Here is a 111,262-nt window from a genome sequence, read left to right on the forward strand (position 1 = left end):
GTCCAGAGGGTCACTTCGTGACCCCTGAAAGACCGTCGGCACTTCGTGCCTCCGGACTGACGTGACGTCAGTCCGAGTGAGCCGGCCCGCTGCGCGGCCCGGTGGTCTCGGGGGTGCCGGCTGCTTGTTGGGGTTCTGGTCTGTGTGGGGTTGGGGTGTAAAGATGGCTGGCTAGGGAGTGGGGGTGTCCGCGGGTGGTTGTGTTGCGGTTTTCGGGGGTGCTGGTGGATGAAATACGGGGTGTTAGTTTCGCTGGAGTCTGCTGTTTTCACTCCGAGTGCTCCGGTGGCTTTTGGTGATCTCGCATCACGCGCACTTCCGGGCCTATCTCCGATTATACGGGGTGGCGGGTTGTCAATTCAAGCTGTGAGCACGGGAATTGGGGCGGTATTTCAGGGAGGGTCGATTCCGGCGGCACGGTACGGGCGTGACGGGGAGCGGGGGCGAGCGAGCGGCCGGGCCTGTCGTCCGCGTGAGGCGAGGGGCGAGCCGAGTACCGCGCTCCCTCGAAAGGCCGGCCCCGGAGGGCTCCAGGGGCGTCTACGGGCCGCACTGGCACCGTGCGCGCGGGCCGGGGAGAGGAGAGCGGAGCTGGGAAGTGAGGGAAAGCCCCCGGCCAGACGCGTACAGGGCCAGGGGCGGAGCGGGCTGGCGACAACGGCCACCAAGAGGAGCGAGGGGCGGCCCGACAGTCCGGACGGGGGATGCCGGGCAAGCGAACCGCCCCCCACAAGGCAAATCCTACCCGAATATCCGCCCCATAAAGCCTAAAAACAGCGCCAGGAGCGACGAATTGACCGCCCGTCGGAAACGGGGTGGCCGGAGGATGTCACGGGCCCATGGGGCAGGGAAGCGGGGGTTAGTCTCGCGTGCGGGAACAGGGTAAGGGGAGCAATTACGGAACTGAGGCGCATCGGGGAAGCGTTAGTTTCGGGATGGATTCACCGGGACACCGTCCGCCCGAAACTAACACTCCGCCAACCCGCCCCGCACAAAAAGGGGCCGAGCGTCCGACCGGCGTTAGTTTCACGCCCCGACCCGCACGCTCCGCCGGGGCCGCGGAGGGCAACGGCATCGGACTCGACCGCCAGGGGCTCCGAGGGGCGACCGGCTGCCGCTCCGACGAGCGGGCGCGCCGGGCGCGCCGACCTCGTGAAGTTTCTAAACCGGCACCCCGTTCAACGAACCAACTCAGCCCCACCTCCACCGCACCCCGACCCGCCTCCCCCACTCAAACCGCTGTTGCGTAATTCTATGAGTCTGTGTACTGTGGTGCATACGAGGTCGGCAAGAACACCGACACGGCTCACTCCGCCGACAGCCAGCGCGTTCCGGAAGGATTGGTATGGATCTCTACCACGTCAAGCGACGCTCACTCTTCACCTGGTCCACCACTCGTAATGGCATCCCGCTGGATCTCAGCATGTACCTGGGGAAGCCGTACGCCAGGAGGGCTGTGGCTGAGTCTTACGCCCAGAGTCTCACCAGGGCCGATAAGTTGGATGCGGAATACGGAGTCAAGACGGGGCGTCCGCCGTACCAGGAACGTCCCGAGTCTCCCGTGAAGGTGGCTGCTCGCGAGGTGCTGGGCGTCTTGACGCTGGCCACCCTCATAGCAATGTCCTGCTACGTAGCGGCAGTTGTCGTCAAGGAGCTGTGGTGACCTTCCTCGCCGATGTGGCCTTTGTGAATCTGGGGCCGCTTCCGGTCGGGGCTCGTCCGGTTCCCTGCGAGCACTGCGAGTTCGGGACGGTCCGGCTGACCAGCGGCTTCCTGCTGAAGTGCACGAACCGCGCTTGCGGCCACGCCCTCACCTCCCAGGATCTGGGAGCTGGCCCCGGCCCTGGGGAGCGCAAGACCATGATCGACTACATTCCGTGCTTCGTCCGGGCTGAGTAGCCTGCCGACCAGGCCCCAATCGATCCCGTTCATCACCATAGGCTCAACATTGCTTAAGTCTATGAATTCATGTACAGTAGAGATCAGAAGGGGCCGGGAACGGAAGTCCCCGGCCCCCACCCAACGCCCGTCCACAGGAGGACAGCATGACCACTCAGACCTTCACCACCACCACCGGCGCCACCTACTCGGCCGAGGGCAGCATCGGCGAGAACGGCGAGGTGACCTACACGGTCAAGCGGATCGTGCAGGAAGGGGTCGTCCCGGTCGGATCGTTCGTGATCCACCCCGACTACCACGCCGAGCCGACCGCTCTCGGCCTGGTGAACGTCCAGTTCGGCGCTGGCTCGGCCGAGGACCGCCACCAGCGCGCGGACGTTCCGGTGCTGGGCAGTGCCAGCACCCCGTTCGTCGTCGGGCACAAGATGGTGAACCCCCTGGACATCACCGATGCGTCGCCGATCCTCAGGATTCGGGACCTGGCCGGTGCTCAGTACGCCACCGGCGTCAGCGCAGTCGAGGTCTCCGGCCGGACGGCGCTGCGCACCGCCGACCTGGTGACGGCCCTGGTTGTCCAGTGGATGAACCGCGACGATCTTGCCGAGCTGACCGCGAAGTACGCGGCGTTCATCAAGGCTGAGACCCCCTGGACCGCGCAGCACTCCAAGGTCAAGTCCGACAAGGTCGACGGGCTCAAGCTCGACATCCTGTCGATCGGCGAGCGGATCGCGGAGCTGACCAAGGAGCGCGACGAGCTTCCCGCGAACGGCATGACCAGCCCGGACGTCACGCCGGACATGGCTCCCGCTGCACAGCTCACGGGCGCGATCACCGCGCTGAACCTCAAGCGCGCGGATCTGTCCGCCGAGCTGGCCACGCTGACCAAGGCGTGATCTGGCGCCCGGGGTGCGCCGGACGGACGCACCCCGGGCCTCCCAGCCCGCACCCCAGCTAGGAAGGAGTAGGACCATGAGCGACTCGTTCTCCCCGAACGCGCCCAACGGCGCGGCGGATGCCGTCGCGTTCATTACTTCCGTCGCCAGCACGCTGATCGCCCAGAAGTGGGGCGTGCGAGCGCCCGTGGTCCTCAAGGTGCTCAGCACGCCCGAGGCGGTCGCCGTTACGACCACCCGCTACCTCCTGGCCCTAGGCGCCGGAATGAGCCCCGCAGATGCCGCCGGAGACGTCGGCCGGTCTCTCCTGGCCGACGCCGAGCAGCGCGCCGCGTAGCGCCCGCCCCATCCCCCCGCCCCGCCCCGCCCCGCTCACCACGTGAGCGGGGCGCTCCGCGTTCTCGCCCCGTACTTCGATCGCCCTCGGCCCGCCCGCCCGCGGAACGCGCCCGTCCCGTCTGCCTCGCCCTGCTGCTGCCCCGTTTCCCCGTCGTCCTATCTGCCAGCCCGCCACTCCGCTCCGTCCATGCACCGCACTACTCGTCTTCATCGCTCGCCTTCTCTCCCTCCGTTCCACCTCTGCTCTTCCTCCGTCCGTCGTCCGTACCGCTCCAACCCCGCTCCTCCTCCGTCCGTCGTCCGTACCGCTCCAACCCCGCTCCTCCTCCGTCCGTCGTCCGTACCGCTCCAACCCCGCTCCTCCTCCGTCCGTCGTCCGTACCGCTCCAACCCCGCTCCTCCTCCGTCCGTCGTCCGTACCGCTCCAACCCCGCTCCTCCTCCGTCCGTCGTCCGTACCGCTCCAACCCCGTCTCGATTGCTCACCCACGTCTCGCTGCGCGCCGGCTCGGCTTCCTCACCCCTCCAGCTGATGTCTCTTCGCACGTCCATCCAGCTCCGCCATAGGCCCGTAGGGAAGTAGTCGGCGTGCCGACGACCCCTTGTCTGCGGCTCTGACCTGCATGTTTGACGTCGATCGACTCGAATGAAAGAGGACTCGAAACGGGACCCCAAAGAGGACCTGAAAGAGGACTCCAAAGGGGACTCCAAACGGGACCCCAAAGAGGACCCGGTTGGTCTCGCTACGTACGCATCTCCAGCGCCCAGCCCCGGAGGGGAGATATCTCCTCTCCGGGGCTCGAATCGGCCGAACTGGCCCTCGTGGAGGGGAGGAGATGTCTCCTCCCCTCCGGGATGGTGCGGGGAGAGAGATCTCCTCCCCTCCACGGCCGTTGCGGCGGTGGCGTCCTCGCCAGGCTCTGCCGGCCTGGAGGGAGATCTCTCTCCCCCTGGAGGACGAAGGGAAATCGGGGAGGAGAGATCTCCCTCCGAACGGGGCGGCTGGGCAGCCCGATCGGATCGAAGCGCGCTGGGAGGGGCCAGTGTGCGGGGCTCGGCTGGGCGGGTCGGCGGAGCCTTGTCAAGATCTTCATCGGCGTGTCTCGCTGTCCGCGGCCCTTCGAGCCTGCAGGGGGATGACGCGGGCGAGGCCGCGGGCACCGGTCCGCGGGGACCGGTTGGCGGTGTGTGGGGGACGCCGGTCGGCGACGAGGGCGAGCGCCTCGGCGACGTGGTCGTCGAAGGACAGGGCGGACGCATTGGCAGTACGGGACATGGCGGGTTCTCCCAGAAGTTTCGGCGGCTCGCGGGCGGCCCGGGGCCGGCATCCGTCGAGCGGGGCGGGCGGTCAGCGTCGGCCGGCGCCCGTAGGGACGAGGAGCTTGCTGCCGGGGAGCAGTTGGTAGTCACCGGTCAGGCCGGAGCGCAGGAGTTCGTCGTCGTGGGCCTGCGCTGTGGGTGGGACGGGTGTCGGGTCGCGGGGGCCGTGCGGTACCGGTGCCGGGGTGGCCAGGTCTAGGGCCTGGTCGAAATGGTCGACCAGGTGCGGTGCCTCAGGCGGGGCTTCGGTCGGGGCGGCCGCGGCCGTGCGGTCATACCGGGCCACGGCTGCGGGGAGCCACGTGCCCTGGGAGGCGTGGAACTTGCTGGCCCGAGGTGTACCGATGCCGACGATGCGGGAGCACTTGTTGATGCCCCAGGCGAGCTTGCCGTCGCGGCGGCGTGGGACGAGCCGGACGAAGCGTTCCTGCACCTCCTCGTCCGTGAGGACGTCGCCGTTGTCTGGGGCGTCCATACCGCCATCCACCTGCGGTTCTTCCGCGCTGGTCGGGGCGGCAGGCAGCGCGGTATGGGCGGCGCCGGTATGGACTGGAACGGCTGGTGCGGTACCGATGAGCGTGCCCCGCATGGCATCGAACGCTGCTGCGGAGCTGAGATTCATACCGGCCCATTCCGCTTGCCGGACGCGCCCCTGCAGGCGGCTGACGACCTGTTCCAGAACGGCCGGATCGGCGCACCGGGCTCGCTCGCTGGCGTTCTGGGCGCGGCTGTCGGCTCGCGTTTCCAGGTACCGGAACGCCCAGCGGGTCGGGCGGCCGGCTTTGCGGACCGCCTTCTGGGCGCGGCGTAGCCGGTACCAGCGGTAGGCGGCACGGGAGACGCGGATCTCGGTGGTGGCTTGCTCCTGGGTGAGGTCTTGGCGGGCGGCGAGGAGCAGCGCGACGCGGACGGCCTCGACGGGGTGGAAGAGCCGGATCAGGGCCAGGCGGCGGTCCGGGCGGGCCCGGTGGGTGCGGGCGGCGCGGCGTTCTTCGAGGGAGCCGAGCTCCCACAGGACCGCGGCCAGGACCGGCCACACTGCGCGGACAAGGGCGCCGAGCGGGGAGGCTGCTTCGGCGGCGGAGAAGAGTGAGCTGGTGCCGGCCAGTACCCAGAAGAGGACTCCGGAGAGGCCTGGTCCTTCGCCTTCGCGGGCGCGGCGGCGGGCGCGGCGTCCGCAGACCATGGCGGCGATGTCGAGGGCGATGAAGGGCAGGAGGTCGAACGGGTCGCTCAGGCCCATCTGGTGACGCCCCACGCGGCGGAGTCCGGTCGCCGAGAGCGCTGCGGCCGCGGCCGCGATGACCATGGTCAGGCGGTCTTCGATTCGGCGGCCGCGCATCGCGGCGGCTGTCGAGCGTTCCTCCGCGCCGAGGGCGGCCAGGGCGGCTCGCCGGCGGCGCAGGGCGAGTGTCGGGCCGAGGGTGAGGACGATGGTGCCGGCGACGAACTGCCAGGAGGTGAGCAGCTCGGTCACGGGGAGCGTCGTTCCCGGGAACAGGTCGGTGATCACGGGCTGCCCTTCCGCGCGGCGGCGCCGGCGGCCGTCGCGAGCGCGTCGGGGATGTGCAGGTGCTGGATCATGCCGCCTCCGTCCAGCCGGCTTCGGCTCGGTGTGCCCGACGGAGGATGTCGCGGCGCTGCACGGCTGCCAGGGTCGCCGCCTTGTTGGCGGCTCGCTTGCCCGCGGGGACCGAGGATCCGATGTACTGCTGGGCGATGTCCTGGACGTCGGCCGCGGCCTTGATGCGCTCGGCCTGGGCGCGGGCTGCACGGGTGTCCTCGGCGCGGGCGGCGGCCAGGCGCTGGTGCTCGGCCTTCAGGCGCAGTGCGAGCTTCTGCTGGGTCAGACCGCCTCGGACGCCGTCCGGGTCGTCGTCCCTCAGGGCGAGCTCGGCGCAGACGGCTCGGACGGGGCAGACCGCGCAGTGGTCGCGGATGGTGGCCGACCTGCGGCGCCGCCAGTGGGTGTCGGGTTCTTCGTCGCCCTGGTAGAAGCGGTCGGGGTCCGGCGCCACGGCGTGGCAGATGGAGTGCTCGAGGGCTTGGTTCAGCTGGGGCCGGCGGAGCTGTCGGGCGATCAGGTTTCCGTCACGGCCGGCGAGGTAGCCGTCGGCCGCGAGGGTCTCGACGGGGGCCGCCTGGGCGAGGTAGAGCGCGATCCCCGCCTCGTCGGTGCCGTCGGGGGCGGATCGGGTATCGGTGGGGGCCGGGTGGCTTGCCATCATGGTGTTCATGGGTCGTTGTCTCCTGCGAAGCGGTGGGCAGCGCGCTCCACACGGCCTCCGGGGGGTACAGCCCCCGGAAAGCCGCTTTCGTGAAGCCGAGCGAAGGCGGGGCGGGTTCGGCGGCCTTGGCGGCCGCTCCGTCCTGCGGGTTCCGCGCCTCGTCGCGGTCGGGGCGGGTCAGCGGGCGGTACAGCGCGGGTCGTTCGGGACGACGGCGACTGATCCGTACTTGTCGTTGCCGTGGAAGATCACGTACACGCGGTTCGGGCCGTCGCACTTCGCGCCGAGGTTCGAGAAGCCGTCGCTCATCACGACGACGTCCATCGGCAGCTTGTCGATCGAGCCTTTCGGCGCGTCCATGAAGGGCTGAGCGGCCTTGCCGCCATCCAGGGCACAGCCGGTGGCGCCGAGGGCGAGGCCCGCGGCAAGGGCAGCGGCCGCGAGGATCCGGATTCGGGTGTTCATGGCGGTCTCCATCACTCGTGATCACATCTGGCTTATCTGGCTTAGTCCACTTGAGCCAGATGTGTGATGATGGTGCACCTGAAGATCGCTCACGTCAAGGGGGATGCCTGATGAGGCGGACCAAGGCCCGGAACGGCCCGCGCCGGTGCGGCAAGATGTGCCTCATGCCGAACCCGTTCCAGCAGGACAAGATCACTGACGAATTGCGCCGCGACATCGTGGCCCGCAAGTTCGCCCCAGGGAGCTTCCTGCCGTCCGGCCGGGTGCTCGCCTCCCGGTTTGGCGTGGCTCGGAACACGGTCATGGCCGGCCTCGCGCCGCTGGTCGAGGAGGGCCTGGTCCAGTCGCTGCCCAAGCGCGGCTACCAGGTCATGAGTGCGCCCGCGGCCTTCGAGGTGACCTGGACCCAAGACGGTCAGGTCCTGCCCGTCGGCGAGCAGCAGCTCGGGCCCGGGGAGGAATTGCGCACGGAGGTGCGGCAGGCCCCGACAGCCGTTGCCGACCTCCTGCAGGGCCCGGAGGAGATGACGGTGGTGGTTCGCGGCACGGTGCACCGGTACGCGGGTGGACCGTGGGCCCTTCGGGAGTTCCACGTGCCGCGGTCCGTGGCCGACGTCGCCCGCCGGCTCTCGGAGCCGGCCCCCGTCGACGAACTCCGGTTGCTGGCTGAGCACGACCTGGCCGTGACCGGGCTACATAGCCGCTGGTCCACCCGGGCGGCCACCGTCGACGAGGCCCGGCTACTGAGGTCCGGCCCCTCGCCGGTCCACGTCATCCAACGGACGGGATTCCACGGCGATGAGCCCGTCTTCTGCGAGTTGATGACGGTTCGCGCCGATCGCGTCTTCTTGTCGCAATCGCACGGATCTACATTGGAAGTCGCCGACCCGTGACGGTTTTTGGTAGGCACGCACCATGTGCGTCGACCGTGAATCGGCTGCCTACATACGAGGCGTATGGGGATAGGGTGCTTCCAGTCGATCTAGCGTCGACCCCGAAATGCACGATGCCCCCGCGACCTTGAGACAAGTCGCAGGGGCTTTTCGAACCGAGAACCGATAAGGCGGTGTCTCGTGGTGGAGCGTACGCGCACCCACGCGCAAGTACTCAGTCAGCCCGCTGATCGAACGGCGTCTCCGACGCCGTCGCGGTGGGCTGCTCTGCTGTGCGGCTCGCGCGATGGGCGCACCACCCCTGTTGAGGGGGGCGGGATGTCGTAGCCAACCGGGCGGGCGCCTTTGCCAGGCCGCTCCTCGCCCTTCTCCGCCGGACTCGGAGTTTGCCGCTCCGCGATCCGGCCTTCACCGCCCAGCGGGAGTTTGCCGCTCCCCTGAGCGAGGTCCAGACCTCACGGTCTGGTGATCACTGCCTCACCAGCAGCAGCCCCAAGCGGGGCTTTGTCGTACCCCGGGCCAGGCCCGGAGGAGGACGGAGTACATCTTGCAGTACTGCCATGCCCTTTGTCAGCTCAGGCGCCCCTCGCTGCGGCCCATCCCGGCCATCGCCGGCGCCTCCGTGAGCACGGACGCGCGCCGCGTCGCCTCCCATGAGCCCACCGTGAGGGTGTGGATCGTGCGGACTTGCCGCCACGTCGCGCTGGCCGCCAGGGTCACCGCCCCTTGTCCAGACGTCGGATCCCCGGTGCCGGGCCGTCGAGGCAGGGCTCTTCCCGCAGTCTGCTGACCCCCTCGCTCCGCCCGCGGACAAGGGGGTCCAGGCGTTGCCCGCCACCCCCTTGTCCTGCAGGTCAGCCTGGGTCCCGCCCCGGTCTGGAAGGCCGAAGAGGCGGACGGCGGATCGGCTGCGGACAAGGGGGGCCGAAATCTTCTGCCTGGCTTTCGTCACACCGAACCGGCTCCGCACACCTCTATGGCCGACACCCACCTCTGACCGGCCCGAGGACCACGCCCACATCGACAACACAACAGCCCGCCCGTGACCGGCGTGGCTGCGAAACCGAGCGCAACGAGCCCTGGCCGTTGCGCCAGGAGAAGTGTGCCCACCACCGCTCTGACCTTTAACCCAGCTCCTTCCTCGCGCGAGCACTCCGCTCCAGCGAGAGGAACGAGCACCGCGCCGCCGGCCGATGAAGCCCGCGGTGCCCTGCCGCCATGCCCCCCTGCGGCAGCGTCGGGTGCGGGGCCGGAGGCCTGCCTGGTCCCCGGTGCGCCGGTACGCCGACAGCGGGTGAAGGTGCCTATGCGGCTGGTCACCTCGCCGTTCTACGCGGACATCGCCCTGGCGGTGTACGTGAAGGTGAAGGCGCTCGGGATGCGCGAGGAAGGGTGCCAGGCGAAGTCGGCGACGATCGCTTCCTACTTGGGTGTCTCGAAGGCCTCGGTGGAGAGGGGGCTTGCCCAGCTGTCACGTACCGGGCCGGACCGTGTGGTGGAACTGGTCTCGCAGCGGCGCACGCTGCGCGGCGGGCGGGGGACCTCGGCGTTGCGTCGGACCAGGCCGGTGTCGCGGTCGGAGGCGTTCGTGTGGGTGCCGGTGGCGGCCTCGGAGGACCTCACGCCCCGCCAGCTGAGGGCATACGCCGTCATCGCCTACACGCAGGCGGTGCGGATCGCGCTGACGGAGGGCGAGCTGGCCGGCTCTCTGTTCCACCACTCCGGCAAGAAGGCCGGGCAGACGCTGACGGCCACGGCGGCCGGCGCGGTGGTGGACGAGCTCGAAGCATCGCGGTGGCTGACCGTGGTTCGCAGGGCGGGAGCCCACGGGCGTCACCAGTTCATCGCGCACGACATCGCCCCGGCCGCTGCGCAGGACGTGGAACCCGCGTCCGCCTGTCTTCCGCAGACCCCGGGCGGCGCCGGCCAGGAGCTTCAGGGACCTGTGGAGGACCCGGCCGGCGACTCGGGAAGTTCTCCGTCTGGTGAGGGATCGGGTCCGCAGCCTGGTGAGGGATCCCTCGCGAATGAGGAATCACCTACGACTGACCGACCGGAGGACGCGGGTGCGCTTGACTCATCCGCCGTAGGCGAGGCTGAGGTAGTAGAGGTCTCCTCGCCTGTGGAAAACCCGTCTGGCGCTGCTCAGCGCGACCAGCCGTCGGCGCCTCTCGCGCTCCGCGCGGGTGACAGCAGCCAGCCCTCCATCCCCAAGCAGCGAGGCGAGCAGGCACCGGCGTCGGGGTCGGCGTACACCGGCCCGAAGCTGACCATGAGCCCGGAGATCTACGCCGTGCTGGAGCCTGTGCACTGGCTGCTGAAGCAGGTCAGCAACGGGTTCGTCGAGCGGAAGATCGCGAGGGAAGTGGGCCGCCAACTGGGTGAGGGCATGGCCGCGGAACGCCTCCACCACCGCCTCACCACACGGTTCGCCCAGACGATGACCTCCGAAATCCGGGATCCCGGTCGGTGGCTGCTCGGCGTGGCCCTGCCGCGCTGGGGGTGCGGCCACCAGGATTGCGAAGCCGGGGTGATGTGGTCGACCGGGCAGCGCTGCGAGGTGTGCGCGGAAGTCGTCGCCGACCGGTTCGCCGCCCGCCAGCGGACTCAGCGCCTGACGGACGGGCTGTGCCCCGAGCACGGCACCCGCCCCGGGCCGTCCGGAACCTGCACCGACTGCACCCTGGACGAGGCCATCCGGCGCCCGGCGGGGGCCAGGGCCGCCAGCCCCGAACCGCTGGGACCGCCGCGCGGAGCGTGTTCCGAATGCGATGCGCGGATCTTCCTGACCGGTCGGGCCCTGGACGACGGACGATGCGCGCTCTGCCGCTCGGAGATGTCCGGACGAGCGGAGGCCACGGCGGTCGGCGTCCCCGCACGAACGGCTCGCCCCGCGAGGTGCACCGGTGGGGACGATCCGGTCTGCGACCGCGAGGCCCTGCCCGCCCGGAGCGTCTGCGCGCGGCACCGGGTTCTGGAGGTTGCCGCGGAGGTCGCCTGACGGCCCGCCCGGCCCGGCCGAGCCAACATCACGGCACCAGCCGCAGGACCCGCGGCCTCCGCCGCGGAGCGCGGTGCGGTTCCGCCCCCAGGAAAGGTGCGCGTCCCAGAAGCGATACGTGCGCGGCCAGCTCACGAACCGCACCACCGCACCACCGCACAGAGTGTCGAAGGTGCGGTCCGCTCGACCGGGTGCGCACGCGCACCGCTGCACCGCACCGAGATGCGGTGCGGTGCGGCGGTCCGGGTGCGGTGGTGCGGTGGCGATCAGCGTGGTGCGGTGCGCGAGCTCCCGCACCGCCGCACCGCACCGCGGGTGCGCCACCTACGGTGCGTCGGCCAGCCCATCCAGCCGGCCAGGTGCGGTGGCCGATCAGGTGGCGCGCCCCGGCTCAGTGGTTGCGGAACGTGATCAGCCGGCCCCCCTTGTCCGACGAATCGCCGGACCGGCTACCCCCTTGTCCGCTCCTGGGCTGACCCCCTTGTCCGGGTGGCCAGGGTGACGCCTCCCCCCTTGTCCGGCGTCAAGCCGAGCGGGCCACCCCCTTGTCCGGCGTCTGACACCCCCTTGTCCGGCTGGTCTCCGACGCGGCCTCCCCCCTTGTCCGGGGTCGAGCCAAGCCGCGCACCCCCCTTGTCCGGCTTCTAGCACCCCCTTGTCCAGTTCACCGCCGACTGCGTTTGTCCTGGACCAGCTCTGTCCTGGTCGCGGCTCAGGCGCCGCGGCACCTCGCGTCTTACGACTGCAGCGGGCCCTCCTTCCGTGAACCGCGAGGAGGGGCGGCAGGGGAGATCTCTCCCTTCGGATCACTCTCCGAAGCCAGCGCACTTATGGGCCAGGCAGGGATCTGCCGGGGCGGACGGGTGTCGCGTCCGGAACGAGCCGGCCGCACCAGGGCCAGCGCACCTTGATCAAGGCGGAGCCGGTGCGGTGCGGAGACAGAGCCATCCGACCGCACCAGCTCCGGTGGTGCGGTGCGGTCGGCACCGCACCAAACCCCACTTCCGAAAGCGCACCGCTTCACGACCGCACCGCACCAGCGCACCGCACCACCGCACCGTGCGGTGGTGCGGTGCGGTCGTGCGCGCCCCCTTGTCCGCGCACCGCACCCCTTGTCCGCGCACCCCTTGTCCGACCGCACCACGCCCGTGAACCCCCTTGACCACGTCGTCCGCCGAGGTCGATCAGACCGCGGACAAGGGGGGTGCGAAGAGCGTGAGCGACATCAGCCAGATGACGCGAAAGGACGGACACGGACGTGGCCACCAAGAACCGCACCGCCTCTGCCACTGCTCCCTCCGGGTCCGGGTACGGCGCCTTGGAGCGCATGAACCGGGACTGGGAAGTCCTGAACAGCGACCCTCGTGCCGCCGACCGGATCACCCACTGGGCTGAGGAAGACATCGAGCTCGCCGGGGTCCGTACCCCCCAGGACGTCACCGAGCGGCTGATCTCGCTGTTCCGGCGCGGCGACTGGGCGGGGCACAACCAGGCCATGACCGTGCTGCTCCGGCGAGCTGCAGGTGACGGCTTCGACAGCGAGCTCGCCTGGAAGGTCGCTGTCCGGGTCCTGCTGCCGAAGGCGCTCTTGATGGCCAAGACGCAGCTTCGCCCCGGCCTCGACTGGGAGGTCATCCTCAGCACCGTCCTGAGCGCGCTGTTCGAGGTCGTCCGGACGTACCCGCTGGCGCGGCGGCCTCACGCGATCTTCGTGAACGTCGCCATGGACACGCTGATGCTGGCGCAGAGCATCCTGGCCGCCGACTTCGACGACCGTCGCGAGCTCCGCAGGATCACCCGGTCTCTCGCCCCTCTGGCCGGCGACCCGCAGGTGCCGCTGCTGGGTACGGAGGGCGCGGACCCCTCCCTCCAGACCGAACTCGCTGACCTCCTGGCCCACGCCGCCGAGCTCGAGCTCGTGAGCCGCGACGAGCCGGAGCTGAACGACGGCGAAGCCCGCACCGAGCTGCTCGCCCTCTTGAGGTGGGCGGTCGACATCCAGGCGCTGAAGGTCACCGACGCCCAGCGAATCACCGAGTACTACCTCAGCTCCTCGCTCGACCCGGACCAGGAGTTCCGCACCACCCGAGCCATGGGAGCCGAGGGCGCCCGGGTGCGGCAGCGGGCGTCCCGGGCGGTCCGGCCCCTGCGCGACGCCGACCTGACCGGCTACTACCTCGCCTCCGTCTGAAGTTCTCGGCCGCGGCCGTCACACCGCGGGCCCGATCGACACCTCTATTGCCGATCCGCGTTCACGACCTCTTCCGCCCTGCCCACCACCGAGACCGGGAGTACCACCGTGTCTACTTCCCTTGCCGGTCCCCACGGACCCGCCGTCCCCTTCCTCGACGAAGACGAGACCCGCGTCGCCCAGGCGCGACGCCAGCTGACCGAGCTGGGCACTGCTCTCGTCCGCGACCCGCTCAACCGCCGTGTCCACGAGGCACTGAGCCAGTTCCTGGAACGCGACTCCGAGGCCGCCCTTCGGTCCTGGGAGTCGATGCTCCAGCGCAGCCCCGAGGAACTGCGCGAGCGGATCCGCGACGTCCTCACCGCTCAGGCCGAGCGGAGGATGTCGTGAGGCTCCGTCGCCGCCGCGCGGTGGCCGAGAGCGAGGCGTGGGACGACCTGCCGCAGGCGGAGCCGGAGCAGGAGGTCCTCGACGCCGGCGACGAGACCGGCTGGCAGACCAGCACCGCCGGGCTGTCCGGCGCCGCGCGGCTGACCCGGATCGGCGCCTGGATCCTCATCGCCTCCGGCCCGCTGCTCGGAATCACCTCGCTGCTCGGATCCCCCACCCAGGCCCAGAGTGCGCCCGTGACGGCGCCGACCGCGCAGACGGCCTCCGACACCGGGCCCAGCGGATTCGCGCAGCTGTACGTGGTCGCTTACATCGAGGCGGGCCAAGGCTCCGAGGGCTCCCTGCGCCCGTACTTCTCCGGCTCGGTCACCCTGACCAACACCCCGGGGACGCGCAGCGCCACCCGGACTGTCGCGGTGACGAGCCGCGAGGTGCAGCCCGGCTACTGGGCGGTGACCGTCGCAGCCCGTATCGCGCAGAAGGACGCCAAGGGCGCCTACGTCGATGCCGGACTCCGGTACTACCAGGTCCCGGTCCAGGCGCTCGGCCCCGCATCCGCGGGCGGAAGCAACCGGAACGACGAGTCGACGCTCGGCTACACGGCCACAGCGCTGCCGGCCCAGGTTGCCGCGCCGGCGTCGCTGACAGCGAGCGCTTTGGGCTACGGCACCAACCGCGGGAGCAACCCTGCGGACCCGGCCACCCAGACGATCACCGGATTCCTCAACGCCTACCTGGCCGGCAAGGGCGGGCTGGACCGCTACACCTCCCCCGGCGTCTCCCTGCAGTCAGTCACGCCCGCGCCGTACTCCGGCATCGAGGTCACCGACGTCGCCGACGACTCGGCCAACGCGAGCAACACCGCGGTGCCGAGTGACGGAGCCGTACGCCAGGCGCTAGCCACGGTCAACGCCAAGGACGCCTCCGGCGCGACCTATCCCCTTACCTACGCGCTGACGCTGCGCTCGCGCGGCGGCCGCTGGGAAATCGCCTCCCTCAGCGCCGCCCCGGTGCTCCAGCGCGGGAGCAACCCGGCCCTGGTCGCTCCCTCCCCCGACTCCGACAGCACGGACAGCACCGGCACCCCGTCGCCCTCACCGTCGCCGTCGGCCTCCTAACCCCGAGAACGAGAGAGAACACCCATGCACACCACCGACCCGAACACCGTCCTGCTGGCGGGCGACATCCTCACCTGGGCCACGAACAAGACCAACCAGATCGGAACCCTCGTCAAGCTCGTGGCTGCCGTCGGCGTAGCCGTCGCGATCTTCGGCGCGTACTGGCGCACCAAGTCCTGGGTGGCCACCGTCGTCGCCTTCCTCCTGGGCGCCCTGGTGCTGTGGGGCCTGGCCAACATGCCGTCCCTGCAGACCAAGGTCGGCTCCGAGGTCAACAGCGCACCCCAGCCGAAGACCGTCCAGGTCGAACCCCGCGCAATACCGACGGCTTTTGATGACGAGCACGTGCTGTGAGTGCCGACGAGGAGCAGCTGGTCGGGCACTCCTACACCCGGGCGCGCAAGCACCCCCTGGTGATCGGGAAGCTGCCCGGCGCCGGTCGGCTTCCCGGAGGCCCTTACACGATCACCCAGATCGTGACGATGGTCGCCACCTTCCTGCTCCTGGTCATCACCCGGCAGCTGTGGGCCCACTTCGGCGTCATCAACGTCCTGGTGATGATCTGCCTGCCCTGGGGCCTGGCCTGGGTCCTGCGGTACGCCCGTCTGGACGGGCGCGATCCCGCCCGCGCGCTGCGCAGCCTCGTTGTCTACGCCTCGACTCCGGCCGACGGCCAGCTGTCGGGCCGGCCTCAGCACCGGAGCCGTCCGCGGCTGGCCAGCGCCACCTGCACCGTCCACGTACGGACCCCCGCTCGGGACAAGGCGACACCGGTCCGCGCGGCCATCCCGGCCCGGGCAGCCGCAGCGTCGGCCACGCCCGCGCCGAGGACGGTCCGCCCGGCCACCGCCTCCAGGCCCACTCCTGCCGCCACGGTCCCCGCGGCCGGAGCCGCGCAGCGGCCGCCGGCCAGGTCCGGCCTGCAGGCCCTTCTCGCCTCCCTCGACGAGAAGTGACACCACCCCACCTACCGAAGGACAACCGTCATGGACACCACCACCCCGGCCGTCTCGTGCGCTGAGCCCGTCGCCTGCGACCACGTGCGCACGGTCGCCCGCATCGAGACGGCACTGATCACCGACCTGGTCGCCGCGATGTTTCACCTCGAAGCGGCAGCCGATCGAGCCGACAGCCCGGCCGCCGAGGCCCAGACCGGCCGCGTGAGCGAGGAGGTCTTCGCCTCCTGGGTCCTGCACAACGCCGCCCGTATCCGCGCGGCCTTGGACCGGCTCACCACCCCCTACGAAGCGCCGGCCGGCACGGTCCCGGCTCCCTGACCTCCGCACGACACCGCCGCGCCGGCCCGGCCTCCGCAGCCGGCCGGCACGGCCCCCTCGTACTTCGCACAGAAAGCCAGGAATTCCCATGCGCCTCCCCGTCCGGCACATCAGCGGCCACCTCCTCTGGACCAAGAACGCCGCCGTGTGGGGCGTGTGGAAGGTGGATTCCGAGAACTACACCCACGCCAGCCGCGCCACGAAGAGGGAGCGCCTGGACGCCCTCGAAGCCCTGTTCAAGTCGCTGCGCGGCGAGGTCCTGCTGCTGTCGCTGTGCCCGCAGGTCGATGCCGCGTCCGTCGTCACGCGGATGACGTCGGGGGTGGACCTCGACAAGTCGCCCGAGTACATCGACCTGTCCCTCAAGGTCCTCGACCAGCTCGAAGACTGGGAGCTGACAGGCCGGGTGGACTTCATCGCGGTGCCGCTGCCGAACGTCGACTTCAAGCAGTCGGCGAAGGCCGTCCTCGCCTCCGCCCAGGGTGAACTGCTGTCCACGCTCGGCATGCCAGTGCCGCCGGTGAGCGTCACCGAGGAAGAGACCCGCTTCAACCAGGCCCGCCGGATGGCCGCCTCCTGGCCCACCGGCATCAAGATGCGGCCGGCCACCGAGGCCGAGATCCTCTGGATCTATGGGCACAGCGCCCGCCGCGGCATCAGCGAGCCCCTACTGCCCGAGGAAGGAGCACCTCGCTCCCTGCGCGGCCGCGGGCACACCGTCACCGCCCACACCCAGGTGATCCTGGACGAGGGCGCGCGCAGCGACAACACCTCCAAGGCGCCGGCCAACCCTTTCCGCCGCCGGTACCTCAAGGCGACGAGCGAGCACGGCGACTCCTACCAGGCCTTCTGCGTCCTGTCGGAGATGCCCGAGAGTTTCGTCTTCCCGGGCAGCGAGTACTTGAGCGCGCTGGACGACTTCGGGTTCCCCGTCGACTGGGCGGTGCGGCTACACATCGAGGCCGGCTCGAAGGCGGAGCCGCGCTCGCGCCGGCAGCAGCGCGAGCTCGCCCACCAGCGCGGTGAGTACGAAGGCGAGACCGCAGGTGTGCCGGCGTCCCTGGACAAGGCGTCGTTCGCGCTGGACGAGTACCGCGACCGGCTGACCGCCTCCGCGACGGAGGTTGAGATCCGAGCGACCGTCATGACCTGCGTGTGGGGTGCCGACGCCGACGAGGCCAACGAGAAGGCAGCCAGCCTGGCCGGGCACTTCGGCGGCAACGACTACACCCTGGTACGGCCGGTCGGAGACCAGGCCGCGCTCTTCCACGCGATGCTCCCCGGCGTCTCGACGCCCAAGCCGGTCATGGACTACACCCAGTACCTGCTCGCCAGGGACTTCGCGATGGCGCTGCCCTTCTGCGGCGCCGCGCTGGGCGACGACACCGGAAGCCTGTACGGCCTGCAGCTCAACGGCGGCGGCGTGAGGCCGGTCCTGGTGGACTTCAGCCACGGACCCCGCGTCAACGCGAGCGCCTCCGCGGCGTTCGTCGGGGAGCTCGGCTCCGGCAAGAGCGTGGCGATGAAGACCGCGATGCACTCCATCCTGGCCACCGGCCACCGCGAGGGCACCGCCGGCAGCCGGGGCCGGGCGCTGGTCATCGACCGCACTCCGCAGCAGGAGTGGTCGCGGTTCGCCGCCGCGTGCCCGGGCACCACGCAGATCATCAGGGTCGACGAGACCGCCGGGATATCCCTGGACCCCCTGAGGGTCTTCCGCGGCCCACGGGCCGCCCGCTACTGCGAGTCCTTCCTCACCCCGCTGCTCGGCATCAGCTCGATGAGCGTCGAGGGCGTCACGCTGTCCGAGGCGATCGAGGCCACCCGCCATGCGCCGAACCCGAGCATGAGCGCTCTGATCGAGACGCTGAGCCGACGCGCCAAGACCGCGGACCCGGACGAGCCCAACGACGTGAAGGTTCGCGCGTCCGCATCGGAACTCGTGCGCACCCTGCGCGCGCTGGCCAAGAAGGACCTGGGCAAGGTCATCTTCGACCCGACGCTGCCCGTCGTGCAGATCACCGACGCCGACAGCATCGTGTTCGCGGTCGACCGGATCGGCCTGCCGACCAAGGAGGAACTGGCCGAGCACCGCCTGGGCAGCCTGGAGATCGAGAAGCTGTTCGGCTGGCGCCTGATGTACCTCATCACCGCGCTCTGCCGGGAGGTGGCCTTCTCCAACCCCGCGGAGTTCTGCGGCGTCTTCCTGGACGAGTGCTGGTGGCTGACTTCGAGCGCGGAGGGCTCCAACCTGCTGCTCGAGCTCATCGCCGACGGCCGCAAGCACTTCGCCGGCGCCTTCGCGGGCAGCCACGACCCGTACGACATCGGCCCCAAGAACGAGATCGGCGACAAGATCCGGGCGCTGCTGTCCCATGTCTTCGTCTTCCGTCACCGGGGCAAGGCCCTCGCCGCGCGGTGCCTGGAGTTCCTCGACCTGGACCCGGCCGACCCGCAGATGCTGAAGGTGATCACGGAGAACCTCTCTCCGATCAACGTCTCCGACACCGAGCGCCTCCTGCGGGCCGGCGAGTGCCTCTACCGGGACCTGCGCAAGCGGATCGGCGGAATGAAGGTCCTCATCCCCGCGGACGAGCGAGCGGCCGAAGCGATCCACACCACCCCCGGTGGCAAGGACTCGGACGTCGAGGACCTGATGGACGCGGTCCCGGTGCTTGAGACGAGCTTCGCGTGAGTACCCGCCGCGCCTCCGCGCGCCGCCCCAAGGCCGGCCGTCGCCGGGTCTGGCTCCTCGCGCTCCCGATCGCCGTCTTCCTCGCGCTGTTCGCCGCCCTGGCATGGGCAGACCCGGTGCCTACACCGACCCCTGGTCCGGCCCCCTCCGCGCCGGGATCCACTCCCTCGACCAAGCCGACCCCCAAGCCCGAGCCGAGCCCGTCGAACCCCATCACCGAGCCGCGGCCGGGCCTGACCCCGGCGCCGCCGGACGGCAAGCCCGTCGAGGACCTGAGCAAGCCGCCTACCGACGGCTCGGACGGCCTGCTCCAGCCCTTCAACGTCAAGGACGAGTACGGCGTACCGATCAGCGCATACACCGTCAGCTCGGACACCGGCGGCTGGACGGACATCGACCTGAAGATCTGGAACATCCTGGCGCAGTTGTTCTTCGGCGGCGCCAAGTGGTTCATCGGGTTCGCGTGCTGGCTGATCAAGTGGGCGCTGGACTTCGGGCTCGCCAAGATCCTCGTCGAGCCGGTCGACGACATCGGCACGACGATCCGCGACCAGGTGATCAACAGGTTGGGCCTGCCGGGCTTGTTCCTGCTGTTCGCGGGCGTCTACGCGGGCTGGCACATCATGTTCAAGCAGAAGTCGCGCGGCTTCGCCGAGGCCGGGGTCTCCCTGGTCGTCGGCGCGATCGCCACCACCGTGCTGCTCTCGCCGGCCCAGGTGTTGCTCGGCACCCAGGGGCAGTCGAGCCCGGGCGGCTCGACGATGCTGCTGTCCGAGGAAGGGCTCCTCGGCAAGGCGAAGGACCTCTCCCTGCAGGTCTCCAGCCTGGTGCTGTCCACCAACCCCAGCACGACCCAGGCCAAGACGGCCAACGTCAGCAAGCCGATCACCGACGCCCTGGTGGACGCCTTCATCGTCAAACCGACCCAGCTGATGCTTTACGGGCAGGTCTTCGACGGAAAGTGCGGCGAGGCCTTCGCCAAGGCCAAGCTCGTCGAATACAACTACAAGCAGAAAGGGATCAACTTCTGGGAGGGCTCCCAGCTCAACCCCGGCGGCGCCTCCTACAACGACCAGCTCCTCAACGCCGGCGACCTGTTCACCAAGGCCTGCAAGGGCCAGAACACCAAGGTCGAGGCAAAGAAGGCCTCCGCGGACCTCGCCTTCAGCGCCGTGTTCGTCGCCTTGGCCGCGCTCATCGTCTCGGTCCTGGTGGTCCTGGTCACCGGCGGCTTCCTGACCGCGCAGGGCTGGATCGCCTTCGAAGCCATCCGCGGTCACTGGGCCTTGTGCGCCGGCATCCTGCCCGGCGGCGGCCGCGGCGTTCTGTGGCGCTGGTTCGCCGCCGTCTTCAAGGCCGCCCTGGGTGTGGTCCTGTCGATCTTCTTCCTGGCGATCTTCATCCTGATCATCATCGCGCTGGTCCGCGCCGACACCGGAAAGGTCCTCGCGGTCAAGTTCATCGCGATCGACATCACCGCGCTCGCGGGGCTCGCCGGCCACAAGAAGATCAAGGAGACCGCCCGGCAGATCTCCGTCAATCTGAACCGGCGCCTTGCCAATGCCCGGGTCGGCGGCTCCCGGCAGAGCATCTTCAACTCCCCTGGCCGCTACGCGGAGACCGCCCCCGGTCTGAAGCAGGTCTGGGGAGATGCCCGCGGGGAGGCCCGCAAGGTCACGCAGCCCCTGGGCAAGATCGGACGGACCGCCCGGCAGCTGTGGACCGGGCCGCCGCAGGGCGGCAAGAAGGGCGGACGGGTACGTGCGGCCGCGCGGGTGGCGACCAACGTTGCCGCGGCGGTCGGCACCGGCGGCACCGCGACCGCGGCGAAGATCGCGGCGCAGAACGTGGCGAAGCAAACCCTGAAGAAGCGCCTGGCCACGGCCGCCGTAAACAAGATGTCCCAGACGCGCGGAGGCAGGGCGACGATGGCCACCGGCAAGGTGGCGGCCGCAGCCGGCAAGTACGGGTGGAAGGCCACGAAGTTCACCACCCTGGCCACCGTCGGCGCACCCGTCGGCATCCCCCGGGGGATCGCCGCGACCAAACGGGGAGCAGCGTCCGCCAAGGCCCGCGCGGATCAGGTGGGCAGCCAGCTCGTCGCGGCCAAGAACCGCACCGCAGCCCGCGTGGACAAGAAGGTCGACGGGGCGCTGGCGTTCAAGGACGAGTACGTGCGCAACGTCGCGACGGCGAGCAAGTTCGTTGGCCGGCACGGAGCGAACATCCAGCTCGGGATGGCGCAGCCGACCGCTCCGCCCAAGCCTCCGCTGCCTGTCGGGACACGGGCAGTAGCCGGTGCTCCCCGCGTTCCCGGCAGCGCGCCTCGTCCGGGCACGTCCGGCCCGAAGGCCGCGCCCAAGCCGGCTTCGAAGAGCACGCCGAAGGCGGCTCCGAAGTCCCCGGTCATCGGCGGCCCCGCATCCGTCCCGTCTCTGCCGCACGCGCCCACGTCCCTGGCACCCACGTCGGCCGGCTCGGGGAGCGGCGGCGCGCCTGCCGCACCGAGCGCCAGCTCGGGACCGGCCCGGCCCATCCGGCGGGCCACCCGGCAGGCCGGACCGCCGCGCACGAAGCCCTGACCTAGCTGGTGGGGGCCGCCCCTCGCGGCCCCCACCGCCCCCTTCCTCTTCGCGTCGTATCGGCGCGCTTCACCTCAAAACCACCTGACGGGGGTGCCCCCTTGCCGCACACCGATCGCCCTCACCGCCCACGCACCGCGGGCACCGTGGCCCTGCTCGCCGCATCAGCCCTCCTCGCCGGCCTCGGCATCATGCTGCTCGCCCACGAGCCGCCCTCCGCGCCCCGGCCCGCCTCCCCAGCGGCGGCTCCGACGCACTCGCGATCCGGGCAGCCCAGCAGCGCCTCCGCGGTTCCGGCAACAACGCCCACGACGCACGGCAGCACCTCGCCTGCGTCAACTCCTCCTGCGGCTGAGGACGCGGAGCCGAGCACGATCCCGATGCCGGAAGACGTCGCGACCGCGGCACGCCGGTTCGTTCTCGCCTGGGCCGGACACGACGCGCGTCCGGGCAAGGACGGCTCCTACAACGACGCCGCGCACCGGGCCCGCGCCTACGCCGGCAAGGAGCTGGCCGTGCAGCTGACCACGGACTCCGCGAGCAGCACCCGCCGGTGGCAGCAGTGGACGCAGGCCAGCACCGTCGTCACCGCCGAGATCACCCAGATCACGGTCCCCGACGGGGCACCGGAACCGACGGCCGACACGGCCTTGGCGCGGGTGCGATACCGGCTGATCGTCGCCCCTGCGGCCGGCCAGCCGAGCAGCACCGACGAGCAGGTCGCCCTCAAGCTCCAGCGCGGCCAGGCCGGCGCCTGGCTCGTCACCGCGCTGCCCGAAGCCTGAGCAGGGGCGAGTGATGAAGAAGATCATGGCGGCTGTGGGCTGCCTGGGCGCCCTCGTGCTCACCGTCGTCATCGCCGCCGTCATCGCCGTCGCGATGGCCATGGGCAACGACAACACCAGCGGCGGCCTGGGGAACGTCGGCTTCGGCGGCGGCATCGCGGACAACGCGCCCGTCCCGGCCGAGGTGAGGACCCTCATCCTCAACAGCATCGGGAAGTACGGGTGCGCGGAGGTGACCCCCTCACTGATCGCCGCCCAGATCTACAGCGAGAGCAGCTTCGACCCGAACGCGCAGTCCTTCGAGTGGGTGACCGACCCGGAGACGAAGGAGCGGTACAAGAAGCCCATCGCCGACGGCATCGCCCAGTTCATCCCGGACACCTGGGCCGAGCACGGTGTCGACGGCAACGGCGACGGGGTGAAGGACGTCTGGAACCCTCAGGACGCCATCCCTGCGGCGATCGCCTACGACTGCTACCTCGCCGGCGAGGTGAAGGACGTCGGCGGCGACAAGACCAACAACATGCTGGCCGCGTACAACGCCGGCCCGTACGCGGTACAGAAGGCCGGCGGCATCCCGCCCATCACCCAGACCCGCGACTACGTGAAAGCGATCCGCGACCTGGCCGCGAAGTGGGCGGCGATCGACAAGGGCGGGAACGTCCCCCTACCGTCCGGCTCCGGCGGCGCCGCGCAGGCGATCGCCACGGCCAAGACCGCGCTCGGCACGATGTACCAGTGGGGCGGGGACTGCAAGCCGCCCTTCGACCACGGCCGCAGCAACGGCTGTGACTGTTCCTCGCTCATGCAGCTGGCATGGGGCAACGCGGGCGTGAACCTCCCCCGGGTCACCTACGACCAGGTCCGGGCGGGGACGGCTGTCGCGAGCGTCAGCGAGCTCCGGCCCGGGGACCTGCTGTTCACCCGGCCCGGCCCTTCCGGACCCGAGCACGTCGGCATGTACATCGGCCCCAACGCCCAAGGGGAGCCGGAGGTGATCGACGCCCCGCGCACAGGGCGCGCCGTGCAGATCAAGCCCCTCAGCTACTGGACGCCGCAGATCATCGCGATGCGCCACATCGGATGACCGTCGGGGTCCGGCCAGCCCGGCCGGACCCCGCGCCCAGCCCTGTCCTGGGGGCCGCGCAGAACTTCTTTCCGCCGAATGTCACACCCGGGGACTCATCGACACCTCTATGTACATCCGCCGAACTCCGACCGATTCCAGCTGGAGCCGTTCCATGTACGACCGCCCCACGCACCGTCCACCGAGCCGAGAGAGCAGCCCCCGATGAACACGAACGACATGATCGATGAGCTCATCGCCGGTGTCGGCAACCTCCCCGCGATCGCCGAGGACGCCCAGGAGTGGGCACTGGGAAACCTGTGGTGGGTCATCTGCTGCGCCTTCGCCTTCGTGATCGCCTACGGATCCGTGCAGCGGCTGATGAGCCGCTCGACCCTGCGGGACCGCGAGGCGTTCGAGGTGCTTCCGACCAACGGCTTCGACCCGGCGCTGGAAGAGGTGGTCCGCTTCGCGAAGCAGATCTCCCTGGCCCAGCGCAGCACTTCCCGCTGGGCGCTGCCGGCCCGCGGGACAGCGATGCGGGTCCGGCTGATGTCCGTTGGCGGACCGCTGACCCTGCGCATCGAGGGACCCGCCCGTGCCACGACCGTACTGCGTCACCAGGGCTACTCGCAGTGCGAGTTGCGGGCGGTGACCGGTGAGGAGACCGCCCCCGAGCGCCCGGTCATCCGCCTCGGAGTCCACAACGACGGCACCACCGGCCCCGCAGCCGCCGCAGCCTGACCCACCCCCCACTGCACGAAGGAACGATCATGCCCAAGCCGTCAGAGCAGGCCGTGAGCCTGTCGAAGGACACCGCGCCCAACGAGGAGCGTCGACTCTATGTAGCGCGAGCCGAGCTCGCGCTGGCACTGCCCGACCATCTCGCGCTGCGCGACGTCCCGCTGAAGCCCGACCCCCTCGAGGCACTGGCCGCAGCGGTCGCCGACGTCCGCGAATCCCTGCAGGAGAGAGCCGACCTCGTCCTGGACCTGGTGCCCGTTACCCCGGGCAAGGTCGCCCGCAAGCGCAACCGGCTCCTGGCCGCCGCACGCCGCGCGCCGCACGACATGCCCGCCATCCCGGGAATGCCGCACCAGGGCGGTTCGGGCTTCAGCCTGGACCGGCTGTCGTCCATCGGGGCGGAGATCGCCGCCGAGATGCGCGGAGTCCAGGCCCAGAAGCCCTCGGCCGGCAGCCGGCCCAGGCCACAGCGCATGCTCAACGCCACGGACATGAAAGCCGCGATGGGCAAGTTCCACCCCGGCGTCGACCCGGTCTTCGACCTCCAGCTGCTCGTGCGCACCTGCTCCACCGACCCCAACCGGTCGCGTCTGCTGCTGGACCAGATCCTGGCCGCGCTGGAGGGCTGGGCCGGCGACAACTACTTGAGGCCGGTCGGGCTGAACCTCGGCATCACCCGGCTGCGTGCCGACGCGCCCATCTACCGCCAGCACTTCGACCGCCGCTTCGAGACCGGACTGTTCGCCCCGAGGCGCCGCGGGTGGGTCACCGGTGAGGAGATCGCCGGGCTGCTCAAGCCCCCGACCAAGTACAACGGGGCCGCGAACGTGATGCGATCCGGCGGCGTGGTTCCCCCGCCCCACCCTGGTCTGCCGTCGTGGACCGGGCAGCCCGACCTGCTGCCCCTGGGCTGGGTGTCCAAGCCCGGCGGCGGTGAGCGTCTCGCCGGCATCCCGCTGCGCTACCTGCTCTTCGCTCTGTTCCTCGGCAAGTCCGGCTACGGAAAGACGGAGATGAGCCTGGTCCAGGCCATCGCGCTGGCGCACAACGGGCACGGGATCTTGTTCCTGGACCCGCATGGGGACGGCTGGCAGCGCGCCCGCCCCTACCTGGCCCACCCGGAAATCCAGCCGCGGCTCCAGGAGATCGACCTCACCTCGCCGGACATGGACGCCATGGTCGCGTCCTGGAACCCGTTGTCGATGCAGAACCGCAAGGAGGATGACATACCGGACATCGTCCAGTACATCGTCACGGGATTCTCCAGCGCCCTGAACTGGAGCGACTCGGCCGGCCGTGCCAAGACGATCCTCACGCGGTCGGTGGAGTCGTTGGTGGAACTGTCCCTGCTGCTCTCGAAGAACGGCAAGGCCGAGTTCGCGCCGACGATTTTCCAGATCCGCACGATCCTCACCGACGAGGTGTGGCGCGACGCGGTCGTCCCGTACCTGTCGAAGACCCTGAGGGACTTCTGGGAGAAGACGTACAAGAAGTACCCGGGCGAGGCCACGCCCGTCGTCACCAACATCATCGAGCGCCTCGACAGCAGCAACGCCGTCAAGGCGTTCCTCGGCTCGTCGCTGTCCACGTACGACATCCGCACCGCGATGGACGAGGGCAAGATCGTCTTCATCTGCCCGTCGGGCACGGGCGACACCGACCGGATCGTGTCCTGCCTGCTGATCTACGACCTCTTCCGTGCCGGCCTGTCGCGACGGGACATCCCCGTGGCCGACCGCAAGGACTTCTACTGCTTCATCGACGAGCTCACCGCGGTCGACGGCGCGTCCAAGGGGACCCTGGCCGCCATCGCGGAGCAGCTGCGGAAGTTCCGGGTCAAGCTGCTCGCGATGACGCAGATGGCGCAGCGGCTGACGCCGACCACACGCCAGGGCCTGCTCCAGAACCTGTCAGTCCTCTCGACGACCGCGAGCGACGTCGACGAGGCGATGCTGGTGACCCGCCGCTGGGGCAAGAAGGTCGACCCGGACACCATCACCGCCCTGCGGCCGTACCACTACGTGATGTCGGTGACCCTCGGCGACGGGCGCACGGACCCGTTCCGTGTGCGCGGCGCCAGCGTCGAGGAGCTGTACAAGGACTACGAGAATTCGGAGGGCCTGGACGACCTGACGGCGGCGGTCGACAAGAACCTCGACCGGCGCCCGGTCCGGGCCATCCTCGACGACCTCAGCATGCTCGACGACCACATCCTCCTGGCTCTCGAGGGCATTGATGTACCGGAGGAACCCACCGTCGGCAGCCTGCCCATCGCCCGCAAGCAACAGGCCACGAACGGGGCCGACAACGCCACGGGCCAGCCCGCGGATGCATCGCAGGGCGGAGGGGGCCGCATCAGCCACGCCGCGGGCGTCGTGATCAGCGGGTCCACCGATGAGGAGGGCCCCCGCGACGAGGACGAGCCGCTGGGTGACGACGGCGAGCCCCTGCACGGTGCGCACAACGGCGACGACGGCCCGGATCCGGGCACGAGCGCGGTGGCCCCGTGACCCTGACGATCGAGACCGCCGGCGTGCCGGAGCAGCGCGCCAGCTTCCACTCTCTCGGCACCCGAGTGCTCCACGTGCTCTACCAGCACCGGGTCATGTCCACGGACCAGATGCAGCGCCTGCTTCTGCCGGCCGCCGGCGGCGCGTCCTACCTGCGGCGTCAGCTGCGCGAACTCCTGGCAGCCGGCCAGGTCCAGCGCATCTGGGCAAGCCACCGCCCGACACCGACCGAGCAGCAGAGCAACAAGACCCGGCGGCCCGTCAAGCCGCCGTACCTGTGGTTCCTGACCGAGGAGGGCGCGCAGTCAGTGGAGGACGGCGGAGAGCTCCGGCCGCGGCCCTACCGGATCACGGCGGAAGCGGTCGCCGGTGCCCGCCAGCTCCACACCCTGGCGGTCAACGAGACCGGCATCGCCTTCGCCCGGCATGCCGCCCGGCTGGGCCACGAGTGCGGACCGCTCGACTGGATGCCGGAAGTCGCCCACCGGATCCGTGACGGTCAGCGTCGATTCGAGGACGACCACGTCATCACCGACGCCGTCCTGAATTACGTGCACGTACGCCGGGGGCAGCGGGCGATGCTGACGCTGTTCATCGAGATGGACCGCGCCACGATGACCGCCGCCCGCCTGGCAGCCAAGATCGCGGCGTACGGCCGCCTGCACGAGTACGTGCCGCAGCACCCCGACCGGGCTCGCCGGTCGGCGGCGTCGACGCGGCCGTCGTGGCAGTACACCTACCCCTTCTTCCCCCGGTTGCTGGTGGTCCTGGACGGCCAGCCCTCGCCCACGCTGGGAGCCCGGCTCACCGCACGGACCAATGACCTCTACGCCCTGACCCGGGCGGACCCGCGGCTAGCGCGCCTGGCGGGCCGGCTGTCGATCGGCGTGACCACCCTGCAGCTCCTCCAGGACCACGGCCCGTTCGAGCCGATCTTCACCCCGCTGCTCCGGGGCACACCCGATGCGCGGCCCCCGCTGACCGACCTGTACCTCACGACCGCTCAGTGAGTCGGCGCGGCCCACGCGGCCGCGCCGACCACCCCACGAAGGACTCCAGTTCATGAGCATCGCCACGGTGGAAGATGCGCCGCCCGAGGGCAGCGGCATGATCCAGCTGACCGAGATCCTGCACCGCAGCACCCGCCTGCGGCGGCGCCGCTTCGAGATGCTGCCGATGCGCGGCCCGGGCAGCCCCTTCACCGAGCCCCAGGGCCGCAAGCCCGGTGACGTCACAGCTCCCCAGGAGCTCTCCGACCTCATCTCTTCCATGTCGGTCGTGGGCATGCTCGAACCGGTCCTGGCGGAAGAGATCACCGTCGCCGGCCGCGCCCCGACCATCCGCCTGGTCACGGGCGAGCGCCGTCTCCGCGCCATGCGGTGGGGCGCTCAGAACCTGCCGGACAACCCGCACTTCGCGTCCCTTGCCGCCGTGGTGTGCCCCGGACCGCTGTCCGACGAAGAACGGCACATGTGGAGGTTCGTGGAGAATTTCGCCCGCGAGCCGCTGCGTCCCGGCGAGCAGGCCGCCGCGCTGATGTACCAGCGGTGCGCCGTGCTGGTGGGCAAACTGCTGCGGTCCGGCAAGCCCGTCCCCGGCCACGTCTACGCGATCACCGACGCCGTCGAGCGGTTCAAGGCGCTGGAGAGGATCCGCGGCACGGATCAGACCTGCGCGGCACCGTGGACCGAGGTCCTGAGCCGGCTCGGCCTCCAGCTGACCGAGCGCAAGGCCACCGAACTCGTACGCGCCTTCCGTGAACTGCCCCGCGACCTGACCGAGGAGATGGACGAGGAATCAGTCCGCCTCAACACGCGGATCCGGTTCGCCGCGCTACGCCGCGGCCGTGAGGATGCCGCGTCGGACATCTGGGCCGCTCTCAAGGGCACCAGCCGCCTGCACCTGCTGCCGAGCGCGGTCGATATCAGCCTGGCAACGCCGGAACTGGACCCGGAAGAAGTCATCGACGCCGCCGAGGAGCGCTTGGAGCGTGCCAACGCCAACCGGCGCGCGAAGCTCACCCGGGTAACCGAGCCGGACAGGTCCCCCGAGGCCCCAGTGACCGATGAGGACGGCGACAGCACGGCGGCCCCGACGGACGACGGCAGCGTTCCCGATGCGGACCAGAGGCCGCCCGTCGTCGCCGTAGCACCGCCCGCCGAGGAGGACTCGACCCCGTCCCCGCCCCCGGTGGACGCCCAGCTCGTGCGCGGCGCTCTCGATGGACTGCGGGGCCTGCTCGCCGAGGTCCGAGCTGGCCGCCAAGTCGCCAGGTACGACCGCGGATCGCTCCGCCTGGCCCTCCGCGAACTCGAACAGCACCTGGCCGACGAGGCCACCCCTTCACACGAAAGCGAGACCGCCGCATGACCAGCATTTCCCTTCCGATGCCCCGAGTCGGCCTCCCCCTGCCCGGCCGCGGCTGCGACTGCGGCAGCTGCGCGTTCTGGGCCGGCCCGGACGGGCGCGGCGGTCCCGCGACCGTCGAACCGCTGTGCTCGGGGACCAACTCGGACTGCTCGTACTGCGGCTGCGCCGCGACCGAGGCCGGCTCCCCGGCCGGGGCCTGCGGCGGCTGCCCGATCCGGTGCGGCTCCCGCACCGACATCGCGCAGTGGATGGCCGACGTCGGCGGGACCTTGACCTTCGACGACATCACCATCGACGGCACGTTGCCTGAGCTGCCGTCGTTCATCCCGATGACCGACGGCTCGTCCGTCACCCAGCTGGACGCGAGCCTGCGCTGGCCGGCCTACGGCGTGGGGCTGCGCCGGGTCTTCAGCCCGGACACCCACTCGATCTATCCCCGCTTCGCCGGCAAGCAGGCCCGCGAAGCCCTCGCCCTGCGCGACGGGCAGAAGGCTGTCCTCGTCGGGTACGGAGAGGACCCGCTGGTCGAAGCGTTCTGGACGTACCGCAAGCGCGACGGTCTCGTCGAGGAGATCGCCTCCCAGGGCTGGGACCTGGTGCTCTCCCCGAACTACTCGATCTACGGCAACTGGCCGCGCACCGAGCACCTGCTGAACATGCGCCGGTGCCTGCTGATCGCCCAGGAATTCGCGGACGCCGGGGTGACGGCCGTGCCCAACGTCTACTGGTTCCGGCTGGAGGACCTGAAGCGGTACACGGCGTGGATCGAGGACGCGCCGCCGCCGGCGATCGCTGTGAACGTCCAGACCGTCCGGGAGAACTCCAACTGGGACACCTGGGCGCTCCCGGGCCTGTACTGGCTGGCGGAGAACCTGCCGGCCGACATGCCGATCATCCTCACAGGTCTGTCCCGGATCGACCGGATCGCCCAGGTCGTCTCGCTCTTCGGCGACCGCCTGACCTTGATCAGTCAGAACCCCCACCAGTACGCGATCCACGGCGCCGTCATGACCGCGAACGGCCGCGAGGACATCCACGCCCGGCCGGCTGACGCCTTCGCCTCCACAGTCCAGTTCATGGCCTCGCTCCTCCCGCGCCGCTGAGAGCTGGTGTCACACGGAAGCCCGGTTCGACACCTCTATGCGTCGAACCCGAAAAAGGAGGGCTTCCGCCATGTCGACACCCAACCCGCCACAGCCGGAGATCGAGACGTCACAGGAGCGTCCGGCGCCGGCAACAGCCACCTGGCAGCTGTGGATCCTGACGGTCTGGCACCCCGCGCTGGGTATGGCGGTCGACCCCGTCGCCATCCTCGCGCTGGACACCGCCGACGGTGCAATCTCGGCGCAGCACACCCTGTGGGTACCCCTGGTTTACGACGAGGCCAACCCCTGGCGCGAGCGGCTGGCCGAGGGCGTGACCCCGGAGCGGATCGCCCGCTGGGAGGCCGAGGCCGGCGCCTGCCAGATCGCGCCGGCCTCGGTCCCGGAAGGCGCCGTGGACCTGCGCCATGCCGCCGAACTCCTCCTTGACGTCCTGCTCGGCGAGGTCATCCCCGCGCTGCCCCCGCGGACCGGTGCGTGATGGGTACCAACTCCAAGAGCTCGCACGCGTCGTACGCCATCGCGCCGAGCGATGCCCTGAAGGCCGCCGAGGGGATGGGCGGGGCCGGAACGGCACCCGTCCTGGTGGAGCCCGAGCCCGAGCTCAGCGACGGCCTCGTCAAGGCGAAGACCGACCTGATGGTGGCCATGGACAACCTGGACGCCCTCCAGATCGGCAACGGCGTCGCGACGGGAAACGACCCGGAGCTCCCCGACGACCCGGTCGAGCGGTACGAGATCTTCGCCGACCAGATCGCGGCCGCCCGCGAAGCCATCGAGAAGATGAAGGAGGAGGGCGCCTCCGACGAGGAGGTCAAGGCCCAGCTCGACGCCCTGCGGGCGCAGTCCCTCGCCTACCTCAACACGCTCGACGCTGAAGAGCTCCAGCAGATCGCCGCGGCCAAGGGATTCGAACACCCGGCACTCGTAGGGCTGTCCGGGAAGAACCAGCACCCGCTCGTCCACTGGCTGGACCCGTACTACAGCGACGACATCCCCTCCAAGCAGAAGATCCAGGCCGCAGCGCAGAAGCGGTACGAGCAGCTCGCGGCAGGCCAGACCGTCGCCGGGATGACCCTGGCCGACCTCCAGCAGATCGAGGGCACCACCACCGTGTCCGAGGGCCCGGCGGGCACCTGGGCGGCGACACCGGAGCAGGTCAACGCCGCGCAGGAGGCCTGGAACCAGGCCGCCCACGAGGTGGCCTACTCCAAGGGCGCCCTGGACAGCGAGAAGCTGAAGAACCTCCTCGACTCGGAGAAGCAGGTCCTCGCCGCGCACTCGCCCGACATGCCCGAGCTGGAGACCATCCAGAACCAGATCAAGGTGTGGACCGAGGACCCCCTCGCGCACGCCAAGATCAACACCTCGACCGTGATGCCTCTGGTCAAGGACGCCGTGGCGTCCGGGGAGATATCGCTGACCGAGGCTCAGCACCTCAAGCCGGTTGAGCTCGTCGGGCTGCTGCGTACCGGCACGTCCGAGGCGGAGAAGGAGAGCCTGAAGGCGACGGCTCAAGCACGGAAGGACCAGCTCCAGGCCCTCGACAAGGCGTTGGATGTTCACAAGACCGGCAAACTCGACGTCCACACCGAGCTCACTCTTCCCGACCTCGCCGGAGATCCGGAGGCCGTTTCCCAGGTGGCCACCTGGGCGAAGAACACCGGTGAGCTGCACGGGATGCAGCAGGACGCGCAAGGGTGGATCCACGAGACCCTGCAGTCCCCGGTGGACATCGGCTTCGCCAACCCCGCGCTCCTCACCTCGCACACGGTCGACCCCAAGTCGCTGACGACCGAGGTGAACGCGTGGGCGAAGAACCAGAAGGTCGCCGATCTCCGGGCGGTCGCGAGCGAGCTCGGCATGCCGGACACCGACAAGGCCAACCGGGCCCACCTGCAGAGCTACATCGCCGCCAGCTTCAACCCGGCACTGGACAAGGACGCGATCAACGCCAAGGTCCAGGCCGGCGTCGCCAAGAAGCAGGCCGCCGCCGCTGCCAAGGCATCCGCGCCACTCGCCTCGGACGAAGCGGTCAACGCCCTCAAGAGCAAACTCGCCCCGGCCTCGGAAGCCGCCGGCGGGCCTGCCGCGGTCAGCGGCGGCCTGACGCAGGAAAGCAAGGTCGAGGCCGCGATCAAGATGGGCGCCAGTCCCGTCCAGGCCCAGAAACTCGCCCAGGCCGCGCCCCCGGCTCCCAAGCCCATCCCGAAGGCACCGACCAAGGCGGCAGCCCCGGGCTCGTTCAGCGCGAACACTCAAGCCCTGGTCGCCGCCCTCCAGCACGCCAAGGCCACCGCCCAGGACGTGCCCGCCCGCATCGACTCCGACGTCGTCGGCTCCTGGACCTTCGGCGCCGGTGCACCCGCCAACCTCGGCGGCACCTACAGCAAGACCCTCCACGCGGCCCCGGACGGGTCCAGCTGGCTGTTCAAGGCCGACAACAACGGTGGCGTGATCGCCCACTCCGAGGCCGCCGCCTCCCACCTCCTGTCGGCGGCCGGCGTCCCTGCGGTTCCGGTGTATGTCAAGAAGATCAACGGCAAGGTCGGCAGCGTCCAGCCGATGCTGAAGGGCGCCACCCACTTCTCCTCCGACCCGCACAAATGGACCCAGCCGGAGGTGGACTCCATCGTGCGCGCCCACGTCGGGTCCTGGGTCGTGGGCGACCACGATGGCCACCAGGCCAACGTCCTGCGCACCGCGTCGGGCGGGCTGGTACAGAGCGACAGAGGGCAGGCATTCAAGCACTGGGGCAGCGACAAGCTCGCCCTCGGCTACGCCCCGTCCGGCGGGGGCTCGTACGACCCGGTGCACCAGAAGCTCTACTCCGCCGCGCTCGGCGGCAGCCTGGCCGATGGCGTCAAGGTCAACCCCGCCGTGGCCCACACGGTCATCAAGAACGTCGAGGCGATCCCGGACAGCCAGTGGCGCTCCATGCTCCACTCCACCGCGCACGAGGGCGCCAAGTCCGGAGCCGGGGTGCACTGGGTGCCCGCGATGCGCAAGCAGGCCGCCAAAAAATACGGAATCCCGGCCGCGAAGGTCAGCACGGAACAGATCGCCGAGGCGTTCCTCGACCACGCCGTGGAGCGCAAGCAGAACCTTCGCACGGCGTTCGCGGACTTCTTCGTCAAGGAACTGAAGATGCCCCACGGGGCGTCGCTGAAGCACGGAGCTGAGTGATGGGCACGAATTCCAAGAGCAGCCACGAGTCCTACGCCGTCTCACCCACGGTCGCAACCGAGGGGCCCCCAGTACCCCCGAACCTCGGGGCCCCGACTCCGGAGCCGGTCATGGAGATCGACCCGGCGCTGCTGGAGTCGATGTTGATACCCGAATACGGCGACGAGGTGCCGCTCGCAGAGCAGGGCGGTGCTTGGACGAAGGATGGCGAGCCGGTCTTCGGCGCGCAGGCGACCGGCGACATGCCCGCGGAGGCACCTCCGGAAGAAGAGGTGGAGACGCAGTCGGCGGCGGCGACCGCCGTCGACGAGGCGGGTGATACGCCCTCTGTATCGGAGGCGGTCGAGGCCGAAGACGCGGCCGTACCTGCGTCTGAGGAGGCGGAGGGCCCCGTCGAGGGGGTGGGCGGCGCGGGGCCGGCGGTCCAAGGCGAAGTTGACGAACTCGTCGAGGAAGAGCCCGAGGACACCGACCCGCCGCTGACGCCCGTTCCGGAGACTCCGCCGGCCGGTGTCGCGGTCGGTACCCCGATCCTGGTCGGCGGCGAGGACTTCCTGAACTCGCAGGCCGCCCTGGTCTCCTACCTCTCGCCGGACGGGCCCCGCGAGGTGCTGCTCGCGCACGTCAGCGAGGAGGCAGAGGGCAAGCTGCTCGACGCGCTGAGCGTGTCGGGCACCAAGATGGTGGACGTGCAGGTCGAGGAGACGACCAAGGAGCGCCTGGCACTGGACAAGAAGGAGAAGCTCGCCGAGCTGGTCACGAAGGCCACTACCTCCGTCCAGCACAAGCTCAAGACCGGCGATGCGATGTCCGAGGCGTCGATCCAGAAGCACCAGACGGCACTGGACGCCGTCCACGCCGTCCTCGACAAGCCGAACCTGACGGACGACGAGAAGGCGATGGCCCAGTACTACCTGGACCAGGTCAACACCGTCGGCGGGAAGATCCAGAACGGTGGTGCGCCTATGGCGCACTTCGAGGCGCACGGGCAGCCGGTCACCAAGATGGTGACCAAGCAGATACCCGCGCCGGCCGATGAGCCGGAGCCGGGGACCCTCGCGGCGCAGCTGCGCGACGCCAGCCGAATCAAGGCCTCGCTCGACGAGCAGAGTGGTGAGACGTCCTGGGACGGGAAGAGCCGCAGCAAGGCGAACGGAAAGGAATACGCGATCGACTTGGGCGACGGCTGGAGCGCGGTGTACCGGCCGTACGCGGCCAACGACCCGCACAGCACGGAGTTCTCGATGCGAGGCCAGCTCGAGGTCCACGCCCCGGTCGGCGCCGGGCACGGCAAGCAGCTCGTCGACCGCTTGGAGCAACTGCATCTGGTCAACGCCCCGATGACGGCCGCTGAGGGCGAATGGACGTATCTGTCCAACAACGTCACGGCTCAGAGCCTGGCGAACGCGCCCGGGATGAAGGCCGCCTTCGCCGAGGCCAAGGGGCTGGAGGACCTGCAGGTCCAGGAGATCGTTCACCAGCGCGCCGAATCACTGATCGGGCTCGATGAGGACGAGCTGCATTACCAGGTCAAGCGAATCCAGCTGGAGGCCGCGCAGAAGGTGCTGCCGAAGAAGGTGAAGGTGCTACGGGAGGCGGTGGCCAAGGCCACCGGCTTCGGCGGCGGCGATGCCCTGGCGGCCAGCGCGGGCTACGACCCCACGCCGGCGACATCCGGCGGATGGCTGACGTGGTCCCGCTTCGACGTCACGGGCAAGACAGCGCAGGTCAAGGAGGCGTTCAAGGGGCGCTCTCTGACGCACAGCATCGGCGGCGGCGACATGGTCGCCCTGTTCGGCACCGGTGTGCTCGCCTCCACGGAGAAGCGGGCGGTGATGGGCATCGGCGGAGGCGTCGGCATGTCCGAGCAGCAGGACAAGTACACCGGCGGAGCGAACTCCGTCTTCCTCCGCGTCTCAAACTCGCCGAAGTCCGGCTTCGGTGGCCAGCTGATCTGGGACGACCCGTCCGTCCTGATGCGCCGGTCCGACTACTACGCCTACAACGGCGACAAGTACGGCGTCAGCCCCGACAAAAAGAAGGCCTCGGGCCTGACCCGCGACCCCCTGACGATCGCCACGCACGGCGCGTCCAACAACGAAATCATGTTCCGCGACGGAATCGACCTGCTCGGCGCCGAGGCCCCCAGCCGCATCGTGTGCCACCAGGCGCACCAGCGCACGGCGCTGCTGGAGTCCTTCAAGGCCCGAGGCATCACCCACCTGGGCGGCAAGCCCGTCGAGGACGTCGTCAAGACCCAGCACTGAGCCCGGCCCGTCCCACCCCACGCAAGGAGAGTGTCCACGTGAGCAGCAACTGGCAGACCCGATTCGCCGACCTGATCGCCGGCAACCACAGTGACACCGGCGACCCGGTCGACGCCGGCGCCCAGCTGAGGATCGTCGACGACGAGGGCAACGAGGTCTTCCTCCAGGCCCTCGCCCGTAACTCCGTCTTCCTCCGCGTCTCAAACTCGCCGAAGTCCGGCTTCGGTGGCCAGCTGATCTGGGACGACCCGTCCGTCCTGATGCGCCGGTCCGACTACTACGCCTACAACGGCGACAAGTACGGCGTCAGCCCCGACAAAAAGAAGGCCTCGGGCCTGACCCGCGACCCCCTGACGATCGCCACGCACGGCGCGTCCAACAACGAAATCATGTTCCGCGACGGAATCGACCTGCTCGGCGCCGAGGCCCCCAGCCGCATCGTGTGCCACCAGGCGCACCAGCGCACGGCGCTGCTGGAGTCCTTCAAGGCCCGAGGCATCACCCACCTGGGCGGCAAGCCCGTCGAGGACGTCGTCAAGACCCAGCACTGAGCCCGGCCCGTCCCACCCCACGCAAGGAGAGTGTCCACGTGAGCAGCAACTGGCAGACCCGATTCGCCGACCTGATCGCCGGCAACCACAGTGACACCGGCGACCCGGTCGACGCCGGCGCCCAGCTGAGGATCGTCGACGACGAGGGCAACGAGGTCTTCCTCCAGGCCCTCGCCCGTCACCACCGCTTCGAGCGAGATGAGCAGTTGATATGGATACGGCCGCTGGTCGGCGGCGGCGAGTCCGCTGAACTCGGCTACGTGTTCAACCTAAGTGCGGCCCGGCGCCGGGGGCTGAACTGGGCGCAGGCCCGCCTGGAGGAGAACGAGGACGTGGCACTGGTTCTGGAGTCCGGCGAGACCGTCATCGTCCAGCCGGCGCAGGGCGAGCAGCTGGCGGAGATCCAGCGCTGGGACGAGTTCACCGATCGTCTCACCCGCGAGGAGGAAGCCCAGCTCGACGATCTCGACGCCGACTCGTGGCACGGCCAGTTCTCGTGAACTGCACCGCCGCACCGGGCCGGCTACGGGCGTCTTGGCATGATGGTTCCGCGGCCGGCGGCACGCCGGCCGCGGTCCGCCGGCCCGAGAGCCGGCACCGATGCAGGACAGGAGGGGACAATATGCGCGCCGAGCAGCGCCGAGGCGTCAGCAACTTCGATGGCCGGCGCCTGGCGCAGGCCCGTATCCGGAAGGGGTGGACGCCGAGCCAGCTGGCCTCGGAGGTCAACGTCACGGTGACGGTGCTGAACCAGTACGAGATGGAGGAGCGCTCGCCCGAGCTGGGCACGTTGTCGCGCATGGCCGCGGTGCTCGGCTGCCCGGTCGAGGATCTGCGGCGTCCGTCCCGCGCCACCTTGAGGGATCTTCGCGAGCGCGCGCATGCCGGCCAAGAGGAGGTGGCCGCGGCGACCGGCCTGAAGCGGAGCACGTACGCGATGCTCGAGCAGGGCCGGACCAAAACCCTTCACCCGCAGGTGGCCCAGACCCTCGCCGAGCTGTTCGGCCAGGACGTCGACACCGTGGTCGCCGCGCACGCCGAAGCGGTGGCCGGCCGGCAGACGCGGCCGGCGCCCCCGGTTCTGCAGGGCCGGCTTCTGGAGCGACTGGCCGCTCACTTCGCGATGGCCCCCGGGGAACTCCTCGACCTGGCGCAGCGGCTGGCGGACGAGGGGGCCGGTGAATCCGAATGACGTATCACCGAGGCCACCCGCTGACCGTTGCCCGCCACGAGGCGCTGCTCAGCCCGCTTCCCGCGCCCGAGTCCCTGCTGCCAGTGGACACCCGCTGGCTCCGGGCACGAGCGGATCTGTTCAAGGAGGCTGCGGAGCGACCGTTCGCCCTCACCTTCGACACAGCCGGATACAGCGAGGCCACCGGCCTGCCGTTCCACCCCCACTTCGTGGCGCAGGTCTTCCGGGGCGAGCCCGAGAGCCGGCTGGACGTGCCGCTCATGGCGCTGAACCTGGCCCGGGTGACGACGAGAGCGGACGCCGACCGTGCGCTCGCCCACGAGTGCATGCACCTACGTGTGCCGTCCTACGGGCACAAGCGCGAGGCCTTCGCCTGCGCGCAGAACATCCTGGACCGAGTGGGATCGCTCACCGCATAGGGATCGGCCCGATGCCGCACCGCTCGCGGGGGTATCGGGCCGGCACTGCGCGGGCACGGGCCCCCGGCTTTCGTCCGGGAGTTATCACGTTCGAGCGCCTCTCCCTCACAAATCGACATTGCTTAATTCCATGAATCTCCGTATGGTTCTCGCTGTGGGGGCGAGAACGCCCCACCCAGAACCACCCTGTAGGAGCCGCTTCGCGCGACTCGCCCCTCCGTCCATCCCCCCGGGCGGCGGGGCCACGTGGCCCGGACCGGACTCACCCCTCCCGCCGGTCCGGGCCACGCCCCCTTCTGCGACCGGCATCGAGGAGACGACGTGTACGGAACCATCAGCCCCGACCTGGACGCGATAGAGGAAGCGGCCCGTCGGGCTGCGATCGCTCGCGCGGCCGGCCTCGCCACTACTGCACCGTCAGGAACGGAGCCCTCCGTCCTAGGTGCGGACTCCGAGCGGGAGGGCGTGGCATCGGTGCTGCGCTACCGGCTCGGCCTGGACGGCGCTGTCCGGCTGAGCGTGTACGACGACGTGAACCACCGGCTGTTCCCCGGAGCGCAGTACTTCCGCGCTGCCCGCATCCAGCTCTCGCACGACCGGCAGGCCCACCTGTTCATCGCCGCCTACGAAGCGGGCGGAACCCGCCTCACGTTCAGCGTGATCGCACCGTGCCCCGGCTGCCTCGCCGCGGTCCCGTGCGTGGCGATCGACAGCCTGGCGGACTTCGGCGACTGGCTCCTCAGCGCACGGGACGCAAAAGAGGCCCCCCAGTTCCGCACCTCCACTGTCCACCGCACCAACTGCCCTGTGCGCGGCAACTGACCCGCCCCCGTCCGGCACCGGAGGCCCCCCCAGATCCCGGGCCGGCCCCACCCCCCCTTGGCGCCCCGGCTCATCGAGCCGGGGCGCCCTGCATGAACGGCGCACCACACCTCACCCGCCGACGCAGCAGCGCCGAATGGCGGCGATGCCCAAGCCGGTGCGAGTCCGACCCATTTGGTGGTGCGGCGCCGACCCGCAACACCCACCCGCCTTCAGAAGCGAGAACAGCCATGGACCCAGTCCCTGCCACCGCAGTCGTGCGCGTGAAGGCGATTCGAACCGCCGAGCACGACATCACCCTCATGCTCAGCCTGCCGGACGACTTCACCGCCCAGCCCGGGGCGCTCCGCCGTCATATCGAAGAACTTCAGCCGGGCGTGCTCTCCGCCGCGTGCACGGACGCCAATCTGGCCCAGGTCACCGACATCGTCGTGGTCGACGTGCTTGATGTTGCGGCCCCGGCCGAGGAATCCGGTGCCGGAGTCTGCGATGGCCACTGATTCTCACGGCCCATTCGGCTGTGTGGTGCTCGCCCCGACGGAGGGCCGCCCGACGGGCAACCGCTCGGTGCGCGACGACGGGTTCCGGGAGCGCCTCGCCGACTGGCTGCTCCTGATGGTTCCGCTGTTCATTGCGGAGCAGCGCAACGCCTCCGCCGAAGCGATCGACAGGGCCCGGACCGACGCCCTGGAGCAGATCGCCAGCCACGGTGACGATCTCCAGTTCGGCGGCAAGTACCAGGGCTCGTCCCGGACTGCCCTGGCCAAGGGCTTCGCCATCCTGGCCCGCGCCGAGGGAGGGGTCACCGCGCTCGGCGTACACGCGTGCACGGCCCCGCACGCCTACTGCCCGCAGCAGGCCGACGCCCCCGAACCCATGATGGGAACAAAGTGAACAGCACCGCCAATGACGACGCCACCACCGGCAGGAGAAGGCGGGCGCTAACCACAACAGGCCGCACCCCGACCCCCGTTATGGTTGAGACCTCCTCAACCAATAAGGGGTGGTCGGGATGCGCCTGGGTGGAGTTTCCGAGGTTGCCGAAGTTCTGGGGGTGAGTCCCCAGCGGGTGGCCGTCCTCCGTCAACGGGCCAGCTTTCCGGTCCCTGTCGCCGAGATCGCGCAGGGCCCGATCTGGGACCTGGACGTCATCGCGGGGTGGTCTACGGCGAGCTGGCGCAGGACCGGGCCGGGTCGCCCCTCTGCCGCCAAGGCCCGTCGCGTCCTGGGGGACCGGTTCGAGATCGAGGCTTCGATCGACAAGGGCGGGTTCGCCGACGTCTACCGGGCCTTGGACCGGCAGACCGATCAGCCCGTCGCTATCAAGATCCAGCGGGACATCCAGGACCTCGACGGGGACGCCGCCCGGCGGTTCAAACGGGAGCTCCGCGTCCTCAACGGCTTGTCCCATCCGCACGTGATCCCCGTCATCGCCCACGGCGACATGTCGGAGGAGGACGAGATCTGGTACGCCATGCCGCTCGCGCACGGCAGCCTCCACGCCGTCGCCGCCGAGTTCGAGGGCAAGGAGATCGAGATCGCCGAGGTGATGAGCCAGCTCTGCAACGGCCTCTCCTACGTCCACGAGGCCGGCGTGCTCCATCGCGATCTGAAGCCCGCCAACGTGCTCCGGACGGCCGACGGCCGCTGGGCGATCAGCGACTTCGGGCTGGCGCGCGAGACGGAGCGCATGACGACGGCACTCACCTGGACCGGAGAGGGGTTCGGCACCCCCGCCTACGCGGCTCCCGAGCAGTGGAACGCGGCCAAGACGGTGGACGCCCGCGCTGACGTCTACTCTCTCGGCAAGATCCTCCAGCACCTTGTTGCAGGTCAGCCTCCGCGGCCGGACGACGACATCCCGGACGGTCCGCTCAAGCCGGTGATCCAGCGCGCGACGGCAAAGTACGCGCAGCGCTACGAGACTCCCCGCGATCTCCTGGAAGCGATCAACAAGGCTCTCGCGGCAAGCCCCGACTGGCAGACGGACGAGACGATCGCCAAGCTACTGGCCCCCCGCCTGGCCAGTTGGTCCCCCGACGTTTCGGCAATCGACGAATTCTTGAGTTGGGCGCAGGGCATCCACCCCGACGACCGCAGGGAGGTGCTGCCCGTCCTCGTTAACATGTCGGCCATCTCGATCTGGACGACCTGGCAGCGCAACGGCGTCGGCTTCTTGGAGATCTACGAGAAGTTCTGCGACTTCATCGCGGCCCACCCTGACTTCAGCTTCGAGTACTGCGACGTGCTGGCGGACTTCTGCGACAGGGCGGTCGTCGCCACCGCCGACTTTCAGATCCTCAGGCACACGGTCCGCGTTCTCCCCGGCCTGGGCTATCGCCACAATCGCTGGCACGTCCGTGACGTCCTGACGACCATCCTGCAACGCGCTATTACCCCGGATGACGCGCTCGTCGCACTGGAGTCGCTCCAGGCGGTCGGCACGCATCCGGGGCCGGTCGAGTGGTCGTTCGAAGAGCTGACCATCCGATCGCTACATCCGCTTCTGCGAACCGGAATCCGCAAGATCATCGAAGAGAACCAGCAGAACGAGTGACCCAACATCACCACAACGTCACGGACATGCACGCTATGTTCTAGCGCAGGTCACAGCCCTCTCGGGAACCTCGCGGCCGGAAAAGTCGAGCGCCAGGGGGAGGAAACGTTCGGCAGCCTCCAGCGGGCACTGGACGCCAAGCTGGCGGAGAAGAAGAAGCGAGCGGCAGACCGGGCCTACCGCCTGGCGTCGTGACCCCGGCCGTCGACTCGGAGGCGAGGGCGGGTCCAGAACTCGGCTGGGCCCGCCCTCCCGGCGTTCCCGGAGTCGTGGACGCGCCGGCCGACCAGATTGCGAAAGTCTATGAGTTTGGATAACCTCGCTCGCGAGGTCGCCCCCTGCACCTCACGGCCAGCACACAAGACCGGTCGGCGGCTACAACGCCGGCCGCGACCACAAGCAGAGCCCAGCCATCCCCGCGCGGGGCCGGCCGGTCCTAACCGCCGGCCCAGCTGGCCCACCGATGGAGGCGACCGTGATCCCCGCAGATTCAGAGCGAAAGCACACCAACTACGACAAGATGGCGGTCCGTTACGGCGTAGACCGTACGGCAGCCGCGAAGTGGTCCCAGGAAGAGGGGTTCCCGGAGGTCCTGTTCACCGCCGGCCAGGGCGGGATGCAGATCTACGACGAGGATCGCGTTCACGACTGGGTCCGCGAGCACCATTTCGGCGCGTGGCTTCAGTCGCAGCAGGGCAAGAAGAACCCTCTCAATCTTCCCAAGGGCGGTCCTCGCGACCTTCTCACGCTGCGCCGGATCGGCGAGCTCGAGGGCCGGGCACTGAACCGGGCCGCCACGCCTATCGAGACCCTGCGCAGCTATCTGTCCCCGTCCAAGGCGATCCTGGCGCCGGCTGACCGCCTCCCGGATGACGGCAAGCAGCCGACTGTCACGGAGCCGATGTGGTTCCGTGAGACCGCCTACGCCTACATCGGCCGACCGCGCCGGACGCGCCGCGCGTCGACAGCCGCCGCGGGACAGGCGAAGGTGCGTCCAGCGGGGGAGACGCCGCGCGAGGCTGCCGGTGATGCCCTGCTCGAGCTGGAGCTGCCCGCAGGCGCGGACACCGACCTGCTGTCCCTGCAGGAGATCGGGGAACTCGACGGCGAGGCGCGCGGCCGCGGCAAGGCCACGACCATCGGCACCCTGAAGAACTACCTGTCACAGAAGCTGCTGGCGAAGGCGGACCGGACGCCCGGCGACGGCCAGGAGCCAGCCGTCGACGAGCCGAAGTGGTACCGCTCGACCGCCTACACGTTCATCCGCCGCCCCGGCCGCTTGGGAGCAGCCGCGCGTGCTCCGCGCGCGGTGGCAGAGGAGCAGGGTCCGCTGCGCGAGGACCTGAAGCTGCCGGCTGGGTCGGACACTGACCTGCTGACCCTGCAGGAGATCGGGAAGATCGACGGCAAGGCGCGCGGCCGTGGCAAGGCCACCACCGTGACGTCGATGCGGACCTACATGTACAACGGGCTGCTGGCGAAGGCGGACCGGACGCCCGGTGACGGCCAGGAGTCGGCCGTCGACGAGCCGAAGTGGTACCGCTCGACCGCCTACCGGTTCATCCGCCGCCCCGGCCAGCTTGGCGGATCCCGCTGATGGCCCACGACCCGGCGCCGGGGCGCCGTACGTCGGTGTCTTTGCCCAGCGCTCAGCACGACAGGATGGTGGAGCGGTGACCCCCAGCAGGCGTCCCCCGGCCCGGATCGACCGCGCGGGGATCGGCGAGACCTACGGCGAGGCGCCACGGATCGTTGATACCTGGGTGAAGTTGCTGAACTTCCCGGCCCCCGGCGCCGACGGGAAGTGGGATGCGCAGCAGGTCGACGACTGGGTGAGGGCCAGCCGGCCTCACGCCTGGTCGGCTCGGACCGTTCAACCGGAGGCCGCGGTCTCCGAGCCCGTGGCGCAGGGAGAACCCGAGAGTGTCTCCGAGACGGCAGAGGGCCTCGCCGGACGCGACGAGCTGCTGCGGAAGGCCGGCCTGGCACTGCGGTACGGGGTGTCCGAAGCCGCGGTGGATGCGTGGACCCGTGTTGCGGGTGCCACCGCGTTCCCGGACGAGGTGGAGCCCGGGCGGTGGCGGGCCGGTGCCGTTGATTCGTGGGTCGAGAAGTACCGGGCGCACGTCTGGGCGGAGATCACCGGCGAGGGTCCCAAGGTCGTGATCGCGCCTCCGGAAGGGGATCCGAAGGACCTCTACGACGTCGGCGGGTACGGGGTCATCCTGGGCAACGCGACCCGGGGGAAGCCTCTGCCCCGGGCGACAGCACAGACGTACAAGCGGCAGGGGCATTTGGAGCCGCCGGACCGTAAAGCGGGCGACCGGAAGAGGCCTGAGGTCTTCGAGGACATGTGGTTCCTGGAGACGATCACCAGGCACGTCTACTCGCGCAGGGGGCAAGGGCGACTGCGTGCTGGCCGGACCCGGCGCACGCGCAAGAAGACCTGACCGCTGGTGATCGGGCAGCAAAACGGGGCGTGGGCCCAGGGGTTCTTCCCTGGGCCCACGCCCCGTTCCGCTGTGTTGCGCCAGTACCACCGGGCGATGCGCTCACGCAACCGGGCGAGTTGTGGCTGCCGGAAGTGCCGCCCGCTGGGGCTCCTCTCCCGCCAGCTCGAAGACCGCGTCGAGCATTTCGGGGTGGTTGGGCAGTGTCCAGTAGTTGCCCAGCACCCGGTTGACTTCGCGCAGCGCGTCCACAGGCGGCATGTCGTAGGCCAGAGCGCTGTAGATCGCCGCCACAGCGGGGGTCCGGCTGCGTCCCGCCACGCAGTGGAGGAGAACGCGCTTGCCCTCCCGGCGCAGTCGCAGGACCTCGCGGGCGGCCTGGTCGAGGGTGAAGTGGAGGTGGTTGTTCGCGCCGGACTTGTCCACGAGCCAGACCCGGACGTGCTCGACGTCGGTGCCTGTCAGGATCGGGTCGGCGCCGACCCGGCACAGTGAGACGACCGCGTCGACCGGGGCGGGGCCGGTGTACTCGGTCAGTGCCAGGTTGCCCAGCACGAGGTCGGGGTCGCGCGGGTGGCGGGCGCTGAAGGCGCGCCCCGAGGAGAGCGGGGTGCGCACTCGGGGTGCGGAGGGCCAGCCGTCGCCGTCTTCCTTGCCGGACCTGGCCGTGAGAACGGCGAGGCGGACGAGGTCGGTGCTGGTGTTGGCGGGCCAGCCGTGGACCTTGTTCTGCCAGGCCTGGGGAACGGCCGAGCAGCCCCAGCGCGCACCGAGCAGCGCACCGGCGATCGCGGCAACGGTGTCGGTGTCGTGGCCGGTGCGGACAGCGGCTTCCAGCGCGAGCTGGAAGTGCTGGGCTGCGAAGATGCCACCCTCGGGCCGGTCCTCGGGAACGGGGGTGCGGGTGATGGCGGACCACGCCGCCTGGAGAGCGGCAACCACCCAGCCGTTCTTCCTTTCGAAGTGGCGCGGCGGGTGCGCCTCCGCCTCGTCCAACCTGGCCGCCCACACCGCGCGGCGCTCCTCGGGCAGGAGCTCCAGCCCGGCCCGGACGCCGTCGAACGTGCCGTCCAGGACCGCTGTGCGGATGCCGGAGCACCACAGGACGCACGCATCGGCGCAGTCGGGGTCGGCGTGCGTCAGCTCGCTGACCAGGATGGCGGCCTCGGCCATGGCCTTGACGTCATCCAGGTACGCGAGGGCGACGATGCCGGTCCTCATCAGCGACCCGTTTCCGGCGCTGTTGTTGGGGTTGGCGGCGGCATGGCGGCGGGACACGTTGAGCATCACCTCGGAGGGCGAAGTGCCCTTCCCGCGCATGGTGTTCCCCAGGATGCTGCGGGTCTGGTTACCCACGTCGGCCGGGCCAGCGCCGTACCAGCGGAGGAAGTTCAGCGCGATCGCGTCCAGCGCCTCGGCGGTGCGCAGATCTACGCCGGTCGCGGCGACCTCGGCGATGCACACCTGCATCTGGGTGTCGTCGCTGTACTCGCCGGGTGCGAACGGGCCGAGGCCGCCGCCCTTCATTTCCGGGCGCTTGGTGTCGCTCATGCTGGGGCGGAACTCGTACGGGACGCCGAGCGCGTCGCCCGCTCCCGCTCCGAGCAGCACTCCGGCGGCGCGGTCCATGGACCTCTCGTCCAGACGCGAAGCCGGTTCGTTGGCGGCCGGCCTCGGGCCAAGGTCGGTGTTGGAGTGCGGGGCGTTGGAGGACGGGGTCATGGTTCTCCTTCTGCGAGCCGTTCGGGCCCAGGAAGCGACAACCGCACGCGGGCGGTGTCGAGGTGAGGGAGCGTCGGCGCTCTTCCGCCGCGACGCATTGACAACTTGTCATAACGCCAGAGCACGCGTCAAGCCTTTCGCTGTGATTGCGTAAATCTATGAGTCTATGTATGGTCGTAGACGTCCCGCCGCCGCAAGGCTCTTCGGATGCCCCTGTAGCTCAGCGGACGGAACTCCGGCTCGCGAAACCGTGTGCGGAGGGTCGATTCCCCCGGGGCGCCGCCCCGACCTACCCTCCGGCCGCCGGCACCTGGGCGGCCGCCACTGCGAATCCATCCGGAGTCCGTCATGCTCGTCCCTGACCTGGCCCATCTGCTGCGTGCAGCCGACCGTGACCGGCTCGCCGCCGCCGTACAGGCGGCCGTTGACACCGTGGCCTGGCACTCACCGGCCCCGAAGCCCGACTACGGCGACACCGATATGAGCATCGCCCGCAGCGAGGCGAAGGCCGAACTGGCCCAGGACGTCGCGGACGCCGTGGTGTTCGCCCTGAGCGCTAGCGTCACCACGTCCCTGGACCCCGACAAGGCGACACCTCGGTGATCTGCCCTCCCACCCCCGCCAAGGAGAGACGACGTTGACCGCGACCTGGCAGTCCGTCCCCATGCCACCGAACATCGCGCGGCTGCCGCGCAACACCGCCGGGCGCCCCGTACCCCACAACACCCCGTGGAACGACCCCGGCTCCGCCGGAGGGCAGCTGGCCGTTGCGAGGAACACCGAGCTGGGTGAGCACGTGATCTGCCCGTGCCAGCCCGGCCGGGGGACGGCCAAGTTCGGCGACCAGTGCCCGCCGCGCCAACGACGGCTGATGGTGAACCGCCTCTGCGGAGTCTGCTCCAGGTCGATCAAGCCGACCAGCCGCCTGGTGTTCATCGGCGGCCCGAACGCCGACTTCTACGTCGAGCCCCCCGTGCACCCCCGGTGCGCGGCGTACGCACTGCTGGTCTGCCCGGTGCTCGCGGCGGCCGACGACGTCGAACTGACGATCTCGCGCTCCTACAGCCTCCGCGAGCGCCGGATCACCGGCGTATCGGCCGAGCACGACCTGATCTACGGCGTGTTCCCGTACAAGGACCCGGGCGCACGCCGCAGGGGGCCTCTGGAGTTCTACCTGGCGTTCCCCGAGGACGCCGAACAGGTGCCCGCCAAGGAGTGGCTGGCCCACCACTCCCCCGCGGTGTGACCGCGCACACCCGGGCGGTACGGACGCCGGGGCGCCCTCCGAGAAGGCGCCGATGACATGCAAGTGCATGGCCCGGACGTACGAGGGCCACCTGATGAAGACCAAGGCCGGCTACCCCGGCCACGTCTACCGCGGCGCCATCTGGGCGGCCCTGATTGCGCCGACCGCACACACTCCGACCCGACAGGAAGAACCGAACGATGCGAACCCCCGCTGACTCGCGCGCTGACGCCCAGCGCTTCATCAACGCCCTGCCCAACTCCCTGCCCCAGGACGAGTCGCGCCACGCCGACGCCGTGCAGGCCGCCCTCTTGGACAGCGGACTGCTGGACAGAGCCGACCTCGGCAACTCCCTGGGTGTCGTCGCAGCAGCCCGAGACGGCCTCACCAGCCTGGCCCATCTCCTGGATGCAGGCACTTCAGGACACGGCGCGGGCCGACTGCTGCTGCTCCTCCTCGCTGAACGCGAGCGATTCACCGCGCAACCGGAACCCGACGGTGTGGAGCCAAGCGTCCGCGAGGGCGCGACCGCGTTGCTCGACCTCGCGCAGTGGCACATGGCGGATCCCTTCCAGCTACTCGGCTCGGCATTGGAGGTCCACGCCGAGGAAGCGCGCAGCTTCGCCCCCGCGCTCCCTGTCAGCGGGCCGGACGTGGTCGTGGTGACGGAAGGGCTCGCCCCGGACAAGAAGGAGCGGCACCTGGCCGTCGGGACGTTCGACAGCGATGCCCTCGCCGTCTGCGGTCGGTGGCTGGATCAGCGTGCCGAGGACGCCGCAGGCGTGCAGGTGCTGCCCGAGTGTTCCGGCTGTTTCGGTCGCGCGCCGCTCGATCCCGCACCGGTCTTCACCGCCGCCGAGCACGACGCCTGGACCGCCTTCATCGCCGGCCGCCACAAGGAGGAAGCGTGAGCGCCGAATCCGGATCCGCCATCATGCGCCGCCTGGCGGCGCAACTGCCACCCAAGATCGCCGCGAGGCCACGCGATGCGCGCGGCTATCCGATCAGCTTCGTGACGGCTCTCGGCCCGGACGGGACGCCCGACTTCACCGAACTGGACGGCCCCCGTCGGGCCAAGGCGATCATCGAGCACCTGTGCGGTCTGTGCGGGCAGACGCTGCCGGTGATCCGGGCCGTGATCGGTGGTCCGCAGGTGGTCGAGCACCACATCGCGATGGACCCGCCGATGTGTGTTGAGTGCGCGGTCTTCGCGGCCACGCACGCCGCGGCCGGCTGCCCCTTCCTTCTGATGCCGAACGCCCGGTACCGCAAGGACCGCGCCACCAGGCCGTCGTCACCCCTGGTGGCGCAGGAACGGCCGCATACCATGTACCTGGCCCGCACGTTCGCCCACGACGCGTTCCGCCTCGCGCTATCCGACGGATCCGAAGAGGTCCTCGCCCGGTGCGCCCGGTGGACCGGGCTCCAGGAGATCCGGGCAGGGGAGCTGGTCGATGTCCGCCACCTCCTTCAGAGGTGATTGCATAATTCTATGAATGCGATTACGGTTATGGAGTCGGGATGCCCGCGAGGTCCACCCCCCTGAGGCCCGCCCCACCCCCGCCGTACGGGGCGACACAACCGCGCCCCGTTCGGCCTCCTTCCTGGCGAGAGCAACGCCGGGCCCACTCGAACCGAAGGAACCACCCATGAACGCCACCGCCACCGACGTCCCGCTCCCGCTCGCGGACCTCGACGCGCTGCCCACGGACCAGCTGGTGACGATGCGCCGGGAGGCGTACCGGATCCTCGAACGCCGCAACGACGAGGCGCTCCCCGGCGTCGTCCTCGCCGCCGTCACCCAGGCCACCACCCGGGCGGGAGGGGACCCGACTGCGCTCGGCGCGCCCGTATCCGTGGCGTTCACGACCCGCGAGGACGGCAACCGCTTCATCTGGCACGAGGACGCGGCGGACGTCACGTTCGAAGGCGGAGCGGTCCAGCAGCTGGACCTGTCCGTGCACGAGGAGCTCAGCGGCAGGCTCGGCGCCCACGAGGAGTGGAAGGAGCCGAACGAGGACGCCACGCTCACGGTCACCTTCAACCCGCCCACCCTGAGCGTCAGCTGACGACGTTGCGCCCCCGGGGTCGCCCGCGCGGCGGCCCCGGGGGCGCAACGCAGGTACGGCTCGCGTGACCACCTTGACCGGCCGGAGAGCAACCGGCCGGCTCCCCGCAGTTCCCCTCCTTCCAGCCCAGGAGTACGTCATGTCGGGCCTCGTCGTGCCCGAGTCCGAAACGGACGCGAACACCCTTCTCGACCTTCTGACCAACGCCCCCTTCTCGGTCCCATACCTGGGTCAGACCGTCGACTGGATCCACCGATCCGTTCAGCAGGACGCCGAGCTGAGGCACCTCCCGCTCGGCGTCGCCGCCGAGGCGCTGCAGCGCCTCAACGCGTACGCGGCGGGGTCGGGGTCCGGCGCCGGCGAGCTGGCGCAGCGGCTGGCCGACGCCCGCCACGCGGTGACGGCCGTCCGGCACGACCACTACATCGGGATGGCGATCGGGCAGGGCGACAGCAGTGGTGCCGCCCGGATCCACCGTGGAGCCGAGGTGCGAAAGGTCGCCGCGGCCGTCGGCCGCTCCCGGGTTGTCGCCGGGCCCACTGGGACGGTCGTGGTAACCGGCCGGACCTCCGGGAACATGGCCTTCCGCCCCGTCAGCCCCGAGTTGGCCCACCAGGTCAAGATCGCCGCGCGCGAGCGCGAGGGCGAGGCCGTGCGGCGCAGCCGTGCCGTCCGCCGCGTTCTTGCCCAGCACGTCCGGATGGTCGACTGGAGCGAGCCGGCGACCGTCGGCGTCGTGGTCGATTCCCGCCATGAGACGGTGAGCGTCTCGTGGTGGGAATCCCAAACGATCGACGGCTCTAGCCTCTGGATCGAGGGCGGAGTACGCCTCCTGTGCACCGCCGTCCTCTCCGACCAGGGCTACGCCGTGACGCTCGCCCCCAACGGAACCCTGCACGTATCCGCTTGAGTACCCAGTCGGTCGGTGACGGCGTGAACCCGAAGCAATTGAGTTGCTTAATTCTACGAATCTCTGTAATGTCTGAGCTTTGTTCGGCCGCTCTTCCCCGTTGATCCCCGCTCCGGAGGGCGGATCGCCTGACTACACGCCATCGGAAGACAAGAGGTCATCACATGCCCAGCACGCTCTCGCCTGCCGCCGTCAGGAGCCTCAAGGCGGCGTCCGCCGCCTCGAACGGGCACCTGCCGGACAGGATCAGCAGGAAGGTCCTCAAGGAGGTGCTGACCGGAAAGTACGCGTACCGCTTGGACCGCGATCGCTACCGCCTTTCCGTCGAGGACGCGCTGGCCAGCACCGACGGGCCGGTCGTGATCACTCTGGAGGGGCGACGTGCCGTCCTGAGCCCGGCGCAGACGAACGCCTTGGCCCTCCATGTCGCCTCCGATGGGCGGATGGCGCCGAACGTGACCTGGCAGACGGCGAAGTCCCTCACCGTTCTCGGGCTGGTCGAGTACCGCGACGCGGCCGGAGTGCCCAAGCCGACCGACGGCGACACCGGGGTGTCCGGCGCGGTTCACTACCCCTTCCGCACCGGCCTCGGACAGCAGGTTGCCGAGCTCCCCGCGCAGCCCGGGAGCTGACCGCGACGCGGGCGCCGCCCGTCGAGTACGGGCGATCCGCTGACCGCAGCAGGGACACCACGACCACCGCCAAGCAGCCTGGAGATACCGGTATGTTCCGGCCCTGCCCCGCCGTCAGTTCGAAGCGGGTGACCACGTGAGCCTCGAAGACAGCGCCACCACGGCGGAGCAGATACGCGCCGACCTCGCCGACTTCTTCGGCAAGCCCATAAACGGCTACCCGCTGGCCATGGACCTCATCCAGACCATGCACCTCAGCCGCACCAGCCAGGACATCGCCGAGGACCGGGCCGCCGTCAAGCTCCACCTGGGCCTGGTCACGAAGATGTCCAAGAACCTCGACGAGGCGCAGGTATGGGTGGCCTCGCGGGCCCTGACCGGCGCCGTGATTGAGCACGAGCTGGTCACCAGCTCCGACGGCTACTTCCTGGAGAACACCGACGAAGCTCCGGCCCCGGTCGGCGTCGTGCACTTCCCCGTCCCGATCACCGATGCATCCGACCTTCCCATTCACGGGTTGGCCTGGGAAGCCGAGGGGACCGGAGACAAGCTCCTGCTGTCGGTCACCGCGCTCACCAGCACACCTGATCTCCACGGCATCCTCCCCGAGCTCCTCGTCCCCAACCACCAGGCCGCCACCCCCTACACGCCCAACGCGATAGTCCTGGCTGTCCCCCAGATCAGCACGAGCATCCAGAGCTACGGCCACGCCCCGCACTGGGGCGCGGCCCCGGGGTCGATCCTCGTCGGCCTGCTTCTCGCGTTCTGGGACCTGAGGCCCGCCTTCGAGCACGACGAACGCACGGTGAGGCAGAAGAGCGGCAAGGTCCGCAAGATCCGCGTGAAGTTTCGCGAGGTCCGCGTGATCCGCGAGGCGGCGACGCGCTACACCGGCGAGCGCGTCCCCTCCGGGCAAGACCACAAGTGGGGAGAGAAGACGCTGCGCTGGGAGGTCGAATCCCGGTCGAGCTGGCGCTGCCCCAACCCCCACGAGCACAAGGCCATCATCGCGGCCGGAGGGGAGTGCCCAGCCGTCAAGGCCCAGGTCAAGGCCCACGTCAACGGCCCCAAGGGCCGCGAACTCGATCCCCGCCGCGCAGCTCGTATCAGCACCATCAGCACGAAGAGGAGCGGAGCGTGACGATGCTTCACGTCATCGAGATCGGCACCCCGCCCGCTGACTCGCTCGGATCACTCCCCGTCGAGCCCCGCACCGTCCGGTGCGGGGCCTTCGCCCTACCGCAAGGACATCCCGTGCCTCCTACCGCCTTGCCCTCTGCGCGAGCCTACGAGCGCCTGATCACCGAACTCGCCGGCGAGGTCGGCGTTCGCTCCGCCGTCTCCTGGGCCCACGCCGTCGCCCTGGTCGAGCACGCCACCGGGCACCGCCTCGTCGACTGCTCTAACGGGACCGGCCCGGATCACACCCGTCGCGCCCTGGAAGCCCTGTCCGCCGCCCACCCGGCCCTCGAATCGTTCGCGGACCCGCAGGTGGCACCCCTCTGGGAGAGACCGATCAGCCAGGCCGGCTGGGACCGGATTGCCCAGCTGTGGGGCCTCGTCCCGATCGCCGACGGCCGACACCGCCTCGACGGGTACCGGCTCGGCGACGCCTACCAGGCCCTGTCGGCGGACGCCCGGAGGTCCAGGGCGTTGTGCCAGACCCCTCCCTGGGTCGCGGAACTGCTGCTCGAACTGTCCGTGGAACCAGCGCTCGACGATGTCGGAGCGGACCGGATCAGGATGATCGACCCGTCCTGCGGGACCGGGCACATCCTTCTGGCCGCCTTCCACCGCATCCGAGCGCACCGGCCGCGAGGGCGGGCTCCGCGCACCGCGGTCACGATGGAGCGTTCCCTGGAACGTGCCTTGGAGGCCGTCCACGGCGTCGATCTGGATGGGTACGCGGCAGCCCTGGCGCGGTACCGGCTCCTTGCGACCACCGCGGGCGTCCTGCGCCGGCCGATCTCAGCGGTCCCGGCGGCATGGCCGGTCCAGGTGGCCTCAGCCGACTCGCTGCTCAGCACCGACGAGCCGCTGCTGCGCCCCGGCAGCTATCACGCGGTCGTCGGCAATCCGCCGTACATCACGGTTCGCGACCCCCAACTGCGCGAGGAGGTTCGACGCGCCTACCCGGAGGTGTGCAGCGGCAAGTACAGCCTCGCGCTCCCGTTCACCGTGCTCATGACGAGGCTGGCCAGGCCGGGCGGGACCATCGCGCAGCTGACGGCCAACTCATTCATGAAGCGCGAGTTCGGCCGCAAGTTCATCGAGGAGTACCTCACGAAACTGGATCTGACCTGGGTAATCGACACCTCGGGGGCGTACATCCCCGGACACGGGACGCCAACGCTGATCATGGTCCACAAGGCACAACTGCCGCAGGGGGACACCGTCATCACCATTCGCGGCAACCGCGGTGAGCCGCACGTCCCGGCGGACCCGTCCCAAGGCTTGGTCTGGAGGGCGATCGAGGAAGCCGTTCACCAACGGCTGGCGATGGACCGCCTCCGGCGAGGCATGGAGGAACACCTGAGGGAACAGGCATCCAAAGACGAAACAGATATTGCTTAACTCTATGAATCCATATAGAGTCTAAAGTGCGTTGCCTGACCGCGCCGCCCCTTCCCCTGGAGTCAAATCCCATGAGCAAAACGGCTATGAATACTGCGCTGGACGCTCTGCGCTACCTCGCGTGGATGGCCGCCGCAGGACTGTTCGTCTACAAGGAAGCCGAGTTGATGTGCCTGGCCGTCGTGGCCGCCATCGGCCTTGGCCACTGGCGAGAAGCCCACTGACGTCCGTCCGCATCCACGGCGACGCCAGCAATTCAACCGACAACCCCGGACCCACGTTGGATACCTCTGCCCTTCCGGCCGATTCGCCGCCCCAGGTCGCCCTGAGCCAGCAGGACGCCGCCCTCCTGGACTTCGAGTACCGGTACTGGCCAAAGTCGGCACCAACGGCGCCCGGCCCGAAGGAAGCGGCGATCCGGAACGAACTCGGAATCTCACCGACCCGCTACTACCAGCTACTCAACAGCCTCTTGGACTGCGGGGCCGCTCTCGCCCGGCATCCCGTGATGATCAACCGCCTCCGTACCGTGCGCGAGAGCCGCCGAATCGCGCGGCGATGAGCCGACAGGCCTGCGGATCCCGCAGGTTGCCTCCCGCCGCACCGCGGCGTGCCACGGCGCTCAGCCGGGGGCACGCCCGGCACTCACGGTTGGAGGCCACTCCAGGCCGGAGCCAACGTTCCGGCGCACACCCGCCGGTTTAACTCGATTCGCTAGGCAACAGGGCCCCGGCCCAGGGCCGCCCCTCCACCAACACGTCAGCCTCAGTAGAAACAGCGGCGCCCGCATCCGCATGCGGCTGCCCAGCCCGCCACCAGCAAGCCCGCCCGCGGATCCATACGGATCGAGCTCGATCGCGGTATCCACCCGGCCACCCTCAAGCCACTGCTGGAGCCGGGCACCACCGAGCCGGCCTCCCGCTGCGGATCATGCGCGTTCCTGGCGCAACGGATGACCGGCAATGGAACTCCACGGATGAAGTGCGCCATCAAGGCTCAGCGCCGTCGGGGGCCGGACATCAAGCCCGACTTCCCCGCTTGTGTCGACTTCCGCACTACAGCCGCCGCATAGCCGTCAGTCCCGCACTCCCGGCGGTGGGCGCACTTCCGCAGCTGCGCCCACCGGGGCTGGGGCCCCTCCACCCTCCGCATGTTGAGAGGTACCACCATGGCAAGCATTGCCGAGACCCCGACCGCACCGATCGCGGCGTTCCGCTGCTCCCATTCCGCCCAGACACGGCCGCTCCGCCACACCATGATGGTGCTCGGCGGCGGTGCGCTCTGATGGCGGCCGAGCTCTCCCTCGCGCGAGGCGAACCGTGCATCGGCTGTGAAGCGCAGGTCGGCGGGCACCACCTCGCCGGTTGCCGGGAGATGGAGTGCCCGCGGACCGGTCTACCCCAGACCTACTGCCCCGGCCGGCACGGCCACAGGGGAGGCGGGATCTGGACCGGCCTGGTCCCGGGCGAGGCGGCGGCCGTGTCCTTCGGCTGGTTCGCAGCGCTCAGCCCCGGCAAGGGATGGACTCCGGTTCCCCCGCAAGCCGATGCCGCCGAGTACGGCGCCGACTACATGCCCGACTTCAACAGGGTCTTTTACCAGGCCTGCTGGGACCAGGCGTCCCAGCAGTGGATCAGGCCAGAGACTCCTCCGGACGGGGCGCATCCGAGCCCGTAGGACATTGCTTAATTCTACGAATCTGACTAGAGTGGAGACATGCCGACAGGCGGTCGCAGTGAATGCGACCGCCGGGCCCACTCTCACGCCCGGCTCAATCCGACAATCCCAGGAGATCTCAATGGCACCCACCGCAGACCAGCGCGCTGCCCAGATCCACGACCGCCTCGCCGGTCGCGCGCAGCGCGCCGTGGCCGATCAGAAGAAGAAGCTCGCCGAGCACTGGGACCGGTTCAAGGGCATGGACCCGCAGATCATTTACCCTCCGTCCCTGTTCAAGGGGCTGGAACTGCACCAGCGGCTGATCGAGATGTGGTCGAGCGTGGCCGGGCAGTGCGCCCTCAGACACGCGGCCCAGGTCTTCCAGGACGAAATCGCTCGGGCCGAGGTCGCCGTCGAGGTGGGCGTGACGGCGGGCATGGGGACCCACGTGTCCAATGCCCGCCAGGAGATGCACGTCGAGGCCTGCCGGTACTTCCGCGAAGAGGCGGAACGCATCTACAAGGCGCTGACCTGAGGCGCGGGCCTTCGCCATCTCAGCGCCCGCTAACACAGGGCGCGATCAACACGCACTCAAGGGAGAGATCATGGGAGCCATCAGCAATCACGACGTACTGGTCTACGGATACCGCCTGGGCGGACCGGCCGACAACTGGGTTGGCCTGTCCGGCGAACTGGTGCGATACGGCGACGCCGGTTCGTCATGGCCGATGCCGCGCGTCTCCTGGTCCACCGAGGCGATGCGCGAAGAGAATCACTCCGACCACTTCGCGGCAGCGGCGGAGGAGCGGCTGACCGAAGCCGGCCTGGGCGCGCTGCGGCTCCAGACGTACTCGCTCGGCTATGACGACGAGGGCTACATCCTCGCGGCCGTCGTGCATGAATCCGCAGGCGGGCCGACCACCTTCAATCCGGCAGCGATGAGCGCCGCTGCGCAGCACGATGCGAGCCTGACACGGGCGCTCTCCGTCCTGGAGCTGCGCACCCGGGCCACCACACCCGAGTGGATCATGGCGAGCTACTACGCGTAGCTGTTGCCGTACGCCGAGGAGCAAGGGCAGTTCGCGATGCAGCTGCCCGCTGCTCTCGTCGAGCCGCTCCTGCCGAACCGGTCGCCGTCGCGCCCGGCCCGGTCCAGGTGATCGCACGCCGAGGCTCCACCCGGGGCCTCGGCGACTTCGCCTGACAGTGGTCCGGCGGGCGTGAGCTCGTCGGACCGCACCCATCACCGAACATCGAGAGGAAGACCGTGAACAACCGGAAGGAAGCCGAGAAACTCACGGGGGAGCTGACTCGCTGGTTTTCCCCCGACGCGCAGCGCACCAATCGGCTGACCAGATCCCTACTGCGGCACGCGCAGGAAGTGGTGGGCCGCCTGCTCTCCGACCTCGACCGAGCCGAGGAGGAGCTGAAGTCCCTTCGAGGTGCGATGGAGGCGGTAGGCCGGATGAGTCCGCCCGCATTCCCTGCTGGCGGCAGCCACGCTTCAACAGGCTACGCCGACGGATACCGCGCGTGCCTGGCCGATCTGCACACGGCGGTGAACGTCGCCGCGCGAGAAGCGCGCCGGCTGCAGGGCGGCGTACGGGAAGACTGCTCCTGATGGGCAGGTCCGCGCTACGGCGCACCAAGGTGTCCGCCACCAGGCGGCGCGCGTGCACCGACAAGAGGAAGTTCCCGTCACCTGAGGCGGCACAGCGGGTCGCCGAGCGGATTAGCCGCGAGGATCCCTGGCGGCACCCCCGAGTCGCGTACGAGTGCCAGTACAGCGGGCGGGAACCGCACTGGCACATCGGACGCCCCTTCGACATTCCTCGGAGCCGACGCCGGTAGACCGCGGCCATCCGGTAAGTAGGCCAGCACGGTCGACCACATCAAGAATTGCTTAAGTCCATGAGTTAGATTATTGTTCAGGCATCTCTCCGCTCGTTCCTGCCGAGCCGGACGCTCTCCAGCCTCCCGGTCGTAGCACGGCGCGCCCCGATCCCCTGATCCAGTTCTCGAACGGAACCCCCATGGCTTCACGACATGCTCTTCTGTGCCTGCCGCCGCACTTCGCCGAGACCGCGTACACCCTCGACACGAGGCTGCGGCGTGCGCTCAACAAGGTGCGAGGTGGGCACTTCGACAGCTACGAGATCACTTCGGGCCGGTACACCGGCCACTTCCCGCTGGCCCCCGGAGCACCCGCGGACGATCCGCGTCTCGTACGCCCCGCGTCGGGTCCGGCCGACGCGTGCGCGGGCGGCCCGCTCAGCCTCCTGGACCTGACCGCGTTGCGGGACCGCCGCGCGGCGGAGGCAGCCGACCTCTACGACACCTGGGTGCCCGCCACCGACGGGATGCCCCCCGCCCAGCCGTGGGCGACGTTCGCGGAACGCTGGGACGGGGACTCTTTCCAAGCGCTCCTCGCCTTCCGCGAGCAGCCGCAGCTCAAGGTGCTGGCCGGTATCAAGAGCGGGCCGGGGACCCGGCAACCGGGCGAAGAGGCGGCCCTGATCAGGCTGGACCGCAGCGAGTTCATCAACCGGGCCCGTCGACGTGCCGTACCCGGCAACAGCCTCCGGGAGCTCGACGGCACCTGGACCACCGATCCTGCCTGGCTGAACTCGGACGACTTCTCCGAGACCGGCAGCACCGCCTACTTCGACCACGCGAACGCCTACATCGACGCCCTCCCCGCCGACTACCTGGTCGTGGGCGTCGACTGCCGCCGCTGAATTCCCGCCGGGCCGCCCGCCTCGATCCAGCAGGCGGCCCGGGGACCGAAGCACCGTCTGAACTCTCCGCCCGACACCCCATGCTCCAAGGAGACGCCCCCATGTCCTGGGACCTCATCCCCTGTCAGCACATCGACCGCGCGGATCTCCATGCCCGCTACGGCGGGCGCATCCAGGCCCGCATCAGCCCCTCGAAGCGGAGCCCGAACATCCACCTGTTCATCACGCCCGACGCCGAAGCCAGTTCGTTCGACGGCTGGACGGGCAGGCATCTGTACTTCGGCGGGGAGGGCGGTCTGGACGGCACGGACCAGACGCTTTCGCACGGCAACCGCTGCGTCTTCGAGCACGAAGAGGACGGCCGGGCGCTGCGCGTGTTCCTTCAGCTTCACGGACAGCCGGTCCAGTACCGGGGCCAGTACCGGCTGGACCCAAAGGTGCCGTTCGTGCACGTCGACGCCCCCTCCGACGCGCGCAGACCCCAGGACGTCAGGCGGGCCGTCATCTTCCGGCTGCTGCCGCTGAACGGCTCTCCGCCGGTGGTCTGCCCGTGGCCGACGCCGTCGCGCGGCGCCGAACCGTCCAGCCGACCGCCCCTTGCTTCGTCCAAGGGGCCGTACTGAGGCACGCGGAACCCAGCCCGCCCAGGAGTCCGCGAGCAAGCTGCTCCAGCGCTACGAAAGCCACACGAGGTGGTTTCACCAGGCCGACCTGACCGGCTACCGGATCAAGACCGCCGGGGCATTCACCGAACTCCATGTGGACCTGTACGACCTCACCCGCAACGAGCTCGTCGTGGCGCGCGCCACATCGGCACGGGCGCCGTGCAGGGCGCCATCGGGGAGCTTCACGACCTGGTCCGCTACTTCGATCCGGAGCCGCGCCGTGTCCTGCTGCTCCCCTCGCCGCCCGGCAGCGACCTGATGGAACTGCTGCTTCGCCAGCAGGTGACTGCCATGTGGCTCTCCGGTCCGCGTGAGTTCGCCCGCGCCGAGCCCCCGGTCTGACCGCTCGCATCATCTTGGTGCCCTGCCGCCCGGCGGCAGGGCACCGCTCGCCGAAGGAGAACACCGTCACCATGACGGACGACTCGCCCCCGCTGGCCGGCTGCGTTCCGGCGTTCGGCCGACACCGGACCTACCCACCGAGGCAGGGCTGGCTCCTGAAGGTCCACACCGCCCTCCAGGACGACCCGCACCTCTTTCACCACCCTGACACAACCGTCGTCCTCGGCGTCGGCTCCAGCATGGTTCCGAGCATGCGGTTCTGGGCCGGCACCTTCGGGCTCGTCCAGGAAGACGCCGCAGGGAGCGGAGCGGCAGCACCGACTCCCCGGGGCCACTGGCTGCTCGACGAAGACGGCGCCGACCCCTACCTGGAGGACCCGGCCAGCCTGTGGCTGCTCCACTGGTGGCTGCTCAGCGGCACGCCGTGCTCCGTGCCGGCCTGGTACTACCTGTTCGCCCGGGCCGGGCTCTCCACCTTCACCCGCGCCGAGCTGCGCTCCCACATCCGCCGCGCGGCCGAGCAGACCGGCTGGAAGCCTCCGGCCGACGACACCATCGGCCGCGACGTCGCGTGCATGGCGGCGATGTACGCCCCGCAGGCCGGATCCCCCGACCAGCCGCGCGCCAGCGTCGAGGACGTCCTCAGCAGCCCCTTCCGCGACCTCAATCTGCTTCGCACTTCGGCGCCCGGGTACCACCACCGCGGTGACCGCAGCCACGTCCTCTGCCTCAACCGCGGAGCCGGCCGGCTCGCTCCCGACGCTGTCCTGGCGTACGCCTGTCTCGACCACGCCGCACGGATCGCGGCACCGGCCCCCGGAAGCACCACGCTCTCGCTGCTGGCCAACGGGCCCGGCAGCCCGGGCCGCGTGCTGCTGATCGACACCCGCTCGCTGCACAGCGCCCTCGAGCGCGCGGCCCACCGATACCCGGGGCTGTCGGTCGTCGAATCCGCAGCGGACGAGGTACTCCTCGCCTACTCCGCACCCCCTGCGGTGCTGGCCAACGAAGTCCTGGCCGCCGCCTACCGCCGCCCAGGGCCCCGGTGACCGCTGACCTGGCCCGGCCGAACGCCCCCTCCGGTGAGCTCCAGCCCATCCAGCCCCGGCCTACCAGTTCGAGTACCAGCAACTGCTCGCCGCCGGCGTCCTGGTCGACCGCGCGGGCCGGCCGGTGAGCGGCGCACCGTGCCCGACCTGCGACTGGCTCGTGGACACCTTCACCTGCCCCGGCTCCGACAAGGGGAACCTTCGGTGAAATGGAATTTGCGGATGGTGGCCGCCCAGCGAGACCTGTGGCGGCCGACAGAGGTGCTCGCCGCCTTTCAGCAGGTCGGGTTCAACCCGTCGCTGAGCAAGGTGGCGGCGCTATGGAGCGGCACGCCGGTCACGGTGCGCCTTGATGACCTGGACAAGTTGTGCGCCGCGCTGAAGTGCACGGTCGCCGACCGACCTGCTTCAGGCCGAGCCGCTCGCGGCCGGCCAGGCTGCGCCGGAGTCCGGCCAGCGTGCGGTCGGCGCCGAGGAACAGCTCGGGTCAGGCCCAGTGCGGCCGGTGCCGCGCGGCCGCTCGCGGCGCCGGGCCGCGCTCGCTCCCGCCGAGCTGAGGGGCTGACGGTGGAGGCGGGTCGCGGGAAGGGGCTGGCGCGGAGTTGCCCGGTGTTCCTGGGGTGGCTGGTGGTGCCGCGCTGAACCCGCCCTAGTCGGCAGGGCCAGCTGCTGTCCGCGCGGCGGCCCAGCGGCCCGCGGTGTTCCTGGTGCCCCGGAACGATCGGGTGCTCAACGCTTCTTCAGGGCGTCTTCGGCCGTGTGCCGCATCGCGGCCAGGGGTGCGGGGGCTTGGCCGGTCTGGAGTTCGACCTGCCGGGCGGCCTGGTGGACGAGCAAGGGCGGTCCGCTGACGAGCATGAAAGGGAAACCCGGCATGGACACCTCCATCACCGCCACCGTCCGCAACGCGGCCAAGGCCGTGATCCTTCACGACGGCCGGATCCTGCTCCAGCGCGCCCACTGGGAGGGGCAGGAGTGCTACCCCCTCCCCGGCGGCGGCCAGCACCCCGGCGAGGCACTCGACGTCACGGTCCGCCGCGAGGTCCTGGAGGAGACCGGCCTGGAGGTCACCGTCGAGCGCCTGCTGTGGCTACGCGAGTACAACGGCGCCCAACACGGCGGCGCCCCGGAAGACCACCGGGTCGAAGCGATCTTCCGCTGCCGGCCCGACGGTGACCCGAACAAGCTCGGCGGCCACGCCGAGGACGACGCTCAGACCGGCCTGGAGTGGGTGAACCTGGAACAGGTACCCGCCGTCAATCTGTTCCCCCACGGCCTCCGTGGCCCGATCGCCGCCCTTGCCGACGGCGAATCCCCGACTCGCTACCTCGGCGACATCGCCTGACGATCCGCTGTGTATCGGCCGTCCGCACTTCAGCGGCCCGCCCCGTTCCCTGTGCCTGGTCAGGCACGCTTCAGTTGGTGCGGGAATTACGGAGGTGCTCGCCTATGTACCCCACGTAGATTCGCCCGTTTCCAGCCGTGTTGTCGTAGAGGTGGAGACGTGGGGCCGGGGGTTTGCCGGAGCCGATGCGGATGTGCTCCGCCATGAGGACACGGCCGGAAGGATGGACCTCGCGCGGGACGGGCAGCACGCGCTCCTCGCGCAGCTTGGGGGTGTTGAGCACCAGCTGCGACTCAGTCGCCGAGTACCGGCTGCGAGGCAGCGGTACCGGCGCGTCCTTCCACGACAGATACGCGGTCACGTGAGGCAGCAGCTCGGCGCCGTGCTCGCTCTTCGCGCGGGCGTACGCGTCCAGGGCGCGGAGGGCTTCCCAGGTGCGCTGGCGCCAGGTCGCTTCCGAGGTGTGGCCGCGCAGCGGCCGGACGGTCGCCGGCACGTCGCCAAGCACGATGCGGTCCAGCTCGGCCTCGGCGCGCTCGACGAGCTCCTCCCAGGAGGCTGGGCAGCAGTCCTGCGGCGGCTGCTCGTCGGACGGCTGGCCGGCGGCCGCGAGCCGGGAGCGCAGCCAGGCGATCTCGCGGGCCTGTTCGTCGAGCAGGTCCTCGGCCGCCTCCGCCTCGCTCTCGGCTGCGTCCCGGCGGGCCTCCGCGTCCCGCAGGGCCTGCCCCAGGTCGCTGGTGGCGACGGTGGTGAGCAGCTGCTCGTGGGCGGCTTGGGCTTCCGCGAGGGCCACGCGAGCATCGTCCACCGCTCGCAGCGCTTCGGTCTGCCGAGTGCGGTAGGTGTGTGCCTCCTGCTGGGCCGCGTCCAGCAGTGCGACGGTCTCCTTGAGTTCTGTGCGCAGTTCCTCCTGGGCCTGGAGGGCGGCGACGAGCTGGGCCTCTGCGGCGTCCAGGTCCTCTTCGAGTTCTTCGGCGACTTCCTGGTCGGTCGCCAGGGTGAACTGTTCGCGCAGCAGCGCGACGTGCCGGTGCAGGTCCGCACCGGTATGGCGCGGGAGCAGGGCGTGACGGAGGACGGCGTCGATCAGCGCCTGCGGGCGCCCCAGGCTGAAGCGCGCCTCGGCGATCACCAGGTCTGCTGGGCGGATCTGCGCCGGACGGGGCCGCTGGGGGACGATGAGGGCGCCGGCGGGCGGGAGCCGCAGTCCGAGAGGCTTCAGCTCACGGTTGACCGCGGTCAGTGCCCACGGTGCGACGCGGTGCTCGACGAGCCGGCCCACGAAGCCGGCGGGCAGGTAGCGAACCAGAGGCATGAGCGGGCGCTCTGGGTCCTTCAGCTCGTCGTCGGTCGTGAGCACGTGGATGTCTGCCTGTGCCTCGAGGGAGGTCCGGACCGCCTCGCGCGCCGCCTCAGTGGAGTCCACCAGGTTGGCGGCGCGGTAGCGGAACAGTCCGCGGGCTCCGACGATGTCCCAGGATGAGCTGCTCGACTTCGGCCAGAACAGTGTCGCCGGTGAGGGCCATGCCCAGTCCCAGGGCTCGGACGCCTCGGCGATGATCTCCCACGTGTTGATCGGGCCGCTGTCGAGCCCGGTGAGCGTCATGCGGGCGCGGACGGTCACGTCCTTCTCCGGGCGCCAGCGGGCCTCGAACATGCGGCTCGGCCGCTTCTCGTCGGGGTAGTCGTGGCGGACGAAGCTCTCGACCGTCCCGGCGGCGACCAGCTCGTCCAGCCGTTGCTCGACCACACGCGTCGACTGCTTCACCACACTCCTGCCCCCTGAATACCAGACGGTGCCGGGCAGCGGGGACGGGACATTCTTCCGGGGTGCCATGCTCGCTCAGGGGACGGGGACGGGGACGGGGAACCCGTCCAGTATCGCCCAACCCACCGACGTCGGGACCGGGACGGTCGATGCGCAGCTCTGCGGCCATCGGGGCGGAACACCGGCACCGGCACATAGGGGCACGGTCGAGCCGGTGTCTCGAGGTCCTGCGGCCCGCAGCCAGGCCGGCCCCATCGGGTCCGCCACTGGGCGGGAGCTGCTCGTATGAGGCTCTCCGGGCCCGGGGCCGCCGCTACGCTGGCTGGGTGACTTCCGCCCCTGCCCTCAAGCGCCCACTCAGCGATATGCCCTGCGACCCCGGCTACATCCGGTTGTCGTACGAACTGGAGGCGTCGCTGGACAACAGCGACCGTGAGGACACGCTGGAGAAGTGGCGGGTGACCGCCCACCTGGGCGAGGACGGCTTCGGCCTGGAGAACATCCCGCCGTGCGATCAGTGCACCGCCAGGTGGAACCGAATCGAGGACGAAGGCGGGTTCGTCGACGAGGACGAGGAGTGCGTGCATCGCCTCCACGTCGGCGTGCTGGAACTGGTCAAGGTCCGTTGGGGCGGCTCGCAGAACCCGTTCTGGGCGATGGAGGAGGAGTCGCAGAACCTCTACGAGATCGCCGAGACCGTCTTCAACGACGAGCACGACGGCTATACGGAGGAGTTCGAGGAGATCACCGAGTTCTGGGGCGAGGACCTGCTCGTCCTCGACAAGGCCGAACTCGTCGAGACGTGGCGGGGCTTCGGCCTGGGGCCGATGATCGCCGCGGACGCATTGCGCCGCCTGGCGCCCGGCTGCCGCGCGGCGATGGTGCACCCCGCTCCGATTGATGCGACGGACATGAGCAAGGACGAGTGGGCCCACGCCCTCGACCGGCTGCGCGCACTGTGGGCGACGCTCGGGTTTGTCCCGTACGGCGACACCCCTTACATGATCTTCGCGACCGCCTGGGCCGACCCGGAGAACAGGCAGAACGCCCTGCGCAAGGCGAGCAGTGAGCTCAGCACCCAGTGGCGGGCGGCGCGGCAACACGGCTGAGACCGAGCCGCCGACCACGGCACAACGCACCCCCGTTGCCACACAGATAGGGAAGCAGAACCCCGTGTCCAAGGTGTACGACAGCCTGCCGACCCCCATCACCGAGGCCGGCGAGAACGTATTGCGCGCCTACACCGAGGCCAGCGTCCCCACGACGGACCCGGGCCTCTTGCACACGGTCGAGGCCATGCTGTTCGCCGAGGCCGCGGCCCTGGAAGCCGTCGGCCTGCTGACCGAACGCCAGGGTTCCAGCAGCGACCTGATGTTCGCCGAGCTCCTGGACGAGCCCGTCTTCACCGACCTCGCGCCCACTATCCTGGCCATGCTGCGCTTCCTACGCGCCCGCATCGCCGGCCATGACCCCGTCCTGCGGCTCGATCCCTCCACGTCCCAGCCCGCCCTGTGTCTGCTTCTGCTGGCCGGGCAGGCCCTGGTCAGTGCCGCCGACGACCGGCCCGGCACCGAGCCGGTCCGCGACGCGCTCGCCGAGTGCCTGCACCGGCTGTCCACCGCCCCCGCCGAAGAGCGCTACCCCGCCGGGGATCTGGGGTTCGGCTTGGATGACGAGCAGCGCGACGAGGTGGACGAGGAGACGTACCTGCTGGACGAGGTCCGCAAGATCCTTACCGAGGCCGTTCCGCTGCGGCGGGTCTTGACCTCCGCGCGGGGCGAGGGAGGAGCGGCGTTCCTGGCGGTGGACCTCGTGGCCCGGCCCGATGTGGCTGATCTGCTGCGGATGCTGGCTACCGACCCGCCGGCCGGTGGTGCGGACACCTCGACACGGTGGCGGGCGTTCGCTGGTCCGGCCTCCAGCCTGATCCGGTTGGAGATCGAGTGGCTCCAGCCTGTGAACGCCGTTGTGGCCGTCGTTCTCGACGTCGACGAGTACGCGCCGGTGCTGGAGGCCCTCACCCGCTCTGATCATGTGCAGCTGTCCGTGACCGACCCGGTCGGCCAGCCGCGCGACGCCGTGATCCACAGCGTCAAGGTCCCCACCAGCGGCCCCGCACTGCGCCACCTGCTCACAGAGGCCGCCCGGCGCCGCCAAGACTGAAGTGACGGTTCACGTCACGGTGGGGCTTCGCCGTCGAGAGGCGAAAGCGCCCGAGCACGCGCATCGCCACCCGCGGCGGCGCCCGACCGGAGGCGACCTCCACACCCTCCCTGGGCTCGGCTTGCCCGGCCAAGATCAGCCGCAGAGCAGCCCGCTGGGGAGATCGACTCGCCGTAGCCGGGGGACCAGCGACTGGTCCCCGCCGGGCGACGCCGGGAGCGGTGCGGATTCCAGGGTGACCGCCACGGCGAAGAACTGGCGGCGCCTGGCGAACAGCACCGACCCGCTCTTCCATGACGGGCATCTTGCCGCGCTGGCGGCAGCGCAGACGCTGAGAGACGAACAGGCGACCTCGGCCGCTGGCATCCTTGACGAACCCGCCTGCCGACAAGCCGAAATGTGAGAGTCGCGTACGGGTTCGCGCCCGTTGGCGTCCAAGATTCTGCGAACCCGTTCGCTTCAGCCAGATCACGGTCCGAGATCACCGGCTCGGAGGCTGGCTGCGACGGGGTGATCAAGCGTCTGGTCCAGCTCGGCGCCCGACCGCTGGCGCTTGGACAGCACCGGGGCGAGTGGCTGGCCGACACCTTGCACCACCTCGGCGCCCGTCGGCTACGGCACCGCGGGAACTTCCGCTAGATCCTGCCGGTGGGGCGCAGCGCTGCGGAACGATCTCGGACGGCCATTGCCCTCGGGGCGCAGCCCTACTCCAAGCTTGTTGCTTACATCTATGAATAACTGTATGGTTTTGGAGTCGGGTGGCGGCGCCCCGCTAACTGCCAGTGGGCCCACCTGACCACACTCCAGGCAGCCGGGCCCACTGGCAGGCCACCCGGTCAGCGCCCACCTGGGGCAACGCGGGCATACCGCTCACCCGCACCTTCGCCAACCCGCTACTCGCCTCCCTGAACCAGTAGCCCCCTCCACACCGCCAGGAGCCCGACCATGCCCAAGCCCCTGCCTGAAGCCGACTACGCCGCACTCCGCGCCACCGGAGACGACCTGAAGCGCGCTTTCGACGCCATAGCGTCCGTCGCTGCCCTGCCGCCGGAGCTCGCCGCCGAGCTGCGCGCTGCCTTCCCCGCCGCCCGGGGCCCCGCCCACGACGTGTACCCGAACGTTCCGGCCGAGCTGCGCATCGACCTCCGGGAGGCCCTGATGGAGTTCTTCCCGCACCGGAAGTTCCCGATGCCGAGCGCCGTCACGATCGCCGTCACCAACGACTACGACGACGGGCCCGCCTGGAACACCTACGGGGCGACGCTCCACTACGGGCCCGACGTCACGGTCGAGGCCCCCGACTTCGAGCGAACGTTCGTCGCTGACGCCTTGGTCGAGATCAGCGATGACGAGCAGCCCTACGGGACGCCGAGCCCCGTCATGTACGTCCCCCTGCCCGCCTGAGCCCATCCCGCCCCGGCCGCCCGGCGCAACGTCGGGCGGCCCACCCAGCACGGAGAGGCCCCCATGACCCCCAGCACGATCAATGCCCCCGCCGACACCACCCCGGCAGCCCCGCCGCGCCTGAACGCGGAGCTCTTCGCCGACGAGCCCGCCATCCTCGCGATGGTCGAGCACTGGACGATGGACCAGCTGTTCGCCATCGGCAACATGCTGCTGAGCGAGGGCGACCGGCGGGGGGCCCAGGAGCTCCTGGAGATCCTGCGCGACCTGTGCGCGCAGCCGCCTGAGAACCCAGACTCGTCCGTGGTCAAGATCGAGTTCGTCACCGACAGCCCGTACGAGGACGGCGTGTTCTGGGACGGAGACGTGATCTACCTACACCGCGCAGACGGCTCGGTCGAGGAGTTCTACTGGCCGGAAGATCCGCAGGATCCGGAGTGGGACGCCATGGCCACCCGGTACGCGGATCTGCTCGCCGACTACGCCCGCGCCGACCACCCCCAGGAAGGCGACCACCTGGTCGTAGACCTGGTCAACGGCGAGTTTCGCCAAACCGGCCAGTGGTCGCTCTGCTGATGTACGCCACCGGTGGCGACCCCCGCCGCTGTGCGCGGCCGGGGGCCGAACGAATCGGCGCCCCACTCCGCCCACCGGGCAGCGCCAAGCCAAGCGTGGCGACGGCCGCGCAGGCGTGGAACGTGGCGAAGCAGGCCGGCTGTGTTGCCCCCAGCGGCTACGGGCCAACTGGCCGAGGTTTGCGTGCTGCTCGCCGCACGATCCCCGCCAGCCAGCCCCTGCCGGAAGGGTCTCACTCCGCCGAAGCACCCGCCTCGGCCGCGCCCCGCCATGCGAGCCCGGCCGCGAAGGGCCGCTGACCCGCCCAGCGCCCTGGGGGCGCCCGGCGGCCGACACGCCCCAACTCGTCGGGCGCCGGCCTCCGGCTCCGCCGAACGCGCCCCTGACAGTCCGATCCGACCGTTCGAGCCCTCACGGAGTCCCGTATGAAACCGCCCAACCCCACACCGCCCCAGCAGCGCCGACCGCTGGGCCGCCCCCGAGGCCACGCCGACGCCCACCGGCTCGGCGTGGCCGTCGCCGAGGCCTGGCACTCCACACCGTTCAGCAGCCGCATGGACATCCCCCTCGGCGTCGTCGCCTCCCTGGCCCTGATTCCGGGGAGAGATCATCCCGCCGAGATCGTCCAGATCATCAACGGGAGCAGCGACCGCCAGCTCCTGCAGGGGCTGCGGGAGGTGTGTGTGCACCACTGGGCTCAGCAGCCCGAGTTGGCACCGGTGATGACGCCGCTGTTCGCCTGGCTGGTCGAAGGAAACGCGGAGGACCTCGCCCGCTCGGTTCGGCTCGTGGTGGACGCCTGCCTGCGCGAGGGGATCCTGGACATGACGGGGAGCAGCGATCCGGAGGAACGCAGCCACGTCGATGTGCTTTCGTGGGTGCTGATGGAGCTACGCTCACCCGGTGCCCGCAAGCGCCTGGGCGAATACCACACACCGCCGCACCTGTCTGATCTGGTCGCGCACTTGGGCTCGGGCGGGACACTGCCTCCGGCCGGTGAGAAGTTCATGGAACCGACCGGGGGAACAGGCGGGATCTTCCGGGCAACCGCGCAGCGTGTACGCGCGCTAGGCGGGGATCCGGGGGACTACGAATGGTGGCTGGTCGAGATCGACCCGTTGGCCGCCGCCGCAGCGGCGGCGAACAGCATCGTATGGGGGCTCGGCCGCAGGGTCGTTGTCGCCTGCGGTGACACCTTGCGCGATCCGCAGGTGGCTGAGCACGTCGCGAGTACCCGGACCGAGCTCCGGGCCGAGCGCGACACGATCCTCATGAAGATCGCGACGATCGAGGCGGTTCGCCGAGTGACGACCATCATCGACAAGCACTCCGGCGAGGACGGCTCCTGACCGTCTGCGGAGGTCGACGGGTCGTCGCGGAGTACGAGACGGCCTACCCGCACCTGGCCGTGGCAGCCTCGCACGCGTTGGAGGAACAGGGGCGTCTCGAAGGCCGGCTGGCCGATCTGGACGAGGCAGCCCGTGCGGGCGGTGGACCGCAGGATGCCTATCGCGGAACCCGGCCCGCCTGGCCTGTCGAGGAGGCGCTGCCCGCCGTCGTCCTGGACGAGATCACCGAGAGCCTGAACGAGCTGGCTGCCGGTCTACGCCACGCCCAGCAAGCTGTCACTCGCTCCGCTGATCCGGTGGCCCATCTGGAGGAGAAGCACCATGGCGACCGGTGAGGGAATCACGGCATCAGCAGCTGGGCGCTCGCGCGAGCCGATGGCTGCCCAGCGGGCACGTCTGGCCGCCTCTTCGGCAGCCCGGGGGCTGATGTGGGCGGTCCTGACCGTCAGTCTGCTCGGGACCGTGGTGACCGCTCCGTACCTTCCGAGCCTGTGGGGCCGGTCGGTGGTGCTGCTCAGCGTTTTCGGCGGCCTAGTGTCCGGACTGGTCACTGTCTATCGCCTGTTCATCGCCTTCATGGCAGCGCTCGGTCTGCTCCAGTTCGCAGCGTCCGCGAGTGCGCGTGCCCACTCGGAGTCACGCTCCGGGAAGACCGCCTCACAGGAAGGAGCGTGATCTCCGTCATAGCTCCGTCGAGCCCGGAGCTGGGATCGGGTGCCCTGGTGAACTGCCGTGCCGACACTGCGGGCGGGGCCCGAAAGCACTGGCCTGAACCAACGTTGATCGATCCGCCACACGGAGCCCCGAGCCCCGGCCGATCGCTCGCGGGACAGAAGGCCAGGTCAGCATCACACCCGGCCAGATCAGACATACAGCACATAGGGTCAAGATCATCACAAGAATAGATCTTGACGACCCGGATAGGCCGTGCAAGATTCGTATAAGTTACCGATCAGATTCAGTCACTGAACGACCAGTATTTCCACGTGGGGACGTGGGAACGGGGGAGGGGGACGTGTGTATTTCCAACGTCTGACGCCCGTACGACTCCCCGCCGCAGTCGCCCGCGAAGGCTCGACGGCTGCGCAGAACCTCGTACCCGCTGCCCGAATTCCCGCCGGGCCCGCTAACATCCCGCCCACCGGCACCACCTTGGCCGGGAAGGGGCGCGGAGGCCGCCTCGAAGTCACAGGCGAGACGGAGCGCGGTGGGCAGTCGGGGAGTAGCAGGCTTCAGCGCCGCCGCCCTGCGTCAGCTGCGAACGGGCGCGCGGCTGTCCCAGGACGAGCTGGCCACGCGGGCCCGCGGCCACGGGGCGAAGGTGGCCGGCCCTCACATCTGCCTGTACGAACAGGACAAGCGCAAACCCCAGCTGACCACCGTGCTGGCGTTGGCTGCCGTGTTGTGCGTGCCGCTGTCCACACTCATACCGGACAGTGCCCCGGTCGATCTGGCACGGCTGAGGATGCTGGCCGGCCTGAGCCAGCGCGAGCTGGCCAGGCGTCTCGGCGTTGCCCAGGCCCGCTGGTCCAGGATCGAGCGCGGCAAGTCGTCACTCGACGACTCCATGCTCTCGCCGGCCGCCAGGTTGCTGAAAATCCCCGTGGGGCAGTTGCGCCGCGCACTGGACGGTGCACGCAGCGGATTCACTCCGACCTCGCGCGGCTAAATCCGAGTGACGATCACGGCTGTCTCGTTTTAGGCTCTCGGTCCCCCTGGCCTTAGCCCGCGCACTCTGTCCGTCGCGACCTCAGCAACCTCTTTCACCTCGCGCTTTCCTGATGACTTTTTACGTAGGGGATATGCCAGTGGCACTCTCAAGCAAGGCTGAAATACGCCGTGTCAGCCTGATTCTGACGTCCGCGTCCGCCGCGGTCGCACTGCTGGCCGGGTGCAGCGGGGGGAAGGCCGAGGAGAAGCCCACCACGCCATCCTCGGCGCCCGCTTCCGCATCCGCCGATCCGCAGGCAGCCGCCAAGGCGGAGGTGGCCACCGCCTACCGCGGCTACTGGGACGCCCAGATCAAGGCCTTCGAGAAGGTCGACGTCCGCGACACCGGCCTGGAGAACTACGCCTTCGAGCAGGCCTACGCCAAGGTGCTCGCCGACGTGGCGAACATGAAGATCAAGGGCAGTGCCATGCGAGGCGCGCCCGAGATCAAGGCCGAGGTCACGGCCGTGAGCCTGGAGGAGACCCCGAAGAAGGCAACCATCACTGACTGCGTGGATGTCTCGAAGTGGACTCTGGTCGATGCCAAGACGGGCAACGCACTGGAGCTTCCCAAAGAGCGCCTGACCCGCTTCATCGTCAACGCCACTGCCCGGACCGTCGACGGCAAGTGGAAGATCATCGAGCTCCAGAAGCAGGACCGCACATGCTGAAGGCTCGCGTGGCGGCCTGCCTTGCGGTACTGGCGGCGCTCTTCAGCCTCCTCACCGTCGCCTCGCCGGCCATCGCGGATGGCAAACCGGACGTGGGTCACTGCGACAACGACTTCGTGTGCGGCGGTGTCACTGTGCCCGGAAAGCCCCCCACCGGTGGTGGCGGTGGCAGCGGCGGGGGCGGCGGCGGTCAGGGCCCCGGAACGACGTGTGCCACCGGGGCCACGCACAACGGCATCTTCCCGTGCGAGATCCCCGGTATCGGGCGGTTCGACGACGCGACCTGCTATATCGGCCTCGCCATTCCCCAGCCGCCCAAGTCCGACCCCGTCTGGCACGGAGAGACGACCGGCGCGATCTATTACCACGCGTGTATGGCTCAGACCCACGGGCTGCCCACCGGTCAGAACGGCGGCTTCATGGCATGGCATGCCACGGACCCCCTCGGTACCGGCCCGTCGGCAGCGCAGCTCGCCCAGCAGGCCTTCGCCCGGATGCGCCTGGACGGGGCGCAGATCGGCTCGGCGCCGCCTGCCGGCTCCGAGGGCCTTGTCGGCATTCCCGTGTGGTTGTGGACCGCGCAGTCGCCGCAGACCTGGGGTCCGCAGTCGATGACGGTCTCCGCTGGCGGCCTGTCTGTCACGGTGACGGCCAAGGTGAAGGGCATCGGCTGGTCCATGGGCGACGGCACCACCGTGACCTGTACCAAGCCCGGCACGCCGTACGAGAAGAGTTACGGCAAGACGGACTCTCCGGACTGCGGGCACCGATACACGAAGGTCGGCAGCTTCACGGTCACGGCCACCAGCACGTGGACGGTGGACTGGACTGCCACCAACGGCGAGACCGGCACGCTCCCGGACACCACCCGCACCTCCACGACCACGGCTCGCATCGGCGAGCTGCAGGTCGTCAACTAGCCCGAGGAACGAAGCACGACCATGGCAACGACGATCACATCCAGGAAGTCCAAGGGCTCCGAGCAGCAGAGCGTTCCGGCAGGTCCGCTGCCGATCACTCAGGAAGCGCCGCGGCGGCGGCGACGCCCCGTGGTGGTGGGTGCCGGGCTGGCGCTGGCGGCCGTGGGCGCGCTCGTGGCGGTCTGGCAGGTCAACGAGGCCGGCAACCGGGTTGCTGTCATCGCGGTCGCCCACGGCATCAAGGCCGGTGAGGTGGTGAAGGCCAGTGACCTCGTGGCCGCGGAGGTCGCTCCCGACCCGGCCCTCGACCCGGTGCCGGTGGCCCGGAGCAAGGAGATCGTGGGCAAGACCGCGGCCTCCGACTTGCCCAAGGGCACGCTGGTCACCGGAGCGTCGGTCAGCGAGGGCGCCAACGTGGCGAAGGGCCGCGACACCGTCGGGCTCCTGGCCAAGCCCGGCCAACTCCCGGCTCAGCCGCTGCGGACGGGCGATGCCGTCATGGTCGTCAACACCCCGCAGGACAACGCCGACCCGACGAAGAGCGGCCAGAAGCCGGCCACGCCGGACAGCCTCAGTGCCGTCGTCGTCGGCGTGTCCGCTCCCGACGCGAACGGGGCGCAGGTCGTCGACGTGGCCGTCGCCCCCACGGACAGCGCCCCGCTGGCCACCTGGGCCGCTCGCGGCAGCGTCGCCATCGTGCTGAAGGCGAGGAACTGATGGCCGTCATCGCGCTCGTATCGGGAAAGTCGTCAGGGGTCACGTGCTCGGCGCTCGCCCTGGCCTTGGCCTCTCCCAGGCCGTCCCTGCTCGTCGAGGCGGACCCCGCCGGCGGGACGGTCCGGGCAGGGTACCTCGGCGGCGAGGGCAGCGCGGCCGTCGGCATGCACCGGCTGGCCGCCGCCGACCGGCAGGGCACGCTGCCCAGGGAGTTCGCCAAGCACTTCGTGAGCCTGGACCGGGACCTCACCGGCAACCGGATGCTGCTCCCCGGCCTGACCGATCCCTCACAGGCTCCTTCGCTCACGCGGACCTGGGACCAGATCGCCACGCTCCTGGACGTCATGGACCAGAGCGGCTACGACGTGATCATCGACGCCGGACGGCTCGTCCCGGAGTCCGAGACCCGCCTGAGCACGACCGCTTACCCGACGCCGCTGCTACGCCGCGCCGACGCTGTCCTGCTCGTCGTACGTACCACGCAGGCGTCGATCACCTCCGCCGCGCCTGCCGTGCGGATCCTGCGCGAGGAGCTCTCCCACAACGGCACCGGGGCCGATGCCCTTGGCCTCCTCCTGATCGAGGAGGGCTCCTTCTCCTCCAGCAACGTGCAGCAGGAACTGCAGACTCCGGTCATCGGCATGCTCGCCTGGGACCCCGACACCGCCGACGTCTTCACCCACGGCAACTTCAAGCGGACGCCGAAAGCCTTGCTGCGCTCGGCCCGGACCGCGCACGGCCCCATCAACGAACTCGTCACCCGGCGCAGGATCCAGCTGCGGCCGGCTGCCATGCCCGCGGTGGCAGGGAGGGCCTCATGACCGACACGCGTCCCGAATCCGCAGCGATTTCCGATCTTGAGCACCGGTTCACCCAGGCGCTGAACCAGACGCCCGCTCCGGCGCCGAAGCTCACCGCCGTGCCCGGTCACGCCGCCATGGCCGCGAGCATTCCCGTGCCCGCCGCGTCGCCGCTGGACGGATCCACGCCCGGCACGCTGCCCGTTGGGCACGAGGTGATCACCGAACTCCGGGGCCGGGCCAGTGTCCGGATCGGCGAGGCCGCCGCAGCCGAGCCTGGGATGACCGACCAGGACCGCCGCCAGCGCGGCCGGTCGATCATCAACGAGGTCGTCTCCCAGTGGGCGACGAAGTACGCCGCCACGGCCACCCCGCTGACTTCCGCCCAGGAGGCCCAGCTCAAGAAGGCCGTGTTCGACGAGCTGTTCAGGGCAGGCCGGCTCCAGCCGCTGCTGGACGACCCGAACGTCGAGAACATCATCATCAACGGAAGCCAGGTACGCGTCGACTACGCGGACCGACCCACCCGGAAGTGGGATCCCGTCGCGGCCAGCGACAAGGACCTCATCGCGCTGATCAACCACATCAGCCGCATGCAGGGGCAGGGCGAGAGGGCCCTCACCCCGGCCACGCCGAACCTGAACATGAGGATGGCCGACGGGTCCCGTCTGGCGGCCTCCGCCTGGGTCACTCCCAGCCCGCAGGTCGTCATCCGACGCCACCGCACGCGCGGACAGGGCCTGGACGACCTCGTGCGCTGGGGCACCATCGACACCACCCTCGCCCACTTTCTGCGCGCCGCCGTCAAGGCCCGTCAGAACATCGTCGTCGTCGGATCCCAGGGCGTTGGAAAAACGTCACTGCTCCGTGCAATGGCCCGCGAGATCCCCCGCAACGAACGAGTCGGCACGCTCGAGAGCGAGTACGAGCTCTACCTCCACGAAGACCCCGAGGGCCCGGAAGTCGTCGCCTACGAAGGACGCGAGTCAAACGGCGAACGAGGTCCGGACGGCAAGCTCCAGGGCGAACTGACGCTGTCCGACCTGTTCCCGCAGCTGCTGCGCATGAGCCTGCGGCGGGTCCTGGTCGGCGAGGTCCGCTCCAAGGAAGTCGTGCCCATGCTGCACGCCATGAACGAGGGCGAGGGCGGGAGCATGGCGACCCTCCACGCCCGCAGCCCGCAGCTGTCCATCGAGCGCCTGGCCACCCTCTGCCTGGAGGCCGGCATCGGCATGACCGAGGCCCTGGCCTACCGGCTCATCGCCCAGGCGATCAACCTGGTCGTCTACGTGCGCCTGGTCGACGAGACCGAACTCGTCGGCCCGGACGGCAAGACAGGACGAAAGCATCGCTTCGTCAGCCACGTCATGGAGATCACCGGCATCGGCGAGGGCGGCCGCCCGAGCCACCAGATGGTCTTCGCGCCCCGCGAGCAGGACGGCCACCGCGAAGCACGCGCCGTCCCGCACGGCAACATCTCCCAGGGCCGCCTCGAAGACATGGTCCGCGCCGGGCTGGACCGCAGCGTCCTGCACAACCGGTGGGGATCCTGGGGCGCGCCGCTGAACACGGTGATGCCGCTATGACGCTCACCCTCGGTGCCCTGCTCGCCGGCCTCGCCGGCCTCGCCGCGGTCGGCGGTCTCGCGCTGGCCGCCGCGGGCGGCGTCGGCTGGGCTCCCTCCACGACCGTGCGGCGCCGCAGCCGCACCGAACAGCGGATCCGCGCCTTCCTCGGCAAGGACCCGCGATCGAAGACCGCCTGGTGGGCGCAGGGCAGCTCGCGCCTGGGCGCGGCCGTCCTCGTCGGCATGAGCGTGTGGCTGTTCACGGGCTGGCCGATGGGCGGCCTGCTCACCGTCGCCGTCATCGTCGGCCTGCCCTGGCTGCTCAACACGAGCGGCTCCGGCAAGGGCCAGATCGCCAAGCTCGAAGGGGTCGAGGAGTGGGTGCGGCGCATGTCCGACATCCACACCGTCGGCGTCAGCCTGGAGGCCTCGGTCCAGCGGAGCCTGGAGACGGTCCCGAAGGCCATCAAGGAGGACGTGACCCTGCTGGTATCGCGCCTGACGGCCGGCTGGCTCCCCCAGGACGCCTACCGGGCGTTCGCCGATGACCTCAACGACGCCACCGTCGACGAAGTCGTCGCGCTGCTGATCCTGCACGTCGAGGACCGCGGCGCCGGTCTGAGCCGCGCCATGCGGGAACTCGCCGAAGCGCTGAGCCACGAGGTGCTGATGCGCCGCGAGGTAGAGGCCGACCGGCAGAAGCCGCGCACCAACGACCGCTGGGTGACGATCTTCTGCCTGCTCATCTTCGGGATGACGATGCTCTCCGGCGGATACGTCGAGCCGTACAACACGGTGACGGGCCAGGTCGTCCTGGTCGGCGTCGGTGTCGGCTTCGTCCTGGTGAAGATCTGGATGCGGAAGATGGCCGTCATCGAGCCCGCCCCCAGGTTCCTCTCCTCCGCCGACCGCTCCGGCGCCGGCCTCAGTCTGGAGGAGTCCTCGTGATCCTCTCCCCGTACGCCGTCGTCGGCGGTGCCATCGCGGGTCTCGGCCTGGTGATCGCCGCCCGCGGCGTCATGCCCGGCCGGCCCGATCTCAAGGACGTGCTGGCGCGTATGGACGCCAGCCGCCTGGAGAACCTCGAGCGTCACCGGCACACGGGCACCCCCGACTCGCTGATGGAGAAGGCCGGCGCCGCCCTGCTGCGCATGGCCGGCGAGGGGACGCTGCGCGTTCCCCGTCAGCAGCTGGAACTCGTGGGCCGGTCCCCTGCCGCCCACCTGGGCCGCAAGATCGGGCTCGCGCTGTACGGGCTGCTTCTGCCCGTCCTGGCCGTGAGCCTGGCTACCGTCGCCGGCTTCCCGATCCCCTTCGCCATCCCGGCAATCGCCGGCCTCGCTCTGGCCGTGGTGTTCTGGCTGCTCCCGGACCTGCAGCTCAAGCAGCAGGCCACCGAGGCGCGCGAGGACTTCCGCCACGCCATCAAGGCCTACCTCCGCCTGGTCCAGCTGGAGCGAGCGGCGGACGCGGCGCCCACCCAGGCCCTGAAGAAGGCGGCGGAGGTGGGCGACGGCTGGGTGTTCGCGAAGATCCGCGACACCATCACCCGGGCCGAGCTCGAGGGCATCAGCCCCTGGGAGGGCCTCAAGCGGCTCTCCGTCGAGCTCGACGTCCCCGAGCTCGGCGCTCCCGCCGACATCATCGCCATCGCCGGTGAGGAGGGCGCGGCCGTCGGGGACACCCTCGGCGCCCAGGCGCGCTCCCTGTCCGGAGCACTCGTCACCGCGGCAAAAGCGCAGGCCAACACGGCCAGCGAAAAGATGGTCATGCCCGTGGCGATGCTCGTCCTGATCATGACCGTCTACATCGGCTATCCCGCGCTCTCGCGGATCATGGCCAGCTAACTCCCAGAACAGACAAGGAACTTCGCCATGCAGAAAGACTCGACCTTCGACTTCCTCAAGGTCTACTTCGGGGCCCGCCTGGAGAAGCTGCGTCAGGTCCGCGACGACCGCGGAGCGATCTCCATCGAGACGATGATGATCGTCGCCGGTCTCGTCGTCGTCGCGGCCATAGCCGCCGGTGTCATCCTCACCAAGGTCAACGAGAAGGCGAAAGAGATCAAGTGACCTGGCCCCGCAGGGCTGTCCGACGTTGGTCCCGCACGCTCGCCGACCGCGGCGCGCGGGACCGCGGCGCGATGAGCCTTGAAATGCTCATCGTCTTCCCCGCCGTGCTGCTGATCATCCTGCTCGTCGTGCACGTCGGGCTGTGGTGGCATGCCCGCAACGTCGCGCTTTCGGCGGCGCAGCTGGGTGTGGAGTCCTCGCGGGTCCGCGGAGCATCGATCGGCGCCGGCACCGCGGAGGCCCGGGACTTCCTGTCCAGGGCGGGCGGCAGCATCTCCGACACTGCCGTGAGCGGCAGTAAGGGGGCGACGGTACGGATCCGGGTAACCGGCTACGTCGACACCATGGTTCCCGGCCTCCGCCTCAAGATCGACCAGCACGCGGATGCCGCCGCCGAGCGCATCACGGAGGCGCGATGAAGACCCTCGTGCACCGGCTGCGGCACACACAGTGCGATCGCGGGGCGCTGTCGCTTGAGGCGATGGTGCTCTTCCCCGTACTGATCATGGTGCTGCTGCTCGTGGTGGCCACCGGCCGCGTGACCTCATCCCACAACGCGGTCGACTCGGCCGCGCGCAACGCGGCCCGTGCCGCGTCCCTGGAACGCAACGGCGGGTCGGCGAGCAGCGCCGGCCAGGAGACGGCGCGCGAGGTCCTGGCCCAGCAGGGCCTGCAGTGCACGAGCACGTCGGTGTCCATCAGCACGGGCGGGTTCTCCGCGCGGATCGGTGAACCCGCCTCCACCACCGCCACGGTGACCTGTGTCGTAAATCTGTCCGATATCGCACTGCCTGGGCTGCCTGGATCCAAAACCATGTCCAGTTCGTTCACCTCGCCGATCGACTCGTACCGCCAGCGCGGCTGACCAGGAAGAACGCATGAATCCCGCCCTCGCCCACCGCGTACGCCGTGCCCTGTCGAGTGACCGCGGCTCGATGAGCCTGTTCGTCCTCGTCACCATCGTGGCCCTGCTCGCCGTCGCCGCACTCGTAGTCGACGGCGGCGGCAAACTGCGTGCCCGCACGCATGCCGAGGGCGTGGCCCACGAGGCGGCCAGGGCCGGCGGGCAGGCCGTCGACGCCGGAAAGGTCATCTCCGGCGGCGGTGTGAGCGTGGACCGCAACGCCGCGGTCGCCGCCGCGCGCTCCTACCTGAGCAACGCAGGCGTCACCGGATCGGTCAGCGTCAGCGAAGACGGGGGCTCCCTGGAGGTCACCGTCAACGAGCACTACCAGCCCGTCTTCCTCGGAAGCGGCGACTGGTCCGTCACCGGCCAAGGCCGCGCGAGCCTGGTCTACCGGGGGTAGCAGCAATGAACAACCGAAGCACCACCGCCACGATCCTGCGCGCGCTCCTCGCGCTGGTCGCCCTCGCCGTGCTCCTGGCCGGCGTGCCGTACGCGCTGCTCACCGTCGGAGTCCTGCCCGACCACCTGCCAAGCCTGGACGAAGTCGGCACGGCCCTGACCAGCCCAGACAGCGGGGCCCTGTTCCTCGGGGCGATCACGCTGATCGGCTGGTACGGGTATGGCACGTTCGTCATCTCCGTAGTCCTGGAGACCGGCGCGGCCCTTCGGCACCGCAGCGCGCCACGCATCAGGCTCCTCGGCGGCTCCCAGCAACTCGCCGGCGCGCTCGTCGGCGGCATCCTGATTCTCCTGCCGACCGGGACCGCGTTCGCCTCGCCTGCGAGCGCCGCACCGGTGGCCGCGGTCGCCTCGGCCGTCCCGCAAGCCTCCACGGCCCCGCAGACGTCGACCACGTCGACCACGGCGACCAGCAGCGCCTACGACGGGCCGGTACACCGCGTCGTGGCGGGCGACACCCTGTGGGACATCGCCGAGCAGCAGCTCGGCGGCGGGATCGAGTGGCACCGCATCATCGACGTCAACAAGGACGTCCCCCAGGCCGACGGCACGCTGATCACCGCGGACACCACGGATCTGCAGCCCGGCTGGGTTCTGCGGCTGCCCTCCGACGCCGCGCCGGCGGACCAGGCGGCGACCGGGCTGAAGGCCCAGACCGCAGGCAGCACTTCAGTACAGGCCGACACCCACACCGTGCGGGCGGGCGAGACGCTGTCGTCCATCGCCAAGGACGTCCTCGGCGACGCCGACGAGTACCCGGAGATCGCTGAGATGAACCTGGGCGACGAGCAGGCGGACGGCCGGACCTTCACCGACCCCGACGACATCCACCCGGGATGGGAGCTGAAGGTACCCGCCGCCGGCGCGCACGGGGCGGAATCTCCCAGCGCTGAATCGGCGGCGCCGGAGACGGCCGTTCCCGCTCCCGAGAACGCGACGCCTCCGGCCCAGGTGCCCACCCGCGGACCCGACCAGGCCGCACCCGCGCCGGCCACGTCGGCGCCGCAGCAGCCGAGCGCGGCGCAGACCCCTGCGGCCCCCACGGCCCAGGCACCCACGCCGGCCGAGCAGGCGCCGACTGTCGCCCCCGCCGAGCAGGCTCCTGCCTCCGACGGCCAAGACCAGGACATGCTGCGCACGGTCGCTGCGGCCGGCAGCATCACGGCCGCCGGGGTCCTCGCCGTCATCGCCGGGCGCCGCGCACTCCAGCAGCGCCGCCGCCGCCCGCGCCGCCGCATCCCCATTCCCGCCGGCCAGGCCGCCCAGTTCGAAAGCGATCTGCGGGCCGCCTCCGACCTGTCGGGGATCCAGCTCGTGGACCGGGCCCTGCGCACCCTCGCGGCGAACTGCGCCAAGACCGGCCGACCGCTCCCCCAGCTCGAGGCCATCCGGATCACCACCCGCGGACTGGAGGTGCACCTGGCGGCGCCGACGCCCCAGATCGCGCCCTTCAGCGAGATGGACGAGAACCCGGACCTCTGGTGGTGCCCGACGCGCCCCACCCGCCTCCTGGATGACGACAAGGCCCGGGACATCACGCCCCCCTACCCGGCGCTCGTCAGCCTCGGAGAGACCGGCGAAGGCGAACCGGTCCTGGTCAACCTGGAGTCCATCGGGGCGCTGCACCTGAGCGGCACCGACGCGGATGTCCGCGCCGTCATGCTCGGCATGGCCGTCGAGCTGGCCTCCTCCGGGCTGTCGGACGACACCACGGTGGTCCTCGCGGGCCTCGGCGCCGAACTCGCTGGCGTCTTCCCCGTCCGGGTCGAGCACCAGGAGGACCTGGCGCGGGCCCTTCCCGAACTGCGCGCTCACGACGCGCTGCAGCGGGGTGCGCTGGACGCCGGGGAGTTCGGCGGTCTCGACGACGCCCGCCTGGCCGACGGCGGAGGCGACACCTGGGTTCCCAAGATCCTTATCTCGCCGCTGGAACCCTCGGTTGAGGAAGCCGACGATCTGACCGACTTGTTCGCCTCCCGCCCCAGGACCGCCAGCGCCCTGGTCACCGGAGCCGGCACCCGGCTGGCGGTCTCCGGAGCGTGGACTCTCCCAGCGGTACCCGGCAGCGCAGTACAACTTCCGGGCCTGGACCTCGCGGTCACGTTGCAACGCCTGGAGGCAGCGGCGTACCTCCCGCTGATCGAACTGCTGGCCACGGCCGACCGCACCGACGACGTCCCCGCTCCGGCCTGGACACACGCTCCCGACGGCACGCCCGCGCCGAACGGGCCCAGCGCACTTGCCCCGAGGGGAGACTCGGCTCTCGCCCAGGACGAGGAAGAAGGCGACACCTCGGAGGAAGGCTCGCTCGCCGACGCCGGCGAGGAGCAGCCCGCCGAGTCGCCAGCGGCTCCGTTGATGCAGGTCTCGCTCAGTCCGGTCACTTCCTCGCTCGCCACCGCGGTACCCAGCTTCAGCGCCCTGGCCCCGTCCGTCACCGGCGCGGTGACAGGTCACGCGGAAGATCCCGCCGAGGAAGAGGCCGAGATTGCGCCGAGCGTGCGGCCGGTGTCCAAGGAGCTCTTCGACGAGGCCCTCCAGGATGTCCTCGACGAACAGGAGGACGTGCCCCCTGCGGAGCAGACCGTGGACGCCGACGATCAGGACGAGCCGGCCGATCTGGACGGCACAGCTGCCGAACAGTCCGATGAGGAGGACTCCGGCCTGTCCCCCGCCGCGCTGGGCCGGCCGGTGTCCGCGGAACCCGCTTCCGAGGCTGCGGCTCCGATGCGTCCGGTTGCGCGGGTCACCGCGGTCACTTCCAGTGTCCTGGCCGCGCTGAACACCACGCCGGAGCCGCCGTCCGCCCCGCAGATCCGCGTCCTCGGCCCCGTCGACGTGATCAGCACGCTCGGCAAGGTCGAGAGCAACCGACGCAACGGCCTCACCGAGATCGCCGCGTGGCTGGCCCTGCACCCGGGCAAGTCACGCCACGAGCTCGACGAGGCCATCTGGCCCGGCCAGCGTGTGCGCGCCGACGACCGCAACACCAACGTCTCCAAGCTGCGGGCCTGGCTCGGCCGCGACCCCCTGCTGGCGGTCGACGACCCGCACAGCGCCTACCTGCCGCCGATCGTCGGAGGCGTGTACAGCCTCAACGACGACGTCAGCACCGACTGGCAGCGGTTCCAGGAGTACTACCAGGAAGGAATGCACGGGACCGGCACGGACGCGGACACGGCACTGGCCAACGCCCTGGCGTTGGTGCGTGGCCGCCCCTTCAGTGACATCAACCAGTCCAAGTACTGCTGGGCCGAGTACGACATCCAGGAGATGATCTCCGCGACCGTGGACGTCGCGCATGAGCTCGCCACCCGGCGTCTGGCCGCGCGCGACTACCGTGCCGCGCTCGCGGCCGCCTCCCGAGGTTTGATCTGCGACCAGATGAGCGAGTTGCTCTACCGCGACCTGTTCACCATCTACAGCGAGACCGGCGACCGGCAGGGGCTGGACCGCACAGCCCATCAGCTGTCACGCATCGCTATCGAAAGTGGGTGCGATTCTGCGCCCGAGACGGTTTCCTTGATCAACGCGCTGATGGACGCGAACCGCATCGCGTCCGCCTGATCTGGGATCGCCCTCCCGCGAGGCTGAGCACACGGCTTCCGGGAGGGCATCCGCCCAACCGCGTGCTCCCTGGACGCCGTTGGGTCCCTCGGCGGTCTTCGCGGGCAACCGAAAATCGCGGTGATCACTTCGTCATGTCCCCTACCCTGCCGGACACCACCAGTCCCTCACGACGTGGAGTCCCCCGTGACGAGCAACCCCGCGGTACGCCCGGAGATCATCGACTTCTACACCCGGTCCGACGAGGCCGCGCGGCTGCACGCCACCGCCACTGGCACCCTGGAACTGGTACGCACCCGGGAGTTACTCCGCCGCCACCTCCCGCCGGCGCCAGCTCGCGTACTTGACGTGGGGGGCGGCCCCGGAACCCACGCCCGTTGGCTCGCCGAGGACGGCTACACCGTGCACGTCGTGGACCCCGTGCCCAAGCACGTCAGCCAGGCCGCCGCCCTCGACGGCGTGACGGCCGAGCTCGGCGACGCACGCCACCTCACCGCGGCAGCCGGCACGTACGACGTCGTGCTGCTCCTCGGCCCTCTCTACCATCTTCACAACAAGGCCGACCGGCTGTCCGCGCTGACCGAGGCCGCCCGTGTGGCCCGGCCCGCCGGTCTCATCGCCGCCGCCGCGATCTCCCGCTACTCCCCCCTCCTGGACTACATCGCCACCACTGGCATCACTGAGCCCGCCATCCAGGATGGAGTGCGCGACACCCTCGACCAGGGCCGTTACGCCGGACAGCGCGGCTTCACCGTCGCCTACTTCCAGACCTCAACGGAGCTCCGCGCCGAGGTCACCGAGGCCGGACTCTGCGACCCCACCCTCTACGGCATCGAAGGACCGGGCTGGGTCGCGGTCAAGGCCATCGAGAAGTACACCGACACCAACCTCCTGGGCACGGCGATGTATGACGCCGCGCTCGCCGCGGCGCGTCTCGCGGAACCGCACCCTGCGCTCACCGACGCCTCTGCCCACGTTCTTGCCATCGCCCGGACCTGACCGGTCTAGGGTGTCGCGTCATGAAGATTCTGATCGTGGGCGGGTCCGGATTCTTGGGCGCCGAGCTGGTTCGGCAAGCAGTAGCTGCCGGGCACACGACGGCAGCGACCTACGCGACCAGGCCGGGGAGCACCCGGGCGGTCGCGTGGCACGCCCTCGACCTGCGGGATCCCGGAAGTGTGGAATCGGTCGTGGCCGAGGTCAGCCCTCGTGTCGTCGTCAACGCGTCCAGCGGCAAGGCGGACTGGAAGGTCACGGCCGAGGGACCCGTCCGCCTGGCCATGGCTGCGGCGAAGTCCGGGAGTCGTCTGGTCCATGTCTCCAGCGACGCCGTGTTCTCCGGCGTCACTTCCCCCGTCCCCTACGACGAGTCTTGCCTGCCCGATCCCATCACCCCGTACGGGGCAGCGAAGGCCGCGGCTGAGACCGGGGTTCTCCTCGTGCATCCGGACGCCGTGGCGGCCCGTACCTCGTTGATCATCGGAGACGGGCAGTCCGAGCACGAACGCGCTGTCCACGAACTTGCCACCGGAACCCGCGCCGGCGTCCTGTTCACGGACGACATCCGTTGCCCAGTCCATGTGAGCGATTTAGCCGCAGCTCTCCTGGAACTCGCGTCGGGAGATGCGACCGGCATCCACCACCTCGGCGGAAGCCAGGCCCTGAGCCGTCATGAACTCGGCACCCTCATCGCCAGGCGCGATGGACTCGATGAATCCCGACTGCCCACAGGCCTACGGGCCGACAGCACCCTTCCCGGGGCGGTCGACGTCCGCCTCGACAGCAGCGCGACCCAGCGCAAGCTGAACACCACGCTGCGCGGCGGCCACCAGTTCCTCACCCCAGCGGCCTAAACGTCGGCGTGCGCCGGCCCGCTTTTGCCAATGGGGCAGTTGATCCACTGCGCGGTGAGGCACCATCACAAGCCGCGGGCCAGAACGCGAGTTCTAGCGTCGTTCCGTCGCACGGCCCCGGGGCGCGTGGCCGTGGGAGCCTCCTGCGAGAGTGGGCACCATGACGACCACCGGGCAGCCGCCGTACTTCTGGTGCGGCGAGGGCCCTTACTTCAACCCGCCGCCGCAGCGGGTCATCTGCTGCCAGGAGCACGGCGAGGGCCTGGACGTCGGGAACGTCACGGCCGCAGTTGCAATCCACGAAGCCGGGCATGCGGTCGCGGCGTTCCTGCTCGGCGTGCACATCCCGGCCATCACGCTGGAGTCGACCGAGATCACCAGGGACTGCGGCCCTGTGACCCGTGTCGAGGGCTCCAACGAGCGGGTCATGTTCGACGCCACGAAGAAGACGGTGCTGACCGTGCTCGCGGCTGGCGTGAGCGCACACATGTGGTCGCTGCGCGAGACCGGAATGGTGACCGCCGAGAGGGCGTTCTTCGCGGAGCGCGGCGGGACCGCCGACTGGGAGTTCGCGCAGCAGCTAGTCCGCAACGGCACCGGCGACGAGCTGGACCCGTGGGACTACTGGCGGCACTGGGCAGTCGCGGACGAGCTGCTGGCACCGCACTGGCTGAAGGTCAGGCAAGTCGCAGCCCAAGTGGTGCAGGGAACCGTGTCGGGCGACGACGCGGCGGCGCTGTGTGGACTGGTCAACCCGGTTCCCGTCGGAACGTAGCGGGGCACCGATGAAACTCTCCTGCGTCACCGACGAAACCCGCTCTGGCCGCAACTGGATGCGCGGCGGCAAGCCACGCGAGACCATAACGGCATATCTCGGACCTGGGGGTTTGATGGCCAAGAAGTGGATCCGTTTCACGGGTCGCATCTACTACGAGGTGCCCGTCGGTGACGGGGGGTGGGAGATGCGGCACGCTGCCTGCCCGGCATGCAGCATGGATCTGGGCCTCACCCTGGACGGGGAGCCGGGCGAGAACCCAGATGTGATCTGTCCTTGCGGAGTCAGGTTCCTCTATCCGAACCGCTGGGTGACCTGGTGGGAGGAGAACCTCGCTACCGATACGTTCGAACCGCACTCTGAGGTGAGGCGCGACGGACCATGAGCTCACTCTCATCAGCGGCAATCTCTGCAAAATGGTGGGAAACGATCGCCGCCAACGTGGAAAAGACCGCCGGATGCGAACGCATGGCTCCTGGTCACAGGGTTTCGTCGGTGCGCCGTAGCCGACGCCGTCGCCAGTCTGACCGCCCCTGACAGGCTCGGCAGCTGGCGGCCAGGGACGCGGAGGGCAGTTCGTCCCAGGCCGCTCGGGTCTTGCTGTCCGACCTTGTTGGTACGGTGTATTCGCGTACCTCCCTGTGCGTACCCGGCGCGGACCCACCTCCGGCCGAAGGTGAACCGTGCTGCCGCCCGGGAGGTGAGATCCGGTTCCGCGCCGACGATCCGCAGCCCCTTGGTGCTTGTCGTGGTGGGACGCTCAGTAGCCCAGGGTCAGGAGCCCGCTATGGCACATCCGCACAAGAAGAAGCCGCTCAGCAGCAACCGCCAGCAGATCACCAAGGCGCTCCGTGACGCCACCGGTCTCACCTACCAACAGGCTCTGCGCCGTGTCGAGGATGCCGCTGCGCGGGGGGTGCTGCCTGCCGTCCTCAACAAGGAGGGCCGGGAGGAAGCCGTGCGCCTGCTGAGCAGCACCGAGCTGGCCACCGTGTCCGACCGGCCTTCCGGTTCCCGGGTCCGGGAGTTGTCGTCCAGCGCTTCCGATCTGGCGTCGCTCTTTCAGCGGGGAGGCTCCGAGAAGACCATGGTCAGGTCCGACCCGCCCACCGCCGCGGACTTCGCCGCTGCCGCAGGGGTCCACTACTCGAGTGTTCTGATCTTCGACTTGGATACCCAGCCTTCGCTGTCCGGGCCTTGGCCCGCACCCGCGCTGGATCCCTTCGCGTACGAGCCGGTCGTCGTCGACGTGCCGCCGCTGGGGATGTACGACCCGTCTCTGGGCCTGACCGCCGCCCAGCAGGACGAGGTTCTGCGCCAGCTGCGGCCGCCCGCCGAAAGCTGACGAGGCAGCCGGGCCGGCCCGTACCTGGCCTCGGTCAGGTGCTGGCCGGTGTCAGCCCTGCGGCGGTGACCTGCTGCATCTGCTCGGGGGTGAGCCGGTCCAGGCGCTTGCGCAGGTTGTTGATGAACTGGCCCACCTTCACCTCCTCGCCCACGACCATGACCGTGTCGCGCTGGCGGATGGGTGCGTCCTCGCCGTGCTGGGCTCGGAAGGCGGCGACGGCGGCCAGGCCGTGGTCGAGCTGGCGCTGCTGGCGCAGTTCCCGGCCGGTCGGCGCCGGCTGGATCGGGGTGATGCCGATCTCCGTCAGCAGGCGGACCTGGTCGGGGTGGAGCTGGTCGAAGGCGATGCTCTGCTGGTAGATCCACTCGCCGAGAGGCTCGTTTTCGTCGGTGACGAAGTCGCGCGGGACGTCATCGAGGTTGATGCTCGCCTCGCTGTAGCGGCGGGCGGTGATGTACTCGCGCTGCCAGGTGACCGGCCAGTCCGGGTTCCACCATTCGTCCAGCTCGGCCAGCTGTGTCTCCACGGCATCAGGTTCCTGGCCCTTGGCGGCGCGCTGCCGCGCGTTACGCCGGCAGTTGACCAGCCAGCGGCCGAACGTGTAGTCGCCGACGACCGCGTCCGCGGGTACGGCGAGGTGGCCGTGTTCTTGCACGTAGAGGCGTGCGTGGGTCAGGCCCCGCTCGGCAGCCTGCTTGCGCAGGTCCCAGATCATGCCGATCGCGTTGAGTTCCTTGATCCGTTTCGGGCGCAGGCGGTGGGCGGCGTACATCTGCCGGGCGTAGTTGATCCACCGGCCGAGCGCGAGGCCGTTCTCGTCGTCGAAGAGCTGGGGGACGTCGAGGTGGCCGCGGGTAGCGAAGTACTGCTCGGCGGCGGCCAGTCCGCGCTGCCAGGCGGCGTCTCGCGGGTGGAGGACCCGTAGGCGGAGCGCCAGCGCGAGGGTGTCGTCGGGGAAGGTGCGGTCCATCAGGAGCCGTTGGTCCTGCTCCGGCTCGCGCTGGTCGGTCTCGTCGTCGTATTCGGTGCGGGTCTGCGGCACGGCCAGGCGGTCGGCGAGCCGGTCGTCGTGCGCCTTCAGCGCCTGGAGGACCTTCCACAACGGCCTGTAGACGGGCGAGTCCAGAAGGTCGTTCGCGTCCTGGTGGGGGGCGACGAACAGTGGGACCAGGATGGTCGCCTTCTTCCCGGCGCCAGGGTGCTGCCGCAGCGCCCGGCCGATGGCCTGCACGGTGTCGACGACGCTGTCCTTGGTGTCGGCGAAGACGACGCAGTCGATCGAAGGAATGTTCACCCCCTCGCCCAGGAGGCGTGCGTTGGCGATCACGGTCCGTTCGACCGGCGTACTTCCGTCATCGGGCCGGCCGTCGAAGGTGTTCAGCAGGGAGCGGCGAAGATCGCTGGACTGGGTACCGTCGATCCCACGAGCCCACAGCTGCTCCGGGTCTGGGAAGACGGCCCCGGGGGCGGCGAGCGAGGCCAGGTGCCGGGCGGTGGCCTGGAAGGTGTCGGCGAAGTCGTGGGCGTCGGCCACGCGGTGGTGGAAGGTGACGACACGACGCAGGTCGAGCTGTTTCATGGCGCGTAGCACGGCGACCTGGAGGGCTGCTGCCCGGAGTTCGGCCTCGGCGGCCTTGTCGGGCAGGCCCAGGCGTGTGCGCAGTTCGGCTTCGTGGACTTCCAGTACGACGACGCGGTAGTCGGCCAGGAGCTGCATGTCGATGGCCTCGGCCAGCGGGAGGCGGAAGGAGGTGTCGCCGTAGAGCTGGGTGTCGGCCATCGACGCGACGAGAGAGGGGTCCTCCGCGTCGCCAGCCGACCAGATCCGGGGAGTGGCGGTGTAGTAGGCGCGGCGGCCGGCGGGGATGAGTTCGTCGTCATGGACGGCCGCCCATTCCTTCCCGATGAACCCGCTCGTGCGGTGGGCTTCGTCGACGCTGATCAGAGCCCAGGGGCCGAGTTTGTGGTCCCGGTGGGCTTTATGGATCTTGTTGAGGGACTGGTAGAGGGCGAAGACCGTGCCGTCGGGGTTGTCGTTGATCCAGGCGGCCAGGTAGCCGGGGCGGGTACTGGCGGGGACGTGTTCGCCGGGGACGATCGGGCGGCGGTGGCACATGGCCATGACGGGGCCGGTGTGTCCGGCCTCCCGCCATTCGGCGATGGTCTGGGCGAGGAGTTCGAGGGTGGGCAGCAGCACGAGCTGGTGGCCGTGGCGTACGACCTGCTGGGCGACGCGGGCCGCGATGACTGTCTTGCCGGTGCCACAGGCGGAGACGACGGTGGTGCGGGTGCCGTGGCGCAGTGCCGTCGTCGCGCAGTGCACGGCGCGTGCCTGGTGCGAGCGCAGGCGCATGCGGCGCGGTGTGGCGGCGGTGGCGGTCACGGCGGGGTCGTCCTTTCGGAAGGAGGGTGGGCGGGTGCGGAGGTCAGTACTGGATGGTGAGGTAGTCGAGGTCGTCGAGGGTGACGGCCAGTCCGGGGGCGCGGGTGCCGCCGTCGGTGAAGTACACCTCGGCCAGGCCGTCGGCGAGGATCTGTCCGAGCTCGTCCTCGCTCGCGCCGGCCTGCCGGGCGTTGAACAGTGCCTGGGCGTACTCGGGGGGCAGGGTGCGGGTGATCCGGCGCTGACGGGGGTCGTTGGTCGTTCCGGGGGCCGCGGTGAACCCGAACTGGCCGCGCAGGGCGACCCGGATGCCGGTGATCGTGGCCGCCTTCTTCGCCCGGTCGGCACGGACCTTGGGCTGCCACAGCTGGCGGGTCAGGTCCTCGATCTTCCCCGCCATGTCCGCCTTGGGCTTCTTCACCTGGTCGTCCCGGTAGCGCTCGACGGTGCGCTGGTGGCAGCCGAGCTTCTCGGCGAGGAGGCGGGCGGCCTCGGCGGGGTTGTCGGTCTTCTCCTTGGACAGCAGGAACCGGACCCGGGCGCCGATGGACTTGGGCATGGGCTTGGAGACGGCGTTGGTGAACGCCGCGTCGAGCGAGTCCTCGATCTTCCCCATGGTGCGTGTCACTCTCCGTCGTCGATGGCGGAGTTGCCGCCGCCGATGTAGTTGGCGATGTTGATGCCCTGCTCGAGCTGCGACAGGGCCCAGGCCATGGTTTCGGTGCCCTGGTGCTTGACCGAGCCGGGGCTCACGCCGAGAGCGAAGGCTCCCTTGGCGGGCTTGCCGTCGGCCGTGTGCGGCAGGATGTCGAGCGGCGAGGGCCCGGGGGAGGCGTAGGTGACGCAGTCGGTCAGGATCGCCAGCGGGTAGAGGCCGGTGAGCTCGGCCGTCTTCATCAGCTTGCGGTGCATGTTGACGCGGGCCCGGGAGAGCACGGCGGCGCGGATGTCGGGGCGCCACAGTGCCCTCTTCAGCGCCGGCCAGGGCTCCCCGTCGATGTACGAGTCGCCCTGCGGCCGTTCCTGGAGCTTGCCGATGCCCGACTTGGCCGTCGCCTTGATCGCCGCCAGCAGCGCGACGGCGCCGGGATCGCCCTGCTTGTGCCGGGCCATCTCCTTCAGGAACGCGCGCTCGTCGAGTTCTTCGCCCTTGGCGGGGATGTGCACGCCGAGGTCCGCCATCGTGGCCAGGTACGCGTCGCGTAGCCGCGCGTACCAGGGGGTGAGGTACAGGCCGTTGTCCGGCCGGAGCCAGGCCTTCGTCGGCTGGATGCTCGCGCCGAGCTCCACGGCGTAGGAGAGCGTCGGGGTCGCGTACCAGGCCGGGCCGGTCGGCCGTTGCCCGCTGGGCGTGAACGGGTTGGGCATGCGGGGGTCGATCTCGATGTGGGACAGGTCGACCCACCACGAGCCGGGGATGTCGGTGCGCTTGTCGAAGCGCGGGTGCTCGACAAACTCGGCGGGCCCGAGGCCGACGCGCGTGTTGTTGGCTGCGGCCAGGAACGCGGTGATCAGGTCCAGACCCACCACCATGGGCTGGGCGCGTTCCTCAGGGGTGATCAGCTCGTAGGGGCGCACCCACTGGCAGGCCTCCTCGTTGAGGGCCTCCGACTGGGGCCGGCCGTCGGGGAAGAGCTCGTGGATCAAGGGGTGTTCGTCCAGTGCCTCCGGCGGAGCGGGATCGACCGGGCCCTGCAGCGAGCCGGCGACGGGCGCGGAGCGCCAGGTGCCGGTCTCCCCGTCCTTCTCCGCGCGGGTCTTGGGGCGTACCGACGCCATCAGCTCGTGGCTGTTGACGCCCGTGGTCCCGCGGGGGGTGATGACGCGCTCGGCGTACAGGCCGAGCCGCCGGGCGATCTCGGGGGCGGGCTGGTCCACAGTGTCGCCCCACACCCGCTTCTCCAGCGCGTCCCAGGGCAGGACGGCGAGCTGGACCGAGCGGCGCCCGTGCTGGACCCGCTGGAAAACGCGCGGCCACGGTCCGAAGCCGCGGTAGGGCAGCTCCCAGCCGGCCTTGATGATCTGCTTGACCACCTTGTGCTTGGCGTCGAGTCGCAGGTCGGCGCGGTCTTCGAGGGCCGGAGGCAGCCCGAGGTATTCGGCCGCGCCGGCGGTCAGGACGACCAGGGGGTCGCCGTCGAATCCGTGGTGGTGGAGCTTCGCACTGCCGAGGTGGGTCTTGTCGAGCGTCCACGTGGCCAGTGCCGGGATGGACCTGGCCGGGCAGTCCAGGACGCGTCCGTCGACCAGGTGTGCGACCAGGTGTCCGTCGGCGGCCTCCAGGACCGCCAGCGGACCGTCGGAGAAGGCCGCGGCGGCGGGGCGCGGCCGGGCCCGGCGGACCGTGGCCGGTACCGGCTGATCCGCGGCGCTGGCAGGAGGCCCTGCGAGCACAGGGGCGGGCGGCGCGGGGGCGGTGACGGGTTGCGCCGCGTCCGGCTCGGCAGAGGCCGGCGCGGTCGGGGAGGCCGGGGGGAGGGCGGACGCCAGAGTGGTGGCCCAGCACGGCGGAGCGACCGCGGCAGAGGCGGCGGTGTAGAGGTGGCGGGGCTCACCGCCCACCAGGATACTGGTGGGCCGTCCGCAGCGCACGCAGTTGCGCATACTTCCGTCCGGAAGGTCCCGGACGGCGTCGGGATCGTCGAACGGGACCGGCCCGATGGGGACGGTAGGGGCGGGGTCCGACTCGGGGACCTCCATCTCCACTACGTCGTCCGGGAGTTCCATCGCAAGCTGCTGGGCCGCGGGAGGCGCGGTCGGCTGCGGGGCGTGCGTGGCCGGCGTGGAGGGTTCCGCGTCCGCTCCGGTGTCCGGCAGCGTCTCGGCTGGGGCCTCGTTCACCGTGGTGGCGGATCCGGTGTCATCGAGCTGACGGCGCATGCGGTCCAGCAGGCGGGCGTACGCCTGCCCCTTGGCCCCCCGAGGAGTAGAGCCGCCGGGCTTCTCCCATGCCCAGATCGTCTCCCGCTTGACCCCGAGGTAGTCGGCGAGCTGCCGCTTACTCCAGCCCCAGGCCTCTCGCAGACGTTCACGCTCCGCCGGCGACGGCATAGGCGGGACGGGTCCCAGGCTCAGCGCCAGAGTGAGCGCGTCCCCCTCGGTGCTGCCCAGATCAGCCATGCCACCCTCCTCCTGAAACAGACACAATTCTAACTCAATCCCAACATCCGAGAAGCCTCTTACGATGCTGCGGAAGTATCGGATGCCGGACGGCGCCGAAGACTTCGGTACGGCAGTGAAGATTTCAGTAGGTTCTTCAGTAGCTCGTCCAACGGTCCAGTCGAGGGAGAAGTCGCGATGTCTGCGGAACAGCAGTCGGAGCAATCAGCGAGCCTGGAGCGGGTTGACCGCTCCCTCGGGAAGGGTGGCGTTGCCAAGTCTGTGCTGAGTCTCGAAACGTTCGGCAGTCAGCTCACGGGGAGTGCGGCTCGGCGGGCCCGGCAACGGGCGGCCCGGAGGAAGTAGCGTCGTGACCTACGCAGACGGCCCCCTGCCGCAGTGGAGCACGGTCGGCGGCTACGGCAGTGATACGTACGAGGCGGAGGATCCGCACGGCGTCGTCTGGCGGCTGTGGCTGGTCGAGCGGACCGCCGACGGTGATCCCCTGCCGCCTGGCTACCGGCTCGCGCCCCGGGATGGCCTGGGCAACCCCACGTTCGTCACCAACCAGCACGGTCTGTACCGCGCGATGGATGTGGCGGGGGTACAGATCGCGCTTGATGCTGTCCGAGCTGATCCGGAAAGCGCCGCGCGTCAGCTGGGCTCGGCGGTGGGTAGGACGTCGATGACCCCTTGACCTGCAGATTCTCTGCTTCAGCCGGCTCAGCCGACCCGTTTCGGGCCGGCCGTCCACGGTCCTGCCAGTCGGCGCGCACCTCGTCCCAGACATGGGTGGTCCACCACAGCCGCGTCGGGTTCATGCGCCAGTACTTCCGGGCGATCCATCGGTAGCGGCCGGGGCGGAGCCGTCCCAGCGGTGCCGGGAGGGAGATCCGGACCATCTGCGCGAGCGGGCGCTCGCGGTACTCGTGGATGGCGTTCGAGGCGTCCAGCTCGGCGTCGCCGGTCGGGGAGCGGGGTGCGGCGGGGGTATGCCGTGGCGGTTGCAGAAGGCCGTCCAGGTGGAGAGCAGGGCTTCGTAACTCTCGGGGCTGCCGTGATGTGTGAAGCGGAAGCGGGGCACGGGGTGTTCCTCGTTTCGTGGTCGCGTCGGCGGGGGGTGAGCTGCGCGCGGGGCTGCGGGGCCGGCGTTGGCCAGTGCCGGGCGGCCGGGGGCAGGGGGCTCAGGCAGGACCCTCGCCGGTCAGTCGCTCTCGGCGTCCTGGGCCTGGGTGCGGCGGGCGGTCTCGCAGAACGAGGGCTCGCACGGGACGCCGCGCACCCGGTACTTCCTCCAGGGGACTTTGTGGTCGCACAGGTTGCGCTTGGTCTCGCTGTGGATGCAGCGCTCGGCGATGTGCAAGTGGGTCACGGGACCTCGTTTCGGTACCCGGGCCCGGCCGGTGCGATGGCCGGGCCCGACTGGGTCAGTACTGGAGGCGGGTGCCGTCGAAGGAGGCGCCGGGCGGGAGGGCGGCACCGGGCAGGAGGCTGGTGATGACCCGGTGGGGTGCGCCGGGGACGTCGGCAAGGCGGACCGACGGGTGCAGCGGCTTGGCGGACATCCGGGTGTCGTCGGTGGTCATGCCGATCAGCCGTTGCTGGGGCAGGTGTACGAGGAGCGCGTCGTCCACGGTGTACCCGAGGCTGCGGTAGTAGTCGTCCAACTCGGGTGCGTGATTGAGGGTCATCAAGCCGTACCCCGCCTGCGCGAACCGCTGTTCCGCCCGCTGGATCAGTGCCTGGCCGATGCCCCGGCGGCGGTGGTCGGGGTGGACGGCCACGGCGTGGATCATGCCCAGGCGCGAGACCATCCGGTCGGCAAGGGCCAGGGTGTCGATGCCGGGGTGCTCCAGGAGCCACCGGGGGACCCCGCCGAGCAGGGCACCCACGACGGTGCCGGTGCCGTCCTCGGCGAGTAGGCACAGGTCCCGGTGGTGGGAGAGAGGCCGTTCGGGGCGCCGGGCCAGGATGTCCCGCGCGAGGCCGAAGGGGTCGGGGTCGTTGGGGTCGGCGTGAGCGATCAGCTCCATGAAGGCTGCGGTGTCGGCATGGCCCGCGACGCGGATCGTGAACGGGACGGTGTCCAGTGCGGACTGGGCCGCGGGAAGGGAAGAGGACATGGCGGAGGACTCCCGGAAGCGGTGGGCGATGGTCAGCGGCGGGTGAAGGGGTCTACTCGGCGGAGCACGCTGGTGAGCGTGTGGTCGTAGGAGGTGCCCATCGGGTCGCGGGTGGTGCGGCGCTGCGGGTCGTAGCCGTACGCCTTGGCCTTGGCCCCGAAGGTCCGGGCGAGGAAGACCGCCGTCTCCAGCAGTTCCACTTCGCCGGGCATGTCCTTCCATGCCGGTTCGGTGTGCAGTACGGCCCACCGGCGGTGGTCGGCGTACGGGTACTCGCCCCGGTGCATCCGGCGCGGGACGAAACCCCATTTCTCCTCGAACGCTTCCCAGTAGTCGTCGACGGCCGCGGAGGGGTGCCCCGCATACGGCTCGCGGTGGATGACCGCCTCGGGCTCGTCGAGCAACCAGGTGACGCGGTGCGGCTTGTCCCACATGGCGCCGCTGTCCATGAAGGGGCCGTCACTCGGTGCGGTCGCTGTCCAGACCTCCGGTTCGGTCCACAGGCCGCCGTCGGCAGCGGGCCGTTCCTTGGGACCGACCCCCGCGACGGCCACAGTCGAGGTCCCGTCGGAGTTGTCCCGGCGCCATGCGTACTCGCCCGCCGTGGCGTAGAAGTCGGGCCCGGGGCTCCACTGCGGAGCATCGGGGAACGCGGTCTCGGGAAACGACAGGACGACCGCGACCTGGCCGCGGCTGTTCTGGCAGCGGGGGTTCCAGGACTCGTTGATGGCGGCCTCTATGTGGCGGCGCAGGCTTCGCTTCACGTCTTCAAGCTCCCAACAGGGTGAAAGGGGCGGCACGGGGACCGGCGTGCCGTCGGATGCCGGCCAGCGGGCGGCGGTGACGACCTCCGTGACCCTTGGAGACATCCACAGACTATACAGACTCATAGATTTAAGCAACTTCCCAAGAGTGTCCGATCCTGCTTGACTCGACAATATCCTCTCTCCTAGAATTAAGCAGTCAAGGGTTTGCGGGGGCTTCTGCCCTTGCGGGGTTCCGTGAGCCAGCCGGCGCGGCTACGCCGCTCTCGTTCGAACGCCCTCGTCGGGGCACTTCCCGGCCGCCCGTTCCCACCATGAAGGACACCACCGTGTCGATCCCGTTCACGTGGGACCAGGAACAGAATGCCGTCCAGCTGGTGGAACCGTCCGGTGCCCCCGCCGGGCGGCTGCGATGGCAGATCACCGACCGCGAGCGCACTTTCGTCGTCCACGGCTCACACCGGTTCCCCGATCATCCGATGTACGACGTCTACGAGACCACCGACGGTACGCCGCCCACCCCGGCAAGCCGCCTGACCCAGCTCCACTCGCTGACGAGGGCGCGCCTGCTGATCGCCAGACTCGCCCGCCCGGCCTTCACGACCAACTGGACAGCCTGGCAGACGGCGCTGGTGATCGGCGAGGGCATCAACCTCGCCACCGCCCCGGTCCACGAACACGGCACCTGGAACTTCACCTTCAACTTCGCGCTCGACACCGAACGCGAGGGCTACCAGTACCCGGCCGACGGAACGCTGCTGCCCGCCGCCTTCCAGGCCGCCGCCGCCTTCTTCGACGACAACGAGGTCACCAACCCGGACGCCAACGAGGACGGAATCCTCGGCGTCGTCCTCGCCGCCTACGCCCGCATCTGACGAGCGCAACCACCACTGGAGGACTGCTGTGACAACCCACTGGCGGCGGATGGACCACACCGCCATGACCGGTTCACTACTCACCTGGCCCACCCGCCTGGACAGCTACGGCGGCTGCGGCACCAGCGTCTACGCCCTGTGGCCCGAAGCCCACGACGAGCCCATGGTGGTGTGCTCCCCCGGGCTGCTCCTGCACGCCCTCCACGCCGAAGAGGCAATCGGCGACCGTGACCCGTGGCGCACCGCCTTCCCCGACTTCGACGAACACGACATCGAGGTCTCGCAGCGGTCCACGGGACTCCTGGGCGCGCTGCTACTGGGCACCACCGGCGCCAGTTGGGCGCTACGCGACCCCGGAGCGGAACCCGGCACCCCGATCTCGGAGTGCTTCGCCGGCTTCTGGACCGCAGGGCGGGACGACCTCACCGACCTCGGCCGTCTGGCGCTGGACGCCGTCAGCCTGTCCTACGGCCGCCCGCCGGTGCTCCTGACCGTCCAGGACACCTAACCCGTCACCGAACCCGAACACCGGAGCGAACCATGTCCCATCCCCCCGCTTCCCACTCCCACACTCCCGACTGCGTCGAACTCGTCGGTATCAGCGCCGACTTCACCCCGATCGAGGTGGAGGGCCTGGTGCGCACCGCCGTCGACGCCCTGTACGGCGACCGGACCGACCTCTCCGAGCGGCAACACGAACTGGCCGAGCGAGCCCGCATCCTGATGGCGCAGGAAGGCGAAGGCGACGAAGAACCGGACCAGGCCGACATCACCGACGGCATCGGCAGCCAGCAGGTCTCCGCCTACGCCCGGATGCGCGCCGCACACGAGCGTCTGAACGAGGAGTCGGCCGCTGCGGAGGCCGCGTTCACCGCGCCGCTGCGCCAGCTGTTCCCCGAAGCCGCGCACATCGTCTTGGACATCACCGAGGATTCGGTTGCCCTGAGGCGCACCGTCTCCGCCGACGGGAGCACGCTGCGGACCTTCTACGGCGTCGGCCAGCTACCCGCCGTGCCCGAAGACGTCGCCCGCACCTGGCTGCCCCACGACCTGACGAACGAGACCGCGCTCGACCACATCGTCCAGGAGCTGCACGAGGCCGGAGTCGTCTTCGCCTCCCTTCCCGAGGAGCTCCGCGATCTGGACGAAGACGACCGATACGCATATCTGCCCTACATCGACCTGGGAGAGACACGATGACGACCAGCCCGCACCCGCAGCAGAGCCAGGCCAAGGCCAACGAAGAGACCGGGGAGCAGGTACTCGCCGCCGCCCTTCGCGCCGCGGTCGACGCCGGTGCCGTCGGCATCGACCTGTTCTCCGACGGATTCGAGATCAGCGGCCCGGACGACATCTCGCTCTATCGCAGCGCCCACACGTTCACAGCCCGCACCCCGGCCGCTCTCGCCGGCTACCTGGGCATCCCCGAAAACGCAGTTCAGGACGCCCGCCGGTAGCAGCCACCCGACAGGTGCGGCCCTCCCCGGGCAGCCCCACGTGATGCCGCGCCTGCCCTGTCCTTGTCCTTCGGCTCGGGGCCGCCCGGCGGGATCCGGCCGAGCCCCTACGGCGTGGGCCGGATCCCGCTGTAGGGGTCTTCTCGATCGTGTAGCGGGGCCCTTGCCGGAACGGGAACAATGACGGCATGCGCCCTGCCCTTCCCGATCTGCTGCGCGGTGTCGCCGCCGTCCTGGACAGCGCCGGCCCGCTGGAGCCCCTGCAGCTCACGCTCGCCGGCCGGGACGCTCAGGTCACCTTCGCCGAGGGCGTCACGATGGCCGATCAGCGCGGCAGCGTAGACCGCCTCGCCGCCGCGACCGGCGCCGCGCCGGTCTTCTCCGCCCTGGGCGCCGACTCCTACACCTACACCCTGACCACGGATCTGCCCGGGGGCCTCGTGCTCGTCGCAGGCACCCACCCGACGCTCAGCAACCGCACCCCGGCCGACCGGGCCACCTCCACGCGGGCCACCTCCGAACTCCTGCGTGGTCTCCTGCCGTGGGCCAGCGCCCTGTCCCACCTGCCGGTGGTCCTGAGCGGACTCGAGGTCCGCGACGACTTCCGGCGCATGCACGTGCAGCTGCTCGTCGACAGCGCCGGCGACCCGACGGCCGCCCTTGAGATGGCGTCCACCGGCGTGCACGCCCTGCGCACCCGTCCCGGCGTCCCCTTCGGGATCGACGGCCTCGGGCGTCTTCCTTCAGGCCACCCGGTGTTGATCAGCGTCATGTGACCGGCCCCCGCTGGGACATCGCTCCGTACGATCAGGGGCGGTCGGGGGTGCTCACGTCGCGGTGGTCGCCTCTCGGCGGTGGCGTCCCGGCGACTGCTCGCCGGGCAGCCCGCTCATCACCGCTTCGCGGGGAGGGCGAGACGGTGGTGTGCTTCGAGTTGCGCGGCGGCCTGGCGGGGGATGGTCACGACTCCGTCGAGGAGGGCGCGCGCCTTGACGTAGGCTGCCTGGCGCTCTTGGGCACCGCTGCGCCCGTCCAGTGCGAGTTCAAGGAGCGCGCGGGCTCTGGCGATGGCGGTCTGCTCCGACTTGGGCAGGTGGTGGGTGCCAGACTTGCGGGCGTGCTCGTCGGCGGCCTGCCACGCGGTTTTCAAGGAGCTGACAGCCTGCCGGTATGTGTCGAGGTCAGTTCCCCGTCGGGCGTCGGCTGCGGCGTCGATGGCGTGCAGAAACGCGACGGTTCGGGGGTCTGTGACGTCGGCGAGGGCCGGCCGGTCCAGGAATTGAAGGACGTCGGCGGCGTACGTCCCGTACGCCTCGCGGACCGCGTCGTGATCGGTCTCAAGGGCCTGGCGCCGGGCGAGGTCGGCGGCAGCTCGTCGACGGCTGTCCGCCCTGCGGCGGCGCCGACGGTCCAGGAATCGAGCCGCCGTGCCCACGACGCCGGCCGTGGCGGCCAGGCCGAGAGCCGCCCAGAGGATCCAGAACGGGAACCCGCCGGCATCTCCGTCACCGGCGGTGTCGCCCCCGGAACGGACCGGCGCATCCGTGACGGCCGCCACCAGGTCTGGCCCCGCGTACATGGCGACCGACGCGGCGAAGGCGAATACCAGCAGCGTGACCGCACGGCCGAACTCCCGGCGCGCCCAGGCGATGAACGCGGCGACGAGCAGCGTGCCAAGCCCGGCCATCCCGGCGAGCCGCGCCAGGTCGCTCATCATGTCCCCCATCCGGTCAGCCTATCCAAGGTGAACACGCGTTCCAGGTCCGGTGCCGGGGCTGGGCTCCCGGCCCCGGCGGTCGGCGGGCTCTCGTGAAGGCGGTACCTACGCGGGCTGAGGCGCGTATGCCTCGGGCGGCGGCATACGCGGGGTGTCGTGCAGGGGGCGGCGGTCGCGTAGCTGGGAGAGCTGGGCGTTGACCGCGGTGGTGACGTCCACGCCGAGGCCGTGGAGGACGTCCCGGTTGGCTTCCCGGCTGGCGTCCCGGGCCCGCTGTCGGGCGGGGCTTGGCCGGACCATGGTGCAGCCCGGTGCGACGGCAGGGCCGGTCTCACCGGGTCGCCGGAGTTGGGGGTGGACTACGCGGGCGGGGTGACTCGCGTGACTCCCCCACGGCGGCCCATACGGTGGGCTATCCGGTAGGTGTCCGTCATGTCGAGCTGCCCGCCGGTGCGGCGGCTCATTACTCCGGCGCTGATCAGCTCCTCCACCAGCTTCGGGTGGGTGCCGGTGTCACGCGGCCCGGTCCGCACGGCGTGGTTCTCCTTCTCGGCTTTCCGTGCGAACGCCTGGAGCCGGGCGGTGAGCTCTGATTTCCCCCACAGGGCAAGGACGTCGTCCTCTTCGATGGGGAGCTGATTGCCGGCCAGCGGTTCCAGGGCCAGCCGGATCCACGGCATCGCCCGGTCGAGTTCCTCGGCCCGCGCCCCGCAGCTCGCACCGTGGCGGAGGCTGTCGTGGTGCAGCGCGCGGTCGTGGTCCGGGTGGCTCCCTGTGGTGTGAAGGAGGGCGCTGGCCAGGGCTGCGAGGAACGGGCGCGGCGTGACGGTCCCGCGGGCGTCCTGGAGGTGGCACGACAGGTAGGTGTAGGTGTGGCCCTTGCGGGCGTTGCCGCCCATGAACCGGCCCGCCAGGGTGGTGAATGCCCGTTCCTGGACCGCCGGGTCGTGGCGCAGTGCGGCGGGCGCGAGAAAGCGTCCGTCCTCGGTCCGCTCCCAGGTCGGCCAGGCCTCGCGGAAGGCGGCGGCCTCGGCGCTGTCGCGGCTGCCGAGCAGCTGGAAGAACAGCCCGTACAGGTCGCTTCGCTCCAGGCGGCCGAGGTAGTCGCCCCTGCTCCAGGAGAGGTCGGCGGAGTGGGAGGTCAGGGTGCTGCGATCGGCGCGGGGCACGCTGGACAGGGCTCCGTCCAGCATGTCCGGGCGGATGAAGACCTTCGCGCGGAGTCGGGTGGTCTGCCGGGACAGTGTGACGGCGAGGTTGAGCATGCCGGAGGCCAGGTGCTCGGCCAGTTCCCGGTTGGGGTGGAGCTGGTCCAGCGCGTCGAAGAGGACGAGCCGGGTGGTGTCGTCGGTGTGGGCGGCGGCTTCAAGCTCGGCCAGGGACCGCGCGGTCGCGCCCGGGTTGCGGATCAGCCAGTCGACACGCTCCGTCCAGGTGGTCCGGCCGACGAGATCCGGGACGCCGAGGGCGGTCAGAGCGACAGCGCTCCACAGAGCGGTCGGATCAACACCCCACTCCGCGAAGGCGCGCAGTTCCCCGGCGGTCGGCTGGGCCGTGTCCGGCCGGACGCCGTAGCCGACGACGGCCTCGGTCCGCTCCAGCCTCGGCATCCGGTACTCGCGAGCGGCGATGGCCCGCAGCCGGGGATCGGTCAGGGCGCGGGCCCAGAAGGTCTTCCCCTCCCCCGTACTTCCGCGTACGACGGAGCTGTCTGCGTAAAGGGCCGGGCGGTGGGCACTGGGGGTGTACATCATCGCTGCGGGAAGGGTGAGGGCGTCGGTGTCCAGGATCGCGGACAGCGCGTCGTGCAGCAGCGTCCGGTGCTCCGTGACGGAGAGAGTGCGAGACATCGATCGTGTCCTTCCGTGGCTGCCGCACCCGCCCTGTCAGTCGGGCGCAGCATGGGGAGTTGAGGGGTGGCGGACTTTCAACCACACTTCAACCATAATCTCACTCCTAGACTTAAGCAACATTGGGATCCTGGGTGCTCGCCGATTTGGGCCCGCGAAGGGCAGCCGGACCGTGGCCTTGGCCCGAAAGCGCGCTGGCGGCGCTGGCACCTGCCGGCCTCATCGCCCTGGCAGCCACGACGACGATCGGCTTGGGCCGCCTGGCTGGTGGCTCCTTGCCTCGACCCTGCTCTCGTTGACCGGATGCGCTACGGGCTGGCGGGCCGGACCGACCTGCACCTGGCACCCGTCGGCCCGCCACCGTCCGACCGGGCCCCATCTGCCGGCCTAGGGATCGAAATGGGTTCCGACGTGACGATGTTCGACGCCAACCGGTCCGGAAGAATCCGTGAGGATCTCCTCCTACGCCTGGTAGGTGGTCAGGTAGTTCAGCGTGGCGGCGTACGCAGTCACCATGTCGTTCAGGTCGACGTGGTCGTGGAGCACCACGGAGCTTCCGTGGCCCCCACCTTCGTATCCGTAGTACCGCGGGTGCCCGCGCCGCCCCGATTTTCTGGTCTTGAAGCCCTCGGCGTCCGGTTTCGCCACCAGCCCCTGCACGACAGGGCCCGCGTACCGGACGAAGCTGTGCCGAGCGAGCCACGCCTCCTGACGGTCCGCGAGCGCTCCGTTGGCCGCGGCAGTCGCTTCTGGCGTCTCCACCATGATGCGGATCTCGAATGGACTCTCCGTTCCACGCCTCGGAACGAGGCGCTGGATCTCCGCGACAACGTATCCGTCGGGGGTCTCCCGCCAAGCGCAGATGTTCGCGGCGCCACTCCGGGAGCGCTGCCGCACTGCAAAGACGGTGCCCGCCGGAGCCGCCGCCCGCGCGAGACTCGCCAACCGACGCAGCCGCAATGCGTCACTGAGCGGTCCGGAGGCACGGTTCGCCGGACCGGACGCCTCGGCCTCCAGCGCTACGAGCTGCTGAAGCGCTCGGCCGGAGAGCAATCGGGCAAGGTCGTCACCCGATCCGCCCCAGCCGCCAAGAAGCTCGGCGATGGTGAGGCGGCGGGACCATCCACTCGGCCCGTCGGGGATGTGATCTCGATTCGGGCCCACCAAGTAGCGGTCGGCTACGGGCACGCCCTCCACATCCGCCCAGGCATCGTAGGACGCGAACTGTTCGCCATGCGCCCCGGCGCCGAGCTTCATCTCCATCACCGCGCGCGCGGCTCCATCAAGCCGGATCACGAAATCGGCCCGGCCGGCTGGGGCCCCGCCGTGCGCCTTCACGTAGGCCTCACGCTGAACGGTGATCGCGCCCGGACCCAGGCACAAAGCTGATCTGAGCGGCTCGGAATCCAGCTCGGCCAGGAAACACAGCAAGTCCGACCAGTCGTCTTCGGTACGAATGAGGCGCGTCAGTCCGTAGGTCACAGCCGGACGCTACACCCGGCCGCCTACAACTGCTGTTGAGCCCAGGAGGTCGGCACCCGCGGGCAACCTCGAAGGCCCACACAGCCATGGCATCTTCTCGTCCGACGCCCATCGATCGGCGACGCGAAGGGGGTCGACCTGCGGGCTGGCACGGACGGCCGTCGGCGCCCGGGGCGGCGACTTGGAGAGGGACTGCCGGCGCCGTGCGGCGCACGCCGGTCCATTCGAATCTTCGGCATTCAAGAGGGAGGGACAGCCCATCAAATGTTGCTTAAGTCTATGAATGCATGTAGCTTTGAAGTGTTCCCGGGGTGGGAATGCCTCGACGGCCCCGCACAGCGCGCCCCTCTGCCCTGGCCCCTGGCCACCCCTGCTTCGCTGCCTGTCCTCACTGGAGACCCCGTGCTCGAACTCGCCCGCCGTCCCGTGCCCGCAGCCCGGCCTGATTCCACCCGCTGGTGGCGCTGGAGCATCCTCCATGCGCTGCCCAGCGCCGCCCTGGGCCTGGCCACCGCCCTTCTCTACCAGCCCCACACCGTGGGCGACCTCGTCCTGGCGGCAGCCATGTCCACCACCGCGGTCTGCGTGTTCACCGCGACCATGCCGCGCCGTCGCCGCGGCACGAAATACGCGCTTCGGCAGGCCGTCCTCACCGTCACCGATGCCGACCCGGACCCCGACAACAACATGCCCAGCGACGTATACGAACTGCGGGTCTTCGGCGTCAGCGTCCTGGTACGGCTGCGCGAGGAGTGGAACGGCCAGCATCTGGTGCCCTACGTGCACATCGAGCACGAGGCCGAGCGGCCCCGTCCGCTGCTCGTCGAGATCGACAACCAGGGCGAGAGCGAGCACCGCTGAATAGCGGCAGCAACACGGCATCCGGCCCGACCTGAGGAGCAACATGAACAACAGCCCGAACTCCGCCGACAAGCAGAGCACTCCGCGTCAGCGGCCCCCTCGCAGGCTCCCGCCCATCGGCGCCTTCTACGCCAAGAAGTCTCCCCTGTGGCGGTACCAGATCCTAGGGGACCAGAAGCCCACCATCTGGCAGATCACCCACCACAACGACGGCCGGGTCGTCTTCGACAACAACCCCGAGCACACCGCGTCGGGCTACTGGGTCAGGGAGCACCTCACCCAGTGCCAGCAGGACGGATCACCACTCGACCCGGGGTACATCGCGCAGCAGCGGCAGTACCTGGATCGCCAGGAGCAGTGGGCCGCCTCCCGGCCCAGCCTCAGCGCCATGGTCGAGGACCTGCTCCGCGACCACGAGATCCAAGGAGTGCCCGGGCATCCCGAGTTCACCCCGGGAGACCGGATCAGGGTCCTGGTGTGCACCGATGAGCACGCCCCGATTCCCAGCGGCGCCACCGGGACCGTCACCTCCTGGAACCCGATCCCGCAGCTGCGTCAGCTCGGCGTCGCCTGGGACGCCCCGCACGCCCACCGGCGGCTGATGCTCACCCTCACCGACAACGGCGACCGCATCGCCCGGATCTGACCGCCGCCCGGCGCGCGCGGCCCCACCCGCAACCCGGCGCCAGCCGTCTCACCCGCCCGGTCCTCGTTGATCTTCAGAAAGCTGCCTCGCCATGCCCACCACCACCTTCGCCCCCGTGGCTGCCGCCGACCTCCGGGCCGCGATCGACTTCGACTCCGAGTACGTCGTCCAGATCCGCGCCCACGATTCCTGGACTCGGCCCGGAACCGTCGAGCACCAGGTCCTTCACGGGATCGACGTCTGGCACGCCATCCGGCGGGCCCCCCGCTACGCCGCCGCCCGGATCGGCGAACACGGCATCCTCACCCTCGAGAGCACGACCGCCCGTATGCGGTTCATCCCCGAGCAGGCCTACAACGACTTGTTCTGCTCGGCCGAGGACTGCGAGAACTCCACCGCCGATGGCAAGGGCTGGGAAGGCCGGTGCGGCAACTGCACCGCCCGGGCCTGTGCCGGCGCGAGCGCAGGTGAGGACGAAACCGCGGACACCTCCGGCTCCGCAGCCCGGCCGGCAGCACCACCCGCCACGGATTCCGCGCCACTCATTGCGCCGTACTCCGCCGCGGATCTGCGCTCCGCCGCCACCGTCCATCAGATGCTGCTCCTTGCCCTGGACGCGGAGTCCGGCGTCGGGGAAGGCATCCGCGACCACACGATCCCCCACACCGACGGCGCGGACACACCCCGCACCTGGCAGTCCCTCGGCGACGAGAGAGCCAGTACGGCCTACCGAGCCATCCGGGAACTCCTCGACGACGCCCCCGACCTCGCCCCCTGGGCCATCGCCATGGCGGACGAGCACCTCGTTCCCGACCCCGAGACCATCACCCGCCAGAAGGACGGCACCGCCGCGGTTCGCCTCCACCTCGCCTTCGCCGACCACGTCACCGCCGACCAGCGCGCCGCGACCCACACCGCGCTGCGCCGGGTCCTGCACACCACCCTCTGACCCTTCCCCCACCCACACCGCAACCACACCGGAGCGCCCCGTGACCACGTCCCCCAAGCCACTGCCCGACCAGTGGACGATCCTTCTCCACCCCGTCCTCAACCTGACGATCCTGACCCTCCTGGACGGCGACAAGACCCAGCGCCAGATCGGCTTCCACTCCAGTACCCCGCCCGGCACGAGCGAACGCACCATCTCCGCGCTCGAGGACATCGCCGAGACCGATCTCCGCTCCAGCGCACAGAAGCTGATCGACACCTTCTACGCCCGCACCGCGCAGGCACAGGCGAACTCCGACGCCTTCGGCGCTGCCGTACCCGACCTGAAGGACCTCCTCGACCGGCTGCGCACCGAGGTGCCCCGCAGCATGGTCACCCTCGACGACGAGGCGCTCACGATCGTCCTCAAGCTCGCCGCCGAAGGACAGGTCACCGGACTCCTGCACTCCCTGATCGCCCGCTGGCCCGGCTCCACCACGCCGGACGGCCCGGCCACCGGTGTCCTTCAGGACCGGGACAGCGACGGCGGACTGACCGTTCTCCTCGACCAGGCCCGCGCCGGGCAGTTCCTCACCTGGTACCGCGACCAGTCCTGAACCATCCCGCCGGCCAGAGACGACCGGCCCGCCCGGCCCGTGCGCCGAGATTCGCAGCGCACGGGCCCCAGCGCCCGCACCCCCGGGCCGAACGAAAGAGAGCGCACCCATGGAGATGTGGGAGAAGCGAACCGTCCTCATGCCGAGCACACCTCTCAACCTGTGCGAGGACAAGATGGCGGACGCCATGGCCACCGCGCTGGCCGCCATCGAAGAACGCGAAGGAGAACGACGCGGGTGGGGCAAACCCGCCAGGCTGTTCACCGTCCACCTATTGGACCTCGACACCCGGTCGATCGAACTGCGCCTGGTCCCGGCCCGGACGTGGGGCGCCCTGGTCCTCAACCCCGCCGACGCGCTCACCCACGTTGCACGTCACCTGCCCGCCGTTCCGCCGGGCATGGAGCGGCGTCCGTACGCCGACGCCCCCGTGGCCGGGATTGCGATGATGTCCGAAGCCTGGGGCCGACCCGCAGACCGGGAACCGACCGAGGACGAACAGCACGCCAACGCGCAGGGCCTGCGCGTCAACCACCTCGCCCCGGACCGGATCGAGTCCCGCCTCGTCTACTGCATGGACATCAACCAGGAAGAGTTCTACGTCTGCCGCCGCCGCGGTGAGGAGCCCCGGGTCCTCTCCACCGCGCAACGCGACCAGAGCACGGTAGGCCTCGGCCTCGTCCCCTCCGGCCTCGGCCGGATCGCCCACGCGCTCCGCGAAGGCCTGCCCGTCTTCAGCTGACCACCGGCATCCCCCACTGCACGCCCCCGGTCGGGACCGATCCTCCCGGCCCACGGGCGCAGCGGAGCGCGCAGGAACAGCGGCACACGTCTTCGGCCTCGTGAGCAACTACGAACGGTGTCACCGCGCGGCGCCCTCCAGTCCGCCCAGAACAGCAACCAGTCGGCCCCGCGGCTCCGGCGCGGCGCGAACCAGCAAGTGGGCTAGGTCAAGGCCTGTCGTGAACGCGCCTCGGTGGCTACGCGCCCGCATCCAGCTCGAGACCGCATTGGCCAACGCCCTGCTGGTGTCAGCAGCCGGCGCGCCCTGCCCGTACCGGCCCGCGGCCGCCGAGCAGAGCAGCCGGGCGGCAGCAGTCCAGTCCTGAGCGCGTAGGGCGAAGTGGCCTTGCAGCTCGACGGCCTGGATCACATGCGGATGATCGTTCCCGAGGTCCACCTCGAGCTGGAGCGTCAGCCGCTCCGCGGCCACCAAGGCCCCGTGCCACTGGCCCGCCCGGTCCGCGGCCCGAACCACCCCCAGCAGGTCATGCCGGTCAGGCATCCCGTCCATCCAACGCGGATCAACCGGTTCAGCCGGCAGGCGCCGAGGGTGACGGGCGGCGGGGGAAGCCGTTCCATCCGGCGTAAGCAGGTAGGCCTCCACCACGCCGTCGGGCCAGCCCACGCTCACCCGGACCGACCGGTCCAGATGCACGGCCTGGCTCCGCGGAACGTGCCAGGCCGCTCGAATCTCGTCCAGACCCCCTGCGGTCTCCGGGGACATGCCCTCGGTATCTGCGCCGCCGCCCGGCAGAAGCAGGATGGTGAAGTGCGGGTCGAGCGGAACTGCTGCCTCCGTGGGGGACACGACGGACTCGGTCATCGGGAGATCACTCCTTGTGCGAGAGGTGCTATCCCGAATAGAGGTGAAAAATTCCCCTGCCGTGTGACCTCAGGCCCGAAAACACCAGGCTGGCCAGCACCAGGGCCTGAACTAGGCGACGGCCAAGGTGGCCAGGCGCAGCGAGTCCAGCAGGACCTGCACCACCTCGGTCACGTGGCTGGTGCCCATCACCAGGACCGCGTCACCGCCGCGGGCGGCACCGTACGCCGCCTGGCTGGCTCGCCGATGTCCGGCAACCTGGCGGACGCGGGTGCCGTGCGCGGTGCCCGGGCGATCGTCTCGACGTCCGCCAGGCTGATCGGGGAGTCGGCCAGCAACGAGTGGACCGGCAGGAGCACGACCTCGTCGGCGCCCGCGAGGGCTACCCCGGGCTCGTGGCCCATGGCGGCGGTCCGCGCCCACCCCGACGGCTCGACGACCACAACCGACCCGCCCGCCGTTGCCGGTCAGCGTGCGGGCAGCCTGACTCCGTGGAACTTCTCGTCGACTACCGATGGCTCCTGGACCACCAGGAGGCATCCTCCGCTCCGACCTCACCGTCAACGACCTCTCGGTGCTCGGCGGGATGGCCGCCCGGCCGCCCGGCACCGGGTCAGCACCCCACGTCTCGACCAGGCGGACCCCGACGCGTTCTGGCGTGCCGCAGTCTTCCTGGAGGATTGCGTACGGGTACGGCGTCACCATCGCCTACCTTGGAGGCCTCGGCAAGCGCCTCGACACCTCGTACGAACTGTGGCGGGACCTGATCACCGACATCCGCAACCTGCACGTGGATTCGTACGACATCGCCGAGCGGCTGCGGTCCCTGCACCGCACGTAGCGGAGCTCAGCTACTGCCCTCACCCTCCGAACTGAGGAGATGAGGGCCGTAGTGATCTTTCAGCCGCCGAGCCGCTCGGGTGGATGACGCCTGTCAGTACCGTGCGGCAAGCTGGTCAGGTGGGTGTCCTCCTCGGTATGGACGAGGAGGACACCTGCCCGGAAACTAGCGGCTCCCGCCAACGAAGCCGGCGAACGCCGACCAGGCCCCTGCGGAGAAGCCGAGGATCGGGGCCCCGGGGTCGTCGTTGCACTTCGAGTCCCGGATGTGGACCGCGCCCGGCATCGGGCACGCCTCCACGCAGTTCCCGCTGGCGTCGCCGCTGAAGGAGGACTTGAACCACTGTCCGTACGGGCGGTTGGTGTCGGTGCTGGTCATGCTGTTGTTACCTCTCGTGCTAGTCGTTTCAGGAAGGCAGGCGTTTCGTGGGCAGGCAGGGCACCCTGGGCGAGGATGTCGAACCGCCGAACGAACTGCTTGACGGGCCGTAGCTTCGACAGACACTTCATGCCCTGGTCCACCGTGCTGCTCGTGACGACGACGGGGTCGGGGAGTTCCTGCCGGTCAAAGTCGAGGACGTGGAACTCCCCGAAGACTCGGTAGGTGGGCGCGGAGAACGGGATGATCCTCACGGTGACGTTGGGCAGCGACGCGAGACGGTCGATCTCCTCATACTGTTTCACCATGATCTCTGGGCTGCCGACCATGTTCCGCAGCGCGGACTCGTCCATGATGCAGACGAGTTCCATGCCCTCTTCGGTGATCCGCTTCTTTCGGGTCATCCGGACCTCAACCGAGTTCTCCACGAACTCGGTCGTGCGATCATCCGCAATCCGCGCCGACTCCATGAGAGCGCGGGCGTAGGCCGGGTCCTGCAGGAGACCGTTCACCACCTGCGTAGTGCACACCTTGGCGCCCTTGGCCCCGGACTCGAAAGCGAGGAAGAGGTTCATTCCGGACGGCATGGTCGAGGATTTTGGACTCCACCAGTCGCCGCCCTTGGCGTTGCGGTACCAGTCGGCGAGCATCTCCTGGCCCTCGAACGGCACCTCGTACTCATCAAGAAGCTTCATGAGCTGGTCTATGCGGTCGAACCCGCTATGCCCCGACTCCACCTTGCTGATCATCGAGGCCGAACGGAGTCCGATCGCCTTCGCCGCCTGATCGCCCGTCAACCCAGCTTGTTCACGTAGCCGGGTGAGTTCGGCTCCGAGCATGATGCGTAGGAACGTTGGCCCTACGTGTGCCGCCATGGTGTCCTCCCCTCCGGTTCGGGCTGTCTGCTCCGATGGTGACAGCCCCTGCGCGTCTCATCGAGGGCCCTGCCCGTCGGCTCGTGCCCCCTGTTCTTCTCCTACGGGCCCCTGTGCACTTCCCGTCATATACCAATTCACTTTCCTGAGCAATTGAGCCGTCACAGTCGGTTGCACGTGAACTCCCGTAGGTAGGACGGTAGTCGAGTCGCCCGGGCGTTGGTGCCATCCGCCGTACACCCCCAGCTCCCGGGCGATCTCCAACACCCATGCCCTGCTGGACGGAGCACTCCGTGACGGCCCTCACCGAGCCGCAGAACACCGACTGGATGGACCGCGACAACGCCATCGCACGCCAGTGGACGAGGCTGGGCGCGCGGCCGGTACGACAGGCTGATCCGCTGGCGAGGCTGGTGGGCTTTCGCACGGACGGAGTACGCGCCGCCAGCGAACTCGCCCGGCAGAACGGGCGGAGTCTGCGCGTCGTCCGCTACCTGCACACGCCCGAGCACGAGGCAGGCGCGCAGTTCGAGGCCTTGGAGCTGGTGTGCCAGGCCCGGCACTGGCTGGTCCGGGACGAGCTGTGCGTGGACCCCGTCAGCCTCACGCTCTTGGAGGACCGGGAGGGCCTGTCGGCTGCGCTGGACCTGCTGAGCGCTGGCTTCGCGGACGGGCTGGTCACGCCGACTTACGAGCACATCAGTCCCGACCTGCGGGAGTACGAGCTTTTCCTCAAGGAGATGGCTGCCCGCGGTTGGTTCGTCGCGCTGGCGCTGCCGGAGACCGACCAGTGAGCGGATGGGGTGGGTTAGGCGGTCCAACCGCTCTGACGCCACCTTCCCGAGCCCGACACGGACGACCTCGGATGCCGGAGGGGGACACGATCGTCGGCCTCCTGTTCACCGGTGCCAACATCATCGGCCTCGGCCTCGTCGCCCTATTGCTGACCACCACCGATGCCGACGCGAGCACCCGAACCACCGAGCCAGCCACCACCGTCCCGGACCGAGAACTGGCCGAAGAGCAGTCCCCCGCAGGGACCCGCGCCACGGCCATCACCGGCCCCCGCCCCGAGCGTGGGATGTGCCCGGGCGCGGCCGTACTGCCCGGCTCAGCTCGTACGGTCCGCAGCTGGGGTCCAGTAGGTCGGTTCCAACATTTCGCGGGGCCATCCGGGCTGGCGGATCGGCCCGCGGGGTCCCATCTGCTCGAAGTAGGGGGCCAGGTCGTACACCGGCGTGCCGTCGACGGCGTCCAGGTCGGTGACGTGCAGGTCGCGACCGACGACTTTGAGCAGGCGGGGGTAGCTCACCGCGAGCTGGTTGGGCCGGCGGTGGTTGCGGTGTACGAACGTTCCGGTTGCCGGCCAGCGTGCATCGCCGCGCGGGCTGCGGGCGTGGAGCTGAACGTCGTCCGGCGAGGCCTGGTCGAAGTGCCACAGGACGGTGAGGTGGGAGAACTCCTCGATGCCCTGGAGCGTCTCCAGCGGGAACCGGTCGTCGAGGCGGATGATCGATTCGACTCCGCCCTGGTAGTCGTCGGCGACGGTCATGTGGCCGCCGACGACGGTGGCGATCGGTGTGATGTGCAGGGTGGCGGGCATCGTGTTCCCCCGTCTGCCGCACCGGCTCGCTCGAGGCTGCTGCGGCTGTGTGGTGTGTTGGCCCGGTCAGCCTACGTCGCGCAAGACGGTGCGGGCCCGCTGGTCGAGTTCTTGTGCGGTGCGGCCGCCGCGTCCCTTGATCGGGGAGAGCGTGCTGCGCATGCGGGTGACGGTGTCGCGGGTGCGGGCGGACTGGATTCCGGCCATCGCGTCCAGGGCCTTGGTCCAGGTCGTGATGGCCGCATCCAGGTGTCCCTGGCGGGCTTGGACTTCGCCGAGGTATCCGAGGGTCACGGCGTGGGTGCGGGCGAAGGGGAGCGCGCGGGTGCGGACGCTGCGCTCGAAGGCGGCTTCGGCGCCCTTGAGGTCGCCGAGGTCACGCAGTGTGGCGGCGGTTTCATGGGCGAGGGAGGCTTCGCCGAAGAACCAGACGCGGCTGGGTTCGTCGTCCCCGGCCTTAGCTCGGCTGAGGTCTCGCTCTGCCTGGAGGAGCGCTGTCGCGGCTTCCTTGCGGCGGCTGTCGGCGGCCAAGGCGCGGGCGTGGACGACTCCGATGAGGGCCCTTTCGCGCCAGCTCGCGTTGGTGTAGCGGTTGTCAGCGAGGGAGGCGGCGGACAGCCGAACGGCCTGGGCGGGCTGGTTGAGGTCTACGGCCTGGTGGGCCATGGCCCGAAGGACGTGGCCGGCGAGCGGGGCGTCCCGAGCCTCTTCGGCAAGTTGTGTGGCGAGGGTGAACCAGTGCAGGGCGACGGGGTGTTCTCCCGCGTCGAAGGCGGTCCATCCTGCGACGTAGGCAAGCTCTCCGGCTGCCGAGGTCATGGAGTGGCGGACCTCTTCCGAGGGGAAGCGTCCGGCGAGGTACTGCGCGACCTCGGTGCGCAGGTAGGCGACGAGTGCGGTGCGACCGGCCCCGCGGCCTCCGCGTTGCTGATCGCGGCGGGAGAAGAAGGCGGTCATCTCGCGGACGCTTTCGACGTCCTGCACGGTGACGGTGTGCGCCGCGACAGGTGTGCGGGCTCGCGCGCGGTCGGAGGCCTCGTTCCACCAGTCCGTGGTGGGAATTGCCAGGCCTGCGACGGAGTATGCCGAGCCGGTCAGTACGCGCCGACGGTCAATGTCCAAGTCAGTGCTCCCGAGGTCAACCAGGGTCGTCAATGTGTCGGCGCTCCACTGGGGTGGCCGCGGGTCGGGGCCCTCGGTCTCGGCGAGGCCGATATCGGTGAGGGTGACGGTGCGGCCGAGGCCTTGCGAGAGCGTCGCGGCCAAGATAGACGGCGCGCGGCCGCTCGGGCGCGTGCCAGCGATCCATCGGGTGATCGAGGACTGGTTTGTCGCGGCCAGTTCGGTGGCACCGTTCTCGGCCGCGACAGCACGGAATCTGGCGGCGAGACGCTCCTGGGGCAGGCCCAGCTCGTGGATCGCGGCTTCCAGCCTGAGGTTGCGTGTCCGCGCCACGGCGTGCCCCCGTCCTCGAAACGATCTTGCATAACGTGCATTGGGTTCGCGCTACCGGCGGGATTCCAAGCGGACCGCAATCACGGTTCTCTCGTGAAGACGATATTCCTCCAACGCCCGCTTGGTGCAAGGAAGTCGTCGACGCCATCCCCATGGGAGCGCGGCGATTGGCATTGCCGTTGTGTGTGGCGGGCGAGGAGAAGCCCCCTGATGAACCACTCGGCGCCGGTGGCGCCTTGCCTTCGTGGACACCACCAGTCGGCCCCGTGCGTGAGGGAGCAGACCGGACGGCTCAAGGAGAACGCGTGATGAGCGAATCCCCTGCCCTGTCGCCCCCGGGCTGTGAACCGGCGGTGGCCTGCTTCAAGGCCGTGTTCCCGGCCACCCAGTCCGCGATCGGGCCCGTGCGGCGCCGGCTGCGCGGATGCCTGGAGCGAGCCGGGTTGGCCCAGATCGCGGACGACGTGGCGTTGGCCGCGAGCGAGCTTATGACCAACGCGGTCGTGCACGGATGCCACGGCCTTCCGTCGACCTGCGAGGTGACCCTCACAGCGGAGTGGACTGGCAAGCGGCTCCGCGTGGCAGTGGACGACCCCTCCGACGCTCTGCCCGCCGAGCAGGAAGCGTCGGCCTACCGGGCTGGTGGGCGCGGTCTGACTCTGGTGGACGCTCTCAGCCACCGGTGGGGGGTGGAGCCCGGCTCCCGCGGGTGCGGGAAGTCCGTCTGGCTGGAGCTCGACCTGTTCGCCGCCGAGGAGCGTGTCGCATGAACCTTCGCACCCTGACCGCCGCCCGCCGCACCCCGGGGCGCAGG

At 70.0% G+C, this 111,262-nt stretch carries 119 protein-coding genes and 2 pseudogenes (1 of these 121 cut by a window edge); 98 read left to right on the top strand and 23 right to left on the bottom strand.

All coding sequences use genetic code 11. The features are described 5' to 3' along the window. Positions 1-1,345: 1,345 nt before the first annotated feature. The 4 genes from ACTVZO_RS39785 (at position 1,346) to ACTVZO_RS39800 (ending at position 3,129) form a co-directional block, all read left to right on the top strand. Entirely contained in the window at positions 1,346-1,663 is a 318-nt protein-coding gene (locus ACTVZO_RS39785; RefSeq protein WP_443303444.1) for a hypothetical protein, read from the top strand. Continuing rightward, on the top strand, positions 1,660-1,899 hold the full coding sequence (locus ACTVZO_RS39790) for a hypothetical protein (protein ID WP_443303445.1): 240 nt from the start codon (positions 1,660-1,662) through the stop codon (positions 1,897-1,899). Before ACTVZO_RS39785 ends, ACTVZO_RS39790 begins: the two co-directional genes overlap by 4 nt. Before the next feature lie 146 nt (positions 1,900-2,045). Continuing rightward, positions 2,046-2,792, top strand: coding sequence for a hypothetical protein (locus ACTVZO_RS39795; RefSeq protein ID WP_443303447.1), 747 nt, complete (start codon positions 2,046-2,048; stop codon positions 2,790-2,792). Positions 2,793-2,868: 76 nt separating this feature from the next. Next, the gene (locus ACTVZO_RS39800; protein WP_443303448.1) at positions 2,869-3,129 is read left to right on the top strand and encodes a hypothetical protein; all 261 of its coding nucleotides are present in this window, start codon (positions 2,869-2,871) and stop codon (positions 3,127-3,129) included. A gap of 1,091 nt (positions 3,130-4,220) precedes the next feature. On the opposite strand, the gene ACTVZO_RS39805 is transcribed toward ACTVZO_RS39800, so the two are convergent. From ACTVZO_RS39805 to ACTVZO_RS39820, 4 genes are all read right to left on the bottom strand, one after another. Further along, the gene (locus ACTVZO_RS39805) at positions 4,221-4,406 is read right to left on the bottom strand and encodes a hypothetical protein (protein ID WP_443303449.1); all 186 of its coding nucleotides are present in this window, start codon (positions 4,404-4,406) and stop codon (positions 4,221-4,223) included. Positions 4,407-4,478: 72 nt separating this feature from the next. Beyond that, positions 4,479-5,963: a DUF2637 domain-containing protein gene (locus ACTVZO_RS39810; RefSeq protein ID WP_443303450.1), complete on the bottom strand. Its 1,485-nt coding sequence runs from the start codon at positions 5,961-5,963 to the stop codon at positions 4,479-4,481. Positions 5,964-6,030: 67 nt separating this feature from the next. Further along, a complete protein-coding gene (locus ACTVZO_RS39815; RefSeq protein ID WP_443303451.1) occupies positions 6,031-6,687 on the bottom strand; it encodes a WhiB family transcriptional regulator in 657 nt (218 codons plus the stop codon). 168 nt (positions 6,688-6,855) lie between these two features. Further along, positions 6,856-7,143 (bottom strand): hypothetical protein, encoded by a 288-nt coding sequence (locus tag ACTVZO_RS39820; RefSeq protein WP_443303452.1) that lies wholly within the window; start codon positions 7,141-7,143, stop codon positions 6,856-6,858. A gap of 164 nt (positions 7,144-7,307) precedes the next feature. Between ACTVZO_RS39820 and ACTVZO_RS39825 the strand changes: the two genes are divergently transcribed. The 31 genes and pseudogenes from ACTVZO_RS39825 to ACTVZO_RS39975 all read left to right on the top strand — a co-directional run bounded on the left by ACTVZO_RS39825 (position 7,308) and on the right by ACTVZO_RS39975 (position 43,312). Then, positions 7,308-8,036: a GntR family transcriptional regulator gene (locus tag ACTVZO_RS39825; protein ID WP_443303453.1), complete on the top strand. Its 729-nt coding sequence runs from the start codon at positions 7,308-7,310 to the stop codon at positions 8,034-8,036. Positions 8,037-9,342: 1,306 nt separating this feature from the next. Then, on the top strand, positions 9,343-11,037 hold the full coding sequence (locus ACTVZO_RS39830; protein WP_443303454.1) for a hypothetical protein: 1,695 nt from the start codon (positions 9,343-9,345) through the stop codon (positions 11,035-11,037). Positions 11,038-12,295: 1,258 nt separating this feature from the next. After that, on the top strand, positions 12,296-13,228 hold the full coding sequence (locus tag ACTVZO_RS39835; protein WP_443303455.1) for a hypothetical protein: 933 nt from the start codon (positions 12,296-12,298) through the stop codon (positions 13,226-13,228). 108 nt (positions 13,229-13,336) lie between these two features. Beyond that, the gene (locus tag ACTVZO_RS39840) at positions 13,337-13,618 is read left to right on the top strand and encodes a hypothetical protein (RefSeq protein ID WP_422519833.1); all 282 of its coding nucleotides are present in this window, start codon (positions 13,337-13,339) and stop codon (positions 13,616-13,618) included. Further along, a complete protein-coding gene (locus ACTVZO_RS39845; RefSeq protein WP_443303456.1) occupies positions 13,615-14,736 on the top strand; it encodes a conjugal transfer protein in 1,122 nt (373 codons plus the stop codon). Before ACTVZO_RS39840 ends, ACTVZO_RS39845 begins: the two co-directional genes overlap by 4 nt. A 24-nt stretch (positions 14,737-14,760) precedes the next feature. Further along, positions 14,761-15,090, top strand: a complete 330-nt coding sequence (locus tag ACTVZO_RS39850; protein ID WP_443303458.1) for a hypothetical protein — start codon at positions 14,761-14,763, stop codon at positions 15,088-15,090. Next, a complete protein-coding gene (locus ACTVZO_RS39855; RefSeq protein ID WP_443303459.1) occupies positions 15,087-15,692 on the top strand; it encodes a hypothetical protein in 606 nt (201 codons plus the stop codon). Before ACTVZO_RS39850 ends, ACTVZO_RS39855 begins: the two co-directional genes overlap by 4 nt. 30 nt (positions 15,693-15,722) lie before the next feature. Beyond that, positions 15,723-16,013, top strand: a complete 291-nt coding sequence (locus tag ACTVZO_RS39860) for a hypothetical protein (RefSeq protein WP_443303460.1) — start codon at positions 15,723-15,725, stop codon at positions 16,011-16,013. Between the two features lie 88 nt (positions 16,014-16,101). Beyond that, positions 16,102-18,708: an ATP-binding protein gene (locus tag ACTVZO_RS39865; protein ID WP_443303461.1), complete on the top strand. Its 2,607-nt coding sequence runs from the start codon at positions 16,102-16,104 to the stop codon at positions 18,706-18,708. Then, positions 18,705-21,290 (top strand): hypothetical protein, encoded by a 2,586-nt coding sequence (locus ACTVZO_RS39870; protein WP_443303462.1) that lies wholly within the window; start codon positions 18,705-18,707, stop codon positions 21,288-21,290. The genes ACTVZO_RS39865 and ACTVZO_RS39870 overlap by 4 nt, the downstream gene beginning before the upstream one ends. 380 nt (positions 21,291-21,670) lie before the next feature. Beyond that, positions 21,671-22,075: a hypothetical protein gene (locus tag ACTVZO_RS39875; protein ID WP_443303463.1), complete on the top strand. Its 405-nt coding sequence runs from the start codon at positions 21,671-21,673 to the stop codon at positions 22,073-22,075. Between the two features lie 13 nt (positions 22,076-22,088). After that, positions 22,089-23,162, top strand: coding sequence for a bifunctional lytic transglycosylase/C40 family peptidase (locus tag ACTVZO_RS39880; RefSeq protein WP_443303464.1), 1,074 nt, complete (start codon positions 22,089-22,091; stop codon positions 23,160-23,162). Between the two features lie 204 nt (positions 23,163-23,366). Then, positions 23,367-23,885: a hypothetical protein gene (locus tag ACTVZO_RS39885; protein WP_443303465.1), complete on the top strand. Its 519-nt coding sequence runs from the start codon at positions 23,367-23,369 to the stop codon at positions 23,883-23,885. A 29-nt stretch (positions 23,886-23,914) separates the two neighbouring features. Continuing rightward, a complete protein-coding gene (locus tag ACTVZO_RS39890; RefSeq protein WP_443303466.1) occupies positions 23,915-26,395 on the top strand; it encodes an ATP/GTP-binding protein in 2,481 nt (826 codons plus the stop codon). Continuing rightward, the gene (locus tag ACTVZO_RS39895; protein ID WP_443303467.1) at positions 26,392-27,405 is read left to right on the top strand and encodes a replication-relaxation family protein; all 1,014 of its coding nucleotides are present in this window, start codon (positions 26,392-26,394) and stop codon (positions 27,403-27,405) included. The genes ACTVZO_RS39890 and ACTVZO_RS39895 overlap by 4 nt, the downstream gene beginning before the upstream one ends. Before the next feature lie 52 nt (positions 27,406-27,457). Beyond that, positions 27,458-28,765, top strand: a complete 1,308-nt coding sequence (locus tag ACTVZO_RS39900) for a hypothetical protein (protein ID WP_443303468.1) — start codon at positions 27,458-27,460, stop codon at positions 28,763-28,765. Beyond that, a complete protein-coding gene (locus ACTVZO_RS39905; protein WP_443303469.1) occupies positions 28,762-29,868 on the top strand; it encodes a DUF4417 domain-containing protein in 1,107 nt (368 codons plus the stop codon). Before ACTVZO_RS39900 ends, ACTVZO_RS39905 begins: the two co-directional genes overlap by 4 nt. A 70-nt stretch (positions 29,869-29,938) precedes the next feature. Continuing rightward, positions 29,939-30,349, top strand: a complete 411-nt coding sequence (locus tag ACTVZO_RS39910) for a hypothetical protein (RefSeq protein ID WP_443303470.1) — start codon at positions 29,939-29,941, stop codon at positions 30,347-30,349. Further along, positions 30,349-33,054: a hypothetical protein gene (locus ACTVZO_RS39915; RefSeq protein ID WP_443303471.1), complete on the top strand. Its 2,706-nt coding sequence runs from the start codon at positions 30,349-30,351 to the stop codon at positions 33,052-33,054. The genes ACTVZO_RS39910 and ACTVZO_RS39915 overlap by 1 nt, the downstream gene beginning before the upstream one ends. Beyond that, entirely contained in the window at positions 33,054-35,321 is a 2,268-nt protein-coding gene (locus ACTVZO_RS39920) for a hypothetical protein (RefSeq protein ID WP_443303472.1), read from the top strand. The genes ACTVZO_RS39915 and ACTVZO_RS39920 overlap by 1 nt, the downstream gene beginning before the upstream one ends. Positions 35,322-35,359: 38 nt before the next feature. Further along, positions 35,360-35,872 carry a hypothetical protein gene (locus tag ACTVZO_RS39925; RefSeq protein WP_443303473.1) on the top strand — a complete coding sequence of 171 codons (513 nt, stop codon included), beginning with the start codon at positions 35,360-35,362 and terminating at the stop codon, positions 35,870-35,872. Between the two features lie 38 nt (positions 35,873-35,910). After that, the gene (locus ACTVZO_RS39930) at positions 35,911-36,372 is read left to right on the top strand and encodes a hypothetical protein (protein WP_443303474.1); all 462 of its coding nucleotides are present in this window, start codon (positions 35,911-35,913) and stop codon (positions 36,370-36,372) included. A gap of 122 nt (positions 36,373-36,494) precedes the next feature. Next, complete coding sequence (locus tag ACTVZO_RS39935) at positions 36,495-37,064, top strand: helix-turn-helix domain-containing protein (RefSeq protein WP_443303476.1); 570 nt, start codon at positions 36,495-36,497, stop codon at positions 37,062-37,064. Further along, the gene (locus ACTVZO_RS39940) at positions 37,061-37,483 is read left to right on the top strand and encodes a hypothetical protein (RefSeq protein WP_443303477.1); all 423 of its coding nucleotides are present in this window, start codon (positions 37,061-37,063) and stop codon (positions 37,481-37,483) included. Before ACTVZO_RS39935 ends, ACTVZO_RS39940 begins: the two co-directional genes overlap by 4 nt. A gap of 321 nt (positions 37,484-37,804) precedes the next feature. Then, complete coding sequence (locus ACTVZO_RS39945; RefSeq protein WP_443303478.1) at positions 37,805-38,305, top strand: hypothetical protein; 501 nt, start codon at positions 37,805-37,807, stop codon at positions 38,303-38,305. Between the two features lie 257 nt (positions 38,306-38,562). Further along, complete coding sequence (locus ACTVZO_RS39950; RefSeq protein ID WP_443303479.1) at positions 38,563-38,805, top strand: hypothetical protein; 243 nt, start codon at positions 38,563-38,565, stop codon at positions 38,803-38,805. Next, complete coding sequence (locus tag ACTVZO_RS39955; RefSeq protein ID WP_443303480.1) at positions 38,795-39,199, top strand: hypothetical protein; 405 nt, start codon at positions 38,795-38,797, stop codon at positions 39,197-39,199. The genes ACTVZO_RS39950 and ACTVZO_RS39955 overlap by 11 nt, the downstream gene beginning before the upstream one ends. A gap of 118 nt (positions 39,200-39,317) precedes the next feature. Beyond that, a complete protein-coding gene (locus tag ACTVZO_RS39960) occupies positions 39,318-40,862 on the top strand; it encodes a serine/threonine-protein kinase (RefSeq protein ID WP_443303481.1) in 1,545 nt (514 codons plus the stop codon). Positions 40,863-40,946: 84 nt separating this feature from the next. Further along, a pseudogene (locus tag ACTVZO_RS39965) lies at positions 40,947-41,057 on the top strand (GP88 family protein); the annotation flags it as partial. 280 nt (positions 41,058-41,337) lie between these two features. Then, a complete protein-coding gene (locus tag ACTVZO_RS39970; RefSeq protein WP_443303482.1) occupies positions 41,338-42,459 on the top strand; it encodes a hypothetical protein in 1,122 nt (373 codons plus the stop codon). Positions 42,460-42,535: 76 nt separating this feature from the next. Next, positions 42,536-43,312: a hypothetical protein gene (locus tag ACTVZO_RS39975; protein ID WP_443303483.1), complete on the top strand. Its 777-nt coding sequence runs from the start codon at positions 42,536-42,538 to the stop codon at positions 43,310-43,312. 102 nt (positions 43,313-43,414) lie between these two features. Here ACTVZO_RS39975 and ACTVZO_RS39980 read toward each other — a convergent pair whose 3' ends face one another. After that, entirely contained in the window at positions 43,415-45,034 is a 1,620-nt protein-coding gene (locus ACTVZO_RS39980) for an ADP-ribosylglycohydrolase family protein (RefSeq protein ID WP_443303484.1), read from the bottom strand. A gap of 348 nt (positions 45,035-45,382) precedes the next feature. On the opposite strand from ACTVZO_RS39980, the gene ACTVZO_RS39985 reads away from it, so the two are divergent. The 21 genes and pseudogenes from ACTVZO_RS39985 (at position 45,383) to ACTVZO_RS40085 (ending at position 59,475) form a co-directional block, all read left to right on the top strand. Then, positions 45,383-45,637, top strand: a complete 255-nt coding sequence (locus ACTVZO_RS39985) for a hypothetical protein (RefSeq protein WP_443303485.1) — start codon at positions 45,383-45,385, stop codon at positions 45,635-45,637. 34 nt (positions 45,638-45,671) lie between these two features. Further along, positions 45,672-46,280: a hypothetical protein gene (locus tag ACTVZO_RS39990; protein WP_443303486.1), complete on the top strand. Its 609-nt coding sequence runs from the start codon at positions 45,672-45,674 to the stop codon at positions 46,278-46,280. Positions 46,281-46,332: 52 nt separating this feature from the next. After that, a complete protein-coding gene (locus ACTVZO_RS39995) occupies positions 46,333-46,497 on the top strand; it encodes a hypothetical protein (protein ID WP_443303487.1) in 165 nt (54 codons plus the stop codon). Continuing rightward, on the top strand, positions 46,481-47,191 hold the full coding sequence (locus ACTVZO_RS40000) for a hypothetical protein (RefSeq protein ID WP_443303488.1): 711 nt from the start codon (positions 46,481-46,483) through the stop codon (positions 47,189-47,191). The genes ACTVZO_RS39995 and ACTVZO_RS40000 overlap by 17 nt, the downstream gene beginning before the upstream one ends. Further along, positions 47,188-47,760 carry a hypothetical protein gene (locus ACTVZO_RS40005; protein WP_443303489.1) on the top strand — a complete coding sequence of 191 codons (573 nt, stop codon included), beginning with the start codon at positions 47,188-47,190 and terminating at the stop codon, positions 47,758-47,760. Before ACTVZO_RS40000 ends, ACTVZO_RS40005 begins: the two co-directional genes overlap by 4 nt. 169 nt (positions 47,761-47,929) lie before the next feature. Beyond that, positions 47,930-48,349, top strand: a complete 420-nt coding sequence (locus ACTVZO_RS40010) for a hypothetical protein (protein ID WP_443303490.1) — start codon at positions 47,930-47,932, stop codon at positions 48,347-48,349. 139 nt (positions 48,350-48,488) lie between these two features. Next, the gene (locus ACTVZO_RS40015) at positions 48,489-49,259 is read left to right on the top strand and encodes a hypothetical protein (RefSeq protein WP_443303491.1); all 771 of its coding nucleotides are present in this window, start codon (positions 48,489-48,491) and stop codon (positions 49,257-49,259) included. 164 nt (positions 49,260-49,423) lie between these two features. Then, a complete protein-coding gene (locus tag ACTVZO_RS40020; RefSeq protein WP_443303492.1) occupies positions 49,424-49,891 on the top strand; it encodes a hypothetical protein in 468 nt (155 codons plus the stop codon). Positions 49,892-50,027: 136 nt separating this feature from the next. Next, on the top strand, positions 50,028-51,032 hold the full coding sequence (locus ACTVZO_RS40025) for a hypothetical protein (RefSeq protein ID WP_443303493.1): 1,005 nt from the start codon (positions 50,028-50,030) through the stop codon (positions 51,030-51,032). A 128-nt stretch (positions 51,033-51,160) separates the two neighbouring features. Beyond that, positions 51,161-52,465, top strand: coding sequence for an Eco57I restriction-modification methylase domain-containing protein (locus ACTVZO_RS40030; protein ID WP_443303494.1), 1,305 nt, complete (start codon positions 51,161-51,163; stop codon positions 52,463-52,465). Positions 52,466-52,536: 71 nt separating this feature from the next. After that, positions 52,537-52,689: a hypothetical protein gene (locus ACTVZO_RS40035; protein WP_443303495.1), complete on the top strand. Its 153-nt coding sequence runs from the start codon at positions 52,537-52,539 to the stop codon at positions 52,687-52,689. Continuing rightward, positions 52,635-53,027 (top strand): DUF3263 domain-containing protein, encoded by a 393-nt coding sequence (locus tag ACTVZO_RS40040; protein WP_443303496.1) that lies wholly within the window; start codon positions 52,635-52,637, stop codon positions 53,025-53,027. The genes ACTVZO_RS40035 and ACTVZO_RS40040 overlap by 55 nt, the downstream gene beginning before the upstream one ends. Before the next feature lie 722 nt (positions 53,028-53,749). After that, complete coding sequence (locus tag ACTVZO_RS40045) at positions 53,750-54,142, top strand: hypothetical protein (RefSeq protein WP_443303497.1); 393 nt, start codon at positions 53,750-53,752, stop codon at positions 54,140-54,142. A 121-nt stretch (positions 54,143-54,263) separates the two neighbouring features. After that, complete coding sequence (locus ACTVZO_RS40050) at positions 54,264-54,659, top strand: hypothetical protein (protein WP_443303498.1); 396 nt, start codon at positions 54,264-54,266, stop codon at positions 54,657-54,659. Positions 54,660-54,729: 70 nt separating this feature from the next. After that, positions 54,730-55,173 carry a hypothetical protein gene (locus ACTVZO_RS40055; protein WP_443303499.1) on the top strand — a complete coding sequence of 148 codons (444 nt, stop codon included), beginning with the start codon at positions 54,730-54,732 and terminating at the stop codon, positions 55,171-55,173. A 218-nt stretch (positions 55,174-55,391) separates the two neighbouring features. Further along, positions 55,392-55,745 (top strand): hypothetical protein, encoded by a 354-nt coding sequence (locus ACTVZO_RS40060; RefSeq protein WP_443303500.1) that lies wholly within the window; start codon positions 55,392-55,394, stop codon positions 55,743-55,745. Between the two features lie 412 nt (positions 55,746-56,157). Then, positions 56,158-56,862 (top strand): hypothetical protein, encoded by a 705-nt coding sequence (locus tag ACTVZO_RS40065; protein ID WP_443303501.1) that lies wholly within the window; start codon positions 56,158-56,160, stop codon positions 56,860-56,862. 101 nt (positions 56,863-56,963) lie between these two features. Beyond that, complete coding sequence (locus ACTVZO_RS40070; RefSeq protein WP_443303502.1) at positions 56,964-57,485, top strand: hypothetical protein; 522 nt, start codon at positions 56,964-56,966, stop codon at positions 57,483-57,485. A gap of 201 nt (positions 57,486-57,686) precedes the next feature. Then, the gene (locus tag ACTVZO_RS40075) at positions 57,687-57,869 is read left to right on the top strand and encodes a hypothetical protein (protein ID WP_443303503.1); all 183 of its coding nucleotides are present in this window, start codon (positions 57,687-57,689) and stop codon (positions 57,867-57,869) included. A gap of 71 nt (positions 57,870-57,940) precedes the next feature. Continuing rightward, entirely contained in the window at positions 57,941-58,918 is a 978-nt protein-coding gene (locus tag ACTVZO_RS40080; RefSeq protein ID WP_443303504.1) for a DUF4007 family protein, read from the top strand. Positions 58,919-59,122: 204 nt separating this feature from the next. Continuing rightward, a pseudogene (locus ACTVZO_RS40085) lies at positions 59,123-59,475 on the top strand (helix-turn-helix domain-containing protein). A gap of 172 nt (positions 59,476-59,647) precedes the next feature. Here the strand turns inward: ACTVZO_RS40085 and ACTVZO_RS40090 are convergent. Then, positions 59,648-59,794: a hypothetical protein gene (locus ACTVZO_RS40090; RefSeq protein ID WP_443303505.1), complete on the bottom strand. Its 147-nt coding sequence runs from the start codon at positions 59,792-59,794 to the stop codon at positions 59,648-59,650. Here ACTVZO_RS40090 and ACTVZO_RS40095 point away from each other — a divergent pair. Then, entirely contained in the window at positions 59,793-60,263 is a 471-nt protein-coding gene (locus ACTVZO_RS40095; protein ID WP_443303506.1) for an NUDIX domain-containing protein, read from the top strand. The two genes, ACTVZO_RS40090 and ACTVZO_RS40095, sit on opposite strands and share 2 nt — an antisense overlap. Before the next feature lie 70 nt (positions 60,264-60,333). Here ACTVZO_RS40095 and ACTVZO_RS40100 read toward each other — a convergent pair whose 3' ends face one another. Then, positions 60,334-62,031 carry a hypothetical protein gene (locus ACTVZO_RS40100; RefSeq protein WP_443303507.1) on the bottom strand — a complete coding sequence of 566 codons (1,698 nt, stop codon included), beginning with the start codon at positions 62,029-62,031 and terminating at the stop codon, positions 60,334-60,336. Between the two features lie 326 nt (positions 62,032-62,357). Between ACTVZO_RS40100 and ACTVZO_RS40105 the strand changes: the two genes are divergently transcribed. From ACTVZO_RS40105 to ACTVZO_RS40230, 26 genes are all read left to right on the top strand, one after another. Continuing rightward, the gene (locus ACTVZO_RS40105) at positions 62,358-63,140 is read left to right on the top strand and encodes a hypothetical protein (RefSeq protein WP_443303508.1); all 783 of its coding nucleotides are present in this window, start codon (positions 62,358-62,360) and stop codon (positions 63,138-63,140) included. A gap of 64 nt (positions 63,141-63,204) precedes the next feature. Next, positions 63,205-64,194 (top strand): hypothetical protein, encoded by a 990-nt coding sequence (locus ACTVZO_RS40110; protein WP_443303509.1) that lies wholly within the window; start codon positions 63,205-63,207, stop codon positions 64,192-64,194. A gap of 235 nt (positions 64,195-64,429) precedes the next feature. Next, positions 64,430-64,597: a hypothetical protein gene (locus ACTVZO_RS40115; RefSeq protein WP_443303510.1), complete on the top strand. Its 168-nt coding sequence runs from the start codon at positions 64,430-64,432 to the stop codon at positions 64,595-64,597. Between the two features lie 542 nt (positions 64,598-65,139). After that, on the top strand, positions 65,140-65,598 hold the full coding sequence (locus ACTVZO_RS40120) for a hypothetical protein (RefSeq protein WP_443303511.1): 459 nt from the start codon (positions 65,140-65,142) through the stop codon (positions 65,596-65,598). Between the two features lie 63 nt (positions 65,599-65,661). Next, entirely contained in the window at positions 65,662-66,174 is a 513-nt protein-coding gene (locus tag ACTVZO_RS40125) for a hypothetical protein (RefSeq protein ID WP_443303513.1), read from the top strand. Positions 66,175-66,599: 425 nt separating this feature from the next. Next, positions 66,600-67,523, top strand: a complete 924-nt coding sequence (locus tag ACTVZO_RS40130) for an N-6 DNA methylase (RefSeq protein WP_443303515.1) — start codon at positions 66,600-66,602, stop codon at positions 67,521-67,523. A gap of 59 nt (positions 67,524-67,582) precedes the next feature. Continuing rightward, complete coding sequence (locus ACTVZO_RS40135; RefSeq protein ID WP_443303516.1) at positions 67,583-67,858, top strand: hypothetical protein; 276 nt, start codon at positions 67,583-67,585, stop codon at positions 67,856-67,858. Next, positions 67,845-68,198, top strand: coding sequence for a hypothetical protein (locus ACTVZO_RS40140; protein WP_443303517.1), 354 nt, complete (start codon positions 67,845-67,847; stop codon positions 68,196-68,198). The genes ACTVZO_RS40135 and ACTVZO_RS40140 overlap by 14 nt, the downstream gene beginning before the upstream one ends. Before the next feature lie 532 nt (positions 68,199-68,730). After that, positions 68,731-69,192, top strand: a complete 462-nt coding sequence (locus ACTVZO_RS40145; RefSeq protein WP_443303518.1) for a helix-turn-helix domain-containing protein — start codon at positions 68,731-68,733, stop codon at positions 69,190-69,192. 139 nt (positions 69,193-69,331) lie between these two features. Next, entirely contained in the window at positions 69,332-69,904 is a 573-nt protein-coding gene (locus ACTVZO_RS40150) for a hypothetical protein (protein ID WP_443303519.1), read from the top strand. Beyond that, positions 69,898-70,824: an ATP-binding protein gene (locus ACTVZO_RS40155; RefSeq protein ID WP_443303520.1), complete on the top strand. Its 927-nt coding sequence runs from the start codon at positions 69,898-69,900 to the stop codon at positions 70,822-70,824. The genes ACTVZO_RS40150 and ACTVZO_RS40155 overlap by 7 nt, the downstream gene beginning before the upstream one ends. Positions 70,825-70,845: 21 nt before the next feature. Further along, positions 70,846-71,541, top strand: coding sequence for an SAF domain-containing protein (locus tag ACTVZO_RS40160; RefSeq protein ID WP_443303521.1), 696 nt, complete (start codon positions 70,846-70,848; stop codon positions 71,539-71,541). Then, positions 71,541-72,362, top strand: coding sequence for a hypothetical protein (locus ACTVZO_RS40165; RefSeq protein WP_422517584.1), 822 nt, complete (start codon positions 71,541-71,543; stop codon positions 72,360-72,362). The genes ACTVZO_RS40160 and ACTVZO_RS40165 overlap by 1 nt, the downstream gene beginning before the upstream one ends. Beyond that, positions 72,359-73,927 carry a CpaF family protein gene (locus ACTVZO_RS40170; RefSeq protein WP_443303522.1) on the top strand — a complete coding sequence of 523 codons (1,569 nt, stop codon included), beginning with the start codon at positions 72,359-72,361 and terminating at the stop codon, positions 73,925-73,927. Before ACTVZO_RS40165 ends, ACTVZO_RS40170 begins: the two co-directional genes overlap by 4 nt. Beyond that, entirely contained in the window at positions 73,924-74,856 is a 933-nt protein-coding gene (locus ACTVZO_RS40175) for a type II secretion system F family protein (RefSeq protein WP_443303523.1), read from the top strand. The genes ACTVZO_RS40170 and ACTVZO_RS40175 overlap by 4 nt, the downstream gene beginning before the upstream one ends. Beyond that, positions 74,853-75,755, top strand: coding sequence for a type II secretion system F family protein (locus ACTVZO_RS40180; protein ID WP_422517581.1), 903 nt, complete (start codon positions 74,853-74,855; stop codon positions 75,753-75,755). The genes ACTVZO_RS40175 and ACTVZO_RS40180 overlap by 4 nt, the downstream gene beginning before the upstream one ends. A gap of 27 nt (positions 75,756-75,782) precedes the next feature. After that, the gene (locus ACTVZO_RS40185) at positions 75,783-75,980 is read left to right on the top strand and encodes a hypothetical protein (protein WP_422517580.1); all 198 of its coding nucleotides are present in this window, start codon (positions 75,783-75,785) and stop codon (positions 75,978-75,980) included. A 71-nt stretch (positions 75,981-76,051) separates the two neighbouring features. Next, positions 76,052-76,399 carry a TadE family protein gene (locus ACTVZO_RS40190; RefSeq protein WP_443303524.1) on the top strand — a complete coding sequence of 116 codons (348 nt, stop codon included), beginning with the start codon at positions 76,052-76,054 and terminating at the stop codon, positions 76,397-76,399. Next, on the top strand, positions 76,396-76,845 hold the full coding sequence (locus ACTVZO_RS40195; RefSeq protein ID WP_443303525.1) for a TadE/TadG family type IV pilus assembly protein: 450 nt from the start codon (positions 76,396-76,398) through the stop codon (positions 76,843-76,845). The genes ACTVZO_RS40190 and ACTVZO_RS40195 overlap by 4 nt, the downstream gene beginning before the upstream one ends. A gap of 13 nt (positions 76,846-76,858) precedes the next feature. Next, positions 76,859-77,287 carry a pilus assembly protein TadG-related protein gene (locus ACTVZO_RS40200; RefSeq protein ID WP_422517577.1) on the top strand — a complete coding sequence of 143 codons (429 nt, stop codon included), beginning with the start codon at positions 76,859-76,861 and terminating at the stop codon, positions 77,285-77,287. A gap of 5 nt (positions 77,288-77,292) precedes the next feature. After that, positions 77,293-80,913: a LysM peptidoglycan-binding domain-containing protein gene (locus tag ACTVZO_RS40205; protein ID WP_443303526.1), complete on the top strand. Its 3,621-nt coding sequence runs from the start codon at positions 77,293-77,295 to the stop codon at positions 80,911-80,913. Between the two features lie 186 nt (positions 80,914-81,099). After that, the gene (locus ACTVZO_RS40210; protein ID WP_443303527.1) at positions 81,100-81,912 is read left to right on the top strand and encodes a class I SAM-dependent methyltransferase; all 813 of its coding nucleotides are present in this window, start codon (positions 81,100-81,102) and stop codon (positions 81,910-81,912) included. Between the two features lie 20 nt (positions 81,913-81,932). Then, positions 81,933-82,766: an SDR family oxidoreductase gene (locus tag ACTVZO_RS40215; protein WP_443303528.1), complete on the top strand. Its 834-nt coding sequence runs from the start codon at positions 81,933-81,935 to the stop codon at positions 82,764-82,766. A gap of 160 nt (positions 82,767-82,926) precedes the next feature. Continuing rightward, positions 82,927-83,541 (top strand): hypothetical protein, encoded by a 615-nt coding sequence (locus ACTVZO_RS40220; RefSeq protein ID WP_443303529.1) that lies wholly within the window; start codon positions 82,927-82,929, stop codon positions 83,539-83,541. 10 nt (positions 83,542-83,551) lie between these two features. Continuing rightward, complete coding sequence (locus tag ACTVZO_RS40225) at positions 83,552-83,926, top strand: hypothetical protein (RefSeq protein ID WP_443303530.1); 375 nt, start codon at positions 83,552-83,554, stop codon at positions 83,924-83,926. A gap of 402 nt (positions 83,927-84,328) precedes the next feature. Next, the gene (locus tag ACTVZO_RS40230; RefSeq protein ID WP_443303531.1) at positions 84,329-84,886 is read left to right on the top strand and encodes a hypothetical protein; all 558 of its coding nucleotides are present in this window, start codon (positions 84,329-84,331) and stop codon (positions 84,884-84,886) included. A gap of 34 nt (positions 84,887-84,920) precedes the next feature. Here ACTVZO_RS40230 and ACTVZO_RS40235 read toward each other — a convergent pair whose 3' ends face one another. From ACTVZO_RS40235 to tap, 3 genes are read right to left on the bottom strand one after another with little or no spacing between them, the layout of a single operon-like run. Next, positions 84,921-87,272 (bottom strand): Helicase associated domain protein, encoded by a 2,352-nt coding sequence (locus ACTVZO_RS40235; protein ID WP_443303532.1) that lies wholly within the window; start codon positions 87,270-87,272, stop codon positions 84,921-84,923. A gap of 43 nt (positions 87,273-87,315) precedes the next feature. Next, positions 87,316-87,888 (bottom strand): telomere-protecting terminal protein Tpg, encoded by a 573-nt coding sequence (tpg, locus tag ACTVZO_RS40240; RefSeq protein ID WP_443303534.1) that lies wholly within the window; start codon positions 87,886-87,888, stop codon positions 87,316-87,318. 8 nt (positions 87,889-87,896) lie between these two features. Beyond that, positions 87,897-90,392 (bottom strand): telomere-associated protein Tap, encoded by a 2,496-nt coding sequence (tap, locus tag ACTVZO_RS40245; protein ID WP_443303535.1) that lies wholly within the window; start codon positions 90,390-90,392, stop codon positions 87,897-87,899. A 349-nt stretch (positions 90,393-90,741) separates the two neighbouring features. Between tap and ACTVZO_RS40250 the strand changes: the two genes are divergently transcribed. After that, complete coding sequence (locus ACTVZO_RS40250; RefSeq protein WP_443303536.1) at positions 90,742-91,068, top strand: hypothetical protein; 327 nt, start codon at positions 90,742-90,744, stop codon at positions 91,066-91,068. Between the two features lie 507 nt (positions 91,069-91,575). Here ACTVZO_RS40250 and ACTVZO_RS40255 read toward each other — a convergent pair. From ACTVZO_RS40255 to ACTVZO_RS40265, 3 genes are read right to left on the bottom strand one after another with little or no spacing between them, the layout of a single operon-like run. Then, a complete protein-coding gene (locus ACTVZO_RS40255; protein WP_443303537.1) occupies positions 91,576-91,743 on the bottom strand; it encodes a hypothetical protein in 168 nt (55 codons plus the stop codon). A gap of 55 nt (positions 91,744-91,798) precedes the next feature. Continuing rightward, positions 91,799-92,494 carry a GNAT family N-acetyltransferase gene (locus ACTVZO_RS40260; RefSeq protein ID WP_443303538.1) on the bottom strand — a complete coding sequence of 232 codons (696 nt, stop codon included), beginning with the start codon at positions 92,492-92,494 and terminating at the stop codon, positions 91,799-91,801. A gap of 32 nt (positions 92,495-92,526) precedes the next feature. Beyond that, positions 92,527-93,258, bottom strand: coding sequence for a hypothetical protein (locus ACTVZO_RS40265; RefSeq protein WP_443303539.1), 732 nt, complete (start codon positions 93,256-93,258; stop codon positions 92,527-92,529). A gap of 314 nt (positions 93,259-93,572) precedes the next feature. Here ACTVZO_RS40265 and ACTVZO_RS40270 point away from each other — a divergent pair, with 314 nt between their 5' ends. The 5 genes from ACTVZO_RS40270 (at position 93,573) to ACTVZO_RS40290 (ending at position 96,366) form a co-directional block, all read left to right on the top strand. Further along, positions 93,573-94,133, top strand: a complete 561-nt coding sequence (locus ACTVZO_RS40270; RefSeq protein ID WP_443303540.1) for a hypothetical protein — start codon at positions 93,573-93,575, stop codon at positions 94,131-94,133. A 64-nt stretch (positions 94,134-94,197) separates the two neighbouring features. Then, positions 94,198-94,641 (top strand): hypothetical protein, encoded by a 444-nt coding sequence (locus tag ACTVZO_RS40275; protein WP_443303541.1) that lies wholly within the window; start codon positions 94,198-94,200, stop codon positions 94,639-94,641. A gap of 32 nt (positions 94,642-94,673) precedes the next feature. Next, on the top strand, positions 94,674-95,333 hold the full coding sequence (locus tag ACTVZO_RS40280; RefSeq protein WP_443303542.1) for a hypothetical protein: 660 nt from the start codon (positions 94,674-94,676) through the stop codon (positions 95,331-95,333). Next, entirely contained in the window at positions 95,330-95,590 is a 261-nt protein-coding gene (locus tag ACTVZO_RS40285) for a hypothetical protein (protein WP_443303543.1), read from the top strand. Before ACTVZO_RS40280 ends, ACTVZO_RS40285 begins: the two co-directional genes overlap by 4 nt. 188 nt (positions 95,591-95,778) lie before the next feature. Next, a complete protein-coding gene (locus ACTVZO_RS40290; protein WP_443303544.1) occupies positions 95,779-96,366 on the top strand; it encodes a hypothetical protein in 588 nt (195 codons plus the stop codon). A gap of 116 nt (positions 96,367-96,482) precedes the next feature. Here ACTVZO_RS40290 and ACTVZO_RS40295 read toward each other — a convergent pair whose 3' ends face one another. The 4 genes from ACTVZO_RS40295 to ACTVZO_RS40310 form a co-directional block, all read right to left on the bottom strand. After that, the gene (locus ACTVZO_RS40295; protein ID WP_443303545.1) at positions 96,483-97,316 is read right to left on the bottom strand and encodes a DUF2786 domain-containing protein; all 834 of its coding nucleotides are present in this window, start codon (positions 97,314-97,316) and stop codon (positions 96,483-96,485) included. Positions 97,317-97,412: 96 nt separating this feature from the next. Then, positions 97,413-97,607, bottom strand: coding sequence for a hypothetical protein (locus ACTVZO_RS40300; protein ID WP_443303546.1), 195 nt, complete (start codon positions 97,605-97,607; stop codon positions 97,413-97,415). Between the two features lie 59 nt (positions 97,608-97,666). Beyond that, a complete protein-coding gene (locus ACTVZO_RS40305) occupies positions 97,667-99,157 on the bottom strand; it encodes a hypothetical protein (protein ID WP_443303547.1) in 1,491 nt (496 codons plus the stop codon). A 462-nt stretch (positions 99,158-99,619) separates the two neighbouring features. Further along, positions 99,620-100,639 (bottom strand): hypothetical protein, encoded by a 1,020-nt coding sequence (locus ACTVZO_RS40310; protein ID WP_443303548.1) that lies wholly within the window; start codon positions 100,637-100,639, stop codon positions 99,620-99,622. A 402-nt stretch (positions 100,640-101,041) separates the two neighbouring features. Here ACTVZO_RS40310 and ACTVZO_RS40315 point away from each other — a divergent pair, with 402 nt between their 5' ends. The 5 genes from ACTVZO_RS40315 to ACTVZO_RS40335 all read left to right on the top strand — a co-directional run bounded on the left by ACTVZO_RS40315 (position 101,042) and on the right by ACTVZO_RS40335 (position 104,432). Continuing rightward, entirely contained in the window at positions 101,042-101,500 is a 459-nt protein-coding gene (locus ACTVZO_RS40315; protein ID WP_443303549.1) for a hypothetical protein, read from the top strand. 43 nt (positions 101,501-101,543) lie between these two features. Beyond that, positions 101,544-102,146, top strand: coding sequence for a hypothetical protein (locus ACTVZO_RS40320; RefSeq protein ID WP_443303550.1), 603 nt, complete (start codon positions 101,544-101,546; stop codon positions 102,144-102,146). Between the two features lie 91 nt (positions 102,147-102,237). Continuing rightward, a complete protein-coding gene (locus tag ACTVZO_RS40325) occupies positions 102,238-103,095 on the top strand; it encodes a hypothetical protein (protein WP_443303551.1) in 858 nt (285 codons plus the stop codon). Between the two features lie 40 nt (positions 103,096-103,135). After that, positions 103,136-103,690 carry a hypothetical protein gene (locus ACTVZO_RS40330; RefSeq protein WP_443303552.1) on the top strand — a complete coding sequence of 185 codons (555 nt, stop codon included), beginning with the start codon at positions 103,136-103,138 and terminating at the stop codon, positions 103,688-103,690. 139 nt (positions 103,691-103,829) lie between these two features. Continuing rightward, a complete protein-coding gene (locus tag ACTVZO_RS40335; protein ID WP_443303553.1) occupies positions 103,830-104,432 on the top strand; it encodes a hypothetical protein in 603 nt (200 codons plus the stop codon). A 120-nt stretch (positions 104,433-104,552) separates the two neighbouring features. Here ACTVZO_RS40335 and ACTVZO_RS40340 read toward each other — a convergent pair whose 3' ends face one another. Together ACTVZO_RS40340 and ACTVZO_RS40345 are read right to left on the bottom strand one after the other, a co-directional pair. After that, positions 104,553-105,296, bottom strand: a complete 744-nt coding sequence (locus ACTVZO_RS40340) for a hypothetical protein (protein ID WP_443303554.1) — start codon at positions 105,294-105,296, stop codon at positions 104,553-104,555. A 188-nt stretch (positions 105,297-105,484) separates the two neighbouring features. Continuing rightward, on the bottom strand, positions 105,485-105,700 hold the full coding sequence (locus ACTVZO_RS40345; protein WP_443303555.1) for a hypothetical protein: 216 nt from the start codon (positions 105,698-105,700) through the stop codon (positions 105,485-105,487). 110 nt (positions 105,701-105,810) lie between these two features. On the opposite strand from ACTVZO_RS40345, the gene ACTVZO_RS40350 reads away from it, so the two are divergent. Beyond that, the gene (locus tag ACTVZO_RS40350; RefSeq protein ID WP_443303556.1) at positions 105,811-106,137 is read left to right on the top strand and encodes a toxin Doc; all 327 of its coding nucleotides are present in this window, start codon (positions 105,811-105,813) and stop codon (positions 106,135-106,137) included. Positions 106,138-106,302: 165 nt separating this feature from the next. Here ACTVZO_RS40350 and ACTVZO_RS40355 read toward each other — a convergent pair whose 3' ends face one another. Together ACTVZO_RS40355 and ACTVZO_RS40360 are read right to left on the bottom strand one after the other, a co-directional pair. Further along, a complete protein-coding gene (locus ACTVZO_RS40355) occupies positions 106,303-106,515 on the bottom strand; it encodes a DUF397 domain-containing protein (protein WP_443303557.1) in 213 nt (70 codons plus the stop codon). Further along, positions 106,512-107,390, bottom strand: a complete 879-nt coding sequence (locus tag ACTVZO_RS40360) for a helix-turn-helix domain-containing protein (RefSeq protein ID WP_443303558.1) — start codon at positions 107,388-107,390, stop codon at positions 106,512-106,514. Before ACTVZO_RS40360 ends, ACTVZO_RS40355 begins: the two co-directional genes overlap by 4 nt. A 269-nt stretch (positions 107,391-107,659) precedes the next feature. Here ACTVZO_RS40360 and ACTVZO_RS40365 point away from each other — a divergent pair, with 269 nt between their 5' ends. Continuing rightward, positions 107,660-108,184 (top strand): recombinase family protein, encoded by a 525-nt coding sequence (locus tag ACTVZO_RS40365; RefSeq protein WP_443303559.1) that lies wholly within the window; start codon positions 107,660-107,662, stop codon positions 108,182-108,184. Between the two features lie 317 nt (positions 108,185-108,501). On the opposite strand, the gene ACTVZO_RS40370 is transcribed toward ACTVZO_RS40365, so the two are convergent. Continuing rightward, positions 108,502-108,993: an SAM-dependent methyltransferase gene (locus ACTVZO_RS40370; protein ID WP_443303561.1), complete on the bottom strand. Its 492-nt coding sequence runs from the start codon at positions 108,991-108,993 to the stop codon at positions 108,502-108,504. A gap of 66 nt (positions 108,994-109,059) precedes the next feature. After that, the gene (locus ACTVZO_RS40375; protein ID WP_443303562.1) at positions 109,060-110,448 is read right to left on the bottom strand and encodes a Tat pathway signal protein; all 1,389 of its coding nucleotides are present in this window, start codon (positions 110,446-110,448) and stop codon (positions 109,060-109,062) included. 308 nt (positions 110,449-110,756) lie between these two features. On the opposite strand from ACTVZO_RS40375, the gene ACTVZO_RS40380 reads away from it, so the two are divergent. Together ACTVZO_RS40380 and ACTVZO_RS40385 are read left to right on the top strand one after the other, a co-directional pair. Beyond that, entirely contained in the window at positions 110,757-111,218 is a 462-nt protein-coding gene (locus ACTVZO_RS40380; RefSeq protein ID WP_443303563.1) for an ATP-binding protein, read from the top strand. Beyond that, a protein-coding gene (locus ACTVZO_RS40385) for a DUF5999 family protein (RefSeq protein WP_443303564.1) crosses the window boundary here: on the top strand, positions 111,215-111,262 show its beginning. The gene runs 510 nt beyond the window's last position; 48 of the gene's 558 nt are visible here — the first part of the coding sequence; the start codon lies at positions 111,215-111,217; the stop codon falls past the right edge of the window. Before ACTVZO_RS40380 ends, ACTVZO_RS40385 begins: the two co-directional genes overlap by 4 nt.

Source organism: Streptomyces sp. IBSNAI002 (assembly GCF_052244475.1).
In the GTDB taxonomy this organism is placed as follows: domain Bacteria; phylum Actinomycetota; class Actinomycetes; order Streptomycetales; family Streptomycetaceae; genus Streptomyces.

What these genes read in the sequence shown, in the direction of transcription:
- ACTVZO_RS39795 (WP_443303447.1), top strand. Translation starts at nt 2,046, where the DNA reads ATGACCACTCAGACCTTCACCACCACCACCGGCGCCACCTACTCGGCC.
- ACTVZO_RS40335 (WP_443303553.1), top strand. Translation starts at nt 103,830, where the DNA reads ATGCCGAGCACACCTCTCAACCTGTGCGAGGACAAGATGGCGGACGCC.
- ACTVZO_RS40190 (WP_443303524.1), top strand. Translation starts at nt 76,052, where the DNA reads ATGAGCCTTGAAATGCTCATCGTCTTCCCCGCCGTGCTGCTGATCATC.
- ACTVZO_RS39880 (WP_443303464.1), top strand. Translation starts at nt 22,089, where the DNA reads ATGAAGAAGATCATGGCGGCTGTGGGCTGCCTGGGCGCCCTCGTGCTC.
- ACTVZO_RS39865 (WP_443303461.1), top strand. Translation starts at nt 16,102, where the DNA reads ATGCGCCTCCCCGTCCGGCACATCAGCGGCCACCTCCTCTGGACCAAG.
- ACTVZO_RS40170 (WP_443303522.1), top strand. Translation starts at nt 72,359, where the DNA reads ATGACCGACACGCGTCCCGAATCCGCAGCGATTTCCGATCTTGAGCAC.
- ACTVZO_RS40350 (WP_443303556.1), top strand. Translation starts at nt 105,811, where the DNA reads ATGGCTCCTGGACCACCAGGAGGCATCCTCCGCTCCGACCTCACCGTC.
- ACTVZO_RS40095 (WP_443303506.1), top strand. Translation starts at nt 59,793, where the DNA reads ATGGACACCTCCATCACCGCCACCGTCCGCAACGCGGCCAAGGCCGTG.
- ACTVZO_RS39860 (WP_443303460.1), top strand. Translation starts at nt 15,723, where the DNA reads ATGGACACCACCACCCCGGCCGTCTCGTGCGCTGAGCCCGTCGCCTGC.
- ACTVZO_RS39955 (WP_443303480.1), top strand. Translation starts at nt 38,795, where the DNA reads ATGGCCACTGATTCTCACGGCCCATTCGGCTGTGTGGTGCTCGCCCCG.
- ACTVZO_RS40220 (WP_443303529.1), top strand. Translation starts at nt 82,927, where the DNA reads ATGACGACCACCGGGCAGCCGCCGTACTTCTGGTGCGGCGAGGGCCCT.
- ACTVZO_RS40365 (WP_443303559.1), top strand. Translation starts at nt 107,660, where the DNA reads ATGCCCTGCTGGACGGAGCACTCCGTGACGGCCCTCACCGAGCCGCAG.
- ACTVZO_RS40155 (WP_443303520.1), top strand. Translation starts at nt 69,898, where the DNA reads ATGCTGAAGGCTCGCGTGGCGGCCTGCCTTGCGGTACTGGCGGCGCTC.
- ACTVZO_RS40070 (WP_443303502.1), top strand. Translation starts at nt 56,964, where the DNA reads ATGTCCTGGGACCTCATCCCCTGTCAGCACATCGACCGCGCGGATCTC.
- ACTVZO_RS40130 (WP_443303515.1), top strand. Translation starts at nt 66,600, where the DNA reads ATGAAACCGCCCAACCCCACACCGCCCCAGCAGCGCCGACCGCTGGGC.
- ACTVZO_RS39900 (WP_443303468.1), top strand. Translation starts at nt 27,458, where the DNA reads ATGAGCATCGCCACGGTGGAAGATGCGCCGCCCGAGGGCAGCGGCATG.
- ACTVZO_RS39915 (WP_443303471.1), top strand. Translation starts at nt 30,349, where the DNA reads ATGGGTACCAACTCCAAGAGCTCGCACGCGTCGTACGCCATCGCGCCG.
- ACTVZO_RS40340 (WP_443303554.1), bottom strand. Translation starts at nt 105,296, where the DNA reads ATGACCGAGTCCGTCGTGTCCCCCACGGAGGCAGCAGTTCCGCTCGAC.
- tpg (WP_443303534.1), bottom strand. Translation starts at nt 87,888, where the DNA reads ATGGGGAAGATCGAGGACTCGCTCGACGCGGCGTTCACCAACGCCGTC.
- ACTVZO_RS39825 (WP_443303453.1), top strand. Translation starts at nt 7,308, where the DNA reads ATGCCGAACCCGTTCCAGCAGGACAAGATCACTGACGAATTGCGCCGC.
- ACTVZO_RS40205 (WP_443303526.1), top strand. Translation starts at nt 77,293, where the DNA reads ATGAACAACCGAAGCACCACCGCCACGATCCTGCGCGCGCTCCTCGCG.
- ACTVZO_RS39785 (WP_443303444.1), top strand. Translation starts at nt 1,346, where the DNA reads ATGGATCTCTACCACGTCAAGCGACGCTCACTCTTCACCTGGTCCACC.
- ACTVZO_RS40080 (WP_443303504.1), top strand. Translation starts at nt 57,941, where the DNA reads ATGACGGACGACTCGCCCCCGCTGGCCGGCTGCGTTCCGGCGTTCGGC.
- ACTVZO_RS40020 (WP_443303492.1), top strand. Translation starts at nt 49,424, where the DNA reads ATGCCCAGCACGCTCTCGCCTGCCGCCGTCAGGAGCCTCAAGGCGGCG.
- ACTVZO_RS39940 (WP_443303477.1), top strand. Translation starts at nt 37,061, where the DNA reads ATGACGTATCACCGAGGCCACCCGCTGACCGTTGCCCGCCACGAGGCG.
- ACTVZO_RS39885 (WP_443303465.1), top strand. Translation starts at nt 23,367, where the DNA reads ATGAACACGAACGACATGATCGATGAGCTCATCGCCGGTGTCGGCAAC.
- ACTVZO_RS39935 (WP_443303476.1), top strand. Translation starts at nt 36,495, where the DNA reads ATGCGCGCCGAGCAGCGCCGAGGCGTCAGCAACTTCGATGGCCGGCGC.
- ACTVZO_RS40280 (WP_443303542.1), top strand. Translation starts at nt 94,674, where the DNA reads ATGTCCCATCCCCCCGCTTCCCACTCCCACACTCCCGACTGCGTCGAA.
- ACTVZO_RS40050 (WP_443303498.1), top strand. Translation starts at nt 54,264, where the DNA reads ATGGCACCCACCGCAGACCAGCGCGCTGCCCAGATCCACGACCGCCTC.
- ACTVZO_RS40055 (WP_443303499.1), top strand. Translation starts at nt 54,730, where the DNA reads ATGGGAGCCATCAGCAATCACGACGTACTGGTCTACGGATACCGCCTG.
- ACTVZO_RS40230 (WP_443303531.1), top strand. Translation starts at nt 84,329, where the DNA reads ATGGCACATCCGCACAAGAAGAAGCCGCTCAGCAGCAACCGCCAGCAG.
- ACTVZO_RS40295 (WP_443303545.1), bottom strand. Translation starts at nt 97,316, where the DNA reads ATGGGGGACATGATGAGCGACCTGGCGCGGCTCGCCGGGATGGCCGGG.
- ACTVZO_RS40320 (WP_443303550.1), top strand. Translation starts at nt 101,544, where the DNA reads ATGAACAACAGCCCGAACTCCGCCGACAAGCAGAGCACTCCGCGTCAG.
- ACTVZO_RS40010 (WP_443303490.1), top strand. Translation starts at nt 47,930, where the DNA reads ATGAACGCCACCGCCACCGACGTCCCGCTCCCGCTCGCGGACCTCGAC.
- ACTVZO_RS40370 (WP_443303561.1), bottom strand. Translation starts at nt 108,993, where the DNA reads ATGCCCGCCACCCTGCACATCACACCGATCGCCACCGTCGTCGGCGGC.
- ACTVZO_RS39910 (WP_443303470.1), top strand. Translation starts at nt 29,939, where the DNA reads ATGTCGACACCCAACCCGCCACAGCCGGAGATCGAGACGTCACAGGAG.
- ACTVZO_RS40290 (WP_443303544.1), top strand. Translation starts at nt 95,779, where the DNA reads ATGCGCCCTGCCCTTCCCGATCTGCTGCGCGGTGTCGCCGCCGTCCTG.
- ACTVZO_RS40345 (WP_443303555.1), bottom strand. Translation starts at nt 105,700, where the DNA reads ATGGGCCACGAGCCCGGGGTAGCCCTCGCGGGCGCCGACGAGGTCGTG.
- ACTVZO_RS40275 (WP_443303541.1), top strand. Translation starts at nt 94,198, where the DNA reads ATGACCGGTTCACTACTCACCTGGCCCACCCGCCTGGACAGCTACGGC.
- ACTVZO_RS40380 (WP_443303563.1), top strand. Translation starts at nt 110,757, where the DNA reads ATGAGCGAATCCCCTGCCCTGTCGCCCCCGGGCTGTGAACCGGCGGTG.
- ACTVZO_RS40260 (WP_443303538.1), bottom strand. Translation starts at nt 92,494, where the DNA reads ATGTCCTCTTCCCTTCCCGCGGCCCAGTCCGCACTGGACACCGTCCCG.
- ACTVZO_RS39995 (WP_443303487.1), top strand. Translation starts at nt 46,333, where the DNA reads ATGACATGCAAGTGCATGGCCCGGACGTACGAGGGCCACCTGATGAAG.
- ACTVZO_RS40195 (WP_443303525.1), top strand. Translation starts at nt 76,396, where the DNA reads ATGAAGACCCTCGTGCACCGGCTGCGGCACACACAGTGCGATCGCGGG.
- ACTVZO_RS39800 (WP_443303448.1), top strand. Translation starts at nt 2,869, where the DNA reads ATGAGCGACTCGTTCTCCCCGAACGCGCCCAACGGCGCGGCGGATGCC.
- ACTVZO_RS40215 (WP_443303528.1), top strand. Translation starts at nt 81,933, where the DNA reads ATGAAGATTCTGATCGTGGGCGGGTCCGGATTCTTGGGCGCCGAGCTG.
- ACTVZO_RS40225 (WP_443303530.1), top strand. Translation starts at nt 83,552, where the DNA reads ATGAAACTCTCCTGCGTCACCGACGAAACCCGCTCTGGCCGCAACTGG.
- ACTVZO_RS40300 (WP_443303546.1), bottom strand. Translation starts at nt 97,607, where the DNA reads ATGGTCCGGCCAAGCCCCGCCCGACAGCGGGCCCGGGACGCCAGCCGG.
- ACTVZO_RS40140 (WP_443303517.1), top strand. Translation starts at nt 67,845, where the DNA reads ATGGCGACCGGTGAGGGAATCACGGCATCAGCAGCTGGGCGCTCGCGC.
- ACTVZO_RS40045 (WP_443303497.1), top strand. Translation starts at nt 53,750, where the DNA reads ATGGCGGCCGAGCTCTCCCTCGCGCGAGGCGAACCGTGCATCGGCTGT.
- ACTVZO_RS39820 (WP_443303452.1), bottom strand. Translation starts at nt 7,143, where the DNA reads ATGAACACCCGAATCCGGATCCTCGCGGCCGCTGCCCTTGCCGCGGGC.
- ACTVZO_RS39890 (WP_443303466.1), top strand. Translation starts at nt 23,915, where the DNA reads ATGCCCAAGCCGTCAGAGCAGGCCGTGAGCCTGTCGAAGGACACCGCG.
- ACTVZO_RS40200 (WP_422517577.1), top strand. Translation starts at nt 76,859, where the DNA reads ATGAATCCCGCCCTCGCCCACCGCGTACGCCGTGCCCTGTCGAGTGAC.
- ACTVZO_RS40360 (WP_443303558.1), bottom strand. Translation starts at nt 107,390, where the DNA reads ATGGCGGCACACGTAGGGCCAACGTTCCTACGCATCATGCTCGGAGCC.
- ACTVZO_RS40165 (WP_422517584.1), top strand. Translation starts at nt 71,541, where the DNA reads ATGGCCGTCATCGCGCTCGTATCGGGAAAGTCGTCAGGGGTCACGTGC.
- ACTVZO_RS40015 (WP_443303491.1), top strand. Translation starts at nt 48,489, where the DNA reads ATGTCGGGCCTCGTCGTGCCCGAGTCCGAAACGGACGCGAACACCCTT.
- ACTVZO_RS39815 (WP_443303451.1), bottom strand. Translation starts at nt 6,687, where the DNA reads ATGAACACCATGATGGCAAGCCACCCGGCCCCCACCGATACCCGATCC.
- ACTVZO_RS39980 (WP_443303484.1), bottom strand. Translation starts at nt 45,034, where the DNA reads ATGACCCCGTCCTCCAACGCCCCGCACTCCAACACCGACCTTGGCCCG.
- ACTVZO_RS39960 (WP_443303481.1), top strand. Translation starts at nt 39,318, where the DNA reads ATGCGCCTGGGTGGAGTTTCCGAGGTTGCCGAAGTTCTGGGGGTGAGT.
- tap (WP_443303535.1), bottom strand. Translation starts at nt 90,392, where the DNA reads ATGGCTGATCTGGGCAGCACCGAGGGGGACGCGCTCACTCTGGCGCTG.
- ACTVZO_RS40325 (WP_443303551.1), top strand. Translation starts at nt 102,238, where the DNA reads ATGCCCACCACCACCTTCGCCCCCGTGGCTGCCGCCGACCTCCGGGCC.
- ACTVZO_RS39985 (WP_443303485.1), top strand. Translation starts at nt 45,383, where the DNA reads ATGCTCGTCCCTGACCTGGCCCATCTGCTGCGTGCAGCCGACCGTGAC.
- ACTVZO_RS40125 (WP_443303513.1), top strand. Translation starts at nt 65,662, where the DNA reads ATGACCCCCAGCACGATCAATGCCCCCGCCGACACCACCCCGGCAGCC.
- ACTVZO_RS40120 (WP_443303511.1), top strand. Translation starts at nt 65,140, where the DNA reads ATGCCCAAGCCCCTGCCTGAAGCCGACTACGCCGCACTCCGCGCCACC.
- ACTVZO_RS39905 (WP_443303469.1), top strand. Translation starts at nt 28,762, where the DNA reads ATGACCAGCATTTCCCTTCCGATGCCCCGAGTCGGCCTCCCCCTGCCC.
- ACTVZO_RS40160 (WP_443303521.1), top strand. Translation starts at nt 70,846, where the DNA reads ATGGCAACGACGATCACATCCAGGAAGTCCAAGGGCTCCGAGCAGCAG.
- ACTVZO_RS40305 (WP_443303547.1), bottom strand. Translation starts at nt 99,157, where the DNA reads ATGTCTCGCACTCTCTCCGTCACGGAGCACCGGACGCTGCTGCACGAC.
- ACTVZO_RS40355 (WP_443303557.1), bottom strand. Translation starts at nt 106,515, where the DNA reads ATGACCAGCACCGACACCAACCGCCCGTACGGACAGTGGTTCAAGTCC.
- ACTVZO_RS40285 (WP_443303543.1), top strand. Translation starts at nt 95,330, where the DNA reads ATGACGACCAGCCCGCACCCGCAGCAGAGCCAGGCCAAGGCCAACGAA.
- ACTVZO_RS39875 (WP_443303463.1), top strand. Translation starts at nt 21,671, where the DNA reads ATGCCGGAAGACGTCGCGACCGCGGCACGCCGGTTCGTTCTCGCCTGG.
- ACTVZO_RS40270 (WP_443303540.1), top strand. Translation starts at nt 93,573, where the DNA reads ATGAAGGACACCACCGTGTCGATCCCGTTCACGTGGGACCAGGAACAG.
- ACTVZO_RS40185 (WP_422517580.1), top strand. Translation starts at nt 75,783, where the DNA reads ATGCAGAAAGACTCGACCTTCGACTTCCTCAAGGTCTACTTCGGGGCC.
- ACTVZO_RS40065 (WP_443303501.1), top strand. Translation starts at nt 56,158, where the DNA reads ATGGCTTCACGACATGCTCTTCTGTGCCTGCCGCCGCACTTCGCCGAG.
- ACTVZO_RS39850 (WP_443303458.1), top strand. Translation starts at nt 14,761, where the DNA reads ATGCACACCACCGACCCGAACACCGTCCTGCTGGCGGGCGACATCCTC.
- ACTVZO_RS40175 (WP_443303523.1), top strand. Translation starts at nt 73,924, where the DNA reads ATGACGCTCACCCTCGGTGCCCTGCTCGCCGGCCTCGCCGGCCTCGCC.
- ACTVZO_RS40035 (WP_443303495.1), top strand. Translation starts at nt 52,537, where the DNA reads ATGAGCAAAACGGCTATGAATACTGCGCTGGACGCTCTGCGCTACCTC.
- ACTVZO_RS39805 (WP_443303449.1), bottom strand. Translation starts at nt 4,406, where the DNA reads ATGTCCCGTACTGCCAATGCGTCCGCCCTGTCCTTCGACGACCACGTC.
- ACTVZO_RS40000 (WP_443303488.1), top strand. Translation starts at nt 46,481, where the DNA reads ATGCGAACCCCCGCTGACTCGCGCGCTGACGCCCAGCGCTTCATCAAC.
- ACTVZO_RS40090 (WP_443303505.1), bottom strand. Translation starts at nt 59,794, where the DNA reads ATGCCGGGTTTCCCTTTCATGCTCGTCAGCGGACCGCCCTTGCTCGTC.
- ACTVZO_RS39920 (WP_443303472.1), top strand. Translation starts at nt 33,054, where the DNA reads ATGGGCACGAATTCCAAGAGCAGCCACGAGTCCTACGCCGTCTCACCC.
- ACTVZO_RS39830 (WP_443303454.1), top strand. Translation starts at nt 9,343, where the DNA reads ATGCGGCTGGTCACCTCGCCGTTCTACGCGGACATCGCCCTGGCGGTG.